The sequence below is a fragment of the Verruconatronum alginivorum genome (assembly GCF_056590205.1).
The window spans coordinates 5593846-5709188 of sequence record NZ_JBWPVQ010000001.1; the positions used below are offsets into that span (position 1 = coordinate 5593846).

The 115343-nt window shown below is 60.1% G+C and carries 97 protein-coding genes, 1 tRNA gene and 1 other RNA gene (1 of these 99 running past the window's edge); 43 read left to right on the top strand and 56 right to left on the bottom strand.

What is annotated here, in order from left to right; genetic code table 11:
- The first annotated feature begins 515 nt into the window (after positions 1-515).
- Positions 516-1409: an NAD-dependent epimerase/dehydratase family protein gene (locus tag ACWUI2_RS20610; RefSeq protein ID WP_486984731.1), complete on the top strand. Its 894-nt coding sequence runs from the start codon at positions 516-518 to the stop codon at positions 1407-1409.
- 68 nt (positions 1410-1477) lie between these two features.
- On the opposite strand, the gene ACWUI2_RS20615 is transcribed toward ACWUI2_RS20610, so the two are convergent.
- The 8 genes from ACWUI2_RS20615 to ilvB all read right to left on the bottom strand — a co-directional run bounded on the left by ACWUI2_RS20615 (position 1478) and on the right by ilvB (position 9579).
- A complete protein-coding gene (locus ACWUI2_RS20615; protein ID WP_486984732.1) occupies positions 1478-2113 on the bottom strand; it encodes a hypothetical protein in 636 nt (211 codons plus the stop codon).
- A 7-nt stretch (positions 2114-2120) separates the two neighbouring features.
- Entirely contained in the window at positions 2121-2825 is a 705-nt protein-coding gene (locus tag ACWUI2_RS20620; RefSeq protein ID WP_486984733.1) for a DUF502 domain-containing protein, read from the bottom strand.
- A gap of 66 nt (positions 2826-2891) precedes the next feature.
- The gene (ybeY, locus tag ACWUI2_RS20625) at positions 2892-3407 is read right to left on the bottom strand and encodes an rRNA maturation RNase YbeY (RefSeq protein ID WP_486984734.1); all 516 of its coding nucleotides are present in this window, start codon (positions 3405-3407) and stop codon (positions 2892-2894) included.
- Positions 3343-5799, bottom strand: coding sequence for an HD family phosphohydrolase (locus ACWUI2_RS20630; RefSeq protein WP_486984735.1), 2457 nt, complete (start codon positions 5797-5799; stop codon positions 3343-3345). The genes ybeY and ACWUI2_RS20630 overlap by 65 nt, the downstream gene beginning before the upstream one ends.
- A gap of 29 nt (positions 5800-5828) precedes the next feature.
- A complete protein-coding gene (locus ACWUI2_RS20635; RefSeq protein WP_486984736.1) occupies positions 5829-6800 on the bottom strand; it encodes a PhoH family protein in 972 nt (323 codons plus the stop codon).
- 36 nt (positions 6801-6836) lie between these two features.
- The gene (locus ACWUI2_RS20640) at positions 6837-7334 is read right to left on the bottom strand and encodes an HIT family protein (RefSeq protein ID WP_486984737.1); all 498 of its coding nucleotides are present in this window, start codon (positions 7332-7334) and stop codon (positions 6837-6839) included.
- A gap of 118 nt (positions 7335-7452) precedes the next feature.
- Positions 7453-7713, bottom strand: a complete 261-nt coding sequence (locus ACWUI2_RS20645) for a hypothetical protein (protein WP_486984738.1) — start codon at positions 7711-7713, stop codon at positions 7453-7455.
- Between the two features lie 99 nt (positions 7714-7812).
- A complete protein-coding gene (gene ilvB / locus ACWUI2_RS20650) occupies positions 7813-9579 on the bottom strand; it encodes a biosynthetic-type acetolactate synthase large subunit (protein WP_486984739.1) in 1767 nt (588 codons plus the stop codon).
- 208 nt (positions 9580-9787) lie between these two features.
- Here ilvB and ACWUI2_RS20655 point away from each other — a divergent pair, with 208 nt between their 5' ends.
- A complete protein-coding gene (locus tag ACWUI2_RS20655) occupies positions 9788-10585 on the top strand; it encodes a TIGR00282 family metallophosphoesterase (protein WP_486984740.1) in 798 nt (265 codons plus the stop codon).
- A 9-nt stretch (positions 10586-10594) separates the two neighbouring features.
- Here ACWUI2_RS20655 and ACWUI2_RS20660 read toward each other — a convergent pair whose 3' ends face one another.
- Complete coding sequence (locus ACWUI2_RS20660) at positions 10595-11656, bottom strand: acetyl-CoA carboxylase carboxyltransferase subunit alpha (RefSeq protein ID WP_486984741.1); 1062 nt, start codon at positions 11654-11656, stop codon at positions 10595-10597.
- Between the two features lie 75 nt (positions 11657-11731).
- Positions 11732-12067: a tetratricopeptide repeat protein gene (locus ACWUI2_RS20665; RefSeq protein ID WP_486984742.1), complete on the bottom strand. Its 336-nt coding sequence runs from the start codon at positions 12065-12067 to the stop codon at positions 11732-11734.
- A gap of 13 nt (positions 12068-12080) precedes the next feature.
- On the opposite strand from ACWUI2_RS20665, the gene ACWUI2_RS20670 reads away from it, so the two are divergent.
- Both ACWUI2_RS20670 and ACWUI2_RS20675 read left to right on the top strand, forming a co-directional pair.
- Positions 12081-13106: a 1-phosphofructokinase family hexose kinase gene (locus tag ACWUI2_RS20670; protein ID WP_486984743.1), complete on the top strand. Its 1026-nt coding sequence runs from the start codon at positions 12081-12083 to the stop codon at positions 13104-13106.
- A gap of 148 nt (positions 13107-13254) precedes the next feature.
- On the top strand, positions 13255-14973 hold the full coding sequence (locus ACWUI2_RS20675; RefSeq protein ID WP_486984744.1) for an IS4 family transposase: 1719 nt from the start codon (positions 13255-13257) through the stop codon (positions 14971-14973).
- Here ACWUI2_RS20675 and ACWUI2_RS20680 read toward each other — a convergent pair.
- Positions 14902-16068: an IS4 family transposase gene (locus tag ACWUI2_RS20680; RefSeq protein ID WP_486981265.1), complete on the bottom strand. Its 1167-nt coding sequence runs from the start codon at positions 16066-16068 to the stop codon at positions 14902-14904. The genes ACWUI2_RS20675 and ACWUI2_RS20680 overlap by 72 nt on opposite strands.
- Before the next feature lie 138 nt (positions 16069-16206).
- On the opposite strand from ACWUI2_RS20680, the gene ACWUI2_RS20685 reads away from it, so the two are divergent.
- Positions 16207-16860, top strand: coding sequence for an IS4 family transposase (locus ACWUI2_RS20685; RefSeq protein WP_486984745.1), 654 nt, complete (start codon positions 16207-16209; stop codon positions 16858-16860).
- Positions 16861-16959: 99 nt separating this feature from the next.
- Here ACWUI2_RS20685 and ACWUI2_RS20690 read toward each other — a convergent pair whose 3' ends face one another.
- Both ACWUI2_RS20690 and aroA read right to left on the bottom strand, forming a co-directional pair.
- Positions 16960-17595, bottom strand: coding sequence for a lysophospholipid acyltransferase family protein (locus ACWUI2_RS20690; protein WP_486984746.1), 636 nt, complete (start codon positions 17593-17595; stop codon positions 16960-16962).
- Positions 17592-19622, bottom strand: coding sequence for a 3-phosphoshikimate 1-carboxyvinyltransferase (gene aroA / locus ACWUI2_RS20695; protein WP_486984747.1), 2031 nt, complete (start codon positions 19620-19622; stop codon positions 17592-17594). Before aroA ends, ACWUI2_RS20690 begins: the two co-directional genes overlap by 4 nt.
- A gap of 105 nt (positions 19623-19727) precedes the next feature.
- Between aroA and ACWUI2_RS20700 the strand changes: the two genes are divergently transcribed.
- The 6 genes from ACWUI2_RS20700 (at position 19728) to ACWUI2_RS20725 (ending at position 28633) form a co-directional block, all read left to right on the top strand.
- On the top strand, positions 19728-21134 hold the full coding sequence (locus ACWUI2_RS20700) for a PDZ domain-containing protein (protein WP_486984748.1): 1407 nt from the start codon (positions 19728-19730) through the stop codon (positions 21132-21134).
- A gap of 15 nt (positions 21135-21149) precedes the next feature.
- The gene (locus ACWUI2_RS20705; protein WP_486984749.1) at positions 21150-22481 is read left to right on the top strand and encodes a DNA methyltransferase; all 1332 of its coding nucleotides are present in this window, start codon (positions 21150-21152) and stop codon (positions 22479-22481) included.
- A gap of 159 nt (positions 22482-22640) precedes the next feature.
- Positions 22641-24419, top strand: a complete 1779-nt coding sequence (locus ACWUI2_RS20710) for a hypothetical protein (protein ID WP_486984750.1) — start codon at positions 22641-22643, stop codon at positions 24417-24419.
- Complete coding sequence (locus tag ACWUI2_RS20715; protein ID WP_486984751.1) at positions 24416-26644, top strand: hypothetical protein; 2229 nt, start codon at positions 24416-24418, stop codon at positions 26642-26644. Before ACWUI2_RS20710 ends, ACWUI2_RS20715 begins: the two co-directional genes overlap by 4 nt.
- A gap of 44 nt (positions 26645-26688) precedes the next feature.
- Positions 26689-27567: a rhomboid family intramembrane serine protease gene (locus ACWUI2_RS20720; protein ID WP_486984752.1), complete on the top strand. Its 879-nt coding sequence runs from the start codon at positions 26689-26691 to the stop codon at positions 27565-27567.
- 223 nt (positions 27568-27790) lie between these two features.
- Entirely contained in the window at positions 27791-28633 is an 843-nt protein-coding gene (locus tag ACWUI2_RS20725; protein ID WP_486984753.1) for an NAD(P)-dependent oxidoreductase, read from the top strand.
- Between the two features lie 4 nt (positions 28634-28637).
- Here the strand turns inward: ACWUI2_RS20725 and ACWUI2_RS20730 are convergent, their stop codons facing one another.
- Entirely contained in the window at positions 28638-29087 is a 450-nt protein-coding gene (locus ACWUI2_RS20730; RefSeq protein ID WP_486984754.1) for a hypothetical protein, read from the bottom strand.
- A 179-nt stretch (positions 29088-29266) separates the two neighbouring features.
- Between ACWUI2_RS20730 and ACWUI2_RS20735 the strand changes: the two genes are divergently transcribed.
- The 6 genes from ACWUI2_RS20735 to ACWUI2_RS20760 all read left to right on the top strand — a co-directional run bounded on the left by ACWUI2_RS20735 (position 29267) and on the right by ACWUI2_RS20760 (position 35269).
- On the top strand, positions 29267-30268 hold the full coding sequence (locus ACWUI2_RS20735; RefSeq protein ID WP_486984755.1) for a LacI family DNA-binding transcriptional regulator: 1002 nt from the start codon (positions 29267-29269) through the stop codon (positions 30266-30268).
- A gap of 33 nt (positions 30269-30301) precedes the next feature.
- Positions 30302-31054: a glucosamine-6-phosphate deaminase gene (locus tag ACWUI2_RS20740; RefSeq protein ID WP_486984756.1), complete on the top strand. Its 753-nt coding sequence runs from the start codon at positions 30302-30304 to the stop codon at positions 31052-31054.
- Between the two features lie 16 nt (positions 31055-31070).
- Entirely contained in the window at positions 31071-32132 is a 1062-nt protein-coding gene (locus tag ACWUI2_RS20745) for a Gfo/Idh/MocA family protein (RefSeq protein ID WP_486984757.1), read from the top strand.
- An 8-nt stretch (positions 32133-32140) separates the two neighbouring features.
- Positions 32141-33145 (top strand): Gfo/Idh/MocA family protein, encoded by a 1005-nt coding sequence (locus tag ACWUI2_RS20750; RefSeq protein WP_486984758.1) that lies wholly within the window; start codon positions 32141-32143, stop codon positions 33143-33145.
- Positions 33146-33407: 262 nt separating this feature from the next.
- Complete coding sequence (locus tag ACWUI2_RS20755) at positions 33408-34484, top strand: sensor histidine kinase (protein WP_486984759.1); 1077 nt, start codon at positions 33408-33410, stop codon at positions 34482-34484.
- Complete coding sequence (locus ACWUI2_RS20760; RefSeq protein WP_486984760.1) at positions 34481-35269, top strand: LytR/AlgR family response regulator transcription factor; 789 nt, start codon at positions 34481-34483, stop codon at positions 35267-35269. The genes ACWUI2_RS20755 and ACWUI2_RS20760 overlap by 4 nt, the downstream gene beginning before the upstream one ends.
- Positions 35270-35310: 41 nt before the next feature.
- On the opposite strand, the gene ACWUI2_RS20765 is transcribed toward ACWUI2_RS20760, so the two are convergent.
- From ACWUI2_RS20765 to ACWUI2_RS20785, 5 genes are all read right to left on the bottom strand, one after another.
- Positions 35311-37263: a sulfatase family protein gene (locus ACWUI2_RS20765; RefSeq protein ID WP_486984761.1), complete on the bottom strand. Its 1953-nt coding sequence runs from the start codon at positions 37261-37263 to the stop codon at positions 35311-35313.
- Between the two features lie 240 nt (positions 37264-37503).
- The gene (locus ACWUI2_RS20770; RefSeq protein WP_486984762.1) at positions 37504-38628 is read right to left on the bottom strand and encodes a helix-turn-helix transcriptional regulator; all 1125 of its coding nucleotides are present in this window, start codon (positions 38626-38628) and stop codon (positions 37504-37506) included.
- Between the two features lie 121 nt (positions 38629-38749).
- Entirely contained in the window at positions 38750-39361 is a 612-nt protein-coding gene (locus ACWUI2_RS20775) for an acyltransferase (protein ID WP_486984763.1), read from the bottom strand.
- An 18-nt stretch (positions 39362-39379) separates the two neighbouring features.
- On the bottom strand, positions 39380-40366 hold the full coding sequence (locus tag ACWUI2_RS20780; protein WP_486984764.1) for an NAD(P)-dependent oxidoreductase: 987 nt from the start codon (positions 40364-40366) through the stop codon (positions 39380-39382).
- 4 nt (positions 40367-40370) lie between these two features.
- Complete coding sequence (locus ACWUI2_RS20785) at positions 40371-41288, bottom strand: hypothetical protein (RefSeq protein WP_486984765.1); 918 nt, start codon at positions 41286-41288, stop codon at positions 40371-40373.
- A 45-nt stretch (positions 41289-41333) separates the two neighbouring features.
- On the opposite strand from ACWUI2_RS20785, the gene ACWUI2_RS20790 reads away from it, so the two are divergent.
- Entirely contained in the window at positions 41334-41540 is a 207-nt protein-coding gene (locus ACWUI2_RS20790) for a hypothetical protein (RefSeq protein ID WP_486984766.1), read from the top strand.
- Positions 41541-41695: 155 nt separating this feature from the next.
- Here the strand turns inward: ACWUI2_RS20790 and ACWUI2_RS20795 are convergent, their stop codons facing one another.
- The 10 genes from ACWUI2_RS20795 to ACWUI2_RS20840 all read right to left on the bottom strand — a co-directional run bounded on the left by ACWUI2_RS20795 (position 41696) and on the right by ACWUI2_RS20840 (position 52026).
- Positions 41696-44470, bottom strand: coding sequence for a glycosyl hydrolase family 28 protein (locus tag ACWUI2_RS20795; RefSeq protein ID WP_486984767.1), 2775 nt, complete (start codon positions 44468-44470; stop codon positions 41696-41698).
- A complete protein-coding gene (locus ACWUI2_RS20800) occupies positions 44467-45480 on the bottom strand; it encodes an SGNH/GDSL hydrolase family protein (RefSeq protein ID WP_486984768.1) in 1014 nt (337 codons plus the stop codon). The genes ACWUI2_RS20795 and ACWUI2_RS20800 overlap by 4 nt, the downstream gene beginning before the upstream one ends.
- Before the next feature lie 10 nt (positions 45481-45490).
- Positions 45491-46720 carry a hypothetical protein gene (locus ACWUI2_RS20805; RefSeq protein WP_486984769.1) on the bottom strand — a complete coding sequence of 410 codons (1230 nt, stop codon included), beginning with the start codon at positions 46718-46720 and terminating at the stop codon, positions 45491-45493.
- Between the two features lie 25 nt (positions 46721-46745).
- Positions 46746-47516 carry an SDR family oxidoreductase gene (locus ACWUI2_RS20810; protein WP_486984770.1) on the bottom strand — a complete coding sequence of 257 codons (771 nt, stop codon included), beginning with the start codon at positions 47514-47516 and terminating at the stop codon, positions 46746-46748.
- A gap of 16 nt (positions 47517-47532) precedes the next feature.
- Entirely contained in the window at positions 47533-48582 is a 1050-nt protein-coding gene (locus ACWUI2_RS20815) for a glycoside hydrolase family 88/105 protein (RefSeq protein ID WP_486984771.1), read from the bottom strand.
- Positions 48583-48777: 195 nt separating this feature from the next.
- A complete protein-coding gene (locus ACWUI2_RS20820) occupies positions 48778-49683 on the bottom strand; it encodes an IPT/TIG domain-containing protein (RefSeq protein WP_486984772.1) in 906 nt (301 codons plus the stop codon).
- 191 nt (positions 49684-49874) lie between these two features.
- Positions 49875-50444 (bottom strand): hypothetical protein, encoded by a 570-nt coding sequence (locus ACWUI2_RS20825; protein WP_486984773.1) that lies wholly within the window; start codon positions 50442-50444, stop codon positions 49875-49877.
- A 6-nt stretch (positions 50445-50450) separates the two neighbouring features.
- Positions 50451-51029 (bottom strand): hypothetical protein, encoded by a 579-nt coding sequence (locus tag ACWUI2_RS20830; protein WP_486984774.1) that lies wholly within the window; start codon positions 51027-51029, stop codon positions 50451-50453.
- A gap of 88 nt (positions 51030-51117) precedes the next feature.
- Positions 51118-51795 (bottom strand): response regulator, encoded by a 678-nt coding sequence (locus ACWUI2_RS20835; RefSeq protein ID WP_486984775.1) that lies wholly within the window; start codon positions 51793-51795, stop codon positions 51118-51120.
- Between the two features lie 156 nt (positions 51796-51951).
- Positions 51952-52026 (bottom strand) — tRNA-Lys (locus ACWUI2_RS20840).
- Between the two features lie 253 nt (positions 52027-52279).
- On the opposite strand from ACWUI2_RS20840, the gene ACWUI2_RS20845 reads away from it, so the two are divergent.
- Positions 52280-52882, top strand: coding sequence for an RNA polymerase sigma factor (locus ACWUI2_RS20845; protein ID WP_486984776.1), 603 nt, complete (start codon positions 52280-52282; stop codon positions 52880-52882).
- Complete coding sequence (locus ACWUI2_RS20850; RefSeq protein WP_486984777.1) at positions 52879-53532, top strand: hypothetical protein; 654 nt, start codon at positions 52879-52881, stop codon at positions 53530-53532. The genes ACWUI2_RS20845 and ACWUI2_RS20850 overlap by 4 nt, the downstream gene beginning before the upstream one ends.
- A gap of 19 nt (positions 53533-53551) precedes the next feature.
- Here the strand turns inward: ACWUI2_RS20850 and ruvA are convergent, their stop codons facing one another.
- The 3 genes from ruvA to dapA are packed head-to-tail and all read right to left on the bottom strand — an operon-like array spanning position 53552 to position 55823.
- A complete protein-coding gene (ruvA, locus tag ACWUI2_RS20855) occupies positions 53552-54172 on the bottom strand; it encodes a Holliday junction branch migration protein RuvA (RefSeq protein ID WP_486984778.1) in 621 nt (206 codons plus the stop codon).
- A gap of 10 nt (positions 54173-54182) precedes the next feature.
- Positions 54183-54917, bottom strand: a complete 735-nt coding sequence (gene dapB / locus ACWUI2_RS20860; protein WP_486984779.1) for a 4-hydroxy-tetrahydrodipicolinate reductase — start codon at positions 54915-54917, stop codon at positions 54183-54185.
- Between the two features lie 3 nt (positions 54918-54920).
- The gene (gene dapA / locus ACWUI2_RS20865; RefSeq protein WP_486984780.1) at positions 54921-55823 is read right to left on the bottom strand and encodes a 4-hydroxy-tetrahydrodipicolinate synthase; all 903 of its coding nucleotides are present in this window, start codon (positions 55821-55823) and stop codon (positions 54921-54923) included.
- A 129-nt stretch (positions 55824-55952) separates the two neighbouring features.
- On the opposite strand from dapA, the gene ACWUI2_RS20870 reads away from it, so the two are divergent.
- From ACWUI2_RS20870 to lepB, 4 genes are all read left to right on the top strand, one after another.
- Positions 55953-57050 carry a type IV pilus twitching motility protein PilT gene (locus ACWUI2_RS20870; protein WP_486984781.1) on the top strand — a complete coding sequence of 366 codons (1098 nt, stop codon included), beginning with the start codon at positions 55953-55955 and terminating at the stop codon, positions 57048-57050.
- A 6-nt stretch (positions 57051-57056) separates the two neighbouring features.
- Complete coding sequence (gene fabD, locus ACWUI2_RS20875) at positions 57057-57983, top strand: ACP S-malonyltransferase (RefSeq protein ID WP_486984782.1); 927 nt, start codon at positions 57057-57059, stop codon at positions 57981-57983.
- A gap of 138 nt (positions 57984-58121) precedes the next feature.
- The gene (lepA, locus tag ACWUI2_RS20880) at positions 58122-59918 is read left to right on the top strand and encodes a translation elongation factor 4 (protein WP_486984783.1); all 1797 of its coding nucleotides are present in this window, start codon (positions 58122-58124) and stop codon (positions 59916-59918) included.
- 10 nt (positions 59919-59928) lie between these two features.
- Positions 59929-61212 carry a signal peptidase I gene (lepB, locus tag ACWUI2_RS20885; protein ID WP_486984784.1) on the top strand — a complete coding sequence of 428 codons (1284 nt, stop codon included), beginning with the start codon at positions 59929-59931 and terminating at the stop codon, positions 61210-61212.
- Positions 61213-61223: 11 nt separating this feature from the next.
- On the opposite strand, the gene otsB is transcribed toward lepB, so the two are convergent.
- The gene (otsB, locus tag ACWUI2_RS20890; RefSeq protein WP_486984785.1) at positions 61224-65213 is read right to left on the bottom strand and encodes a trehalose-phosphatase; all 3990 of its coding nucleotides are present in this window, start codon (positions 65211-65213) and stop codon (positions 61224-61226) included.
- Between the two features lie 191 nt (positions 65214-65404).
- On the opposite strand from otsB, the gene ACWUI2_RS20895 reads away from it, so the two are divergent.
- Together ACWUI2_RS20895 and ACWUI2_RS20900 are read left to right on the top strand one after the other, a co-directional pair.
- Complete coding sequence (locus ACWUI2_RS20895; protein ID WP_486984786.1) at positions 65405-66541, top strand: HD domain-containing phosphohydrolase; 1137 nt, start codon at positions 65405-65407, stop codon at positions 66539-66541.
- A complete protein-coding gene (locus ACWUI2_RS20900; protein ID WP_486984787.1) occupies positions 66538-67485 on the top strand; it encodes a GGDEF domain-containing response regulator in 948 nt (315 codons plus the stop codon). Before ACWUI2_RS20895 ends, ACWUI2_RS20900 begins: the two co-directional genes overlap by 4 nt.
- On the opposite strand, the gene ACWUI2_RS20905 is transcribed toward ACWUI2_RS20900, so the two are convergent.
- From ACWUI2_RS20905 to ACWUI2_RS20965, 13 genes are all read right to left on the bottom strand, one after another.
- The gene (locus ACWUI2_RS20905) at positions 67466-68674 is read right to left on the bottom strand and encodes a type II secretion system F family protein (protein WP_486984788.1); all 1209 of its coding nucleotides are present in this window, start codon (positions 68672-68674) and stop codon (positions 67466-67468) included. The two genes, ACWUI2_RS20900 and ACWUI2_RS20905, sit on opposite strands and share 20 nt — an antisense overlap.
- A 12-nt stretch (positions 68675-68686) precedes the next feature.
- Positions 68687-70405 carry a GspE/PulE family protein gene (locus ACWUI2_RS20910; protein WP_486984789.1) on the bottom strand — a complete coding sequence of 573 codons (1719 nt, stop codon included), beginning with the start codon at positions 70403-70405 and terminating at the stop codon, positions 68687-68689.
- Complete coding sequence (locus tag ACWUI2_RS20915; protein ID WP_486984790.1) at positions 70402-71985, bottom strand: secretin N-terminal domain-containing protein; 1584 nt, start codon at positions 71983-71985, stop codon at positions 70402-70404. Before ACWUI2_RS20915 ends, ACWUI2_RS20910 begins: the two co-directional genes overlap by 4 nt.
- 3 nt (positions 71986-71988) lie before the next feature.
- Complete coding sequence (locus ACWUI2_RS20920; protein WP_486984791.1) at positions 71989-72486, bottom strand: hypothetical protein; 498 nt, start codon at positions 72484-72486, stop codon at positions 71989-71991.
- Entirely contained in the window at positions 72483-73025 is a 543-nt protein-coding gene (locus ACWUI2_RS20925; RefSeq protein ID WP_486984792.1) for a hypothetical protein, read from the bottom strand. Before ACWUI2_RS20925 ends, ACWUI2_RS20920 begins: the two co-directional genes overlap by 4 nt.
- Complete coding sequence (locus ACWUI2_RS20930) at positions 73022-73510, bottom strand: PilN domain-containing protein (protein ID WP_486985085.1); 489 nt, start codon at positions 73508-73510, stop codon at positions 73022-73024. Before ACWUI2_RS20930 ends, ACWUI2_RS20925 begins: the two co-directional genes overlap by 4 nt.
- 1253 nt (positions 73511-74763) lie before the next feature.
- Positions 74764-76341, bottom strand: a complete 1578-nt coding sequence (locus tag ACWUI2_RS20935; protein WP_486984793.1) for a bactofilin family protein — start codon at positions 76339-76341, stop codon at positions 74764-74766.
- Positions 76331-76783 (bottom strand): prepilin-type N-terminal cleavage/methylation domain-containing protein, encoded by a 453-nt coding sequence (locus ACWUI2_RS20940; protein ID WP_486984794.1) that lies wholly within the window; start codon positions 76781-76783, stop codon positions 76331-76333. Before ACWUI2_RS20940 ends, ACWUI2_RS20935 begins: the two co-directional genes overlap by 11 nt.
- Positions 76780-77214, bottom strand: coding sequence for a type II secretion system protein (locus ACWUI2_RS20945; protein ID WP_486984795.1), 435 nt, complete (start codon positions 77212-77214; stop codon positions 76780-76782). Before ACWUI2_RS20945 ends, ACWUI2_RS20940 begins: the two co-directional genes overlap by 4 nt.
- On the bottom strand, positions 77211-77681 hold the full coding sequence (locus ACWUI2_RS20950; RefSeq protein ID WP_486984796.1) for a pilus assembly FimT family protein: 471 nt from the start codon (positions 77679-77681) through the stop codon (positions 77211-77213). The genes ACWUI2_RS20945 and ACWUI2_RS20950 overlap by 4 nt, the downstream gene beginning before the upstream one ends.
- Before the next feature lie 116 nt (positions 77682-77797).
- Positions 77798-78184, bottom strand: coding sequence for a prepilin-type N-terminal cleavage/methylation domain-containing protein (locus ACWUI2_RS20955; protein ID WP_486984797.1), 387 nt, complete (start codon positions 78182-78184; stop codon positions 77798-77800).
- Positions 78185-78556: 372 nt separating this feature from the next.
- Positions 78557-79657 (bottom strand): type IV pilus twitching motility protein PilT, encoded by a 1101-nt coding sequence (locus ACWUI2_RS20960; RefSeq protein ID WP_486984798.1) that lies wholly within the window; start codon positions 79655-79657, stop codon positions 78557-78559.
- 291 nt (positions 79658-79948) lie between these two features.
- Positions 79949-80191 carry a helix-turn-helix domain-containing protein gene (locus ACWUI2_RS20965; protein WP_486984799.1) on the bottom strand — a complete coding sequence of 81 codons (243 nt, stop codon included), beginning with the start codon at positions 80189-80191 and terminating at the stop codon, positions 79949-79951.
- Between the two features lie 46 nt (positions 80192-80237).
- On the opposite strand from ACWUI2_RS20965, the gene ACWUI2_RS20970 reads away from it, so the two are divergent.
- On the top strand, positions 80238-85409 hold the full coding sequence (locus ACWUI2_RS20970) for an RHS repeat-associated core domain-containing protein (protein ID WP_486984800.1): 5172 nt from the start codon (positions 80238-80240) through the stop codon (positions 85407-85409).
- 676 nt (positions 85410-86085) lie between these two features.
- Here ACWUI2_RS20970 and ACWUI2_RS20975 read toward each other — a convergent pair.
- Genes ACWUI2_RS20975 through gvpJ form a run of 8 tightly spaced genes read right to left on the bottom strand, consistent with a single transcriptional unit; the run spans position 86086 to position 89853 of the window.
- Positions 86086-86409, bottom strand: coding sequence for a gas vesicle protein K (locus ACWUI2_RS20975; protein ID WP_486984801.1), 324 nt, complete (start codon positions 86407-86409; stop codon positions 86086-86088).
- Positions 86406-86633 carry a gas vesicle protein gene (locus ACWUI2_RS20980; RefSeq protein ID WP_486984802.1) on the bottom strand — a complete coding sequence of 76 codons (228 nt, stop codon included), beginning with the start codon at positions 86631-86633 and terminating at the stop codon, positions 86406-86408. Before ACWUI2_RS20980 ends, ACWUI2_RS20975 begins: the two co-directional genes overlap by 4 nt.
- Positions 86633-87391 carry a GvpL/GvpF family gas vesicle protein gene (locus ACWUI2_RS20985; protein WP_486984803.1) on the bottom strand — a complete coding sequence of 253 codons (759 nt, stop codon included), beginning with the start codon at positions 87389-87391 and terminating at the stop codon, positions 86633-86635. The genes ACWUI2_RS20980 and ACWUI2_RS20985 overlap by 1 nt, the downstream gene beginning before the upstream one ends.
- A gap of 5 nt (positions 87392-87396) precedes the next feature.
- A complete protein-coding gene (locus ACWUI2_RS20990; RefSeq protein ID WP_486984804.1) occupies positions 87397-87978 on the bottom strand; it encodes a gas vesicle protein in 582 nt (193 codons plus the stop codon).
- On the bottom strand, positions 87965-88354 hold the full coding sequence (gene gvpO / locus ACWUI2_RS20995) for a gas vesicle protein GvpO (protein ID WP_486984805.1): 390 nt from the start codon (positions 88352-88354) through the stop codon (positions 87965-87967). The genes ACWUI2_RS20990 and gvpO overlap by 14 nt, the downstream gene beginning before the upstream one ends.
- Positions 88355-88371: 17 nt before the next feature.
- Positions 88372-88623, bottom strand: a complete 252-nt coding sequence (locus tag ACWUI2_RS21000) for a gas vesicle protein GvpG (protein WP_486984806.1) — start codon at positions 88621-88623, stop codon at positions 88372-88374.
- Positions 88610-89416: a GvpL/GvpF family gas vesicle protein gene (locus tag ACWUI2_RS21005; protein WP_486984807.1), complete on the bottom strand. Its 807-nt coding sequence runs from the start codon at positions 89414-89416 to the stop codon at positions 88610-88612. Before ACWUI2_RS21005 ends, ACWUI2_RS21000 begins: the two co-directional genes overlap by 14 nt.
- A complete protein-coding gene (gene gvpJ / locus ACWUI2_RS21010) occupies positions 89413-89853 on the bottom strand; it encodes a gas vesicle protein GvpJ (RefSeq protein ID WP_486984808.1) in 441 nt (146 codons plus the stop codon). The genes ACWUI2_RS21005 and gvpJ overlap by 4 nt, the downstream gene beginning before the upstream one ends.
- Before the next feature lie 207 nt (positions 89854-90060).
- Here gvpJ and ACWUI2_RS21015 point away from each other — a divergent pair, with 207 nt between their 5' ends.
- The 6 genes from ACWUI2_RS21015 to ACWUI2_RS21040 all read left to right on the top strand — a co-directional run bounded on the left by ACWUI2_RS21015 (position 90061) and on the right by ACWUI2_RS21040 (position 97101).
- Positions 90061-91695 carry an ABC-F family ATP-binding cassette domain-containing protein gene (locus tag ACWUI2_RS21015; RefSeq protein ID WP_486984809.1) on the top strand — a complete coding sequence of 545 codons (1635 nt, stop codon included), beginning with the start codon at positions 90061-90063 and terminating at the stop codon, positions 91693-91695.
- 166 nt (positions 91696-91861) lie between these two features.
- Positions 91862-92641 carry a hypothetical protein gene (locus tag ACWUI2_RS21020; protein WP_486984810.1) on the top strand — a complete coding sequence of 260 codons (780 nt, stop codon included), beginning with the start codon at positions 91862-91864 and terminating at the stop codon, positions 92639-92641.
- Between the two features lie 33 nt (positions 92642-92674).
- The gene (locus ACWUI2_RS21025; RefSeq protein ID WP_486984811.1) at positions 92675-94870 is read left to right on the top strand and encodes a sodium-translocating pyrophosphatase; all 2196 of its coding nucleotides are present in this window, start codon (positions 92675-92677) and stop codon (positions 94868-94870) included.
- Positions 94871-95355: 485 nt separating this feature from the next.
- Positions 95356-95454: signal recognition particle sRNA small type (gene ffs / locus ACWUI2_RS21030), an RNA gene on the top strand.
- Positions 95455-95539: 85 nt separating this feature from the next.
- Positions 95540-96691, top strand: coding sequence for a DNA polymerase III subunit gamma/tau (dnaX, locus tag ACWUI2_RS21035; protein WP_486984812.1), 1152 nt, complete (start codon positions 95540-95542; stop codon positions 96689-96691).
- 56 nt (positions 96692-96747) lie between these two features.
- Positions 96748-97101 (top strand): hypothetical protein, encoded by a 354-nt coding sequence (locus ACWUI2_RS21040; RefSeq protein ID WP_486984813.1) that lies wholly within the window; start codon positions 96748-96750, stop codon positions 97099-97101.
- 458 nt (positions 97102-97559) lie between these two features.
- On the opposite strand, the gene galE is transcribed toward ACWUI2_RS21040, so the two are convergent.
- The gene (gene galE / locus ACWUI2_RS21045) at positions 97560-98543 is read right to left on the bottom strand and encodes a UDP-glucose 4-epimerase GalE (RefSeq protein WP_486984814.1); all 984 of its coding nucleotides are present in this window, start codon (positions 98541-98543) and stop codon (positions 97560-97562) included.
- Between the two features lie 144 nt (positions 98544-98687).
- On the opposite strand from galE, the gene ACWUI2_RS21050 reads away from it, so the two are divergent.
- From ACWUI2_RS21050 to ACWUI2_RS21095, 10 genes are all read left to right on the top strand, one after another.
- A complete protein-coding gene (locus tag ACWUI2_RS21050; protein ID WP_486984815.1) occupies positions 98688-99923 on the top strand; it encodes a beta-ketoacyl-[acyl-carrier-protein] synthase family protein in 1236 nt (411 codons plus the stop codon).
- A 31-nt stretch (positions 99924-99954) separates the two neighbouring features.
- A complete protein-coding gene (locus tag ACWUI2_RS21055; protein WP_486984816.1) occupies positions 99955-100215 on the top strand; it encodes an acyl carrier protein in 261 nt (86 codons plus the stop codon).
- A 106-nt stretch (positions 100216-100321) separates the two neighbouring features.
- The gene (locus ACWUI2_RS21060; RefSeq protein ID WP_486984817.1) at positions 100322-101740 is read left to right on the top strand and encodes a phytoene desaturase family protein; all 1419 of its coding nucleotides are present in this window, start codon (positions 100322-100324) and stop codon (positions 101738-101740) included.
- An 858-nt stretch (positions 101741-102598) separates the two neighbouring features.
- Positions 102599-105289, top strand: a complete 2691-nt coding sequence (locus tag ACWUI2_RS21065) for a tetratricopeptide repeat protein (RefSeq protein ID WP_486984818.1) — start codon at positions 102599-102601, stop codon at positions 105287-105289.
- Entirely contained in the window at positions 105286-105936 is a 651-nt protein-coding gene (locus ACWUI2_RS21070) for a MotA/TolQ/ExbB proton channel family protein (RefSeq protein WP_486984819.1), read from the top strand. The genes ACWUI2_RS21065 and ACWUI2_RS21070 overlap by 4 nt, the downstream gene beginning before the upstream one ends.
- A complete protein-coding gene (locus ACWUI2_RS21075; protein ID WP_486984820.1) occupies positions 105933-106385 on the top strand; it encodes an ExbD/TolR family protein in 453 nt (150 codons plus the stop codon). The genes ACWUI2_RS21070 and ACWUI2_RS21075 overlap by 4 nt, the downstream gene beginning before the upstream one ends.
- Before the next feature lie 41 nt (positions 106386-106426).
- Positions 106427-107143 carry a hypothetical protein gene (locus tag ACWUI2_RS21080; RefSeq protein WP_486984821.1) on the top strand — a complete coding sequence of 239 codons (717 nt, stop codon included), beginning with the start codon at positions 106427-106429 and terminating at the stop codon, positions 107141-107143.
- A gap of 1904 nt (positions 107144-109047) precedes the next feature.
- Positions 109048-112029, top strand: a complete 2982-nt coding sequence (gene secA / locus ACWUI2_RS21085) for a preprotein translocase subunit SecA (RefSeq protein WP_486984822.1) — start codon at positions 109048-109050, stop codon at positions 112027-112029.
- Between the two features lie 30 nt (positions 112030-112059).
- Entirely contained in the window at positions 112060-112869 is an 810-nt protein-coding gene (locus tag ACWUI2_RS21090; protein WP_486984823.1) for an alpha/beta hydrolase, read from the top strand.
- A 417-nt stretch (positions 112870-113286) separates the two neighbouring features.
- Positions 113287-115215 (top strand): S1 family peptidase, encoded by a 1929-nt coding sequence (locus ACWUI2_RS21095; protein WP_486984824.1) that lies wholly within the window; start codon positions 113287-113289, stop codon positions 115213-115215.
- Positions 115216-115240: 25 nt separating this feature from the next.
- Here ACWUI2_RS21095 and ACWUI2_RS21100 read toward each other — a convergent pair whose 3' ends face one another.
- Positions 115241-115343 carry the end of a hypothetical protein gene (locus tag ACWUI2_RS21100; protein ID WP_486984825.1) on the bottom strand. It continues 206 nt past the right edge of the window, so the window shows 103 of its 309 coding nt (coding positions 207-309); its start codon lies beyond the right edge, outside the window — the gene reads right to left on this strand; the stop codon is at positions 115241-115243.

The window sequence follows — 115343 nt, forward strand, 5'->3', positions numbered from 1 at the left end:
AATTCAGGGCCTTCCCTGTAATCGAGCGCGGCAGGAAGAGCTCGGTTTGTTTCTTTCCCCGCCGGGACCCGCTGGGGACGCGGGTCATGGAGCCGTTTTTGCCATCTTTCGGACAATCCGTGACCCGATCGGGTCAGGGATTGTCCGGGACGTCGGAGTCGGAGGCCTGGCTTCCACTCGACGTATCGCTAAGGCATGATGTTGGCGGCGGACGGAGGGATGCCATTCCTTCCGGGGGCGCCGACGTAATTTCTCACATTTCTCGCCGGAAGGAAGTCTGACGTGGGAGAGATTCCGCATTAAACCTACATTCTGTAATTGAGGTAGCTTCGAAAACACAGATGAGGCTCAAATCAGGGAAATAAGATTTATGCAGCCATGATTCACTCGCTTTTTTTGAGTGCCTTGTGCCTTTTTGCGGCTATTAACTTGGTTTTCTTTAGGACAAGCGCAAGAAAAACCGCCTTGCGGAGGAGGTGCCTTGTGCGACGATTCGAAGAGGATTTTTCGGGGCGATGAATTGGAACGGCAAACGATTATTGATCTTGGGCTGCGGCTATCTGGGCGGACGTTTGGCGGGGCAGGGAGTGGAGCGCGGGATGCGGGTGACGGCGCTGACCCGAAACGCGGCGCAGGCGGCGGAGCTGCGGGCCGCGGGGATCGATCGAGTGGTGGTGGCGGAGTTGGACCAAGGGGATTGGCACGGCCAAGTGGACTCAAATCAGGACTTCGTCGTGAACTGCGTCGGAGCCGGGGGCGGCGGCGTGGCCGGTTATCGGAAGTCGTATTTGGATGGGATGCGGTCGGCGGTGCAATGGGCGTCCGGGGGAAAAGTCGGGACCTTCGTATTCACCGGGAGCACCAGTGTTTATGGGCAGAATGAGGAAGAATGGGTGACGGAGGAAGATCCGGTGAAAGGGCCGTCGGAAGGGGCGAGGGTTTTGTTGGAGGCGGAGCGGGTGTTGCTGGAAGATCCGCGATTGACAAACACCCGCCGGTTCGTGTTGCGGTTAGGAGGAATTTACGGACCGGGACGGGATCGGTTGCTGGAGCGGGCGAAGCGAGGAGGGGCAACGGAACCAGGGGACGAGGTGATTTTGAACTCCATTCACGTCGACGATGCGGCGGGGGCGGTCTGGGCGGCGTTCGCGAGCGGGCCGGAAGTTGCGGGAGGGATTTTCAACATCGTGGAGGATCGTCCCGCCCGGAAGCGGGAAGTGATCGAAAGTCTACGGCTTACCCTCGCCGAGCGAGGATGGGATTTCGACGAAGCGGGAACATTGCCCGTGATCGATGAAGGAAAGCGTCGCCGGGCAGGTCCCCGGCCGAGCCGAAAGATATCGAATAAGAAGGCGCGCACTGTTCTGGCGTGGGGGGCGCGCTTCGCTCGCATGGACGATAGACGATAGCAGGCGAAGACGCATAGCCGATAAACGATAGACCGATGGAAAGGCAGCTGATAGGGATCGTCTTTCGGCTATCGTTGGGTTTCGTGTTCCGGCGCGAAACGAACGTCGTGATGGGATTCTAGGTGGTGTTCGAGGTCGGCGATGAGTTGGTGGACGGCTGAAAGCGGGGTGGTTTGGTGGGCGAGGGGTTGGCGGAGGATGGCGCGGACATGGGTGACCTTTGGCGTGGGGAGGGCGGCGATCCATTCTTCTTTGATCGGAATGCCCTGGGAACGGGCGAAGAGGTAAAGCGCCTTGAAGTAGGTGGATTCTGGCCGGGGAGCGGTTTCCCAGGCGTCGAGGGCGCGGGTGAACTGGTCGGTCCAATGGGGCGCCTCCTCGGGGCCGAACAAGTGGTGGGCGAGGATGAGGGCGTAGCGGCAGGCGTAGGAGAGAGTGTCGTAATTCGACCCGAGACCGGTGCGGCGTCGCCGGACCCGGTATTCAGACACGAACCAGAGGTCCCCGCCGGTCCTGCTTTTTTCCAAGACGAGGGCGACTTCGTCGAAAAGATCGGGTGCCGGTTGACGGGCTTTCGTCGAATTGCGTTTGAAGGCGCGCAGGAGGCCGTGGTCAGGGGAAATAAAAACGAGCAGCCATCCATGTTCGCCCGATTCGGTCCGGGTCAGCAGGATCGCGTCGGCGGCGAGAGTCTCCGCGGCCATGGCCGACTCATTTCACCGTCTCCACCCGCTTGCCGCGCGGAGTGGTGACGGCGACGATTTGACCGGAACTGCCGTTGTATTCCGGGACGACGGCACCGCCGGAAATGATCAGTTTCATTCCCTCGCCGACGCTCATGTCGAGTTCGGTGATTTCGTCTTCCGGAACCATCAAGAGAAATCCGCTGGTCGGATTCGGCGTGGTCGGAATGAAAATATTGTGCATGGTCCGGTTGGTCTTTTGCTGGACCTCGCCGCGCGACTTGCTGGTGCGGAAGCCGATCACGTAAACCCCTTTGCGGGGGTATTCGAGAAGGACCACTTCCTGGAAAATCGCCTTTTGCTGAGTGCTGAAGGTTTGGACGATTTGTTTGACGGAGTTGTATACGGTGTTGATGAAGGGAAGGCGTTCGATAATCCGCTCGGTGGTGTTGACGATGAAGCGTCCGAGAACCCAGCGAGAGATGTAGCCGAGGGCGGTGATGAACGCCAGAATCATCAAGGTGGCCAGCAGATTCCAGAACATCTGGAGCTGCGACCGGGTGAGGAGGTCGTCGGGAACGAAAAAGAAAAAAGTATCGCGGAAGCCGCCGCCGACAGCGGTGACGAGAATGTTGAACACGTACAAAGTGACGGCGATCGGGGCCATCAGGACCAGACCGGCCAAAAACGCGCTCCGGAGCGAAGCGAGCACAGGTTTGTTGTCGAACGCCATTTGGTTATTTTCCCGGACGGATCCCCTCTCGTGGAGAGTTACTGCATGTTGCTTTTCCCAAGCTCCTCATTCGCGACTGTTCGTGTTAACCGTTTCTGTTCCCCGTCCATCCATAAGAACAAACTCCGGGATTTTGCCGGATTTTTCGAGTATCCCCATCGCTTTTTTCTCGGCCGCCCGCATCCGGCGTTTCAGTTCGGGACGGAGGTCGTCGAAACCGGCGAGATGAAGGTAGCCATGGACGAGATACAAGGTCAACTCCCGGCTGAAGTTTACATCTTTTTGTTGCGAAAAGGCTTCGGCGTGTTCGACCGAGACGCAGACCTCACCGGCGAACCCCATGGCCGGGTCGCCGGGGAAGGTGATCACGTCGGTCGGAGTCGGGTCATCCATGAAATCGCCATGGAGGCGACCGATTTGGGGGTCGTCCAGGAAAACGATCGAAAGTTCGCCGGGGGGCGGTTTGAAGGCTTCGCTGGAATCGAGGGCGTGGAAGAGGGCGCGGACCTCGGCCGGTTTATAACGGAGCTTGCGGTTGCGGCTCCGGGTCCGCAGGTGAATCTTTCTTGGCCTGTTGGTCATTGCTCGTGTCGACGGACTTCCCGGCAGGTTTCTCTTTTTCCTTCTCTTTGTCCTTCTCCTTCTCGTCGGGGTAATCGATCCGGCTGTGGAGCATGTTCAGGAGGGTGAAGGCGAAGCTCTTCTTGATCTTGGCGATCTCCTGCATGGTGAGGGGGCACTCGTCGAGTTGGCCGTCTTCGATGCGGGCGGTAAAGAGATTGTCGATCAATTCATCGACGTTCTGGGGGGAGCGCTTTTTCAAGGTCCGGCTGGCGGCTTCGACGGCGTCGGCGAAGAAAATGATGGCGCTTTCGCGGAACTGCGGCTTGGGGCCGTCGTAGCGGTAGGTGCTTTCGCTGACTTTGTCGAGATCGGGGCGGGTCGATTGGGCTTCGCTTTCCTTGATCTCCTTTTGTTTGGCTTGATGGTAAAAATATTGGATCAGGGAGGTGCCGTGGTGTTGGCGGATCACGTCGATGATGACCCGGGGCAATTTGTAATTGACGGCCAGATCGACGCCATCCTTGACGTGGCTCTTGATGACCAGGGCCGAGAAGGAGGGGCTGCGTTCGTGGTGGGGATTGATTCCTTCCCGCTGATTTTCGATGAAATACTCCGGTTTGATGATCTTGCCGATGTCGTGGAAAATCGAGCAGACCCGGCAAAGCAAGGCGTTGGCCCCGATGGCGTTGGCGGCGTTTTCGGAGAGATTGGCCACCACCAGGCTGTGGTGGTAGGTTCCCGGAGCGGCGAGCTGCATTCGCTTGAGGACCGGATGGTTGGTGTCGGTGAGTTCCAGCAGAGTGACATCGGTCGTCCGCCGGAAGAGGACTTCGAGGATCGGAATGATCCCTGCCACGGCGATTCCGACGGCAAGTCCGGAAAGCTGGGCGGCGAGCATCTGCCGCCCGACCAGCAACAGGTCGTGGCTGCTGGCCAAACCGAAGAGCAGGGCGCTCACGGCGACGACGAAACCGGCGGCGCCGCCCGCCTTGACGACAGTCTTGCGGACTCGGACCGCCTGGCAAAACCAGATCGCGCAAAGCGAGGAGAGGAACGAGACGGCGAAGGTTTCGACTCGATTCCCGAACATGATGCCGGCGAAGAAGCTGATCAACAATGCCATGAAGATCGCGGGCCGTTGGCCGATCAGGATGGCGACGATCAATGGGGCGAGACTGTAGGGGGCGAGGTAAGGGAGAATAGAGACCCAGTTGGGATTATCGAGGAGCAGCGGATGGTTCCCGAGGAAAACGATTAGCCAAATGAGGCCGAGATTCAGCAAAGCGACCAAAGCCAGCAGCGCGAGGCGGACGTTGCTCATCAACGTTTCGCGGTCTTCGATCCGAATGTAAATCACCGCGCAGAAAAGAACCGCCAGCACCAGGAGGAAGCGGTTGTAGATCAGTTCGTTGAAGTGGAAGGAAAGAGAGAACTCGTCGAGCGAGGCGAGGTAACGGCGGTATTCATTGAGCATCTCGTGCTGCTCCTGGGTGACGACCACCCCGGGCTCTACCAGACTTTGCCCTTCGGTGACATGGACGATCACCGACTCCACCTGGGCCAGCGCGCGCTCGCGGATCTCGTCGGTCTTGACCGGGTCATAGGCGATATTGGGAGTGATGCCCGGGCGGAAGATACGGAACATCGCGATCGAAACCTCCTGGGGGACGTTGAGGGCGATCAGGTTGATCCGGAGAAACTGGAGGGCCTTTTCTTCGCTTTGGATCGTCTTTTCGACGATGTTTCCGTCGGGCCGGACGAGATTGAGGACCGAGAAACCGTTGGTGTCCTGACCGAGGAACATCGTTCCCTGGGCGTAGATCCCTTCGCGATAGATCTCGCGTAACGTGACGAGGCCGTTCTCGAAAATGATCCGGCGGGTGTTGGCGTCGGTGTGGCGGAGAAGGATAGTGACATCCTCGACATTGACCCGATGCGGATGCCGCTGGTTGTAAAGGGTGGTGAATTCCTGGATCGCTTCGGTCCGGGCATTCCCGCTGAGGCGTTCGACGTTTTGGGCGAGGGAATCGAGTTCCCGGAGGAATTGCCGGATCCGGGAGGAAAACTCCTGGTAAGGTTCCATGTCGATCCGAAAGGCCGGGGGAACCCGTTGGAGGACCTGGTTGCGGGCCCGTTCGGTCTGGACCCGGCTTTCGTAGGAAAAGTCATGGGCGGAGGTGATCCGCATCGGGGCGATCTGATTGGGGAGGAGTTGGGGGCCCGCGCTGGAGACACCGATGAAACTGAGATAACCGATCACCCCGGCGGTGATCAGGAACAACAGGAAGGCGATGAAGCGGCTGGTCTCGAGAAAATGGGTGAACTCGGATTGCTGCCCGGTCTTGCGGCGGCGCCGATTCGCTTCGGGCCGTTGCTCTTTTCGCCGTTCGGATTTTTTAAAAATGGACATCGGTTGCGATCGATAAGGGACGCGCTGGCTCAGACCGGGCGGTCGCCGCTTTCGTTCCGGTGGCGCTCGTAAGCTTCGATGATTTTCAGCACGAGAGGATGGCGGACCACGTCCGACGAATCAAAGTAAAAGAACGCGATGCCCGGCACGCGGTCGAGGATGCGGCTGACTTGCTTCAAACCCGATTTTTTCGATTGGGGAAGGTCGATCTGGGTGACGTCCCCGGTGATGATCATTTTGCTGTTTTCGCCGAGACGGGTCAGAAACATCATCATCTGTTCGGGGGTGGTGTTCTGGGCCTCGTCGAGGATGATGTAGGCGTTGGAAAGAGTCCGGCCGCGCATGTAGGCGAGGGGCGCGATTTCGATCACCCCTTTTTCAATCAACCGGTCGGCGTATTCGCGGTCGAGCATGTCGTAGAGGGCGTCGTAAACCGGGCGGAGATACGGTAGAATCTTCTCGCGCAGATCGCCCGGCAGGAACCCAAGGGCCTCGCCCGCCTCGACGGCGGGACGGGATAATACGATCCGGCTGACTTCGTCTTTGAGCAACGAAGCGATGGCGGCGGCCATGGCGAGGTAGGTTTTTCCGGTGCCGGCGGGGCCGATGCCGAAAACGATGTCGCACTTCTGGATCGCCTCCAGGTATCGCTTTTGACCTAACGTCTTTGGAACGACCGATTTCCGATTGACCTGCAACACGACCGGGTCGGTGAACAGGCTGGCGAGTTTGTCCTCGTTTCCTTCGGCCACCTGGCGGAGCATGTTTTCGAAGTCGCGATTCCGCAGAACCATTCCCTGGGTCCGGCCCTGGTTGAGGAAATTGAACAGGAGTTCCGCCTTTTGGACGTTGCTTTCCTCCCCTTTGATTTGGATCCATTCCTCGCGGGTCACGAGGCTGACGTCGAGCGTTCGCTCGGCCAGTTGAAGATTCTCCGGATTGTCGCAGTAGAGCTGGCTGAGGGCGCGAGGGTTTTGGAAAGTGAGAGTTCGTTCGGGCATAAGGCCGGTGAGAGTCGGGAGAAAAGGTGGGTCGGATCAGCTTCCGGTGATTTCGGCGCGGACCTTGGTGAGGCGGTCCCACATGTCGTCGAGCGAAGCGGGCAGGACCCGGGTGTCGGAAAGAACGGGCATGAAATTGTTGTCGGCCTTCCAGCGGGGGACGATGTGGGCGTGGACGTGATCCGGGAAACTGGCGCCGCCGGCGTTGCCGATGTTGAAACCGATGTTGAAACCGTCCGGTTTGATCGCGCGTGTGAGGAGGTCCTGGGCGAGAACGAGGGTCTCCATCAGCTCGCCCCGTTCCTCGGCACTCAACTCGGTCAAACCGGGAGCTTGTCGGAAGGGGACGGCGAGGAGGTGTCCGGCGTTGTACGGGTAGAGGTTGAGCATCAGGTAGGTATGGGTGCCTCGGTAAACGATGTGGGTTTTCCGGTCGTCATGCTCGCGCGGCAAAGCCAGGAACGGGTTTTCCCCGTCCGGATACCGCGGCGCTTCGACGTATTGCATGCGCCAATATGAGTGTAGTCGCTCCATGCCAGAATGAAAGGTGATACGTTGCGAACGCCGGGGGTGAAAGTCAAACTTCCCGGCGTGTGGGGCGGGCGCCGATGTAAAGTCGCGAGCCCGGCGGGGCAAAAGCTGGAGAAGGGGTTCATTGCCGGTGGGTTTTGCCGAGCATCGATTGGCGGAAAAACTCCTCCGCATCCTTGACGAGGGCGAGACAGCGATGGTAGTCGCCGGTCCACGAATTGTTGATGCGGATGCTTTTGATGAATCCGCGTCCGGCTTTGCCGAGCGGGTCGTAGGTCGGATCCACTTCGATGCAAAAACGGGGATCGCGGGAATGGTTGATGTAGACCCGGGAAGCCGCGCCGTGGTCGCGTTCAACCATGACAAAGTCGGAGAAAAGCATGGCGCATTTCTAAACGGTTTTTCCAACGGCGTCAACCGATGGCGGAGGCTTCACCAAGTCCGGCGAATCCCCCGCGCATCGGGGCGGGGGCAGGGCCCCTTATTTTAGAATCATGTCGGCGACCGTCTTCCCGGCCGGGATCATCGGCATGACGTGTTCCGTGTAGGGAACGATGACATCGAGCAAGTAAGGGCCGTCGCAGTCGAGCATCTCCTGGATCGCTTCGCGCAACTCCTCTTTCTTGTGGACGCGTCGGCCCGGCACTCCGAAACCTGCGGCGATTTTGACGAAATCCGGGTAAAGGCCGCCGAGGTTCTCCGGGCCGCCGATATTTTCGGTGTCGCCGAGAATGGTGTGGCCGCGGACGCTCTGGTAAAAGCGGTCTTCCCATTGGACGACCATCCCGAGGTGCTGGTTGTTGAGAATCATCGCCTTGGCTCCGATCTTCTCGATCTTGGCGGTGGCGAGTTCCTGCACGTTCATCAGGAAGGAGCCGTCGCCATCGATGTCGATGACCTGGCGATCAGGGCAGGCGACCTTCGCCCCGAGGGCGGCAGGATAGCCGAAGCCCATGGCGCCGAGGCCGAGGGAGCTGATGAAGCTGCGCGGGTGGGTGTAATCGTAGAACTGGGCGGCCCACATCTGGTGCTGGCCGACTCCGGTCGTGATGATCGCTTCGCCCTTGGTGAGCTCGAACAAGGTCCGGATCGCTTCCTGGGAAAGGATATGCGGACTCTCCTCGTAGGCGAACGGATGTTCCTTCATCCAGCCGCGGACCTTGGTCAGCCAGGCGGAGGTGTCGGGCGGAGTGAAGCGGGACTTGCGCATCAACTCGTTCATCCGGCCCAAGGCATGCTTGATTTCGGAGACGATCGGCAAGGAAACCACCTTGTTTTTGTTGTGCTCGGAAGCGTCAACGTCGATGTGGACGATGGTCGCGTTTGGAGCGAATTTGGCAACCTCGCCGGTGATCCGGTCATCGAAACGGACGCCAAAGGCGAGCAGCAGGTCGGATTCATGGACCGCCCAGTTGCCGGCGACGGAACCGTGCATGCCGAACCATTTGAGCGAAAGCGGGTGGTTTTCCGGAAAACAACCGACTCCCATCAAGGTGGAAGTGACCGGAATCTGGGTCCGTTCCGCGAAATCGAAAAGCTCTTGATGAGCGTTGGCCGAGATGATGCCGCCGCCGACGTAAAGAACCGGCTTCGACGCTTTGCCGATCAAGTCGATGACCTTATGCAACGGAGCGTCCTCGGCTTTCGGATACGGCGTGTAGCAACGGAGTTCCGCTTTCGCGGGGAATTCCGGTTTGATCCGCGCCTGCTGGACATCCTTGGGAATGTCGACGATGACCGGCCCCGGACGACCGCTGGTGGCCAAATGGAACGCCTCTTTGAAAATGCGCGGCAGATCCTCGGCTTTGAGGACCAGGTAGCTGTGTTTGACGATCGGGAGGGTCATCCCGAAGAAATCGGTCTCCTGGAACGCGCTCTTCCCGATGAACTTCTGGTAAACCTGGCCGGTCACCGCGACCAACGGTGTGCTGTCCATGTAGGCGTCGGCAATGGCGGTGACCAAATTGGTCGCTCCGGGACCGCTGGTCGCCATGCAAACTCCCGCTTTACCGGTCGCTCGGGCGTAACCTTCGGCGGCAAACGAGCCCCCCTGTTCGTGGCGGGGAAGAATTGTCCGGAGTTTGTCGCATCGGGCCAGAGCCTGGTGGAGTTCCTGGGACGCGCCGCCCGGGTAAGCGAATACCACGTCGACTCCCTCGCGCACCAGGCACTCGATGGCGACTTCGGCGCCCTTCATTTCGGGACCGATGTCGGGTTCAGGGAAGGAGACTAGGTTTTCTGTTTTCATTACGCTCTGAGACTATGGTTCAAATTGGACAACCTGCCCCCGTTCGAAAGGGGATGCAAGCCTGTTTTAGGGTGTCCGCGGCGGATCTTTCGTGCGCGCGGAACAAGGCGCTTCGCACGAAAACCGGATCGGCCTCCAGACCGCGTCGGGCGGATTAAAATTGAATAATCCCGGAAACCCCGGAATCTCAGCTCTCGTGCGAAGAATCATGTTTATCGGGGATGTGGTGGGACGTCCGGGCCGGAAGTTCCTGATTGAGCAAATCAGCCGGTTAAAGGAACTCTATCGGGTCGATTTGGCCATTGCCAATGGCGAGAATAGCGCGGCCGGCGCCGGAATTACCTCGAATATCGCCCGGGAATTACTGGAGGCCGGAGTCGATGGCATTACTTTGGGAGACCATGTCTGGGACCAGAAGGCTCTCCCGGGGGAGATCGATCAAATCGAGCGCTTATGCCGTCCGGCGAACCTCCCCGCGGTCTGTCCCGGCCGGAAATTCATTCTGTTGGAAAAAAACGACTTTCGCCTGGCGGTTTTTACGGTCCTGGGCCGGACCTTCATGCCGCCGCGGGACTGTCCTTTCACGGAAGCCGACCGGTTGCTGGAGGAGTTGCGGGGGCGGGCCGACGCCGTGTTGGTGGAAATCCACGCGGAAGCGACTTCGGAGAAACTTGGATTCGGTCGTCATCTCGACGGACGGGCGGCGGCGGTTGTCGGGACCCATACTCACGTGCCGACCGCCGACGCGGCGGTTCTGCCGAAAGGAACCGCTTATATTACGGACGTCGGGATGACTGGACCCTATGAGTCGATTCTTGGAAGGCAGATCGAGCCGGTGGTGGCGAAATTCCTCGATGGAATGCCCCGCCGTTTCGAAGTGGCCGACCGTGACGTCCGGATCTCGGCGGTCTTGATCGACCTTGATGAGACCACCGGTCTCGCCGAGGGGATCCGGCTGATTACCGTCAAAGCGGACGAGAGCGATCCGGCGGGCGCCCCGTCCTGATCGGGAAGATCACCGCGAGTTGCTCGGAGCGTTTTCCGTTTCGTTTTCCTCTTCGGTCTCTTCTGCTTCCTCCCTGGCGGGGGCGGACGGCGTCGCCGTTTGGCGGGCCCGTTCTTCGAAGACGCCCATCGCCCGGTATTTACGGTAGCGGTCTTCGGCCAATTCGTCGGGGCTCAATTCCTGCAACTCGGCGAGATGGCGTGAAAGGGCCTGCCTTAGAGTTTGGGCACTGGCCTTCGGGTCGGTGTGGGCGCCGCCGTGAGGTTCGGGGAGGACTTCGTCGACCACTTCGAGGCGCTTCAGATCCGCCGCGCCGAGTTTGAGCGCTTCGGCTGCCCGGGAGGCGTGGGAGCGGTCTTTCCAGAGGATGGCCGCGCAACCTTCGGGGGAAATCACCGAATAATAGGCGTTTTCGAAAATCAAGACCCGGTTGGAGACTCCGATTCCAAGTGCGCCGCCGGAACCTCCTTCGCCGATGATGACGGAAATGTTCGGCACGGTCAGCATGCTCATCTCGCGGATGTTTAAGGCGATCGCTTCGGAGACGTGACGTTCTTCGGCCCCGATTCCCGGGAAGGCGCCCGGGGTGTCGATCAAGGTGATCAGCGGAAGTTTGAATTTCTCGGCGAGACGAATCATCCGGAGGGCTTTCCGGTAGCCTTCGGGGTGGGGGCAACCGAAGTTGCGCATCAAATTTTCCTTGGTGTCACGGCCCTTCTGTTGACCAATGATCACCACCGCCTGGCCTTGAAAAAAGCCGGTGCCGCCGACGATGGCGCGGTCGTCGCCGAAGGAACGGTCCCCGTGCAGTTCCTGGAAATCGGTAAAAATGGCGCGGATGTAGTCCAAGGTATAGGGACGTTTCGGATGCCGGGCGATCTGGACCTTTTGCCAGGCGTCGAGACCTGAATAGATCGAGTTTTTTGTCGCTTCGATTTTCCGTTCGATCGCCTCGATTTCGTCCGAGACGTCGACGTTGTTTTTCACCGAAAGGGTTTTGAGCTGGGCCAATTGCTTATCAAGGTCGCGCAAAGGGCGCTCGAACTCAAGAATGTAGTCGGTCTTTTCCATGATTAAAATGAAGAAGGAGGGACGCTAGGAGAGAATCGCCCGCAAAACAAGGGTCAAAATCGGAGGGGGATGGGATCACTTTTCTCCGGCGTCGCCGCGGAGTTCTTCTTTCCAGCCGAGCATCCGGGCCTGAGCGCCGTGTTTTTCCGCGGTCGCTTTGTCGCCGCGTTCCATGTGAATGCGGGAGAGGCTGGTGTGGATGTGGATATCCTCCGGCTTGAGGGCGAGCGCCTTTTCGGCCGCTTCGAGGGCGGCGTCGAGTTCGCGCATCGAAAAGTGGATTTCGGTGAGCGCGTGCCACGCCTCGAAACTGTCCGGGCAAAGGCGGAGAGCCTCCCGAAGTTTTTCGATTGCGGCATCATTTTCGCCCAAAGCGAAGTCGAGGGTGGCGTCTTCCACCAGAGTTTTCACATCCTGCGAACCCATGCCGGCCAATATCGAACGATTCCGCGGGAAAGGAAAGCGGAAAGAATCGACGGTCGGCGAGCGCTGGAAAGCGGGCCGTTCGCTGGAAAAGATTTACTTGGGGGGCCGGGAGTTTCAAACTGGCGGGGTGAAACATCTTTATACTCTCACGGGGAATTTATTGGCGGAGACGACGGCGGTTTATTCAGGGTTGACCGTCGGGGAAACCCATCGGGCGGCGCGGGAGAGTTTTCAAGTGGGAGGAAAGGGGATCAATGTCGCGAAGATGGCTCAGCGGCTCGGGACGTTTTCGACGGCGGTCTGCTTTCCCGGCGGACATTCGGGCCAACGGTGTCTCGGTTGGCTGAAAAGCCAGGGATTCGAAACCCGTGGATTCGGTCAGACCGCGGAGACTCGCGCCGGGTGGGTGGTCCGCACCGGGGAGGGCGAAACGACGTTTCTCGGGGCCGACCGTCCGATCGAGGAGGAACCGTGGCGGGAGGGTATCCGTTTTTTGGATCGAACGGCCCGGGAAGGAGATATGTTGGCGGTGTGCGGCAGTCTGCCGGGCTGGCGCCCGGTTTTAGCCGAACCTTTGGTCGGGCTGATGCGTAGGATGGCGGGAAAAGTTTTCGTGGCGGTCGACACTTATGGCCCGCCGTTGGCGGAGTTGGTCGCCGCGCCGGTTGATCTGGTGAAAATCAACCGGGAGGAGTTGCAGACCTTGGCTCCGTCGGCAACGGACGAATCGGCGGTGGCGGAGGCGCTGGCGGAATGCGCGAAACGGCATCCGGCGGTCCGGCGTTGGGTGGTCAGCGGAGGGAAGGAGGCGCTGCTGGCGCTTGACGAGGATGGCCGGTCGATCCGGATGGAAACGCCACCGGTGAAAGTGGTCTCGCCGGTCGGCAGCGGCGACGTCCTGCTGGGGGCGTTGATCCATGAGTTGGCGGCCAATGGCGTTTCGCTGACCGCCGCCTTGGAGAAGGCGTTGCCGTTGGCCGCGGCCAACGCGGGCAGTCCGGGGGTCGCGGATTTTGATTTTTGATTGGGGAGACGCGGGGAGGGTGTGCGTCTCGGGAAGGGAAACACACCCCACCATGCTCGCGCATTGTCCCCCCCCTCTCAAGAGCTGGTCATGTGTCACAAATTTTGTGCGGGACACAATCGGTTTTTTCGTTCATGGTCGGCGAGGCATGGGAAATCGTCCACCAGTGTTTTCGCGGGAAGTTTTGGATCGGATCAACGGAAGAGTTGCGGCGGAGCCGAAGTTGACGCGCCGTCGGCTTTCGCTGGAAGTGTGCGAGTGGTTGGATTGGCGCTGTCCGCGCGGGCGTCCGCGTGAAATGAGTTGCCGGGTGCGGCTGTTGGATTTGCACCGTAAGGGGCGGATCGAGTTGCCGGCGCCGACGCGTTCGTTCCGGCCTGCGAAGAAAGCTAATCGGGCGTCGGCACCCGCGCCCGCGCTGGCGGAGCCGGTCCGCGGCGGGTTGGATAAGCTTGGGAGGATTGAGCTGGTGCTGGTGCCGTCGGGGGACCGGGAGTTGTTGTCGATCCACAATGGATTGATCGAGACTTATCATTATCTGGGGACGAGCGGGTTGTGCGGAGCGCAGTTGCGTTATCTGGTGCGGTGCGAGGCCGGGTGGATCGCCGCTTTTTCCTTCAGCGCGGCCGCTTTGCAGTGCGCGCCGCGGGACAAGTTTATTGGCTGGAGCATGCCTGCGCGGCGGCTCAATCGAGACAAAATAATATGCAACAGCCGCTTTCTGATCCGACCGGAGATCCAGGTGGAGCATCTGGCCTCGCACTTGCTGGGGCGGGTGACCCGGCGTGTGCGCAAGGATTGGCGAAAGGCGTATGGGATCGATCCGGTTTTGGTGGAAACTTTTGTTGATCCCGCGAGGTTCCAGGGGACGTGTTACAAGGCGGCCAATTGGAAAGAAGTGGGGCAGACAACGGGACGGGGCAGAGGGAACCGGGACCGCGCCGGCGAGCGTTTCCCCAAAAAGATTTTTGCCTTCGCGCTGGACCGTGGTTTTCGTCGCATTTTGGGCGAGGAACCTCCTGCTTTGCCGCCCCCGCCGCTGGTTGCCTTGCCTGTGGAGGATGCCTTGGAGGAGGGTTGGAGCGAACGGGAGTTTGGCGGAGCTGATCTGCCCGACGGACGCCTGAACCGCCGCCTCACCTTGATGGCCGAGCGTTTTGCGGCTTGTCCCCGGGGAGCCATTTCCACAGCTTGTCATGGTGCGGCCGAAACCCGAGCCGCCTACCGTTTTATCGACCACGAAGGCATAACTTTATCGCGGATATTGGCTCCTCATCACGAGGCGACCCGGCGACGTTGCGCCGCCGAGAAGGTGGTGCTGGCGACGCAGGATTCCTCGTTCTTAAATTATACGCCGCACCCGGCCACCGAGGGTCTCGGGCCCATTGGCCACGTCAAACAAAACCTCCAGGGGCTCGTCGTCCATGACACCCTCGCTTTCGACGCCGAAGGCATCCCTTTGGGCCTGCTTGACCTGCAATGCTGGGCACGAGACCCGAAGCAGGCCGGGAAGAAGCACTTGCGCAAAAAATTGCCCATTGAAAAGAAGGAGAGCTATAAGTGGTTGAAAAGTTACGAGGCGGCCTGCCAGTTGCAGGCGCGGGCGCCGGATACGATGGTGGTAAGTGTCGGCGACCGGGAGGCGGACATATTTGACCTCTTCAAAATGGCGCGCGATCACCCGACCCCGGCTCATCTTTTGGTGCGTGCGCGCTACGACCGCCTGGTGGACGAAGGAAACGCCAAGCTCTGGGAGAAGGTCACCAAAGAGAAACCCGAATTCACTAGCGTCCAGTTAAAAGTCCTTGAATACCAGTTGGTTCGAAATATCATTCGCGGGTTTTCCGTTATTATAGTTTGCAAATAGCTGATTCATAGGGGTCTTCTGAAATACGTTGACGCTCAAGATTTGTAGAATTCGGCTGAGACTTTCATCGAGTCCATGGACCTTATTGAGACAGGCCACCATGAGGTAGACGCACGTGGCGATCCATATCTGGGTGCGCACCGCGTTGTCACTGGTTCCGTAGAATGCTTTTATTCGAAGATTCTGCTTGATCCATTTGAAGAAGAGTTCGATCCGCCAGCGGCTCTTGTAAATCGCGGCGATGGTTAACGCAGGCAACGTTAAATTGTTTGTAAGGAATGTCAGGCGCTTGTTTGTTTCGGTATCGAAATAAGAAATACGGCGAAGGCGGTCAGGGTAATCCCGTTTTCCCTTTTTCGTCCGCAAGACGATCACTTGATCGCATCTGAGACCAGTGGATTTATCAACCTGCCGAGATTCACACACGGTGAATCGGGTATTGGATTTACTGCGAATAACGAAGAATGCACCAGCCAGATGGATACGGAAAAGGCGGGCGAAATCCAGGTAGGCACGATCAAAAACATAGATGCTTCCCTCCTCAAATGCCATGCGATCGAGAAAGTTGACGTCATGAATTGATCCATCGGTAATGCTGATGAACACAGGGATCGAGCCGGCAAGATCGATCTGGGTATGCAGCTTGATCGCCGCCTTCGTTCTTCTGAACTTCGCCCACGGGAAAATAGAAAGGCACAGGTCGATAGTCGAGGCGTCAACCGCGTAAACCATCTCATCCATCTCCAAGCCGTTCGGCTCGTTGACGTAAAGGCGGCGCGCCTTACGAATGAGAATTTGGCCGAGCGCTTCATAAATTCGCCAATCCCGAAACTCGTTCGCGTAAGCAATGTTGGTTCGGGTGATGTTGCCCCGAATTCCCATGGCGTAGAGATGTTGACTGTTACGTAAACAAGCTTCGATATCACGCAATCCTTCGCGAAATGTGATCTGCGCAAATGCCATTGCCAGGAATTGGTCACGTGCGCTCATTCCCCGACTCTGGCGAGGCATCGGGTAGAGAGCAACGCAACGCTCAAACTGCTCGCGGTGCAGCGTATCCATTACTTGGGTGAAAATGAGACGGCCTTCGTTCATGAGGCCAGTCTCAATAAGCCCGCCCCGAACACCAGACCAAGCTTCAAATGCGTCACAACAAACTCACCTCTTTAGATCATGAAAATCCGTTACTTACAAATCCGAGGTGGCCCCTTAGCTGGACGCTAGTGACCCGAATTGTATAAAACCACCCTTCGCCGTTCGGGAAGCCGCCAGACGGACCAGGCCGTCACACTGGAAGTGCGGTGGAAGGAGGTCGAACTAAAAGCTCCGCGCAAAAAAGACGGTTCGGTGAAGCTGTGGGCGGTCCATGCCTTGGAGATCAATCCCGCCTCCGGGGAAAAGCCCATTGAGTGGATGCTGCTGACCACGGTTGCGGTCACGACCTTCGACGAGGCTTGCGAGCGACTCGGCTGGTATGCCTCCCGCTGGGGAATCGAGGTTTTTCACCGCACGCTCAAAAGCGGTTGCCGCATCGAGGACCGCCAGGCCGCCACCGCGGAGCGTTTGGAGGTTTGCCTCGCCATCGACGCGGTTGTCGCCTGGCGAGTGATGCTCCTGACCATGCTTGCCCGCAAAAAACCTGACGCCCCCTGCACCAGCTTCTTCACCGAAGAGGAATACCAAGCCTTGTTCGCCTTTTCCAGAAAGGAGATCACGGGAGTGCCCACGCTCTTTGCAGCCATGCTCTTGGTCGCCGCAATCGGCGGATTCCTCGGCCGCAAATGCGACCGCTTCCCGGGATGCACACCCATCTGGAGAGGACTCGAAAAACTCGACACCATTATCGAAGCCTGGCGCGCTTTCGGTCCGCGAGCCAAACCTCCGTAACGTCCATAGTGCCCCGTGTGGAGCATGACCAGCTCTCAAGAGGGGAACTTTGGGTACGCTGATCCCCTCTAGAGCGGTGGGGTGTGTTTTGTCTTCGCCTCACACCCGCTCGCTCGGGGGCGGGGGGATGCGGGCGATGGCGTCCATGATTCGTTCGGAAGCGACTTGATAGCGCTCCTTGCCTTTGCCCCCGGCGTCGTAGTCGGCGGGATGGAGGGGGTGTCCGAAGGCGACGTCGATCGGGGTGTTCCAGGTTGGAAAACGTTGATGGCGTCCCAATGCTTCGAAACTTCCGAATACCCGGGCGGGCACCACCGGAGTCCCGCTTTTGCAGGCGATCATGCCGACGCCGGATTGGGGGGATTGCAACGCGCCGTCGGCCGAGCGGGTGCCTTCGGGAAAGAGGAGGACCGCACCTCCTTCTTTCAGCACCCGGAATACCGTTTTCAGCGCGGAAATGTCTCCCTCGTTTTCCAAATCGACGGGTATGGTGTTCACGTCGTAAAGGATTTTGCTCGGAAGGCCCGGTTTGAACAGGGTCTTGCGGGCGAAGTAATGCAGTTCGCGGGGGACCCGGCAACCGATCGCCGGAGGATCGAGGAAACTGGCGTGGTTCGCCGCCAGGATGAACGGTCCTTCCTTCGGGATGTTTTCCTGGCCAGCGACTTCGCCGCGGAACAGGAGATCGAAGAAGCTGCTGGAGAGAAAGTATCCGAATCCGTAGAGGGCCTTCATTTGGCGGTGGCGCGGGCGAGTTTGGTTTCGATGGTCCGGCTCATTTCGTCGACGACCTCCTCGAGGGTGAGGCGGGTGCTGTTGATGGTGGTCGCTCCGGGGGGGCAAACCAGCGGGGCGGTTTTGCGGGAGGAGTCCATTTGGTCGCGTTTGCGGATTTCGTCCTGTTCTCCTTGGGCCGCCCGGCGGCGGAGGCGTTCCTCTTCGTCGGCTTGAAGAAAGAAGCGGAAGTCGGCGTCGGGGAAAATAACCGATCCGATGTCGCGCCCTTCCATCAGCAGGCCGGGGAATCCGGCGGCACGGGCGACTTCCGCCTGGTTGCGTTGGTATGAATAGAGGAAAGTGCGGACGGCGGGTTGGGCGGCGAAGGCGGAGACGTTTTCGTTGACCTCCGGACTGCGGATCCGGTCGCCGGGTAGTTGTCCGTCGACTTCCATCAACGCCTGGCGGCCGGTGACGCGGGTGGTGATCCGCAGACTGGGCAACGCTTGCTCGATCGCCTGGGGATCGTCGCTTTTCACTCCGGCTTCGAGGAGGGAGAGGGTGATGGTCCGGTAAAACGCGCCGGTGTCGACGTGGAGCAGATTGAAGCGTTCGCTCAGGGCCCGGCCGGTGGAGGATTTTCCGGTGGCGGCTCCGCCGTCGATGGTGACGATCACCGGAGTGTCGGGCGATTCGTCATGGGAACGTTGATACACGCTTTCAAGCACCCGGAAGAAGTGGGGGAAGGTCTTGGCGCAGCAACCCGGATCGCGGATTTCCAGCCACGGGGAACCGTCCCGGCGGAGGTCGGCGAGTCCGAGGATGGCGAAACTCATGGCGAATCGGTGGTCGTGGTAGGTGTCGATCAACCGGGGGCCGGAGGCGGCGGTCAACGAATCGCGGGAGGGCCGGATGTCGAGGCTGTCTTCTTCTTCAACAACCTCTTGACCGAGTTTCTGGAGTTCCGCGGCCATGGCGGCGACCCGGTCGGTTTCCTGTTTCCGGGTGTGGGCGATGCCGCGGATCCGGACCGGAGCGGGCAGGAGCGGGGAAATCGCCGCGAGGGTGAGGAAGGTGTCGGAGAAACCGGAAAAGTCGACGTCGAGGGGGGCGGCCGATGGAGCGGCGTCCGGCGCTTCGAACCGGGTGCCGCCGGATTCGTCGGCGGTGATCCGGAGGCCGAGGGTTTCGAGAAGTTTCAGGTATTCCGCGTCGCCTTGGAGACTCGGTTGCGCATGCGACAGGTTTTCGATGGTCACTTGGCCGCCGGTGACCAGCGGGAGGGTGGCGAAATAACTGGCGGCGGTCACGTCGGCTTCGATGGCGTAGGGCTCCGTCCGGCGGTAGTTGCGTCCGGCGGGAATGGCGAGCTCGCGGGAGTCGCCGTCGAGGGTGGCGGCGATTCCCTCCTGGCCGAACTGCTCCATCATGCGGACGGTCATGCGGACGAACGGCAGGCGGACGCGGTCGATTTCGAAGAGGCAATCCTCTCGAGCCATTGGAGCGACCATCAGGAGGGCGGAAAGGATCTGGCTGCTGGCGGCGGCGTCGACCGCGACCCGGCCGCCGGAGAGACCCCGGGCGCGGATTCGGACGGGGAAATGGCCGTCGTTCGATTCGATCCCGGCGCCGAGGGAGGCGAGGGCGTCGAGGAGGCCGCGCATCGGGCGGGTCCGCATCTGCGGCACGCCGTCGATCTCGAAATCGCCGTCGTCGGACAACGCGCAAAAGGCGGTGAGGAAACGGGCGGCGGTGCCGGCGTTGCCGACGAACAAGGAGGCGGAACGGTTCGGGATGCGGCCGCCCTCGCCTTGGATGCGGATCGATTCCTTGACCTTATCGGCGTCGACCCCGAAGCCGAGCCGTCGCAGGGAATCGATCATGATCTCGGTGTCCTCGCTGAAGAGGGCGCCGTGAAGGACGGTTTCGCCCTCGGAGAGGGCGGCGAGGAGGAGGGCCCGGTTGGTGATGCTTTTCGAGCCGGGCAAACGGATCCGGGCGGAGGCCGGTTTGGTAAATGGAAGAATCGGAAGTGGATCGAGCATGGACGGCCCCACAAGACAACGCCGGAAAGCCGGTGACAACAAAAAAGGCTTGCTGGAAGATGGTTCCCGCAGTGTTACTGGCGGTGCTTTTTGGATTTTATCGTGATGCGAAAGATGGGAAGAAACCGGTGGATCGGCGCGACTTGGTTGTTGTTGGCGGTCGTCATGCTCGGCCGTCCGATGGCGGTGGCGGAGGCGGATTTGGAGGAGTTGTTCGAGGAACGGATCCGTTCGGTGGTGGCGGTGGAGTATTTCGTGCAAACCGAAATCGACCGGCGTCCGGCGTCGGAAATTGGCGTGGTGGTCGATGAAACCGGTTTGATCGTTCTCCTCGACTACGCGGTTCCGGACTGGGTGCCGGTCAATCAATTGCGCGAGTTCAAGGTGTTGCCGTTGCGCAGTCACCGGAAGTTCGACGCGGAATACCTCGGTCAGGATACCTTGAACGGTTGGCATTTTCTCCGGGTGAGCGATCCGGAGTTTTTGGAACGGGCGGTGCCGGTGAAGCAATATCCGGTGGCGACTCCGCGCATGGGGCAGGAACTCTGGGGCATCGCGGTGATGGACGACGATTTCGATTACGATCCGTATTTCGTGTGGAGCCGGTTTTCGGTCTTGCGGGATCTGCCCCAACGTCTCGGCCTGACCGTGGCCGAAGTGGCGAGCCCCGGTTCGTTGGTTTTCACCATGGATGGCGAATTGCTCGGATGGGCCGGGGCGAGTTACGCCCGGGAAATGTTGCTCCATATGGGGGACCACCGCCGGATGCCGGTGGCGTTGCAGGGGATGCGGGAGTCGGGGATGTTTTTGCCGGTGGAGGAGTTTCTGCCGTATCTCGACCGGGTGCCGGAGAGTCCGGAGGCGGTCGTGTCGCCGTGGCTTGGGATCACCAGCATTCAGGCGGTGGAGCGGGAGCTGGCGGAATTCCTCGACATCGTCGACCGGAGCGGAGTCATCTTGAGCGAAATCGTGGACGGTTCGGCCGCGGACGAAGGGGGATTGGCCAATGGCGACATTGTGGTGTCGATCGACGGGGAGCCGATCCCGTATTACCGTCCCCGCCGGGCGGCCGAGCAGCATCTGCAACGGGAGATCCGGAAGCGGGAACCGGGCGACACGATCCGATTCACCCTCATCCGGGGAACGGAGGAATTGGAGCGGGAAGTGACGGTCGGGGTGCAACCTCCGACCTTGCGGGAAGCCCGGAGGGAATATTTTCCGCGGATCGGCCTGACGGTCCGGGAGTTTCTGGTGTTCGACGCGATCGCCCGTCGTTTGGAGCCGAAGCCGGAACAAGGGTTGATCGTCCAGTTCTTGCGACCCAGCGCCCCGGCGGATTCCGGCGGGCTCGCGGTGGGCGATTGGATCAAGGAGATCGACGGGACGCCGGTGACGACCTATGAAGAGGCGGTCCGGTTGGTCGCCGAGGCGGAAGAGAGCGATCGTCGGGAAGCGGTTTTTTTAATCAGCAGGCAAAACGAGACTTCGGTAATCCGGGTGCGCCTGCGCTAAAGAGTTTTTTTGACGATGGAGCAAGCGACATTGCCAGGATTTGAAGGGACGACGGAGGAGGCGACTTCGGTGAAAAAGGTGGCCACGAAAGCCTCCGCTGCCTTGAAAGTGCCGGCGGCGCGGTCGCCGGTGGCCGATCAGTCGTTGGAGGAATGCCTTGAGCGGTTCGAGGAGTTCGGCAAGAAAACGGTTCGCTTGGAGCATGTCACCGACGGAGGCGAACGGGTGCCGGTTTTCGTGAACGAATTTTGGACCGCGAAGCAACGGGCGGCCCGTCGTCTCCATGAGATCTCCTACCGGGCCTGTTTCAAACCGCAGCTTCCCCGTTTCTTCATCGAGCGTCTGACGGAGCCGGGGGAGGTGGTGCACGACCCGTTCATGGGCCGCGGCACGACCTGCGTGGAGGCGGCGCTGCTCGAACGGACGCCCGCCGGGTCGGACATCAATCCGTTGAGCGTCATTCTGGTGGAACCCCGCCTCGATCCCCCGCAACTCGAGGAGGTCGCCCAGCGTTTGAAGGAAATCGAATACGACACCGACGAGGAGATGCCGGAGGATTTGCTCGTGTTCTACCACCCGAATACCTTGCGGGCCATCGGGGGATTGCGGGCGTATTTGAAACGGCGGGAGGAAAGCGGTGAACTCGACCGGGTCGACCGCTGGATCCGGATGGTGGCGATCAACCGACTCACCGGTCATTCCGGCGGGTTTTTCTCGGTTTACACCTTGCCGCCGAACCAAGCGGTTTCGGTGAAATCGCAGCGTCGGATCAACGAAAAACGCAACCAGACGCCGCCCGAGCGAAGCGTGCCGAATTTGATTTTGAAGAAATCGCGATCCCTCCTGTCGGACCTCGACAAGAAGACCCGCGCGACCTTGGCGAAGACGGTGGACAAAGCGCGCTTGATGACCGCCCCCGCCGCGGCCACGGCCGAGCTCCCGGACAATTCGGTCTCGTTGGTGGTGACATCGCCGCCGTTCTTGGATGTCGTCGACTACGCCGGGGACAATTGGCTGCGCCTCTGGTTTTGCGGAATCGACGCGACCAACTTGCCGATCACCATTTTGAAGAAACTCGAACGCTGGGAGGAGGCGATGGGCGAAGCCCTGAAGGAGATGGCCCGCGTCCTGCGGCCCGGCGGTCACGTCGCCTTCGAAGTCGGCGAAGTGTGGTACGGAACGATCAAGTTGGAGGAAGCGGTGGTGCGCTGCGCCGAAGGCAGCGGGCTCCGTCCCCGTCTGATCCTGATCAACGACCAGAAGTTTACCAAAACCGCCAATTGCTGGGGGGTCGGCAACGGTGCGAAAGGGACGAACACCAATCGAGTGGTGTTGTTGCAAAAGTGAGATCGGCGGTGCCGCGGGCTTCATCCGGAAGCCGTGGCCGACGGTCTTCGGCTGAAGCACGAAGCTCCTGCTGGGACTGACCGGGCGATCCGGTCGCTTTGTGACAAACTTATTGAACAAAATCGGCTCACGTTGTTCTCTAAGGGGCTGAACCCTGTTATGAAGAGACGATTTGCTTTAGTCGTGGCGACCCTGTTTTTGGCTGGCGGTGTATTGGCCGAAGAGGGTTTGCCTCCTTTGATGCCTTTGGAGGAGGTCCGGCCCGGGATGGAAGGTTATTGGCGGACGGTGGTTTCTGGAACGGAGTTGCAGGAATTTCCCCTGGAAGTGATCGGCATCGCCGAGAATTTCATCGGTCCCGGGCGATCTGTGATCATCTGTCAGGCCGTCGATCCGGAGAATATTCTGTCCGGACCGGTTTCCGGGATGAGCGGCAGTCCGGTTTTCATCGATGGAAAATTGGTCGGGGCCTACGCCTATGGTTTTACCTGGGCTAAGGAACAGGCGATCATTGGGGTGACTCCGATCGATGACATGTTGGAAATTTTCGAACGTTTCCCGGAAGACGCGGCACCCCGGTCGCGGGGAGGGCGGTTCGAAGAACCGGTGGCCGGGGCCGTCGATGGCGCGGCGTTGATTTCCGGAGACGAGCGGATGCCGCCACGTTCGGCGTTGCAGGCGAATCTTCGGCCTTTGCCAATGGCTTTGACCGTTTCCGGGATTTCGCCGCAGGTTTTCAGTCAGTTTGAGGACCGGTTCCGGGAATTGGGGCTGGAGCCGATGTTGGCGCCGATGGGATCCACCGCGCGGGAAATCGACACGGAATTGCGGCCTGGTTCCGCCGTGGCCGGGGTGCTGATGGATGGGGATTTTTCCATCGCCGGGACCGGAACGGTTACCTATCGGGATGGTGACCGGGTGTTGGCCTTCGGGCATCCGTTCCTGGGAATGGGAAACACCGATCTGCCGATGGCGGCGGCCGAAATCATGACGGTGGTGCGGGCGGTGCCGGGTTCGTTCAAATTGAGCAACACCGGCCCGGTCATTGGCGCCATTTATCAAGACCGGCTCAGCGCGATCGCCGGCCGGATCGGTCGGGAAGCCCCGGTGACCCGGGTGACGCTGAATATCCGCGACGACAACGGCTTTCACCGCACCTACGCCGGGAATTTGTTCAAGCACCCGCAACTTTCGCCTTTGATTTCGACCATGGCTTTAGCGCAATCGCTCACCCAGACCATGGAGACCAGCTTGGAACAGACCTTTTTTCTTCGGTCGACCTGGGAAATCGAAGGCTACGAACCGATCGTCCTTGAGGATGTTTCCAGCGGTCCAAGTTCGCCGATGCGGTTGGCCACGCAACATCTGGGACTTTACAACAATTTGATCAACAATCCGTTCGCCGCTCCCGAGGTGAAATCGATCACCTATGATATCGCGTTCCACGACGAATGGTTGATTTCGCAGTTGGAGTCGGCCTTCATCGACCGAAGGCGGGTCAAAGCCGGCGGAACGGTGACGGTCGATCTGGTTCTGCGGGGGTATCGTGGGGACCGGGAACTGCGCCAGATCGAGGTGCCGATTCCCCCGGATCTCTCGGCGGAACGTTTGACCCTTTATATCGGCGACGCCGGAGGCGCCCGGCGTTACGATCCCCGACGCGCGACGCGTGCGATGTCGCTCAGCCATGTGCTCGACCAAGCCCGCGGCCAAAAAGGACGGAACGCGATTTACGTCAAACTGGTCCGCCACGCTCCCGGCGCCAGTGTGGAAGGCCGGAGCATGCCCAATCTGTTGCCCTCGGTGGCCGCCTCCCTGAAGTCTCCGCAAAGTGAAACGCCGGTGAGCGACATCGAATTCTCCACTCTCTGGGAATCCAAACTTCCGGTGGAAGCCGAATTCCGCGGACAGAAAACTTTTCAAATCGAAATCGAATGAGATCCGAAACAATCTTCAAATCTCCGCTGCGCGCGAAACTCGCCCGTGGCGGCCTTTGGTTCGCCCTGGCCTGCTTGCCCGCCGCGCTTCCGCTCGGGGCCGGGCTGTCGGTCAGCCATCATGGGTTCAACCATTTCGCCCCCGGCGAATTCGAAAACGTCTCGCTTCATCGCGACGGACGGTTGACCCTCGCCCCCGGGGTGACGGAGATCGGGCGGTTGGCCGAGTCGGTGATTTGGAGCGCCGTGGCCGCTCCCGACGGCTCGGTCTATCTCGGGGCCGGGACCGAAGGAAACGTTTACCGGCTCGATCCGGAAGGGGAGCTGGAAGCTCTTTTCACCACGGAGGAAGTGTTGACCCGGGCGATGGCGGTTGATTCCGCGGGACGACTTTACGTCGGCAGTTCTCCTGATGGAAAAGTCTACCGGTATCTGGGCGACGGAGAACTCGAAGAATATTTCGACCCGGGTGAAACCTACATTTGGGCGATGCTTTTCGACGAAAACGACGATCTTTTCGTGGCGACCGGTGACAAAGGACGCATTTACCGCGTGGCGGCCGACCGCGACCCGGAGGCGGAAAAGGAGATCTTTTTCGAGGGCGAGGAATCTCACATCTCGACCCTCGCCTGGGATCGTGACGGCACTCTGTTGGCCGGGACCAGTCCCAATGGCTACGTTTACCGAATCCAGGGGCCGGACGATGTCTTCGTGTTTTTCAATTCCCCGGACGAGGAAATCCGGCAAATCGTCGCGACCGACACCGGGGATCTTTATGTCGCGACCTTTTCGTCCGCGGCGGAACAAAGCGGCGGCCGTGGTGCGGCGATCGCCCAAGCGGTGGCGGCGCTCTCTTCTAACGGTGATGCCAGCGGAGGCGAGAGCTCTTCGTCCAACCGGGGGTCGAGTTCCGGCAACAACGCCCGTCCCAGCACGCTTTACCGAGTCGATGCCGACGGATTTTTCGAGACCTTTTGGGGCTTGCCCGGCGTCGCGATCCATTCGCTTCTGTTGGCGGAAGACGGAGCGTTGCTGATCGGAACCGGCGACGACGGCCGGATTTTCTCCCTGACCGGCTTCCAGTCCTGGCGTCTGCGTCAGACCCTTCCGGCGGGAAGCCGTGTGTCCGAACTCCTGCGACGCCCCGGTTCGACCGATGTGTTGGCTTTCAGCAGCAACCCCGCCCGGGTTTACAGCCTCGACTTCGGATTGTCCGAATCCGGTCAATACACCTCGGAGGTATTTGACGCGACCCAGGTCGCCCGGTGGGGGCGGATTTATACGGAAACTTCGAAGGCCGGCGGGAACGGGGTGAAAACCTTTGTCCGGAGCGGCAACACCGAAAAGGCCAACCGCACCTGGAGCGCCTGGCGGGAGGTCGATTTCGATGGAGACGGAGAAGGGATCACGCCCGCGAGCCGATATTTTCAATACCGGCTGACTTTCGGGGAACCCCGCAGCGAGGTGCGGGGAGTGCGGTTCTTCTATCGTCACGCCAATGCGGCGCCGGTGATCCAGTCGTTGCGGGTGGTGACGGCCGATCTCGGACTGGAACGATTCGAAATGCCGCCCCAGGCGCCTACGATCGATTTGGAGCAGTTGGCCCGGGAAAGCGGCCGCCGGGGAATTCCGGTTGCGGAACCGCGCCAGCAGATACGCGGCATCGAGCAACCCGGGATGATCACTCTCGTCTGGCGGGCGCGGGATCCGAACAACGACGAGCTTCGTTACACGGTGCGGCTTCGGCCGGCCGGCGCGGTGGCTTGGGATACGATCGCCACCGGTTTGCGGCATTCCTTTTATTCCTTCAATGGAAACGGTCTCCCCGATGGGGAATATCAAGTGAAGGTGATCGCCAGCGACCATTTATCGAATCGGCCGGGCGAAGCCCGGGAAGCCCGCCGGGTGAGCGAGAATTTCGTGGTCGACAACACCGCCCCGGAAATCCGGGTCGAGGAGGTTTCGGTGAACGGATCCTCCGCCACCATCCGTTTCTTAGCCGCGGACCAAACCAGCATTCTCGAATCAGCCTCGTTCGCCCTCAACGGGGAGGAACCGGTGTTGTTGTATCCGGAAGATGGATTGTTCGATGCGCGGGAGGAACGGTTCAAAGTGAATTTGAACCGACTGCCGGCCGGACGTCACGCCGTTTTGTTGCGGGTGACCGATGAAGCAGGAAAAGTGCGGGTCCATCAGATCGCGGTCGAAGTTGAGCAAGGAAGGTAAGAAGTGATGTGATCGCACCCGGGCAAGACCCATCGGACGAGACTATGCGGGAGCGGCTGGCGGAAGTCGGCCGTTATTCCCGGGTGGGCAAAGCGCATGAACACGGACTGGTCGTGTTGGCGATGGGGATTCCCTATTGGCTGATGCCGCTGGAGGAAGGGGGCTACGGCCTGTTCGTGGAAAAGCAATACGAGGGGGCGGTTCGGGAGCAGTTCGGCAAATTCGAACGGGAGCATCGGTATTGGCCGCCCCCGCAGGATTTCCTTCCGGCCGGAAGCGGCGCCGGCGGGTCGATCGCCCTCTACGCGGTGTTGATTTGGGGGATCTTCATTTTCCAGGACCGACGCCTGCTGGAAGCCGGCAGCGCCTTGGAGGAAGCAATTTGGAACGGCGAATGGTGGCGGACGATCACCGCTCTCACGTTGCATGGGGATTGGGCTCACCTGACCGGCAACACCTTGGGCGGGATTCTCTTTTTCGGATTGGTGTTCCGGTATCTCGGCCACGGGCTCGGCTGGTTCCTCATTCTGTTGGCCGGAATGGCGGGCAATCTCCTCAACGCGTGGGGCTACGCCGGATCGGGGCATAACTCGATCGGCGCCTCGACGGCGGTATTCGCGGCGCTCGGCCTCGTCGTTGGATTTCGCCTGCTTCGGCAATTCCGCCTGACCGGTTGGGAATGGCCCCGCAACCTCTGGGCTCCGCTCATCGCCGGACTGGTCTTACTCGGTTTCCTCGGAGCCGGGGGGGAGCGAACCGACGTGTTGGCCCACTGGTGGGGATTCCTGGCAGGCGTCGCCTTGGGGGGAGCTACCGGCCTGTTTCGGCTGGAAGAACGCTGGAAATCCACCTCCACCCAACGCCGATTGGTCTGGGTGACGCTCGCCCTCATCATCTTCGCCTGGTGGCTCGCCCTCCGATAACCCTTAAACCAGCACTTTTTAGCCGCGAGAAGGCACAAAAGACACAAGCGGAAAGTCCGATTCACCCAATGGCCCTTCATGAGCTATCCCATGCTTTTTGCGTATCTTGCGCTTTTTTGCGGCTATTCCGACTGCTGAGTTCAGAATAAGGGAGGAACCGCGCCTCTTCAGGTGAAGGAAAACTTTGAAAACCGGGCCGTGATGGGTCAGGCTGGGCGGCGACATGGAAAGCAACGACACACGAATCGCGGTATTTGGATTGGGGATCATCGGCGGCACCTGGGCCCGCCATCACGAGGCGGACGGCCGACTGGTGGCGGCGTGGAACCGGACTCCGAAGCGGGATTTCCCTCGTTGGACGGCGGATCCGGCGGAAGCGGTCCGGCGGGCCAATGTTCTCTCGATTGTTTTGTCGGATCCTCCGGCGGTGGAGGCGTTCCTCGAGCGAATCGAAGGCGAATTACGTGCGGGGCAACTGGTGATCCAGTCGACGACCATCGATCCGGAGAGCAGCGAGCGCTTCCAAAAGCGGGTGGAGAAGACCGGGGCGACGTATGTGGAGGCCCCGTTCACCGGCAGTAAACCGGCGGCCGAAGCTCGGAAGGTGGTCTACTACCTCGGGGGCGAAGAGGAAGCGATCGCGGCGGCCGAAGCCGCTTTGGCTCCGATCTCCGACGCCCGGTTTACGATCGGAACCGGGGCTCAGGCCGCTGGCTTGAAGCTGGCGATGAATCTGCAGATTGCCCTCCAGGCGGGAGCGCTTTGCGAGAGCCTCAGCGTGGCGCGGGCGGCGGGCATTTCCGACGACGTTTATTTTAACGCGTTGCGGAAGAATGTGGCTTGGTCCGGGTTGACCGCCCTGAAGGAGCCGAAGTTGCGGGACTCGGATTTTTCCCCACAATTCTCGGTGAAGCACATGTTGAAGGACATGCGGTTACTGCTCGGAATGGAAAGCGGGAAATCCTGTCCGTTGGGCGGGGGAATCGAAAGAGCGCTGGCCAAGGCGGCGGAAAAAGGGCATGCCGACGACGATTTCATCGCGGTGATGAAAGGCTTGGCCGGCTGATGCCTTACGAGAAGTCGCCCAGCAGAAAGAAATTCTTCAGGCCGTTGGCTTGAATTTCGGCCTCGATCCGTTTTTCGATCCCGGTCCGGATTTTTTTATATTTCTCATCGCTCCAACCAGTCATCTCGGCTCCGAAACGGTCATCCATGACCTTTTCGGCGAAGCGGCTGGCGAGCTCGCGCCAAAAAACGCCGTCGACGTGGCGCTCGAAAAACTCGGCGTCCATCTCGTCGGCGAAGGCGTCGGTCTCGGTAAAGTCGTCGGTGCCGGGATCATGCCGCACCACATCCGCGTGACCCGCTTCTTTGGCGGCGGCGAAGATCTTGCGCCGCAGCCGGGAAATCTCGCGGCACTCGTGGCCGGTCCATTCGGCCTGGCCGTTGGCCACGCAATCGGCCAGATAAACGGCTTTCAGCAACGTGAAATACTCGTTGGTGGTGAATTCAAGGTTCATCGATAAGGTGTTTGCGAAGATTGAAACGAATCTTGCCCCCTTCCGGGGCAACCACAAGGGCGGAAAAAAGAAAATCGACGTCGGCCAGGATAGGACGACATGGCATGTCCTGATCGGATACCATGATCTAATAGGTATGAGGTTGACATCTGGGGAGGTGGGGACCAAGACTACCGATCGTGAAGGATGAACCAACCCCAACGCAGAAGCGGATCGCCGAGATTCTCGGTATTTCGCAGACGTTGGTCTCCCGGGCGCTTTCGGGGCGGGCCGGGGAGATCGGGGCTTCGCCTGAAACGGTGGAGCGGATCCTTCGTACCGCCCGCGAACTCAATTACGTGCCGAGCGCCAATGCCTTGGCGTTGCGGGGAGCTCCGACCCGAACTCTCGGGGTGGTCGTGAAGGATTTCGACGACCCGTATTTCGGGAGAATTATTGGCGCTTTGCAGACGTTGGCGCGCGAAAGCGATTATTCGTTGCTCCTTACCGGAGGGGAGGAACGGGACATTTCCGCTCTCCAAAAACACCGGGTGGATGGAGTTATTCTCGCCGGGAGCGATTTCAATCCCCCGGGGCTCGTCCGATCGGTTTTCGGCGATATTCGCGGGGTTCAGATCGGTTGCGGCAAGCGTCCGGCCGGATTTTTTCAAGTCAGTCTCGACGAGAGGAACGGAATCCGTGGGTTGGTCAAACATTTGGTCGATTTCGGGCACCGCCGGGTCGGATTCGTCGGCCAGAAACACCTTTCCGCCCGCCGCCGGGGGGTGGCTTTCAAGGAGGCGTTGACGGAGCTTTTGCCGGATGAGGCCGACCGGGCTTCGCCGGGTTCGGTTCAAGTGACGAGTCGGGACGAAATCGGTCCGGTCGCGGAGCGGTTGCTTCGATCGAAACGCCGGCCGACCGCGTTGGTATTCGCGGACGACGCGCTGGCCCTCGCTTTTCTTCGGGAGTTTCACGCGCGGGGAGTCTCGATACCGTCGGGATTATCGGTCGCGGGGATCGACGACATTCCGGCTTCGGAGGATTCGGTGCCGCCCCTGACTACGCTGCAACAACCGTTCCGCGAGTTGGCCGATCAAGCTTTCCGGATTTTGACCGGGGAGCAGCCCGGGGAAGGGGAAATCCAAATTCCGGGCCGGATCGTCCCGCGCCTCTCGACGGCCGCGCCACCGGTGGCATAAATCGCGTTTCAATTTTTTATCCATACTATGAGCATGAAAACCAAAGTAAAAATCGACATCGCGGATACGCGCCAAGTTTCCGGGGAAGCGGCTGTGAAGCAAGGGGCCGAGGCGATTCGGCAAGCGATCCGGACGAATGGCCGGGCCAACATTATCGTCGCGACCGGGGCCTCCCAGTTCGACGTGCTGAAGGCCTTGGTGGCCGCGGAAGGAATCGATTGGACGAAAGTGACCGGGTTCCATCTCGACGAATACGTCGGGTTGCCGATCACCCATCCCGCGTCGTTCCGGCGTTACCTCTGGGAGCGCTTTGTATCCAAACTTCCATTTCCGTTGGCGGCGTTCCATTTCCTGAATGCCGAAGAAGATCCGCAAGCCGAGTGCGAGCGGGTCGGGGCGATTCTCAAGGAACATCCGATCGACGTTTGTTTCTGCGGGATCGGGGAAAACGGGCACTTGGCGTTTAACGATCCTCCGGCTGATTTCGAAACCGAATCGCCTTACCTGGTGGTTGATCTGGATGAAGCCTGCCGCAAGCAGCAACTCGGCGAGGGGTGGTTCAAAACCTTCGACGATGTGCCGAAGCAAGCCGTTTCGATGTCGATCCGTCAGATTCTGAAAACCAAGACGATCATCTGCACGGTGCCCGACGAGCGGAAGGCGCAAGCGGTCAAGGATTGTTTGACGGGCGAGGTGACGCCGCAGCATCCGGCTTCGATCTTGCAGAAGCATGCGGCCACGACCGTTTTCCTGGACAAAGCGGCGGCTTCCCTTCTGGACGGATGAGTTGTATTTTCGCGGCATGAACAACCCCCTTAGGATTGTAATCGTCGGGACGGGAGTGATCTCGGAGACCCATCTGCGCGCGATTCAGGAAAGTGAAGAGGCGACCTTGGCCGGTTGGGTCGGGTCCTCCGCCGAGAAGGCTCGAGCCCAGGCGGAAAAGTTTGGCGGGACAGCGTTCGCCTCGATTTCGGAGGCGGTCGCTTCCCCTGAAGTCGATGCGGCGATCGTCGGAACGCCGAGCGGATGCCACGGCGAAGTCTCTTTGCCTTTCCTGAAAGCGGGCAAGCCCGTGTTGTGCGAGAAGCCGATCGAAATCACTACCGCCCGGGTCAATGAAATGATCTCCGCGGCGGCCGCGTCCGGAACGGTTCTGGCCGGACTCTTCCCGATGCGGGAAGGGTTCGGGGCCCGGAAGATCAAGGAGGCCCTCGAGGCCGGACGTTTCGGTCGGCTCACCATGCTCGCCGCAAGGGTGAAATGGTGGCGGGATCAGTCGTATTACGATGACTCCAATTGGAAAGGGACCTGGAAACTCGACGGTGGGGGGGCATTGATCAATCAAGGTATCCATGCCGTGGATCTTCTTTATTATTTCGGCGGGCGGCCGTCGGTGGTCCAGGCCTTGGCCGGAGAGACCTGTCATCCGGGGGTCGAGGTCGAGGACAGTATCGTCGCGAGCCTCCGTTATCCGAATGGAGCGGTCGGCACCATTGAGGCATCGACCGCTTGTTATCCGGGGCTGAACCTGCGGTTGGAGGTTTCGGGCGATGCGGGGACGGCGGTCATTGAGAACGACCAGATTCTGGTTTGGGACTTCCGGGATAAGCAGCCGTCGGATGGGGATGTCCTCAACCGGGAGAGTAAGATCCGCGGCGGTTCGAACAATCCCAAGGTCGCTTCAGCCGAAGGCCACCGGATTCAATTGGACGCCTTTTGCCGGGCGGTCCGCACGAAGGCGAAGCCAATGCTCAGCGGGGAGGAGGCCGCCGGAGCGGTCGAGATCGTCGAACGAGTTTATCAATCGGCGCGTGCCGCCAAAACATTGCCGGAACCGCGGGACGCCGGTTCCACTGGATAAAACACATCATGAAAAAACATTCATTTGGATTCGCGGGATTTCGTCACAGCCATGTGATTCAACTCTATCGCTCGGCGGTGGCCCATGCCCGGATCGACGTAACCGGCGCCTGCGAGGAAAACTCCGCCGCACGAGAGCAGTGGGCGAAAGACGCCGGGATCAACTTCACCGCGGGGACGCTGGATGAGATCATCGAGTCCGACGCGAACGACGTCGTAGCGATCGGCGACGTTTACGCCGCCCGGGGCGATTTGGCGATTCGCGCGTTGCGGGCCGGAAAACATGTGGTTGCCGACAAGCCTTTGTGCACGTCGATGGACGAACTGGCGGAAATCGAAGCGCTGGCGAAGGAGAAGAAACTGGCGGTTGGTTGTATGTTCGATTTGCGGACCCTGCCGGCGATCCAGACGTTGCGTCAGATCGTGGCGGATGGGGAGATCGGCGAAGTGGTTACCCTGACGATCCTCGCCCAGCATCCATTGCTTCGGCAAACCCGTCCCGGATGGTATTTCGAGCCGGGCCAGCATGGAGGAACGTTGAATGACATCGCGATTCACGCCACGGATTTCCTTCCGTGGTTGACCGGACAACGGCCCAGTGCGGTCACCTTCGGGCGGAGTTGGAATAAGAAGGCGGCGGATTCGCCTCATTTCAAGGATTGCGCGCAAGGATCGATTCGGTTGGAGAACGGCGGAGGGGTGTTGCTCGACGTCTCATACCTGGCGCCGGACCGGACCGGATATGGCATTCCGATGTATTGGCGGATCACCTGTCATGGCACCAACGGGATCGCCGAAACCCACGCGCTCGGAAAAACCGTGACGGTCGCCGCCGATTCCGACGCGGAAGTGCGGACGATCGAGGCCAGGCAGATCTCGGAACGGACCTATTTGGACGATTTCCTTGATGACGTCGAGGGGTCGCCGAATCTCGATGGCGTTCATACCGCCGACGTGATCGAAGCCCAGCGCTGGGCATTGCGATTGCAAGAGGCGGCCGACCGGGGGGATTGAGGGGATAGCCGCGAAAAGGCACAAGAGGCGCAAAATGAGGGAAATATGATTAAGCAGCCGTGGGACGACCGATCACCGATCCGGTAAACCATGCTTCTCTAATTAACGCTCTTTTTTGTGTATCTTGCGCCTTTTTGCGGCTACTAAATGATTTTTGGGATAATCCGGTCCGGTGTCTGGACGGATTTTTCCGTCCGGGTTCTGTCATCAATCCGCAAATATTGCTTTGCGACGGGTTGCGAATGTTCTAAGTAGAAGGAACATGGCCGACTCCACTCAGCTCCAATTTATCGCCAGGAACCGCGGTGCGATCTTTTGGCAGCTTCAGTTCGTCTGCTGGGGAGCCACGATTCCAGTCGCGGTTGTGATGGCGGCCAATTACCGCCTCAGTCCCGAAATCAGCGTCGCGGTCGGGGTCGGGCGAGGAATCATCGGATTACTGGTCACTAGTTTTCTCTTTCGTCCGCTCCTGAGAAACGTCCGGGTTCGAAACGCTCCGATTCTTTCGGTTTGCGCGATGTTGTTGATCGGCAGTGGGATTCTCGCGTTGACTGAAGGGTGGGTGACCAAGGCATTCGTCGGGATTGCGGTCGCCGACCTCGACACGGCGCCGGTTTACCTGGCCGCGAGTACGGCCACCCGCACGATTCTTTACATTTTCTGGTGCCTCTTGTATTTGGGAATCAATTACTGGCTCGACACCCGCGACACGCAATTGCGAGTGGCTCGGTTGGAGGCGGAGAACCGGGCGGCCGAGTTGATGCAACTCCGGGCGCAGATGAATCCTCACTTTCTCTTCAACGCATTGAACTCGATCCAGGCTGAAGCGGCGGCGCCGAACCGTGTCCTGGCATTGACCCAAAACCTCGCCGAGTACCTGCGGTTTTCCCTCTATCACTCGGATGGACCTCAGCAATTGGGGAAGGAGCTCGACGCGATCGATCATTATTTGTCCGTCGAAGGTATTCGTTTTGAGGAGCGTTTCAGTTACACCATCGCGGCCGATGAACGCGCGCGGCGGTGCCGGGTGCCGGGCGCCATGATCCAGCCGTTGGTGGAAAACGCGCTCAAATACGGATACCGCACCAGCCCGTCTCCCTTGCGTCTTTCTCTCCGCGCCGAAGTCAACTCCGACAGCTTGGTGGTGGAGGTGGCCAACAGTGGGAAGTGGGTCGAGCCTGACCCGGCCCGCGAAGGAGGTCTCGGTTTGTCCAACCTCCGTCGGCGTTTGGATCTGCTTTGCGATGAATCCGCCAGCTTGGAGGTGGCGGTGGACGATGGATACGTGAAGGTATCCTTGCATTTGCCGGCGGAGTTGCCGGAAACGGTTTTGGCATGACGACGACCCGCAACGACACGATCCGGGCCGTATTGGTCGACGACGAACGACTGGCGCGGAAACGGATGAAGGAGCTGCTGACGAAGCATCCTGATATTGAAATTGCCGGTGAAGCAGCCGACTTGGATTCGGCCCGTTCGGTTATCCGGGAAGTAGCTCCCGATGTTGTTTTTCTGGATATCGACATGCCACCGGGGGATGGATTCGATTTGCTGCCGGCCATTCCGGCGGCGACGGAGGTCGTATTTGTGACCGCGCATGATAGCTACGCGGTGCGAGCCTTCGAGGCCAATGCTCTCGATTATCTCCTGAAACCGGTGCATCCGGATCGTTTGGCGACTTGCGTGGAGCGTTTGGTCGGGCGGTTTCGCCTTAAACCGGCATCTCTCGGCGACGAGACCGGCCGGTCGGAACAATCGGGCTCCTTGATGCCGACGGATCCTTTGGTGGTCCGCGATGGCCAAGTCTGGCGCCGGTTGGAGCCGACGGCGGTGGTGGCCATTCAAGGGGAAGGTTCCTACACCCGGGTGTATTCGTCGGATGGTGACAGCTTTCTTGTCTTGAAGACGTTGAACCAATGGATGGATACGTTGCCGGCCTGTCATTTCGCCCGACTGAATCGATCCCTGGTCGTGAATATGACGCGGGTCAAGCGGCTCGACACGTTGAATCGCGATCTCGCCCGGCTGTATTTGGAGGGATTGTCCGAACCCTTGCTGCTCGGGCGGGTCGCTTCCAGGCAGCTTCGCCAGGAGTTGAAAAGCGATTCGGCTGCAAACCGGTGAAAGAGCCATCGCCGCTGGATTGCGGCGATGTCACGGATTCCTCAGGTCGATACCGCGACGACGCGGTAGAAGGCCCGGTCCTCGGCGAGCGGTTCGGCGAGGAGAATGGGACCGTTGTTGCCGGGAATGGGTTCACCAACGTCGGTCCAATTTTGCAGACCGACCGATCGCTGGAGTTGGTAGTCGGTGCCCCAGCGGGAGTGGAATTTCAGTTCGATCGTATCGCGGAGCTCGTTGGCGACTTCGTCGAAGGCGGTCACCGTGCGGATCGTGACGTCCTCGGCTTTCACCGGGGAGACCAGCGGGCGGGTTTGCAGACGGGCGTCGGTCACTTCCTGGAGCCGCAGGGCCATTTGGGCGCGTTTCGCCTGTTGAGCGGAGGTGGCGAGAGTTGGTTGTCCGAGGAGAGTGCGGCGTGCTTCCGCCCAAACGGACAGATTGCGCATCTCGACGGGGAGACCGGTGGCGGAGTCGGTATCGGTTCCGCCGAGGGAGGCCGGGCGCATGTCGTAGAATTCCTGTTGGTCGGCGGCGATGCCTTCGCCGTCGAAATATCGGACATATTTGTAATCGGCCTCGCGGATCATCTGGAGGCGGTTGGGCGGATCGACGATGCCGTTGCCATCCGTTCCCTCCGCTGATTGGCCGGCGAAGACGTCGTCGAAAGTGAAGAGGACGTAATCCTGCACCGCGGGGGCCGTTGGGTCGAGGACCAGGCTGCTGTAATCGACTCCGGCGAACGAGTAGGTCGAAGGATCCGGGACGCCGAGCAGCGCGCAGACGGTCGGAAGGAAATCGACATGCGAGACCAGGTGAGGACATACGCGTCCTTCGGGGAAGAGCTCCGGGTTCGACCAGACCAGCGGAATGCGGATGGTCTCTTCGTAGCAGTTGAACGTTTTCTGCCGCATGCCGCCGTGGGCCATTCCCATTTCGCCGTGGTCCGAGGTTCGCACGATCAGGGTGTTGGCCCGCATCGCTTCGCCGGCCGGGTTGGCATTGAATACGGCGAGAATGCGTTGAAGTTGGCCGTCGACCAGCTTCATGAGATTGCCGTAAAAGTTCAGGTAAGCCCGTTTGTGGGCGTCGGTCGGGAGGATGCCGAGGCCGTTGAGTTTGAGCAGGAGTTCCCGTTGGCAGGTCGGTTTGTGATTGGCGAGCAGATCCTCGTCGACGGTCGGGGGGAGTTCGAGTTCTCCCAGGAGATCGGCCGGGGTGTAGCCGTCCTCGCCGACATTGCCCGGGTAACCGAGAACATCGTGCGGATTGACGAGGGAAACGACGAGGCAGAACGGTTTGCCGCCCGGGTTGTCGCGTTTGTGCTCCAGGTAGGTGATGGCATCGTTGGCGAAGCGGGTGTCGTGATCTCCGAGACCGCCGCCGTAATTCTCGATTTTGACATCCTGCCCGGCGTCGGGGGCGTTCCATTGATCGAAGCCGTAGCGCGAAATATCGTCGTCTTGAAACACTCCGTCCGCGCCCGCGACACCGGTGCTCAGGTGCCATTTTCCTTTGTAAACGACCTCGTAGCCGGCGGCCTTGAGGACCGTGGCCAAGTTGGGCAGGGAAGGGTCGAGTTGGTGTTGGGAACTCGAATTCGGGAAGCCTTCGCTGAGGGTGTCGACGGATCGGTGCTGCGCCGGGAAGACGCCGGTGAAAAGGCAATTGCGCGCGGGGGTGCACATGCAGCTGTTGGTGTAGGCTCGGGCGAAGGAGACCCCGTTCGCCCGCAAGGAGGTCATGGCGGGGAGGTTTGCCGCGGCCCATCCGGGCGGGAACCATTGCAACTCGCGCTCCTGGTCGGTGATGAACAGGATGAGATTCATGCCGGATGTCGCCGGGGGCACCGAGAGGGGGCGGTTCGCGGCGCGGGCTCCCGGAACAAAAACATTAAAGAGCGGTTGGCCGATCACCGCGGCGGCACCGGCTTTGGTGACAGTCTTTAGGAAGGTTCGGCGCGAGGTCGCTTGAGGGAATGGAGGAGATTGTTTCATCGTTTGATCGTATTTTGGTTAGGTGGGTCGACTCGTCCGGATCACGCGGATCCCGGGAGGCGCGGTCGTTATGGTATCGTTCGATTGAGCAAAACGACGATCGCGAAACGAGTCCGAATCGATGAAACGGGCCGGTTTTTGGGCGAAACGGGCGATCCGGCCAACTGCCGGGCGGTCGAACGGGAAGGGGCAAACGGTGCGGGGATATTCCAGATGACATTGACCTCGGTGCCGAATCGGTCAGCGGGGTAAAATCGATAAGAGGTGGGTGCGACTGGAGGCCCCCGTCTTGAGGTAGATGGATGAGAGTTGTCGCTTGACCGTTTCCTGGCTTTTGCCGAGGCGCGCCGCCATCTGTCCGTTGCTCAGTCCTTGACGAAGGAGTTGGATCAATTCGCGTTCGGCCGGCGAGAGACGGGGGGCGGGAGGAGCGACGCCGACGATCGACTCGGGTTCCGGGAAGTCGATGAAAAAGATCGGTGGAGTGGAACCGGGCCGCTGGGGGTGGATAAACCGGATCCGCGCGGGCGGAGCTTCGTTTCCGGGCGAATCGAGAATGAAATTAACGCCGTCGGCCCGAAAAGGTTCGCCTTGGAACTGTTCGGAGAGTCGCTTCCGGAGGCCATGCAGTTGGTCCACCAGCGCGGGAGGGGGGTGAAAGCTGCGTGCCACGGTCTTCTTCCGGATATGGGCCGGACCATTCCATAAGGCTGCCTGACGGCGTGCCTCGGGATGGATGAAAAGAGGACGGAGGTTCCAATCCAAAAAAAGTCCGGGTGGAAGAAGATCATGGAAGATCCTGGGCAGGTAGGTTTCGAGATCGGTCGTTTGGGTTTTCCGCATGAAACGCCCGAAGGCTGATTGTAGCGAACCCCGCACGTTTTCCGCACGCCGGAGGTCGGGCTTGGTGAAGGGACCGAAATCTCCCCGAAAACCGACCAGTAAGCCTCTTGGACATCCTTTTTCGGCGAGGGGTATGGCGATGAGATGATTCCACCCGTGCGGCTGCATGACAATCTGATGGAGGGGGGCAAGGGTCGCCGGAACGTTTCCGGAAAAGTTGTGGGCCCAAGCGCGGAATCCGGGTCGGACGTCCGACAAGGTCACGAAATGATTCGCCAAAGCTTCTCCCGTTTTAGGAAGAATGTCTTCCGAAAAAATTGTTGGAAGGCCTCCGGACGGAGGATGAGCAAGCATCATCCCGGAAGCTTCCGTGGCCACAAAGACCGAAAAGAGATGTTTGGCGGCTCTCCAGAAGCTGGCGGGATTGTTCGCTGAATTCAGCAAACGAATCGACGCGGCCGCGGCATCCATCAGGAGGTCGAGGGTCTCTTCAAGGTGAAAAGTGCTGTTCGGGCCAAACATCGGTCGGCGCCGAAGCGGGATCCAGGCAAACACACTCAAGCGCCTGAGATGGACTTCTCGTCGAAAGAATTGAATCTGTCAAGATCGCAACCTTCGCCGAACCGGTCGGCGGCGCCCGACATTATGGCCCCGGGCGATCTCCCCGGTTCTTGACCACCCGGGCGGGGACGCCGACGGCCACGCTGTAGGGCGGAATGTCACGGGTGACGACCGACCCGCCGCCGATCACGCTGCCTCGTCCGATGGTGACTCCGGCGGTGATGTTGACCCGTCCGGCGATCCAGACATCGTCCTCAATGACGATCGGAGCAAGTTTGAGACCTTGCTCGCGAATCGGTTTGTCCGGGTTTTCGAATACATGGTCCCCAGCGATCATCATCACCATCGGGGCGATCCGGACCCCGTTGCCGATACGAATTTGACCTGAGAGATCGTTTTGATTGCCATAACCGACGAGGATCGATCCGGTTTGGATACTGCAATCGTCGCCGAGGACGACGTTGCCTTGCACCACGGCGTCCGGGGCGACCTGACAGTTTTTCCCCATACGAATCGTTCCGTTGCGCGGATGGATTCGGGCCTCCGGGTGAATCCGGCAACTCGGATCAATGTGGACATTCGCATGGCGCAAGGCGAGTTTCCGGCCCGCCCACAACACGAGACGATGCCGCCAGTGGGTCGGTTTCACCGCCACCGAATCCCCGCCGTCGAGATAGTTCCAGATCAGGCTCATCGGATGGGTTCCTGGGTGTTAGGATTCGCTCATGGCCTTGGCCCGCTCGGGCACCAAGGCGGTCTGGGGACGTTCGCCGCGAGCGAACCGTTCGAGCTCGTCGGCGACGAATTGCCACCGTTGCTCGAATTCGCGCGGGGCGTTGGCCCGGTGGGGGGCGAGTAAAACCCGGTCGTTCGATCGGAGCGGGCTGTCGGCTTCCAACGGCTCTTCTTCGAACACGTCGAGGGCGAGGTGGATGTTCCGCTCGGCGACGGCGGCGATCATATCGGCCTGCCGCACCATTTTTCCCCGGGCGATATTGATGAACAACGCCTCGTCCCGCATCGCGTCGAAGTGTTCCCGCCGGATCATGTGGTGCGTCTCGGGATTGTAACCGCCCGCCAGGATGATCACTTCGCATTCCCGGAAGAGCGAAAGGAGCGAGTCGGCTTTTTCGAAGCCTTGGCTTTGCAAGGAATCGGCCGACGAATGGGCGGAATGAATCTGGATTCGGTCGGTGAACTGTTTGAACAGGTCGGCGATTCCGCGTCCGATGAGGCCGAATCCGATGATGCCGACGGATCGGTTATGGAGGATTCGGGTGCGACCGAATTTCAGGCGCGGCCACGCTTCGCCGCTCCGCATGTAATGGTGGTAATTGGCCAACTGGGTGAGGGCGGTGAGCGCCATGGCCAGGGTGTATTCCGCCATTGGACGCACCCGGGTCGGTCCGGTATGGATCACACAAAGATCTTTTTCGAGGGCGTATAGGTCGTCGATGTTCTGGCGAACGCCGCCATAGGTCGTTCCAATCAATCGGAGGCTGGGGAGCGCGTCGATCACCTCGCGGGTGATCAACCGGTGGCCGGTATAGGGAAGAATGATCGCCTCGGCGTCTTGGGCGGCGGCAATCAGCTTTTCCGGCGTGTCGGCTTCGGGCGCCTCGACGAGTTCTCCAAGGGCGGCGATCCGACCCCGGGCGTCGGAGTCTTCGATTTTACAGGCGAATACGATTTTTTTCATAAAGTCAGGAGGTGATAAGATATTCGTTCACGTTTCCTCGATGAAACGGAGTGTAAGCCCGAAGACCGTCGACCACGGCAACGACGGCGGCCGAAGCGCGCCGCTCCTTCATCCGGCGAGAGCCGGATGCTACCCCGTAGCATCGAGTTTTCACTCGATGAAACAGAGCACAAGCCGGAGCTTCGTGCTTCAGCCGAAGACGGTCGGCCACGGCACTGAAGGCGGCTGATGCGCGCCGCTTCTTCATCTGGCGAAAGCCGGATGCTACCCGGTAGCATCGAGTTTTCACTCGATGAAACAGAGCATACGCCGGAGCTTCGTGCTTCAGCCGAAGACCGTCGGCCACGACACTGACGGCGGCTGAAGCGCGCCGGTCCTTCATCCGGCGAAAGCCGGATGCTACCCCGTAGCATCGAGTTTTCACTCGATGAAACAGAGCATACGCCGGAGCTTCGTGCTTCAGCCGAAGACTGTCGGCCACGGCACTGACGACGGCTGAAGCGCGCCGCTCCTTCATCCGGCGAAAGCCGGATGCTACCCCGTAGCATCGATTTTTCACTCGATGAAACAGAGCATACGCCGGAGCTTCGTGCTTCAGCCGAAGACCGTCGGCCACAGCAACGACGGCAGCTGAAGCGCGCCGCTCCTTCATCCGGCGAAAGCCGGATGCTACCCCGTAGCATCGAGTTTTCACTCGATGAAACAGAGCATACGCCGGAGCTTCGTGCTTCAGCTGAAGACCGTCGACCACGGCAACGACGGCGGCTGAAGCGCGCCGCTCCTTCATCCGGCGAAAGCCGGATGCTACCCCGTAGCATCGAGTTTTCACTCGATGAAACAGAGCATACGCCGGAGCTTCGTGCTTCAGCCGAAGACCGTCGACCACGGCATTGACGGCGACTAAAGCGCGGCGCTCCCTCATCCGGCGAAAGCCGGATGCTACCCCGTAGCATCGAGTTTTCACTCGATGAAACAGAGCACAAGCAGGAGCTTCGTGCTTCAGCCGAAGACGGTCGGCCACGGCACTGACGGCAGCCAAAGCGCGCCGCTCCTTCATCCGGCGAAAGCCGGATGCTACCTCGTAGCATCGAGTTTTCACTCGATGAAACAGAGCATACGCCGGAGCTTCGTGCTTCAGCCGAAGACCGTCGACCACGGCATTGACGGCGACTAAAGCGCGGCGCTCCCTCATCCGCCGAAAGCCGGATGCTACCCCGTAGCCGAAGGTTTCCCGGTTGCCGTGAAGCGTGACGATGCAGCCGCCGATTTCCCGGCTCCAAACCGGTAGAATCGAAAACTCGCCGACGGCTTGATTGACCCGGGGTCGATTCACGCGGTCGGTGTGGGGCTCGATTCCACGGCGGCGAGGAGTTGGGCGAAAAGACCCATGCCCCATGGAGCGATGACCCGCCATTTCGTTCGTTGAAGATCGATCTCGGCCGCCTCGCGTTTATTGCTTTGCGAAACCCCCGTCAACCATCCGTCGGGAGTCAATTTTTTCAAGAGACCGTCGCGGGCGCGGAGGGCGGTCAAACGATGATGCGGATCCGCCAGACCGATGTTGGCGGCGATGGCGATCGCCGCCGCGATTCCGGACGATCCGGAAGTATCGGGAGCGGTTTCCGGTTCTTTCAGGAAACACGGCCAAAGGCCATCGTCGCGTTGATAACGTCCGACCCAATCGGCGACCCGTTCGATTTCCTCAACGAGCGAGGCGGGGCGTTCGTGGGCGGGAAGGAGAGCCAAGGTGCGGACCAAGCCGAGCAAATACCAGGCGATGCCGCGCGACCAGTTTGGAAAAGTGCGAAGCCCGTCTCCGGGAGAGTGCCGCAACCATAGAGCGTCGGGTTCGGTCAAATAACGGCGATTGACTTCGAGTTGGTGCAGCGCGCGATCCCGGAGTTCCGCGCGTCCGGCTCGGAGCGCCATCGCCATCATCGGGTAGGCGATGTTGTAGGAGGTTTCGGCCACGACCCGGTGTCCGACCGACTGGGTGATCTCGCAAAAATGTTTCTCGAAACCGTCGTCGGCGAGACGGAGGGCGGGATGTGCTGGATCGACCAAGGCCAAAATCGCGAATGGTCCGGTCGATTCGGGGCCGCCGGGTTCGCCGTCGCACGGTTCGCCGCGAATGTTTTCCCGTTTGCCATGAACCGGATCGAGAAAAGTCCTGAGATGGTGACGCAACATCGTCCGAGCATCGGTCCGTCCCCGGGCGGTCCAGTCCCAAAGGCCGTCGAGGACGCAGATCTCCATCCAGTCGCATGGCTGGAGTGAGGTGGGCGAGCAGAAAAGGGACAAGAACCGGTCCGTGGTCGCGGGAGTGGTTTTCCCCAACAAATGGGGAAGAATCGGATCGGGGGCGTTCGGTCCCGCCGTGACGATCCAAAACGTGGATACCTCTTCGGTCAAGCTCAGAGCCAATCCGTCGGTGAACGCAGCGTCGGCTTGCTCTTTCGTCAAAGGAAGCTCGAAAACCTGGCCGGGACAGGCGAAGAAAACTTCGATCACCCCGAACCGTTCACCAGTCGAGGCATTGGCGACCGCGACCCGGTGAATCGTCCGTTCGTCCACGGCCGCGGTGATGCGGAGCGTCATCGGCGACATGTCTCCCGGAATCTGTTTCCACCGGAGGACCAACGGCGGGGCGGCATCCGGATGGGAAATGGGAGCGGTATTTCGTCCGGCCATCGGACGTTTCTCCGGCGGAAACTCGATCCGGGGCGATTCAATCGAGTCGGTCAGGTGTCGTGCGGTGGCGATCTCAGGATCGACCGCCATATCGGTAAGGGTGCGGCGGTCGGGTAAGGGACGGATCTCGACGTTCGTTTCTTGAAGTCCGGCGACCTCGCGAGTGACGCGAGCGGCTTCGACGGCGGAGATCCGGACATTGTCGAGGACGACATTGCGGATTGGATACGACGGGAGACCGGTCATGATGATCGAACGTCCGGCGGATTCGCAATCTACGTCTCGGAGGGTGATGTCGCGGAAGTCGGGAACGTCGGCGAGATTGTCGAGATCGAGCGTCTCCTCCTTGTTGCCATCGTAATGAAGATTGATGTCGATCGCTTCAAGTTGGATACGTTTCATTTGTATCCGTTCGATCAGGATCTCTTTCACGAACCCGCCCCGGGAAGGTTTGCTTTTGATCCGCACTCCCCGGTCGGTTCCATCGAAGAGGCAATCGTGGACATGAACGTTGCGGACGCCGGCCGACATCTCGCTGCCGATGACAATGCCGCCGTGACCGGAACGGACCCGGCAATGCCGGATCAGCACGTTCTCGCAAGGGCGTCCATCCTTCCAGGCATCGGGGCCCCGGCCGGCCTTCAGGCAGATGGCGTCATCGCCGGTGTTGATGTCGCAATGCTCGATCAGAACGTTCCGGCAGGCGTCGGGATCGATCCCGTCGGTATTGTGGGAGACATGAGCCGGAGGATTGGTCACCGTGATATGACGGAGGGTCAATTCCCGGCACCAAACCGGTTGCAAGGTCCACGAGGGACTGTCGCGGAAAGTGACCCCATCGACCAGGAGCCGTTCGCATTCGATCGGTTGGAAAAAGACGGGACGGACTCCAGCCTCCCGGGTCCCGAAGCGGCGTTGGTCGAGCGGAATGTTCTTTTCCGGAATATGGACCAGGATATCCATCATCCCGGGTTGACTGTATTTCCAATGCCACCAAGCCGTGCCTTGTCCGTGTAAAACGCCCTTTCCGGTGAGGGCGATATCCTCGCATCCATAGGCGTAAATAAACGGCGAGTAATTATAAATCATGGTCCCTCCGCGCTGGGAGAGCACGGCGGGGAGATAATCCTCAGGATTGTCGCTGAACCGAAGTTCGGCGCCCGATTCGAGGTGAAGTTCGATTCGACTCCGGAAGTGGATCGGACCGGTCAGCCAGATCCCGGAAGGAATGACCACCTGTCCTCCGCCTGCCCGATATGCCGCTTCGATGGTGGTTTGGATTGAGCGCGTGTTGAGTGCTTTGCCACCGGGAATCGCGCCGAAGTCGCGGATGTCGAACATTTCTCCCGGAATGCGGGGAAGGACGGGAAGGTCGAACGGAGTGAAAACAGAGGTGTCGATGTTCAGGGTCATTGGACAAGAATCGGACGCAGAAGCGCGGCGAGGTTGGCCCCCATCCGGGCGGAACCGTGTGGAGGCGGATGGAGAAGGTCGGTTCCAAGGTAGGTGGCATCTTTCACGATTTGATTTCCCTCGATTAGATGGAGGTTCGGGTCATTGGATTCCCGATGAATCCGCCGCAGTGTTTCGTCGAAGAATGTTTGCCGTCGGACGATCTCCGGATCGCTTTCGCCGAAACCTTTGTCGCGATTGGGGAAGATGGTGATCAAAGCGATCGGTTGGACGGGATGCTTCCGGCGGAGTGCTTCGAGCAAATAGCGGACCCGCTTTTCGAAAAAGGATTCGGCTTCGGGGATCGATCGAAGATTCACGCCGAGTTCAAGCGTGGCGAAATCCCAGTCGATCGATCCGAAGAAATCGGCCGCCACCGGCTCGACGTGACAGGATCCGCCCAATCCTTTGTTGAAGACATCCACGCCGAGTTCGCGGGCGGCGAAACCGGTGTAGCTGAAAAAAGTGGAGTGGGTGATCGACGAACCGTAGGCGAGCCAGCGCAGGGCCGGAGTTTCCGTGGACTCGGGGGCGCGCAACGGATGACCGAGGGTATCGACGCCGTGAATACCGATCTGGGCGCGGTCGAAGACGATGCGCCATACGTCGGGGGACCACCCGCCCAGGTGAAGGCTCTCCTTTGCCGCCCGCTCGACGAAGGCCGGGGAGTCCAAGGTCAACAGGGTGGGGCCGCCGACGGGAATCCGGTGTTCGGAGTGTTCGAACACCCCGCGGAAAACCCGGACCGTTTCCGTGCCGTCGAGGTTGGAGAGCAAAACCCGGACCGTTGGGGCCGGGGTGACGAACCGGATCTCCGCCATGGTGCAGTCTGCCCCTTTCAGGCGGGCGCCGGGGTTCATTTGATTGCGGACCTCGGTCGGGTAGCGGGAGAGAAGGTGGCCGGGATACAACGGGTGTGGTTCGGCGACGGCGTTGTGAATGGAAAACGATCCTTCCTGCAGGGTGGTCATGGTGCTGGTTTTAAGATGGAACCTGATAATTGGGCGGTTCGATCTCGACAACAGCGGCGTTTGCCTCGGGCATGAAATTGCAGAGAATTCGGTCGCCGGAGAGATTGAACACCGGGTGGTGACAGACCCGCAAGGCATTTCTGCCCGGAGGTTCACGCTCGCCGATGAATTTCGGCAGGTTGACCCGGGAGATCTCCTGGCCGGATTTCCGGGAAAAGAAAACCACCGAGCCGCCGGTGTCGGTGACCTCGTCGGTGACGATGAGATCCGGGTTGGCCGGACTCACCGACGGGTGTCGTCCGGCGCGTCCGGTGGAATGTTCCGCCAGCATTTTGTAGTTGGAACCATCATACCGGACTTCGGTCAGGACGGTTCCCGGTTTTCCGTCGGGCCGCGGGCCGTAGCCGATCAAAGCATCGCCATCGGGTTGCCATCCCCAGTGGACCCCGCGCCGGTCGAAGCTGAGATCGAGGGCGAGGTGAATCTCTGTCATCTCCCGGTCGGCGGTGAAGACGTAAGCCAATCGTGGTTCGCCGCGTTCCTTCACGACGCAATGGTTGCCGAAATAAAAGAGGAACCGGGTTCCTTGACGATTCCATCGGACGCAATAGGTCATGAGGGTCAGCCCCTCGTCCGGGCCGAGCCGGGACTGGAGTTCCTTTTCGGCTTGGAGGAGTCGTTCCCGCTGCGGATGCCGCTCAAGGATCTCAGCGGTGGAAAGCGCGAGAGTTTCGCCTGGCGGATCGAAGCGGATGTGTGAAATACCGTGGCTATGGCGGTCGAGAAACGGGACCGGCGACTCCTCCGGTTTCCATTTACCGTCGCCGTAACCGGCGGCGTAGAGCATGCCGTGGCTGCAGGCGAGGCCCGGCTCGCCCGCAGGAGGCAACCCTTCCAGATCGCCGGCGACCCGAATTTCGCGGCCGGTGGCGAGCTCCCGCCGAACCGTAAACGGTTCCTTCATGGTTCCGCTCTGGTAGTAAATGTATCGGGAATCCGGTGACCAACTTTGCCAGAAACCGGTGTGCCAGAAGGAGGGCATCACCGGTTGCCAACCGAAGCGATCGAGGATCTCGCCGTCCGAGGACAAGATCAAAACCTCGCCATGGTCGGATCGCGGATCCGCTCCGGCGATCACCAGCCGTCCCGAACCATCCGGGGCGTATGGGCAAAGCGTGTAGTAGCTGTGGACGCACCAGCGGTCGGGAACGGGAAAGGCGCGGATCACGGCGGTCGACATGGCGGGTGGGACGGGTTGGCGCGGGCTATCGCCCCATCCAGCCGCCGTCGACGGTGAGGATTTCGCCATGGACGTAAGCGGCGGCTTCGGAGGCGAGGAAAACGACCGGCCCCTTGAAGTCGTCCGGGTTTCCCCACCGTCCGGCCGGGATCCGATCGAGGATGGCCTTGCTGCGGACCGGGTCGTTGCGAAGCGCTTCGGTGTTGTCGGTGGCGATGTAGCCGGGGGCGATGGCGTTGACGTTGACCCCTTTCCCCGCCCATTCGTTGGCGAGGGCCTTGGTCAGTTGTCCGATCCCGCCCTTGCTGGCGGCGTAGCCGGGCACGGTGATTCCTCCCTGGAAGGTGAGGAGGGAGGCGGTGAAAATGATTTTGCCGTTGCCGCGGGCGACCATCTCCTTGCCGATCTCGCGGCTGAGGACGAATTGGGAGTTGAGGTTGATCTCGATGATCTGGTCCCAGTATTCGTCGGGATGCTCGGCGGCCGGTTTGCGGAGGATGGAGCCCGCGTTGTTGACCAGAATGTCGATGACCGGGAAGTCCGATTTGACCTCGGCGATGAACGAGCGCAACGAATCGCGGCTGGAGAAATCGCAGGCGTAGCCCTTGAAGGAACGGCCGAGAGCGGTGATTTCCCGTTCCACGGCGCTGCCGGAGAGTTCGAGGGAGGCGCTGACCCCGATGATGTCGGCGCCGGCCTCCGCGAGAGCGACCGCCATCGCTTTGCCGATGCCTCGTTTGCAACCGGTCACTAATGCGGTTTTGCCGGAAAGATCGAATAATGTATCAAGTTTCATAGGACAAAAGAATGGGTCAATCCAAGCGGGTCACTTCATCGATCCCGAGGGCGGCGGCCTCGGCGAAGGCGAGAACGATGGGACCGAAGGCATGGTCGTCGTTGAGGAGCGGGGCTTTCGCCATGTAATCGAGTTTCGTGCCGTCTCCGGGACAAAGGCAGCCGCGGCAGGTATGGTGGACGTCGATTTCCTCGGTGATGTAAGGCAGGAGTCCGGCGAGGCCGCGTTCGAAGCGGGGTTTCTCCGCGGCGTCGATCAAGCCGGTCCTGAGGCCCGCGCCCAGTTCGTAAAGCATCAGGCCGGAGCCGGACGTTTCCACGTAGGAATCCGGTTCGGTCATTTCCTGGTGCCAGAGGCCGGCGTCGTTTTGGAAACGAGCGCAGGCGGCGACGTGTTTTTTGAACAACTCGACGGAGTGGGCGCGGCGAGGATGGTCTTCGGGGAGGTATTGGGCGAGTTCGGTCAAGGCGTAGGCGCCCCAACCGTTGCCCCGGCTCCAATGATCCTGGGAGCGGTGCCCAGGCCCCCGGTAGTTGAAGGACTGGTGGTAGAGACCGTTTTCGGGATTGTGGAAAACCGCCAGCATCTTGGCCGTCTGCTGGTAAGCTTCTTCCACGTAAGCCTCCTCGTCCAAAGCCAAACCCGCAAACAGAAGGAACGGAGTGACGGCGAAGGCGACGTCGATCCAGATCTTGTGGGCCGACGGATCGTCGGCGCGGCAAAGGATGCCCTGCGGATCGCGTGGCGCGTCGTTCATGATTTCATCGGCGTAGAAGCGGACGGCGTCGGCGGCTTCGGGAAGATGTCCTTGCCAGAAAAGAAAAGCGGAGGCGTTGCCGCCGCAACGGTAGTTGGGGAAGTTGCATCGGAATTGACGTTCGCCGGCGAGGAACGGGGAGAGTGCTTCCCGGGCCTTTTCTATCAGGCGCCGGTCGCCGGTGAGAACCGCGAGACGGGTCAGGCCGTGTAAGGTGACGGTGGCCTTGTAGTATTCCAGTTTCGGATGGAGTTGGCGATGTTTGTCGAAGGCGGCTTCGGCAAGAGAGAGGGAATTGGCTTTTCTCATAGACGATCTAGCGGAGGAGTTTAGCGCAAAGCGCCGGGAAAGTCTTTAGCCGTTCTTGATCCTGTTTTCACTATTTTGACTCGAATGCGCTTGGGAAACGAAGGTGGGAAAGGGAAGACTTCCGAAAGCAAAAGAGGGTGTTCCAGAGATCCGGAACACCCTCGATCAGGTAGAAATGATTTTTCGAAAGGTCGGTCAGCGAATGGAGACCGGGACTTTGACCGGGTTGTAGCCGTTCATTTCGATGAAGAGGTTGCCCCGACCCTCGCGGACTCCTTCGACCGGCACGTTCACGGAGCGGGCTCCGGCAGGGATGATCACTTCGGGCATGACGACCTTTTCGGGGATGTCGGTGGTGACATCGATGAAGAGGCCGCCTTCCGGAGCGGTGCCGTTGACGGAGAAGACTACCATTGACCGTTCGCCCTCGCGGAGGCTGATCGTGGATGGGGAGACGCTAACCGTGCCGGAGTCGACCCGGAGGGTTCCGACGTTGAGAGTCGAGTCGCCATCGGCCAATTGAACCATGTAGCTTTGACCCGGCGCTAGGGAAGGAACATGGAAGAAGATGGCGTTCGCCGAGCTGAAGGTCGTGGGAGCTTCCTTGCCGCCGATCTTGATGAGGTCGCCCCGCTTGAAACCGCGTCCGACCACGCCGACTTTCGCCCCGACCGGTGCCCGGGTCACTTCAAGCGTGTAGGCGAAACGGTTGGTCAACTTGAAGGATTGGATCGAACTGAAGGCTTCGCGCTGTTTGATGAAGTTGTTCACGTCGACCTTGTAATCGACGAGGAAGTAATAGCTCGCATCCTGACGACCGGCCGGAAGGTGATACTCGAACTCGTAGAGATCGGGGCTCAGACCGCTCCGGTGCATCGGAAAGGTTTCGCCGTCGATCACGATGTTCACTTCCAGGCTATCGTGAATCACGTTGGCGGTCCGCGGCTTCACCGAGGCGGTCAACGTGTAGACGTTGGAGTGATTCTCCGCCAAGGTGGCGGGAGTCAGATTCTTGATTGCGATGTCGCCGAAATCGCATCCGCTCACGAGGATGGCGGCGGCGAAGGCGGCGAGGGAGAAAAGGATTTTTCGGTGGTTCATACTGATTTTGTGCGGCATCCAATTTTATTTTCGCTGTGACAGCAAGTAAAAGCAGTATGAGTGGCTTAAAACTTCCGGAGGTTCCACTCAAAATTCGGATTTGGAGCTGGCAGGCGGGGATTTTAACAAAATTTTGTGCGCCCAGGAGGCGGCTGCTTTTTCCGGGGAGAGGCTCCTGACGGGCAGTCGGTTCAGGGATTCGGTTGTTTTTCGTTTGCGGCGTTGGCGGCGAGGAAACGGTCGATCGGAGTGGTGGGGTCGTTCCAGTCCGGTTTTTGCCGGACATCGCTGGCGCCGGCCAACTGGCCGACGGGGAACGGTTTTTTCGCCTGGTTGCGGGCGGTGGTTTCGCGGAATTCCCACCAGCATTGGCCGCGGTGATTGTGCTCGTGATCGATCGTGAATCCGGCCTCCTTCATCAGTGGACCGATCCAGCCGATGCAGTGGTCGCAATAATCGGGATATTGTTCGAGCCCGTTTCGGAGCAGGAATCCTTTCGACGGGCAATCGTGCATGTCGATCCGGAAGGAGTCGTCGGTCGCCGCCGTGGTATAGTCGGCGGCTTCTTCCGCGAGGGTGTGTCCCCAATACTCTTTCATCCCGTCGATCCCTTTGCCGAGGATCAGCGCGCGGGCATGCCGTTGCGAGTCGAGGTGGATGGCCTCGTCCCAATACTCGTGGACCATGCCGTCCCCGCCCTGGCGGCGAAGCCATTCAAAAGTCCATTCGTAGTGTCCGCAGAAATCGTAGGTGCCGAGCATATCGGGTCAGGTGGCGGAGTTCAGCGGTTGATTGATCCGGATGGCGGACAGGTCTTGCGGGGGTGGGGCGGATTGGCGGGGGTGGAAGCGCTGGGTGCAGGAGCCGGCCCCGCCGGCGATCCGGACGGTGAGTCCCGCTTGTTCGGCGGCGGCTTCGGAGACAAAATAGCAATGGTGGCAAAACTCCGGAACGATCTCGCGTTCTCCCTTTTTCAGATGGGAAATGGCGGGGCAGACCCGAACCTCGAGCACGACGGAATCGTTCTGTTGATCGATTCGCACGTCGCCCCCTGGTTCGGCGGTGAAAAAAGCCGTCCAATAATCGGCGACCGCCGGGAGGCCGCCGGTTTTCCAGCGGCGATGGACTGGTTCCAGATAAGATCGGCCGAGGTCACTCCAGTAATGTTGCAAACCTTCGAGCCCGAAGCGCTGCTTCACGAAGCGGAAGGTGGCGTTGATCGCAAAGTAGAAGTCGGCGGCTCCCTGGGATTTTCGATCCAGGTAGGGAAGTGGCGACGACGGATTTATCGCCGGGTCGTTGGCATTCGCGCGAGAATTGAATGGATGCGGGACAGATTCGGCCATGTCGGGGCATCATGGTGCCCGGCGGCGATTGGAATCAATGCGTTTAAACGGGCAACATTCGGTTACCAGTTGGGTGCTTCGGTCCCTATTATTGGAAAGTCGGATCGCGGGTGTCTTCGACGAGGCCGATCTGGATCGCGTAGCGGGTCAGGCTCGCCACGTCGTGCAAGTCGAGTTTCCGCATCAGATTGGTGCGGTGGTTGTCCGCCGTCTTGATGCTGACCGCCAATTTGGCCGCGACCTGTTTGGTGCTGTAGCTTTCGGCGATCAATTGGAGCACCTCCCGTTCGCGGGCGGTCAAAATCTCGGCTCCGCTGGCCGGTTCATTCGGGTGGAGGACCGCGTCGCGCAAAAGTCCCGCGACCATCGGGCCGAAGTAGCTGCCTCCGTCCGCCACGACTTGGATCCCTTTCTTGAGTTCGGACAGGCTGGCGGTCTTTTCGACGAATCCGTGGGCGCCGGCGCGGATGGTCTCTTTCACCAGCGCGACATTTTGATAACCGGAAAAAACCACCGCCCGGGTGGCGGGAAATTGTTTTTGGAGGCGGCGGAGGATTTCGACCCCGTTCAAGCCAGGGAGCATGATGTCGAGGATGATGAGGTCGGGTTGCTGTTCCTGGCAGATCTCCCAAGCGCCGTGGCCATCTCCGGTCGAGCCGATCAAGGTGAACCCCGGGAGGGTCTTGAGGACCATTTCCAGCATGTCCCTGATCGCAGTCTGGTCCTCGATGATGACGACCCGTTTGGTGGAAGATTCGTTACTCACTTAGGGGAAAATATTAGGAGCCGGTAAGGGACCATTAAAAGTTTTTAAAGGAGAGTTACACCTGTTTGACAGGTTTTTTACGGCAAAGGAAGCCGCAAAAAAAGAACGGCCGTGGCGGACGTTCTTTTTCACCGTGAAATCCGTCGATCGAATGGGTGGTGGGTCGGCCGGGACTCGAACCCGGAACCAATTGCTTAAAAGGCAACTGCTCTACCATTGAGCTACCGACCCATCTCGTTTCGGACGAAACCGTGAAAGGATCATCATCGGGCATACGGGGAGGAACGGTCAAGCTTTCGATGGCGGTTTTTTTGAAAAAAAAGAAAAACCTGGTGATTCCCCCCGGGGTTTGTATCAGGGAAAATACTGTGGGGAACTTTCTTTTTTCCTGATCGTGGTGTAAGAGTGAAAAAACAATAACCACAAAATTCGCGCATCTATGGGAACACTCGTCAAAACCGCCAGTCCAACAAACGCTGATTACATGAGCACGAAAGCGCAGGAAGTAGCCATCGACCGGATGCTGGTGGACCGTTTCAAGAACGGCGACCAAGCGGCATTCGATGAAATGGTGCTTCGTTATTGGGACCGCATTTTCGTCATGGTGAAGCAACTGCTGGGGAATTCCCAGGATGCGGAGGAGGTGACGCAGGACGCGTTTGTCCGCGCCCACCGCGGTTTGGCGAATTTCCGCGGCGACTCGGCTTTTTCGACCTGGCTTTACCAGATCGCGACCAATCTGGCCCGGAACAAGTACTGGTATTGGTGGCGCCGGAAACGGGACAAGTCGATTTCGTTCGACCAACCGTTGACGGAAGACGCCAGCATGACGTTGTCGGATGTGTTTCCTTCGGAAGTGGAAAGCCCGAAGGACGAAGCGGTTACCCAGGAGTTCGTCGACCGGGTGGCGGAGTGCATGCAACACCTGAATGGTAAGCACCGCGAAATCCTGGTCTTGCGCAACGTGCAAAATCTTTCCTATGAAGAAATCGCGGCCGTGCTGAACATCAGCGTGGGGACGGTGAAAAGCCGGATCGCCCGGGCGCGCGAAGGCTTACGGGAAAAAATGGGTAGAGAGTTTCAATGAACGAAAAGCGTTTCCTCGAACTTCTGAATTTATACATCGACGACGAGATCTCTCCGGAAGAGCGGGAGATCTTGGATCGGGAAGTTGCGGGAAACGCTCAGCGCAGAGCTACCTACCTCAGTTACTGCCGTCTTTGCCAAGCTTCCCAGCGGCTTTCCCGGAAACATGGCCAAGAGTTGGTCCAAACCGTCGATCTGAGGAAATACCAGATCCTGGCCCGCGATTCCAGCCGGTCCTGTTTTCGGCGCGGTTTGCTTTATTCGACCGGTGCTCTGGCGGCCGCCTGCCTGACCGTCGCCGCCGCGGTGGCGGTTTTTCAGGACGATGTTGAAGAGGCCGGTTTCGTCCAGATCGAAGGGGAGGCGCTGCGGGTGGTAGAGGTGCTCGATCCGCGCGGGATCAATGTCCGCCGGACCGAACGGCCGCGCCCGGTGTTCCGCGAACCCGAACCGTTTATTTTCGGGGGCCGCTCGGAATTCGCCCGGTCCCCTCGCGGCAGCCGATATTTTGATCCCGCCCACGTGTCATTCGCGACCGAAAGCGCCGCTCTCGGATGGGATCAGCCCTCCCATTTCGGTTCACCGCCACCGCGGAATTCCCGGAATGAGGAACCGAATGCCGGGCTGACTTCGTTTCAGTTCCAGCGGTAAAAGTTTTCGACGTTTAGGATTATCGAAGCGCTGCCTTGATCAGGGCCTCCGCGCTGATGTCCTCTCCGCTCTTGGCCAAGGCTTTTCGGACGGCTTTGTCGGCGTCGGCCGGCTTGTATCCGAGCGTCACCAAAGCCAGGACGGCGTCCTCCACCTTGGTATCGGCGGCGGTTCCGACATCGCTTTCGCCGCGGACACTGCCCAAAACCGGGCTCGCGGGGGCCGCGGCGGTGCCGAGGCCAACTTTGTCCTTCAATTCGATGACCAACCGTTCAGCGGTTTTTTTTCCGATGCCGGGGCATTTCGAAAGGAGGGCGACGTCTCCCGAGGCGATGGCGCTGCGCAGCATCGGGAGGGAAAGCTTGCTCATGATCGAGAGGGCGACCCGTGGGCCGACGCCGGAGACTTTTTCCACCAGGAGCCGGAAAAAATCGCGGTCTTCCCGGGTAGCGAAGCCGTAGAGGGCTTGCGAGTCCTCCCGGTAGACCACTAGGGTGAACAACTTCACCGTCGCGCCGATCGCCGGTAAACGCTCGGCGGTGGTGACCGGGATATTCACGTCGTAGCCGAGTCCCTGAACGTCGACCACCGCCTGGAGAGGGGTGGCGGAGGCAAGTTTTCCCTGGATATAGGTCAGCATGGGCGCTCCCTCAATCCCGGAGGCCCAGGACGTCCTGCATGTCGTAAATGCCGGGGCGTTGGTCGACCACCCAGGAGGCGGCCCGCAACGCGCCTTCCGCGAAAACGGTTCGGCTGCTCGCTTTGTGCGTCAATTCCAGTCGCTCGCCGATTCCGGCGAACATGACCGTATGATCGCCGACGACGTCGCCGCCGCGAAGCGCGTGCATACCGATTTCCGCCTCCGGACGTTCCCCGACCATGCCGTGCCGGCCGTGGGCGATTTGATCGGGTTTCAATTGGCGGGCCTTCAGCAGGATTTCCAGCAATCGCTCCGCCGTGCCGCTCGGGGAATCCTTTTTCATCCGATGATGCATCTCAATCACTTCCGGATTGTAGTCCGCGGTCAATACCGCGGCGGCTTTCTCGGTCAGATAAAAGAGGAGATTCACCCCCACCGAAAAATTGCCCGCCCAAACCGTCGGAACCTGGGCGGCGCTCTCGGAGATGGCCGCCTTTTCCTCGTCACTGTGCCCGGTGGTGCCGATCACCAACGCCCGGCCCCATTTCGCGGCCGCCCGGGCGGTTGGCAAGGTGGCGGAGGCCGCGCTGAAGTCGATCACCACGTCACATTTTTGGATCGCCGCTTCGAGATCGTCTCCGACGTCGACTTCGGCCGTGATGGTGTAATTCCCGCGTCCGGCCGCCTCGATCACCGCCCGGCCCATTCGGCCGCGGGCGCCGTTGATTAGAACGTTCAAAGACATGGCTCAGCGGGTGGAGTTGAGTAAGCCGAGGGGCTGCAAGGTCTCCTCGATCAACGTTTTGTTGGCGCTTTCCAGTTCGCACAAAGGGGAGCGAACCTCTTCGGAGCCGATGATCCCGGCCAGGCGCATCGCGTATTTCACGGGGCCCGGATTCGCTTCCACAAACAGGTTTTTGAACAACGGATACAAGCGGGCGTGCAAATCCCGGGCCTTCGCCAGATCGTTGTTCAGGGCGGCGTCGGTCAGCGCCTTCACTTCGGCCGGGGCCACGTTCGAAGCGACGCTGATCACTCCCTTCGCCCCGAGGGCGATGAAGGGAAGGGTGAGACTGTCGTCGCCGCTCAAAATCGTCATTTTGTCTCCGAACGTCTGACGGATCCGGTCGACCCGGTCGCAGGAACCGCCCGCTTCCTTGATGTGGTTGACGTGTGGATACCGCTCCAGGAGTCGCTCCATCAGGGGAATTCCGATTTCGATCACGCAGCGGCCGGGGATCGAATAGAGGACGATCGGTCGGTCGGTGGCTTCGGCCAATCGGGAAAAATACCCGAACATGCCCTCCTGGGTCGGCTTGTTGTAATAGGGAGTCACCACCAGCATGCCGTCTACTCCCGCCTCATGGGCTCCGGCGGTCAGTTTGACGCCTTCGCTCGTGGAATTGGCCCCGCTTCCGGCCAGGACCGGCACTCGTCCGCGGGCGGCTTTCACGACGCTACGGACCACGTCGATGTGTTCCTCGAAGTCGACCGTCGGACTTTCGCCGGTGGTTCCGACCGCGACCAAGCCGTCGATCCCTTGTTCAATTTGGATGTCGACGAGGCGCGACAGTTCGTCGAACGAGACCCGCCCGTCCCGGAAGGGCGTCACCAGAGCCGTCCAGGCTCCCGTAAATTGAGTTGAATTCATAATCTAAACGTCCTAAACCTTTCCTTTTCCTAAAAAACAGGATTGGGTTGCTGTAGTGCCCAAACAGAACGTAATCTTGTTCAATGACAACTGTTTTAACATTTTGGCAGCAAATTTAGCACGCACGGAATGAGTCAGCAATTATTCAACGAACTCCTTAAGTTGGCCGTGGAGAACGGTGCCAGCGACATCCACATCAAGTCCGGCAAACCGGCGCTCCTTCGCATCAGCGGCTCGCTGAAGGCGGTTGAGATGGACCCGATCTCCAACGACGACGCCAAGGCCTTCGTGGAATCGGCGATCCCGCAGCGCTTCCGTTCGGTCTGGGAAGAGGAGGGGCAAATCGACTTCGCCTATTCGCCGGGCGGCCTGGGGCGATTCCGGGTTAACGGCTTCCGTCAGCGCAACACCACCAGTATCGCTTTCCGCCACGTCCAGAGCAAAATCCCCGATTTCGCGGATCTCAATCTCGACGGCGCGCAGCTCGGGAAGCTCTGCAACAACCGCGACGGCATCGTCCTCATGTGCGGGGCGACCGGGGTCGGAAAAAGTTCTACCCTCGCGGCGATGCTTAATTGGATCAATCAAAACCGGGAGTGTCACGTCGTCACCCTGGAGGATCCGATCGAATACAATTTCCACGACGAAAAAGCGGTCTTCAACCAACGTGAAATCGGCATCGACACCGCCAACTACGCCCTCGGACTGCGGGCGGCGCTTCGGCAGGATCCCGACGTCATTTTCATCGGAGAAATGCGCGACCGGGTAACGTTCGAGACGGCCCTTTCCGCCGCCGAGACCGGGCACCTGGTGATGTCGACGCTGCACGCGGTCAACGTCCACCAGGCGGTGATGCGGCTTTTCGAGTTTTTCCCGCCCGAGCAGCAGGAGCAAATGCGCCGCCAAGTCTCCGAGTCGATCCGAGCGGTGGTCGCCCAACGTCTCGTCAAGGCGATGGAGGGCGGGGGCCGATTGCCGGTGTTGGAGATTCTGGTGATGGATTCGGTCGCCCGCAGCGTAATTCAGGAAGGGCAGTTCGCCAAAATTCCGTCGATCCTCGAAGGGGGCGGGGAGACTGGTAGCCAGTCGTTCAACCGCGATTTGTTCCGGCTCATCAAGGCCGGCAAGATCAGCAAAGCCGACGCGTTGGCGGCTTCGTCGAACCCGAAGGCTCTCGAAATGAACCTGAAGGGGATCTTCCTCAGCGAAGGCGGAATCATCGGATAAATTGTGATGGGAAAGACCGGATTGCTTTTTTCTGGGCAGGGCGCCCAACAGGTCGGGATGGGAAAGAGTCTCTGCGAGACCTATCCCTCGGTGGCCGAGTTGTATGATCATGCCAATGACGTTCTCGAATGGGATCTCAAGCAGTTGTCGTTCGCCGGCGACGAATGGGAACTCACCGAAACCAAAGTCTGCCAACCGGCGCTTTTCGTCCATGGTATGGCCGTGGTCACCGTCCTGCGGGAAAAAGGCCTCCTCGACGAGGTCGAAGTGGCGCTCGGTCTCAGCCTCGGCGAAGTGACCGCCCTCACCGCCGCGGGCGTTTTCGATTTCGCGACCGGGCTCCGGGTGGTGGCCGAGCGGGGGCGTCTGATGCAGGCGGCCTGCGAATCGACCACCGGTGGCATGGCCAGCGTGATCGGGGCCGGCCGGGAGGAAGTCGAGGCGCTTTGCCGGGATTTCGATATCGACATGGCGAATCTCAATTGCCCCGGTCAGATTGTCATTTCCGGCGAAAAGTCGAAAGTCGACCAAGCGGTCGAAGGGGCCAAAGAACGTGGCTTCAAGCGGGTCATTCCGCTCAAGGTCGCCGGGGCTTACCATAGCCGCCTGATGGAACCGGCCCGGGAGGCCTTTGCCGGTTATCTTAAGCAGGTGGCTTTCCACCCGCCGCATCTGACCGTTTTCACCAACACCACCGGCCAGCCGGTTTCCAGCGCGGCCGAGATCCGGGAAGCGCTGGTCCGCCAGGTCGTCTCCCCGGTCCTGTGGGAGGATTGTTTGCGCAACGCCGCCGCCCGCGGGATCGAACGCTTCTTCGAATGCGGACCGGGAGCCATTCTCAGCGGTCTCGCCCGCCGGACCGATCCAGCAATCAAGGTGGTCGGCGTCGCCGAAGCCGGGGATATCGAAAAAGTTGCGCTTTCCGGGAATTGAGTATCGTCTGAGTTTTGATCGGGCCCGGACCGGACGGGCCGCGGAACGGTCCGCTACCGGCGGATGGTTCCGCCGGTTCCGTTTTCCCGAAATTGGGGTTTGCGGAAAACCGCCAGCCTATTTTTCTCTCCAACCTTCATGGATTTAAATCATATCAGGAATTTCTGCATCATCGCTCACGTGGATCACGGCAAGACCACGTTGTCCGACCGTTTGCTCGAACATACGTCGACCGTGACGGAACGACTGATGAAGGAACAGCACCTGGATTCCATGGATCTGGAGCGGGAGCGGGGCATCACCATCAAATCCCATCCAGTCACCATGGCCTATCAGGCCAAAGACGGGGTCCAATACCTTTTCAACCTCATCGACACCCCCGGCCACGTCGACTTTTCCTACGAGGTTTCCCGCAGCTTGGCCGCCTGCGAAGGGGCTTTGCTCCTGATCGACGCCTCCCAGGGGATCGAGGCCCAGACCGTGGCCAACGCCCACCTCGCGTTCTCCCAAGGGCTGAAGGTGATTCCGGTCATCAACAAAATCGATCTTCCGAGCGCTAACCTGGAAATGGTTTCCCGTCAGATGGAAGACATCCTGGCGATTCCCGTCGAGGAAGCGATTCTCGCCAGCGGAAAATCAGGCATCGGAATCGAGGACATTCTCGAAGCGGTTGCCCATCGCCTCCCGGCGCCCCGTTGGGCCACGTATCCGGCCACCCGGGCGTTGATTTTCGACAGTTCCTACGACGCTTATAAAGGAGTGATTTGCTACGTCCGGGTCTTTTCCGGGTCGCTGAAACCGAGCAAACAAATGCTCCTGATGAGCGACCAGCTCAAGATCGAGATCAAAGAGGTCGGCATCTTCACTCCGACCATGGTCCAGACGGATGAAATCACCGCCGGAAACGTCGGTTACATCGTGACCAACATCAAGACCGTGGCCGACGTCAAGACCGGTGACACCATCACCGCCGGCGATCGGCCGGCCTCCGAGATGCTGCCCGGCTACAAGGAAGTCCGCCCGATGGTCTTCAGTGGTATTTATCCGATGGATACATCGGATTTCGAGAAGCTCAAGGCCAGCCTTGGCAAACTCCGGCTTAATGACGCCGCGTTGATTTACACCGCCGAGAGTTCCGCCGCGCTCGGTTTTGGCTTCCGTTGCGGCTTTCTCGGACTCCTTCACATGGAGATCGTCCAGGAACGGATCCGTCGCGAATATGGAGTCGACATCATTCTGACGTATCCAAGTGTCGTATACAAAGCCCGTTTGGCGGACGGCACCGTGGTCGATATCGATAACCCGGTCCATATGCCCGATCCCTCCCACATCGAGGAGCTGGAGGAACCGACCATCCGGGCCACCATCCACGTGCCGACCGAGTTCGTCGGTGATGTCCTGGCGCTGGTAATGGATAAACGGGGGACCTGCGACCATACCGAGACCCTCGATGATACACGGCTGATGTTGACCTGCACCCTGCCGTTAAACGAAATCCTGGTCGATTTCTACGATCGGTTGAAGAGCATCACCCGCGGGTATGGGTCGATGGATTACGAAGTATCTTCCTACCAGGAATCCGATTTGGTGAAGCTGGACATCCTGGTCAACGCGGAACCGGTCGACGCCTTCTCCTGCATCGTCCACCGCTCGAAAGCGGAACACAAGGGCCGGGCGTTATGCGCCAAGTTGGCGGAACTTATTCCGTCTCAGCTCTTCAAGATTCCGGTCCAGGCTGCGGTGGGCGGAAAGATCGTCGCCCGCGAAACCATCAGCGCCTTGCGGAAGGACGTCACTTCCAAATGTTATGGCGGGGACATCACCCGGAAGCGAAAATTGTTGGAAAAACAGAAGGAAGGTAAGAAGCGGATGAAACAGGTCGGTCGGGTTTCGATCCCGCAGGACGCCTTCATCAAGGTGCTCAAAAACCAGTGAGATTCGGAGCATGATCGGCTTTTTCAGTTCGGAGGAAAAAAAGATGCGGCGCAACGCGGAGGGCTGGTTGCGGCTTTCCGAAAAAGTTTACCATTACCGCCGGGATCTTCTGAATGAGAAGGAGGTACAGGAACTGGTCGGGGCTTCGCGCCATTTGCAGGAAACGCTCCGGCGCAAAGAAGACGCTTCGAAATTGCGGCTCGCGGCCGAGCGGATGGAAGATGTTCTGCGGCGTTGCGGCGGACCGTATTACCGGCGTTCGAGCTGGGCGGAAAACGTCGAGGTGCTCCTGGTTGCCGCGATTCTGGCAATCGGGATCCGCACCTATTTCGTCCAACCGTTTAAGATTCCGACCAATTCGATGTGGCCGACCTATTTCGGCATGACCCACGAAGTGTTTGTCGAAGCCGAGGATCGTCCTGGCGGAGCGGCGACCGTTGCCCGGCGGATCGCTTTCGGGGCCAAACGCCACACCGTCGAGGCTCCGGTGAGCGGGGAAGTCCGTTTGGTGGTGCAATTGAATCCTCGGGGAGATGCCTTTCGCGCCCGCATCCCACCGGTCGGCGCGGTCCCGAGCAGGACCTGGCTCATTCTACCGGGACAGGCCTACCGCTACCAATTGTTCGTCGGCGAAACGCCGGTGTATGTCGACGTGCCGCCGGACTTCCAGATCGATGGAGTATTCCACGAGGCGTTTTTCGCCGACGCGATGGAATTCGACCAGGCCGTGCAACGGCAGAGCCGCCAGCAAAACGCGACGCCCGGGGAAACTATTTTGGTCGGAACCGGGAGGCGGGTCGAGGCGGGACAACCGGTCTTGGAATTTGATATCCTCACCGGGGATCAACTTTTCGTCGATCGGATGTCGTATCATTTCGTTCGTCCGAAAGTCGGAGACGGATTCGTTTTCCGCACCGGCGAGATTCCTGGCCTGAGTGCGCCGGACGGCACCCCGGAAGATAAATATTATATTAAACGTTTGGTCGGACTTCCGGGCGATCAGTTGGAAATTCAGGCCCCGGTGCTCTATCGCAACGGCGAACCGATCGACGGCCGTCCGGTTTTTGAAAAGATCCACAGTCAGGAGGGGAATCATCCCGGTTATGTCAACGACGGAAATCTCGCGATCGGACGGACACTGACCGTGCCGGAGAATCATTTCTACGCCCTCGGAGACAACTCCCCGAACAGTCTCGACGGCCGGATGTTCGGCTTTGTTCCTGAGGGCGAAGTGGTCGGGCGCTCTTTGTTCATCTATTACCCGTTCACCAAACGGTGGGGCCGCGCCCAGTAGGAGGCGGGCACTCAGTTGCCGTTCAACGGGAACTTCAGAACGGTTCCTTCCACCAGAGAGAGTTCTTCTCCGCCCCGGGCGATCCGGATCGGTTTTTCGGCGGAGCGTAGGCTGCGGATTCGCAGAACTCCCTCGGCGACCTCAAGCACGAGGGAATGACCTCGGAATCGAATATGCAGGCTCAATTCCTCGATTTGCGCCGGCAGGGCCGGATTGAGGTGGAGGACGTCGCCGCGAGGATGGATGCCGGTGAAACAGCGTTGGACTAAGTCCACCGTTCCCGCCATCGCCCCGAGGTGGATGCCTTCCGGGGTCGTCCCCCCTTGGACGTCGGCGACGTCACTTTCCAAGGCTTGCCGGAACAAGTCCCAGGCGCGAGCGGTGTCCGATCGGGCGACCACCCAGGAATGGACCACATGGCTCAACGTCGAGCCGTGGGAAGTGCGTTGTTCATAATACGCGATGTTTCGCGCAATGAGATCGGGCGAGAATGGATAGCCGAGATGTTCGAAAATTTCTTTCAGTTCGTTCTTGGAGAAGAGATAAAACAACATCAGAACATCGGCTTGCTTTGACGCCTTGTAACGATTGGGGGTGTCGCCTTCCGCTTCAAGGATCCGGTCGAGGCGTAAGACCGGTCCATGTTTTTCGCGGTAACGGGACCAGTCGAGTTCTTCGAGTGATTCGTAACCTTCGAATTGGCTGATGATGCCATCGCCATGGAAGGGAATCGTGAGTTTTCGACTGATCTCGCGCCACAAGTCGATTTCCTCTTCGCCGAGCGAGAGCGTCTCGCAGAGTTCGCGCCTCCGGTCTTCCGGGATTGAGTCGAGCGTTTCAATGGCTCGGCAAAGTACCCAGCTTGTCATGACATTGGTGTAGGCATTGTTGGGGAGTCCGCCTTCCTCCGAGCCGGGCAGGGCGTCGTGGTATTCGTCGGGACCCATCACCCCGATGATGTCGTAACGACCGGTTGCGGGATTCGGCGTGGCCAGACCAGCGAGGAACCGGGCGATTTCGAGTAGCATTTCGGCGCCGCTGAAATAGAAGAACTCCGCGTCGGCGGTGGCCTCGTAATATTGCCAGACATTGTAGGCGATCGCCGCGTTGACGTGCCGTTGCAGATGACTGTTGTCGGGGAGCCATCGGCCCGATTTCGGATTGAGGTGGACGACTTGGGTTTCCTCTCGCCCATCGCTGCCGCTTTGCCACGGGAACATCGCCCCCCGGTACCCTTCCTCGCGGGCGGCGTGCCGGGCCTCGTCGAGGCGGCGGTAACGGTAAAGAAGGAGTTTACGGGTGATTTCGGGAAGCCGGAGATTGAGGAAGGGAAAGATAAAGAGTTCGTCCCAGAAGATGTGCCCCCGGTAGGCCTCGCCGTGCCAACCTCGGGAGGGAACACCGACATCGAGATCCATGGTGTGGAGCGAAGTGGTTTGGAGCAGATGAAAACAATGCAGGCGAAGGATCAGGCTGGTCCGGGCACCGACCACGGGGTCGGCCAGGGTGAGCTCTATGTTGAAACGACGCCAGAGTTGTTTCCAGGCAAGGGCGTGGCTCTCCAGGAGCGAGTCGAAGTTGCCGGACCGCTCGGCGACCTTTGCCGCGTGAAGACCGGCTTCGGAGATGGCGTGATCCCGGCTCGTCGCCAAACCGACGACTTTTTCGATCCGGACTTCCGCTCCTTCGTCCAGATCGACGGCGAAGGTTTGCTCGATCAGCCCTTCCTCGCGACGGGTCTTTCGGGTTAGTTCGATCGGAGCCGACCGATCCGCCGTGAAGACGCGGGTTCGCGCGGCCAGGGCAATCCGGATTTCGGATTGGACCGTTTCCACTTTGAGGAAAATGGTCTCCGGGTCGATTTCGGCCTCGCGGATCGGTCGCAGATGGCGGCTGTTCAAATCCCGGTAGCGAGGGACCCCGGCATTGGTCACCTGCCCATCAAGGGCGGACCGAAACTCGATCCGGCCCGACCAATTCAAAGCCCGAACGCTGGTTTCGAGCGCGGCGAGGTGGGGATTTTTCATGTGAACGATTCGCCGTTGACGCAGATGGGTTTCACGGCCCTTCGCGTCGCGGAAACGGACTTCGCGACGAAGCATCCCGATTTTGAGGTCGAGGGTCTGGTGACACTCGAGAATCTCGAAGCGGGCCAGGTCGAACCAGTCGCCTCCGTCGATCCGAAAGGAAAGCGGCAGCCAATTGGGGAGGTTGACCAAATCCTCGTTTTCGACCATGCGCCCGGCCACCTCGGTCTCAAGGCGATTGTATCCGAATGATAAGTACGTTCCAGGGTAATGGATATCGTCAGCCTGGTTTTCCGGGGCGGCTCCCCGGGTGGCGAAGTAACCATTGCCGAGGGTGCAGAGCGCTTCCCGCAAGCCTTCCTCCGCCGGTTGGAAGCCGTCGTAGGTGAGGGCCCAGGCGTCGGTCGAGGAGCCCATGCTGAGTTCGGCGGCGAGACGATTGAGGAACCGTCGAACCGCCTCGGTGTTTTCCAGCGAATAATCGGCGGCTGAGGGATGGGTTCCGCCTTTGACCACCAAGCCGATTCCTTGGGGTGGAAGGACCCGAAACGCGTCTTCGTCGGTAACGTCGTCGCCAATGTAAATCGGCAAGGTCGCCTGGGGATCGAGCTCCAGCGCGTCCATTAGCCAGAGGATGGCTTTTCCTTTGTTCCAATCGATTCTCGGTTGGAGTTCAAAGACCATCTTGCCGGTTGTTTTCCGCAGTTCCGGATGGGCTTCGGCGGCGTCGTCGACCGCGCGTTCGACTTCGTGTCTCTTTTCTTCCGGGACCCGGCGGCTGTGGATGGCGATGGAAAATTTCTTGCGTTCGATGTGGGCGCCGTCCACCGACCGGAGATTTTTCTCCACCCGCTTCTCGGCGGCTTGGAGAATCGGGAGAAAATCTTTCGCCTCTTCGCTGAGGCTGTGAAGTCCTTTGGGGCCGGCGATGTCGAAACCATGGCTGCCGGAATAAATCAGTTGGTCGAGCCCGACCCGTTCTTTGACGTCTTCGAGGTCGCGCCCGCTGATCACCACCACGATGCAATGTTCCGCCAACTTGGCCACCGCCTGACGCATTTCGTCCGAGAGATTGGCGGCGGCGGGATCGTCGACGATCGGGCTGATCGTGCCATCGTAGTCGAGAAAGACGGCGATCCGGGTTTCCGGCGTCCGGCTGACTTGTTCCAGGCATTGGGAGCCATCGGGGAGCTCGTCGATCGGTCGTGTCCGCGGGGCTTCTTTTTCCACCTTCAACGCCGCCAGATCGCGGACCACGACGCTGGCGCCGTTTTCCTTGAGGGCATCGCCGATATGTTCGCGGTCGACGCCGATCACGCATCCGAAACCGCCTGCCTTTCCGGCCTGGACTCCGGAAATGGCGTCTTCGACCACCACGCATCGTTCCGGACGAACTTCCAGCCGTCGGGCGGCTTCGAGAAAGATGTCGGGTTCGGGTTTCCCCGGAATGCCGATTTTCTCCGATTCGATTCCGTCCACCCGTACTTCAAACAAATGGTCGACTCCGGCGGCCTCGAGAATCGGCTGGCAATTTTTGCTGGAGGAAATGACGGCGACTCGGAAACCGCAATCGAGCAGTTGCCTGACCAGGGCGATGGTGGAGTCGAACACTTCGACGCCCCCTTCGGCAAGGCGGGCGTTGAAATAGCGGTTCTTTCGATTGCCGAGTCCGCAAATGGTTTCCTCCGTGGGAGCGTCGTCCGGAGTTCCGCGGGGAAGGGTGATTCCGCGCGATTCGAGAAAACTCGCGACGCCGTCGTAGCGCGGTTTGCCATCGACGAATTCCAAATAATCCTCCTTTTCGTCGAATGGGACAAAGGGATCGCCCGAAGCCGCGGCGCGCTGACGAAGGAACTCGTCGAAAAGCTCTTTCCAAGCGGCGGCGTGGACCGTGGCGGTGCGGGTGATCACGCCATCGAGATCGAAGATCACCGCATCGAAATTGCGGCGGGAAATATGTAAGCAAGATTTCATAACTCGGTCTGGTCACAATCGAATGGTGTCACCGATCCAGTTCGATCGCATTAGCGTAAGCGTAGCGGACTCGTTGGAAATGGGCAAGTCCTACGGGTCCGGCCGAGAACGACGGGGAATAGGCTTGACCGCAACAGTCGCGGATTGCTGCATGGATGCGTGTTGAATGACCCGACTAAGGAGATCCTGCGATGAGCCAGTCACCGACTGCGGCGGTTCCGGACGATGACGAGCTTCCCGCCTTGAAAGGGAACATTTTGGTCGTCGACGACGAGGATTCGATCATCGGTTTGTTGGAGACGTTGCTGGGTCGGTTCGGCCACCAGGTTTCCGGACATACTTCGGCCGAATCGGCCCGCCGTTTTTGGGAAAAGAACCCGGGGTGGACCGATTTGGTGCTGACGGATTTGAACATGCCGAAAGAAAACGGGATCAACCTTCTCCGTGACCTTCTGGGGCGGGACGGTTCGATCGTCGGGATGGTGATCACCGGCTATCCGTCGATGGAGACCGTGGTCGAGGCGATGCGGGCCGGGGTGTTCGATTTTATCATCAAACCATTCGATCCCTCCGCCTTGTCGATGTCGTTGCAGCGAGGTCTCGCTCATCGCCGGGTGGTAAAAGAGAACCAGGCTTATCAAGCGCGCATGGAGAAGGTCGTGGAGGAAAGGACGGAGGCCTTGCGCGACGCGTTGCGCCAACTGGAAACCACCTCGCAATTTACTTTGGAAGCATTGGTGTCGATGTTGGAAGTTCGGGAAAAATCGACCGGGGCACATAGCAAGCGGGTAGCGGCGATCGCGGTGATCCTGGCCAAGGCCCTGGCGGTCGAAGGCGACGAATTGGAGACGATCCGGCGCGGGGCGTTTCTGCACGACATCGGAAAAGTGGCCATTCCCGACGCGATCCTGCAAAAACCAGCCCGCCTGGACGCGGAGGAATGGAGCGTGATGCAAACCCACGTCGAGACCGGTTATTCGATCCTGGCCAACAATCCGGACATTCGCGAGGTGGCGGAAATCGTGCGTTCTCATCACGAGCATTTTGACGGATCCGGTTACCCCAGAGGGTTGAAAGGAGACGAGATCTGTCTCGGCGCCCGGATTTTCGCGGTGGCCGACGCATATGATGCGATCCGGTTTCCCCGTCCATATTCCCCCGGGCGGTCCGCCGAGGCGACCTTGGCGGAGATCGTCCGGTGCCGGGGAACCCAGTTTGATCCGGCGGTTGTCGACGTCCTGGCCGGGTGTCAGCCCGAGATCGAGTCAGGCTGGGGAAGCGCCGACGCCACCGACCAAAAGCCGCGATCGCCGGAAGCGGGGAAATGAAGGCTTTAATCGCGGAAGATGATTCGGTGACCCGGGTCAGCCTGGAGCGATTGCTCGGGCGCTGGGGATTCGAGACTATTGCCGTCAAGGATGGTGAGGCCGCGCTGGCCGAGATGGAAAAACCGGAACCGCCCCGGTTGGTGCTTCTCGACTGGGTAATGCCCCGGGTCGACGGGTTGGAAGTCTGCCGGAGATTGCGCGCGAAGGATACTTCGGATCCGCCTTATATCATCTTTCTGACCGCGAAGGAGGCGGCGGGGGACATCGCTTGCGCCCTTGATTCGGGGGCTTCGGACTGCATCCGGAAACCATTCGATCGCGAGGAGTTGCTGGCGAGAATCCGGGCCGGCGAGAGGACTCTGCGGTTACAAGCGGAATTGAACGCCGCCCGGCGGGAAATGTCCCACTTGGCGATGTACGACCCGCTGACGGAAATCTACAACCGGAGAGCTGTAACGGAACGTCTGATACAAGAAATGGCCCGGGCCGCGAGATCGCGTGAACAACTCTGCGTCGGGATCGCCGACTTGGACGGTTTCAAACAGATCAACGACAACCGCGGCCATCGGGCGGGAGATCACGTTCTGAAAACCTTCGTGAAGACCGTTCAGGAGACCATTCGGACGTCGGATGTGGTCGGTCGCTGGGGTGGGGAGGAGTTTCTGATCTTGGCACCGAATGATCCAGAGGTTGGCACGAATACATTGTTTGAACGGATACGACGGCGGACCCGGGAGCTTTCCATCACCGATGGGGCGGACGAAATCCGCTTCACGGTAAGCATCGGGGTGGCCGTGGCAAGACGCGGGGAGTCGTCCGACTCGGTGATTCATCGGGCCGATGTCGCGCTTTATGAGGCGAAGCGTAACGGAAAGGACCAGGTCCGCTTCGCGTCTTTGGTGGAAGGGGAGGGCCCCGGCGAGATCACATCGCCATCTGCGTGAGATTCCACATCGGCAGGTAGATCGCCAGCGCGAAAAAACCGATCACGGCGATCAATAACACGATGAGAATCGGGCCGATTGAATCGGTCAGCTTTTTCATCGTGTGCTGGAGTTCCGTGTCGTAGTGCTCGGAAATATTGCGAAGCATTTCGTCCAACCGTCCCGTTTCCTCCCCGATCGCGACCATGCTGACGAGCAACGGAGGAAAATACCGCGCTTCCTTCAGGGGAATGGATATCCCTTTGCCCTCTTCCAGCGAACCCCGCAGGCGGGTAAACTGAGCGGAGATGGCGGCGTTTCCCATGCTTTGCGCCAAAATCTGGATTGACTCCAGAATCATGATACCGCTGGCGTGGAGGATGGCGAAAACACTGGCGAACCGGGTCATCGATGACTTGATCAGGACCGGGCCGATAATGGGCAGTTTGAGTAACAGGGCGTCCCGCCAGAGACGGACCGACGGCAACCGCAATAAGAGACGGGCACCTCCGAAAAGGGCGGCCGCAATTATCAGGATCATGATTCCGTAAGCACTCAGGATTTCGCTCAATTCCAGGCAGATCCGAGTAGGGAGCGGCAATACCAGTCCCGCTTTGCTGAAGTATCCGGAAAACGCTGGAATCACGAAACCAAGCATAACAACAAATGCGATGGCCAAAGCGCCGAGCACCATCAGCGGGTAACGCATCGCGCTCTTTACCTCGGCCTTCACTTCCGCCTCGTGTTCGATCAAAAAAACCAGCCGATCCATGGCGATCGGCAATGCCCCGCTTTTTTCTCCGGCGGCAACGACGGTTCGATAGAGCGGGGAAAATATTCGCGGATGTCGTTCCAGGGCGTCGGACAGACTGAGACCGTCTTGCACGTCGTTGCGGATGGCGCGCGAGAGAAGTCGGAGGCGAGGGTGGTCGGTTTGGGTTTGCAGGATCTCCAAGGCCTGGGTGATCGGGATGCCGACGCGGATCATTGTCACCAACTGTTTCGTGTAAAGAATCAAGTCCTGGGTTCCGATTCGCTTCCGGCTTGGCGTGGGCGAGGGTTTCGCGGACCGACCGAGGAGGCGAATCGCGACGGGGGAAAGGGTTTGGGCGAACAATTGCCGGTTGGCGTCATTTTCATCAACGGCGGCGATGTTGCCGTTCTGCAAACGCCCCTGGGGATCGACCGCCTGGTATTGATAAGTATTCATCGTTTTATGACATTAGCCGACGATGATCGAAGCAGCCTCCTCGGGCGTGGTCATCCCTGAGCGGATTTTCCGGGCCGCGTCTTCCTTGAGGAAACGGAAACCGGTGGCTCGTCGGGCCAGGGCGGCGATTTCGCTTTCCGGAAGATCGTTGAGGATCCCCTGCTGAACCGCTTCGCCGACGACGAGGATTTCGAAGATGCCGAGCCGGCCCCGGTATCCCGTATCACGACATTGAGGACAACCGCGGGCTCGGACGAATCGATCCTCCTCGGCGTTGGGGCGATCGATTTCCCAGAACGCGAGGACTTCGGGGGGCGGTTCCAATGGTTCGGCGCAATGCGGACAAACTCGTCGGACCAGTCGTTGCGCGATCACCGCCCGCAGGACTGATGTGACCAGAAATGGCTGGATGCCCATATCGCGGAGACGGGTGATGGTTCCGGCCGCGTCGTTGGTGTGCATGGTGCTGAGGACGAGGTGGCCGGTCAGGGCGGCCTGCATGGCGATGGCGCCGGTTTCCAGATCCCGGATTTCGCCAACCATGATGACGTCCGGATCCTGCCGCAAGATGGCCCGCAGGCTGCCGGCGAACGTCATTCCCGCCCGGGTGTTGAGTTCGACCTGGCGGATACGCTCCATCCGGAACTCCACCGGATCCTCGACGGTGATGATGTTGACGTCGGGTTGATTGAGGAGGGAAAGGATGGAGTAGAGGGTGGAGGTTTTGCCGCTGCCGGTGGGGCCGGTAGCGAGCATCAACCCATGGGGACGTTGGATGAATTCTTCCACCCGCTGCCGGTCGTCGGGCATGACACCGAGGTGGTCGAGCTTGTAGACCAGCGCGTTCATGTCGAGGAGGCGCAAGACGAGGTTCTCGCCGAAGATGGTCGGCAAGCTGGAAATCCGGACGTGGATTTCCCGTCCGCTGACCCGGGCGGTGAAACGGCCGTCCTGGGGAATCCGCGACACGGCGATATCCATGTGGCCCAGGATTTTTAAGCGGGAGACCACGGAATTCTGCATCGACTTCGGCCAAGCCGGAAGATCTTTCAGGACACCATCGACCCGGATCCGAACCCGAATATGTTTTTTCTCGGGGGAAATGTGAATGTCACTGGCCCCCTCCCAAACCGCTTGCACCAGAATCCAATTGACGTTGCGGACGGCGGTCTGGCCTTCTTCGGCATCCATCAACGTGCGGACCTGGGCTTCTTCGATGGTTTCCGGTTCATGAGCGTCGGCATCGAAGCCGTAATCGACTTCCTCGATTTCTTCGGAAACCCCGCCGCCGGACTTCGAGGCAAGTCCGTAGAGCATGCCGAGCAATTCATTGAACTGGGATTCGGTGCAGATGACCGGTTCGATTTCGGTCTGGATCTGTTCCTGGACGGCGTCCATCGCCAGGATATCCGTCGGATCGGGCATGGCCACGCGGAGGCGTCCGGCTTCCCGGCAGAGTGGAGCGACTTCCTGCCGGCGGGCGAGTTGGAGCGGGATCACTTTCGCCAATTCGTGGTCGACCGGGAAGCGCTCGGGCCGGTAAACCTCCACTCGCAGCTGTTCGCTCAACGCCTTGACGACATCGCTTTCGCGGACAATTCCCTCGCGAATCAGGAATTGGCCCAATTTCATTCCGGTCGGCCGTGGGCGGGCGATAGCCGCCTGCAGTCGGGCCTCGCTCAATAGGTTGGCCTGGACCAGCATTTCGCCGATTTTGCGCCTCCGGTTCATGGGCGGGTATCCTCCGAACGGGCATCGTTGGCCGGAGGTTGGGTGATCCGTTCCGGCAGAATGCGCGGCGTGATGAAGATGACGGTGTCGGTCAGCACATTGCGTTGGTTGGTGTTGCGGAAGAGCGGACCGAGCAGCGGGAGGTTTTTCAGAAACGGAATCCCCTCGACTTGATTGGAGGCGGTGTCGGTGGCGAGACCACCGATCACGGTGGTTTGTCCGTCGGCGAGATAAAGAGTGGTAGTGGCCATCCGGGTACTGATCGGCACCTGCAAGGTGCCATCGATCAGGACGGCCCGGGAATCGTCGAAATCGTCCTTGGTGGTGCGGATCAACAGTTTGATCCAGTTGCCGTCGATCACTTGCGGAGTGACCTCCAGGGTAAGCAAAGCCTTTTTGAACTCAACGGTCGGAGTGGCGGTGACGCCGGTGCCGGCGGCGGATTGGAAGGGACGTTCCTCACCGCTCTCGATCACCGCGGTCTGTTTGTCGAGCGTGGTGATCGACGGACTGGATACGATGCTCAGGCGACCTTCGCGCTGGAGGGCGCTGAGTTGTGCCTGGAGAAGCTGATGGCGGGAAAGACGTTCGATCCCGAAGGTGAAGCCGCCATCGGCGCCGTCGAACCGCGCCGGAAAATTGGAGTTGAACCCGGCGGGATTCGCGGAGGTGCCGATAGTGACGCGACCTCCGTCCGCGGCGTTGTGCAAGGCGCCCCATTGCATCCCGAGTTCGCGGGCGGTTTCGCTGTTGGCTTGGACGATGGTGGCTTCGATCAGGATCTGGAAGGCGGGTTGATCGAGTTGACGGGTCAAGGCGAGCGCCTCTCTCATCTGATTCGACGGAGCCCGGAGGATCAGCAGGCCGCTATCGCGGTCGGGGATCACCGAGAAAGTCGAAGCTTGTTCGCCGGTGCCGTTGGTGAGGCCGGACCGAATCGAGTTCGCGAGAGATTCCACATCGGCGTAACGGACGCGGTAGAGTTCCAATTGGAGAGGTTCCGCACGTTGGCGGTCCTCACGGGCGAGTTCGCGTTCGCGTAGCGCGCGTTCCAGGGCGCTTTGACGTTCGATGTCGTCTTGGCTCAAGACCCGCAGCAGGCCGTCGCGATACTCGTAATGCAAGCCGTGGGTGTCGACGATCATGGTGAACAACCGGCTCCAGGAAGTTTCGGCGGGAAGGTTGAGCAGGACCGGACCGGAAACGCCCCGACCGAGAATCAGGTTGATGTCAGCTCCGCGGGCCAACGCCCGGAGGACGACCGCCACGTCGGTTTCGCGGCCGAGATCGAGATTGCGGACCGGAATGTCGGGCAGTCGGTCGGATTCGGTGATGAGGGCGGAGGCTTCCGCGGACGGTTGCGGTGGCTTCGGAGTCCGGGGGCTATCGGCCGGAGCCGGGATCGATCCGGCCTGTTCGGCGGTTTCGCGGAGGGCTCGGATATGTTCGTCCCGGGCGTCGATCCGGGCTTGGTCGTTGACAGCGCAGCCGTTGCCCAACAAGAGGCCGGTCAGGAGGAGGAGAATGCCCGGCTTGGACGCAATCGTCGCTCGGATTATAGATTTGGATACAAAGGACATCGGCTAGGGAAGATGTTCGAGGGGAAGGAGCAAGGTTTCGCCGTTTTCACCGGAGCGGAGTTCCGCTGCTTCGGCCGTGATGCGGGTGATCTTGAAAGAACCGTCGCCGAACCAATCCCCCACGGCATAGTCGAGGCCATCGATGATGGCGAAGGAACGGCCGTTCACGTTCAGGTAACCGCTGAAGATCGGGCGACCATTGTTCTCCGTCGTTGGATCGGCGGCGGGTTCCGGTGGTGGCGGTGGGCGGACGATTTCGAATAAATCGGACCGCCATTCCTGGGAAAGGCGGTCGAGGATCCGTTCCTGGGCGGGATCGAGTTGGAGTGAAGCAAGGGTGGCCTGGCTTCGGGCGATGACCGCGGAAGCGTCGGTCAGGGACGCGGCTCCATCGCGACCAGGCGCGGGCGTACCGGCGTCGGCGGTCATGGTATAATCGATCGCGGCGCCAGCGATGGCGGCCGCGACCAATCCGACGATGATTTTTTCGCGTTTCGTCATGACACGGGCAATTGGATGATTATTTGCAATTCTTTGGTGCCGTCGGCCGAACGGAGGGTGAAGCCTTCGATGACCGTCTGATATTCCCAACCGAGGAGTTCTTCGAGAAACGAGCGGAACGCGGCGAATTCACCGACGACCCGGAGTTCCATACGGAGCGAAGAGTTGGCGGAGTGCCCGGGTTCGATCAGATGCCGGGCGGAAAGAAGGCGCACGGAGGCGGACTCGCTCATCGCTTCGAAGAGCGATGGAAGCCGGGGCAGATCGGACAACGGCAAATTCTGCGGTGACGTGGTTCGGATGGCTCGCGACCTCATTTCGGTTTGCCGGGCGGCGACGACGGCGGCGAGAGGTTTCAAGCTCTGCTGTTGTTGGTGGGCGAGTTCGAGATCGCGGATGGAGTCACGCAGATCGGCGACTTCCCGGGCATTGACGAGGATTCCTCCGAAGATCAGGACGGAGAGCCCGAGGATGGCGATAAAAAGCATGCCTCCAAATCCTCCGGCGAGATCCTGGTATTGACGGATGAGTTTCTTCATGACGATTCGGGTGCCCGCGACGGGACGAGGGAAAGTTCCAGGACGAAGCCTAGCGGAACTCCGAGGGCCGATCCCTGGCTCCTGGTTTCCCGTAAGGTGACGTCATGGAAAAGCGGTGACGCTTCCAAGCGACGTAGAAATAACGAAAGGTCGGCTTCGGGCGACGACGTGGTCGCGGAGACGGAACCGGACAGGCGGAGCCAGCGTTTCGCGCCACTCTGTCCGAGAGAAGCGGATACCTCGTGAAGGTGAATCGAAGCGGGGGTTATTTTGCTTAATTCGGCCAGGATCGCGACGGCCTGGAATTGATCAAGGGTGCGGGCGAGGCCGGTCAGGTCGGAGCGAAGTCCGGTGAGCCGGGCGTCGATCTCCGTCGGATCGATCCGTGGGCCGGCGGATTGAAGGCGGACTTCGGCTTGAGCGCGTTGCGATTGCAGGCGGGCGATTTCCCGGTGTTGCTGGGCGTAGAAGCCGCCGAGAATCAAGGCGACGGCGCAGAAACCGGCGAAGATGCGGGAGGCGATGCGGTGGTGCCGCCGTTCGCGTTGCCGGTCATTGAAGGTGCGGAGAAAGTCGGGCGTGCGGCCTTCGGCGGAGAGGGCGAGACCGAAGGCGGTGGCATAGGAGATCGGTTCGGCTGGGGTGGAGAACTCCGGCGGGGTGGCGTGGGTGGCGAACGGATCGAGTAGTTCGAGCGGGACGGAAATTTCGTCGCGGAGGTAATCGCAGCACCGGGGAGAGTCGGCGATCGCGCCGGCGAGGATGACTGATTGGACCGGATCGCGGTCGGGAAATTTGGTCCGGTGATACTCGACGGTTCGGTCGATTTGACGGGCGATCCGGACCAGGGCCGGTTGGGCGGCGGAGAAAACGTCGGCAGGATCGTAGGATGGGTCGGCCCATTCAGCGCGTCCGAGGCCGAGGACCATCCGAAGGGCATCGGCGTGGGTCGGCGCGGGATGGAGAGCGGAGGCGACCTCCGCGGCGACTTGGGTCAGGCCGATCGGAATGGCCCGGGTCAGGATTGACCGGTCGCCGGTCCAGATCCCGATCCGTGAACTTTGGGCGCCGACGTGGGAGAAGATGCGGGTTCCGCCCGCCGAAGGGCGCCACCCGGAACGATCGAAATTGCGCAACGCCCAAAGGGGCAAGGTAAGGCCGCTCAGGGAAAATCCGGCTTCCCTGAAAAGACGCTTCACGGTGTCGCGATCTTCGGCGGGCAGAAGGAAGGCGCTGACCGCCAGTTCCACTTTGCCGTTTTCGCCGAAACCGCGTTCGGTTTCGAAGTCGAAAACAGTGTCGAGATTCGAAAACGATTCTTCACGTTGCAGCGCCCAATAAACTCCTTGGGAGAGATGGGTCTCCTTGATCGGAGGCAAAGAGAGATGGTGAACCCGCACCCGATCGAGGGGAATTCCCGCCCAGATCTCCAGGTTCTTGGCATTGCCGGCCAAACGGGTCAGCCCGTTACGCAACGCTCCGGTCAACTCCGCTGAATCGAGGGAAGCGAATGGGGGGTAGGGTTCGGTGAGGACATTTTTGAAAACGCAATGGCCCCGCCCGGTCTGTTCCAGCAACACCATGCGAATCAAGTGGGGTTGGATTTCCACGCCGACGATCCGACGCGTCCGGCGGGAAGGCGGACGTTCGCGGGCGGCGAACCCGGCGGTCGGGTTCAGCTCGGCGGTGGGCTTGGCCGGACTGGAAACATTGGTTTTCAATAATAAAGTAGGATGGTTCATGGCAACCAATGTTCCTGGGCAAAATCGGCGATCACGAACCGGATGAGCGGATTCGACCCGATCGAGATCGGGCCGGCGACGGTGGCGAAACCGCCTACCGCAAAAAAGTGGGTGCCGACGCTGATTCCATTTCGGCTGAGCACGGTTCCCATCCACGTGGAATGATTGCCGACGGTCAAGGTGCTGTGGGTTTCGAAATAGACCCGGCGGGCCAAGGTTTTGGCGGTTTCCGCGGGGAGGGCATCGATGGCGGTGTAGTTGATTCCGTCGGTCGAAACCTGGACTTGGCCGGTGAAATTGATTTGTCCGGCGACAAACACCCCGATGGAGGGGCCGGTCGAGAGATCGAGTCGCAAGATGTTTCCGGGCTGGAAGGTATTGAAAACGTAGCAACCGGAGCCGTTGACGACGGCGCAATTGCCCGCCCGCAGGGTCACGATGGTGTTCCCCGACACGGAAAGGTTTCCGTAGACGCCGGGAGGGATCGGGTTGAGGCTCGGCGGCGGAACGGTTCCGGCGCTGAAGGTTTGCATTTGGGGCGGGGGAGGCGGAGGCGGGCAACCAGCGGGGGATTCGGGCAATCGGCGCGGGGGGGCGGAGCGGAAAACCGAACCGGGATTGTGGTCATTGCGGCTGCCTCCGGCGAAGGAATTGCCTCCGATGGTGGAGCCTCCTCCGAGAATGATGTTGTTTCCGGCATCGACCCGACCGCCGATCTGCGAGCCACTCAAGGTGACGTTCCAGCCGGACCGGATGTTTCCCTGAACCCGGCCGCTCACCACGGAGACACTTCCTCCGGCGTGGACGTCCCCGCCGACATGGACGTCGGAATTTTGCAGCTCGACGTTTCCGGTGGCGAAGATCGAACCCATTACGGTAGTTCCGCCGGAGAGAGTGACGTTACCGAAAGCATATATGTTTCCGCCGATGATCGCGTTCGGTTGGGTGTGGACATAGCCGTTGGCGGCGCAGACGTAACCTCCGACGACCGTCCGCGGGTGCAGGGAGACCGAGGTGGTGGAAATGACATTTTCGGTGATCTCGGACCCGGGAGAGGTGTTGACCGAATAACCGAAAATGCTGCCTTCGACGGTCGCGCCGGAGGGAAGGAGAAATCCGGAACCGCCGGTGCCTCCGGTATAGACCACGTAATCGTCCGGAGTTTCTCCCGGAATCGGCGGCGGGGCTTCCTCGCAATCGGGCAATGTTCCGAAAACCTTGGCGCGGGCTTCGAGCGGGGTGCCGGGAAAGATAATTGCGGTGACGGCGAACCCGGCATTGGCGGGAAGCGGTTCGATGAGGAGGATTTCGCCGGAGAGAAGGGTGATGGTCTGGGGCTCGGACCAGGAACCTTCGGCGCAAAAACGGGCTTGGGCGAAGCGGAGACCGGATTCCGCGAGAAACTGGGCGCGGTTGCTGGAATTGGCCGTGAGGAGGGTGTGGCTGGAAGAGACTTGCAGACCGATCATTCCCGCGCCCAGAGCCCCGACCGCCACCATGGCGACGACCAAATAGAGCAAAACCGATCCATCGTCCCGGTGAATACTTCGGACTGGAAGGCGGTCAGATGTCATCGCGAAGATGGAGCCGAGTCCGGTAAGGCGTTGGGTTGGGCGGGTTTCGCCATGTGATTTCGAGGCGGTTGTCCCCGGGTTGGAAACTAAGGGAAAAATGGTCGACCCGGTCGATCAGTGGATTTCCGTTGAGGACGAGCTCGTGAGAAGCGGAGTTCCAGGTAAGGGTCTGGGGTCCCTCGCCGACGCGGGCAGGGTGACGGGAGGTCCAACTGATTCCCTGGCCGTCGGAAGCGATGCTGACGGAAGCGGGTTGAGCCCAAGTGAAATCTTTGACGATCCGGGCCAGGGCGATCTCGGCCTTTTGGTTGGCGGCGGCGGCTTCGCGTTCGACGGTGAAACGTTGGATGACCGGAGCGAGCATCATCCCGGCGAGGGCTCCGGTGACACCGAGCAGGACCAGGACGGCGATGGTCTCGATTAAGGTGAATCCCTTCTTCATGACGGTTGGCGGGTGAAGAGGAAGGTTAGTTCATGGCCAACCGAATGACGGAGGGTGACCCGGAGGTGGTCCGCCGGTGTCTCGGTGGCGGGAGATTCGACGATTGATTGCGCCGGACCTGGATCGAAACGGATCCAAAAACTCTCGATCACGTCGATACTCGATTCAGCTTGATAATAGTCGGCGATCAACGCGGGCAGATTGTCGAACTGTTCCCGGTAAACTGTGGCGGCCAAGTGTATCCAGTTTTCCATTTCGGACCGGAGTTCATGGGCAGCGTTCAATTGTCGGGCGGCGGCGACATTTTCCCGGATTCCCGCTCCCCAGACGGGAAGGAGGAGGGCGGCCAGGATAGCGACCATCGCAAGGCCGGCCACCATTTCAAGAAGGGTGAAGGCACGGGGGGAAGCGATGGAGCCGAAACGTGTCATCGGACGAATCCAGTGTTGGCGAAAAGGGTGATCGAGCGACTCTGGGTGCCGTCGGTGAGAGTGAGCGTGAGATCTGTTTGGAGCGGCGCTCCGTTCCCGGCGATTGGCCGTCCCCAGGGATCGAATCGGATTTCGGTCGGGGGCGACACCAAGGTAACCGGATGGCGGAGGCTGCGAAGGCCCTCGGATTCGCCGGGGAGAAGGACGGGGGTTCCATCGATTCGACGGACCTGGTAGGAGGCGGGGGTGACGAATTCCAAGCGCCATGGTTCGATGTCGGCAAGGGCTCGGCTTTGAGCGTAGCGAAGGTGGGAGGCCAACATGTCGGTCTCGGCCGCGAGTCGGGCGGACGGCCGGGAAAGCGAGTTCACCGCGACCGCCGCCAGCACTCCCAGCAAGACCAGCGTCCCCACGATTTCGATTAGGGTGAAGGCCCGGGTGGTGAAGTAGCTTCTGGGGATGACCATGGTTGGGAGGTAGCGGCTTGAATCGCTCGGATACGAAAAGGATCCCAAGCGGACAGCCACTTGGGATCCTTCAAACTTATCGAGTCAGTGGCTTTGAATCGACTCTCAGGACACGGTTAACGGGTCCATCGACCCGGGCGTTCATTTGTTGGCACTACCCGCGTCACGGTTTGCGCAGTACCCGATTGAAAGCTGATCGTCCACACCCCGTCGGTTTCGGTCACAGCGTAATCCGGTCCCAGCGATCCCGTGCCAGCCGCGTTCACAGACGCGACAATCGCGGCGAGGGCGGCGGCGTCCAGGGAGGCTCCTGTCTTGATCATTTGCTCGGCCCAAGCGAGGGACTCGCGCCCATTTAGTTCGGCCACCGCCGCGTCGACCGCGCGTTCGCTGGCGGCCTCCGTCAAGTCCATGTATTTCGGCACCGCCACGGCGGCCAGGATTCCCAGTAAGACCAGGACGGCGATAATTTCGATCAGCGTGAAACCGCTTTTGGAGTTCATTGAATGTTTCATTACGTTTGTTCTATAACTTCTGCGTTAAGGAGCACTGGCGTTCCCTGAGACGAGAACTTCGAGTTCTTTTCATCAGGTTGAGTTCCAGAAATAACGGGTAAAAAAACGGGTCAATGTAAAAAGAATATTATAAACCCTAATGGTTCTGGGGTGTTTTCCTTAGCCGGATTCGGGAGATTGGGCTGTGTGGGCTAAGTGGGAAGCAAGTCGTTTGGTTCCTTTGCAACCGGCTTTTTAAGCCAATCCGACGGTGGAAGAGACGGCGAACGATTGTCGGGCATCCGTTTCGATCCGGAGAGTCTTCCAGTCGGACTTAGGAGTTTATGAGTCGCGGATTCCCCCCGGCTTCGAAAGAAAAACTTATAAGGGATTCGAAGTTTCGGGCCGACTTTCGAGGAAAGATTTGAGTACGGAGGGACGGTTCGCCGCTCTGAAAGCGGCTTCCTCGGTGAGAACGTCAGCGCGGACCTTGTCGGCGAGTGAACGTTCCAAGGTGCGCATTCCGTGGGCGGCGCCGGAGCTCATCGCACTGTAGATCTGGTTGGTGTGCTGTTCGCGGATGAGGTTGCGGACCGCTGGGGTCGCGAGAAGGATTTCGCGAGCCGCCACCCGCCCGGGGCCGTCGCAACGCGGCAGGAGGACTTGGGAGACAATCGCTTGGAGAACGCCCGAGAGCTGGCTCCGGACCATGAATTGTTGGGCGGGAGGAAAGACGTCGATGATCCGGTCGACGGTCTGGGAGGCGTCGGTGGTGTGCAAGGTCGAGAAAACCAAATGTCCGGTTTCACTGGCGGTGAGGGCGAGTTGGATCGTTTCGAGATCGCGCATTTCGCCGATAAGAATCACATCGGGATCGGCCCGGAGAGCGGATTTCAGCGCGGGGGCGAAAGCGTGGGTGTGGCTGTGGAGTTCGCGCTGGGTGATGTCGCATTGACTCGGCTGATACACGTATTCGATCGGATCCTCGATGGTGAGGATATGCCGAGGGTAACGGCGATTGATCGATTCGACGAGGCAGGCGAGGGTGGTCGATTTCCCGGATCCGGTCGGCCCGGTGATGAGGACCAGTCCGCGAGGAAGGTCGGCGAGTCGGCGGATCGAAGGCTCCAGATCGAGTTCGTCGGCCGACGGAATGTTTTCGGAGATTAGACGGAAAACGCCCCCCCAGCCGCCGAGTTGGTCCTGGATATTGGCTCGCAATCGAATGATCGGCTCTCCTTCGAGGGAATCGATCCGAAGGGCGCAATCGAGTTCGCGGTCGCGTTCGAGCTTTTTGATTTGGTTGGCGTCGAGGGCGGAAAACAGGAGACGTTGGGTTTCGTTTTCAGTCAGAACTGGAAAGTCGGAATGCTGGGGGACGATGTCGCCGTCGATCCGGAATGAGGGCGGCCGGCCGGGATGGATGTGGACGTCGGAGGCCCTGCGGGAGAGGGCGAGGCGGATGATGGTGCGCAGCTCCATGATGGAGACAAGCTGATGCCGCCTCGAGGCGGAAGTGTCAAGGCTGGGCGTTTTTCCTCGCGTCGCGAAGTCCAGCCCTCCACCGTCTCGCCGCCGGGATTGCGCACATCATCGATCAAGGCGCTTTCGATCTCGTCGAGTGTCGTCAACTCGTCCCCACACTTCTGGTCACCCCCGTCTGCTGCGATTCCGCAGCATCGATTTTTCGCTCGTTGACCTCGCTGTGATTTTCCCGGATGGGGGAGAATTGAACCGCAGATTTCGCGGATAGGCGCAGATGGGGGAGGCGGTTTAATGGCCGCCTCGTTCGGTTTCCTGTAGGAGCTTTGCCAGATCCACTTCTAATGCGTCACAGATCTTCAGAAGAGAGTAAAGGGTCGGGCTGGTCTTCAAGCTTTCGATGTGACGAAGTCCGGTTCGGCTTATCCCCGCCAATTCGCTTAATCTTTGTTGCGAGATACCCTGAGCGTCCCGCAAGTCTCGTAGACGCTGACAAATTGCCTTCACTTGGAGTTGTGCCGGATCGACCTTCACCTGGCCGATCTAAACAAGATTTATTAGCAACGACACATGGCCATAAATGGCCGAAATCTTTCTTGACGGTTTCTGGTGGATCGCCAGATTCGTTTGGGAACTGGGGGCGGGAACGGAAAAGCCGGACGCGGGGCATATCGGTCTGCGCGCTTCCGTTCCCCGGGAGAATCTTTCGACTCCGGCGGCGCTGAATTGGAATGTGTCGAACGATGTCCAAGTCGTCGACCAAACCGGTTGGGGAGGAGGCCTTTCGTTCACCGCTCCCGACGGGGAGGTGGTGATCGAGCGGGACGCGGTCGAACCGGACCGGCGTTACACCGTCCGTTTCCGTCATCCGAACCATTCGGGCCATTTTCGGGAATATGTGGTCGAGAAAGTCTCTCCCGGCGCCGGTCTGGACGATTACGTCCTGCGGGTGACCGAGAAGGACGGCAACGGCGTGGAAACGCGGGTGTGGCAATTCGAATACGAAAAATCCGGCAGCGAAGGCGGTTGGAAGATGGCGAATGGCTTTTCCGGGGGCACCGCCTTGTCCTGGAGTTCGAAAACGGAGCGGTGGAACGCCTTGCGGACCCGCCGGACGGAGACGCAGGTGATCTCGGAAGATGACGGGACCGTGCGCTACCATGAGGAAACGGTGTTCGACCGTTTCGACTGGGGGATGGGCAAGACAAAGCGAACCGTGGCCCCCGGGGGGACTGACGCGGGGCCGGAACTCGTCACCGAATGGACTTACCACGACGATGGCCGCGTGAAATCCCGCCGCGAGACCGGGGGATCGTGGGAGGTTTACGGATACGACGGAGCGGGACGCCTGACGGAACGGAAGTCGGTCTTCAAGGATTCGTATTTGGACGAGAACGACGAACCGGTCGGTCCCTACCGGTTGTGGGAGCGTTTCCATGACACCGCTGATTTGAACGGCGACAACTATGCTGACTCCCTGGTTCGAACGGTCGAGTCCGTGGTGGACGACGGATCGACGATTGAAATTTCCCGGAGGTATCGAATCGAATGGGGAAAACCGGAAACGATCGGAAGCGAGACCTTCATTCGGATCTCCGAAATCAGGGTCGCCGCTCCCGGCGGAATTTGGGACGATGCCGGGAACCTGGAGACGGTTCATTACTACCATGGCATGGGCGGCAATCACGCCGGGAGGCTTTACCGAACGGATCACCCGGACGGAACCATCACCCTTCACCAACATACCTCCGCGAACGGGCTCCACACGGATATTGTCCGTTCGGGCGTCCCGAACGCGGCCCGCACCGACATCGTGCGGGGGACGAGGAGCGAGCGCCTCGCCAGCTCCGCCGGTCACCTGCATTGGCGGAGAACCTTCCATGTCGCGCCCGGGCAGCCGGACGTGCTGGTCCTTGACGAGGAAGCGACTGTTTGGGACGACTTCGGCCGTCCGACCGAGATCCTCCATCTCGACGGTGCGATTGAGGAAAGGGAGTTCACCTGTTGCGGTCATCTGCGCTGGCACAAAGGGCGCGATGGAGTTGTCACGGAAAACGGATACGACCTCATCGGAAGGCTCAACTGGACCCAACGCGCGGGCGTGACTCTCAACTACGAACTCGATGCGGCCGGGCGGAGGATCGGGACGATCCGTCAGAAAGGGACGCCGGAGGCGATTGAAATCGAGCGACGCCATTACGACCGGGCCGGGCGCCTGGTCTGGTCAGAGAATGCGCTCGGATTTGTCCTTGGCGGAAGCAGGGAAGAGTGGGTTGCGACTTACCGTAACATGCTCGGCCAGCAAGTTCGAACCGAACACCCCGACGGAGCCATCGAGTCCCGGACCTTCAACGACAAGGGACAATTGGTCCGGGTTTACCGCGGACCTTCTCCCGAAACCACCGGCCCGGAGGTCGAAATTACGTTGTTCGCCTACAACGAACTCGGCGAACAGGAATACACTGTGGTCGACATCGCCCAAACCATCGATCCTGCTAACTGGGACGTGGAGAGCGAAAAGGGCGGGGTCGCCCGCATCACCCGAACCACCAATGAAGTGGTCGCCAGTCTCGGTCGCCACCGCTCCACCACGACCGTCTGGACGAAGGACGGCAACGTTAACGCCACCGAAACCGTCCGGATCTCCGAGCGCTCCGTCTCCGGTTTAAATTCATGGCAAACCGACTTCGGCGTGACCACTCACACCGAGATCACTCTCGACGGGCAGGGAGGGCGGACGGTCCGGACCAACCGGGCCGACGACAGTTACCGGCTCGAAATTTTCCAGGACGACCGGCTGCAATCCGTCGTGGAATACGACGCCAACGACCAGCAACTGGAGGAAACCACCTTCCAATACGACCCTCACGGACGCCTCTGGCGGACCATCGACGCCCGCAACGGCTCCACCGAATACACCTATTTAAACGATGACCAAGTCAAGACCGTCGCCACGCCCGATCCTGATCCCTCCCGCTCGGAAGTCGGCTGGGTCCCACAGGTCACCGAATTCGAATATGACGAACGCGGCCGCCGGAACAAAACGATTCATCCGGACAACACCGAGACATTGACCACCTACTGGCCGACCGGCCAGGTCAGGCGGGTCTCCGGCAGCCGCACGTTTCCGGTGGAGTACACCTATGACGCCCAAGGCCGGATGCGCACCATGAAAACCTGGCGGGATTACGACGTTCCCGGCGATCAGGAAGGAACGATCGAGGCGAACACCACATGGGTTTATGATGCCGAACGAGAATGGCTCACCGAGAAGATCGACGAGGATGGCAAGAAAACGGTCTACACCTATGACGCGCTCGGGCGCTTGCGGACCCGCACCTGGGACCGCGGCCCGGTCACCACCTACGGTTACACCGCAGCCGGAGAACTCTGGTCGATCACTTATGATGACCAGACCATTGATCTGGAACTCCGCGCCGCCGACGTGGAAATCGAATATGACCGCCGGGGCCTCCGGGAATCGGTCACCGAAACCCGGGGCAACGCGGTCGTCTCGGCCCGGACCTTCACCTACGCCGACCATTGGCAGTTGGAGGAGGAAGAATGGACCGACGGCATCCTGGCGGGGTTCACACTGCGCCGGGATTATTCAGACAGTCTCAACCGATTGACCGGCGTTTCCCTCAAAGAAGGGTCGAACACCATCGTCGCCCAGGAGATTGACTACGCGCCTGGGCGGCCTCATATTGTCTCCGTTTCGGATTTGACCGTTCCGGCCCTTCCGGTCCGGGCGGATTTCACCATCGAACCGAATTCGCGGATGATTGCCAACACCAAGTTCTATCACGACCAGACCTTGCGGCATGAGGTGACCCGCCAGCGCGACGCCATTAATCGCCTCGTTTCGATCGGCTCATCGGCCGCCTCCTTCGTTTACGATTACAACGCGGCCAACCAGCGCCAGCAGGTCACGACTGAGGACGATAATTATTGGCGTTGGAAATACGACCCCCTCGGACAGCTCGAATCGGCCAGGCGCCACCGTCCGAACGGCCAAAAGGTCCTCGGCCACGATTTCGCCTTCGTCCATGACACCATCGGCAACCGGACGTTGGCGGTCCGCAACACAACCCCGTCCTCCTATACGCCGAACCTCTTGAACCAATACGAGAAGCGCGACGTCCCGGGAATCATCCATATCCTCGGCACGGCCGATCCCGAAGCCACTGTGACGGTCGATCGACGACCGACTCTTCGGCAGGACGCTCTCTTTTACGCCGAATATCCGGTCAATAACGGTTCTGGCCCGGTTCACGAAACCATCCAAATTCGAGGCGTGAAAATCGAAGATGGAGTCGAACCGAAGAACCACGTTTCCGACGCCGAACGAAAAGTCTTCGTAGTCGGAACCCCGGAGTCGTTCGATTACGACACCGACGGCAACCTGGTCCAGGACGGCCGCTGGAATTACATTTGGAACGCCGAAAACCGATTGGTTCGGATGGAAACCCGCCCCGGCCTCCCGCCGTCGCTGGTGCGCCAACGCCTCGACTTCTCTTACGATTCCGACGGACGGCGCATTCGCAAATCGGTCTCGCAGTGGGACGACGTCACCAACGATTTCGTGCCGGTGTCGGCTATCCGTTACCTTTACAACGGCTGGAACCTCCTGGCCGAGATCGACGAAGCGGACAGCCTAATCCGCAGCTACCTCTGGGGACCCTCCGATCACGGCCAGTATGAATTGACCGCCACCCCCGGCGCCCTTCTCGGCCTGCGCGACCACACCAATAACGACGCCTTCTTCTTCGCCCAATCCGACGGCAACGGTAACATCACGAACTTGATCGCCGCCCTCGACGGCACCGAAGCCGCCCGCTACGAATATGGCCCCTTCGGTGAACCCCTCCGCGCCACCGGCCCGATGGCCCAGGCGAACCCGTTGCGTTTCAGCTCCAAATTCGTCGACGCGGAGACCGGCCTTTATTACTACGGCTACAGATACTACAGCCCGTCAATGGGGCGGTTTTTGAACAGGGATCCAATTGAGGAAGCAGGTGGATTGAATCTGTATGCGTTTGTGGGGAATGATCCGGTAAATCGATGGGATTGGCTCGGCTTGGGTGATTATAAGCTCGGTGATGATGATCCTACAATAACTCCTGACGCCGGAGCTGGAGTTCATGGCTCGGAATCACCAACTATTCGGGCGCGGGCTCTGCGGCGAGGCATTCAAGCTTCTAGTATTTTCTTCGGGTGGCCGAATGCACGCGCACACCTTAATCATTACTTTGGTGGTTCGGGAGCTGACTACACGATCCGTCTCAACGATATGATCCGCGACGTTCCTTCCGCTCAGGCATTGATGGAGTACGAGATTGCGCTTGCACAGGCGTTTGCAGAGGGTCTTAACGACGGAAATTACAGTATAACATCAGGAAGTGCATCCGGTGGGTATAATACAAAGGCTGAAAGTGAGGATTGGTATTATGCCGTAGGAGGATACAGCGCCTGGGGGAAAGGAAATGCGAGAGTTTGCGGGGACCGATACGTTCTTCAGTTTGAGTATAAGTTCTATGATCGATATAATTGGGATACTGGAAAATCAGTGACGATCACAGTTCCGGGTACATCTCGAAGCATCACCGTGACGGATGCGTTTATGGGACAGTTTCATCGGATGGGGTTAGCCCAGGAGTTCGATATGAACGGATCAGTTAAGAAGACGATTGAATGGCGAAGAGGTGAAGCTCCTGAAATACGAGATGGTTGGAATGGGGGTGGTAGGTGAATAACTGGACTATTGCTTTTCTCTTATTCTGTGGATCGATTATATTTAATGGATGTATGCATAACGATTCTCTAGATGAGCCCGAGAGAACGGAACGATTGCAGGCTGTATCGGGTTTAGGTATAGGAAGTTCGCCTTTATCGGAAGTAGTTTATTATGAGCGAGACAATGAGCGATTGGCCGGACTTGAGGAATGGATTGTCCGTTTTCCCTCCGGAATTCCTAGCACCGATTCCATCGGTTTGCCTAATAATTATACAGAAGTCCGGATAATAGAGGGAACGCAGCGCGTTTTCGAGCATAGATTGGGGCGGGCGCTAAGTAGACCCGATAACGTTAAACGATTCCAGTGGGTGCATAATGGGAGAAATATTGAAGCCGTTTCATGGGCTTCTAATTCCGAAACACTCCTATTGATTCGCGCAGAACCGTGACGTCGGCTCAATAATCTTAGGAGGCCGGAAGACGTCAAAGGCCGGAAGACGTCAAAGGCCGGAAGACATCAGGTCTTGACTCTTGACAAAACGACGCTTGCAGCGGGAAGTCTTCTCCCGTGCGGCCCTTTTCGAGTAATTTGTCAAAGGTCGAGATCTGCCGAGTTTCCGTCAGCTCATTTCTCGCAATGACAGACGGTTGTCTGTTTTTCCCACCCTTTCAATCGCGCTGGGCGTTTTCGTCAGCCGGAGGAGCCGGTCAGTTTCCCGAGGGGGCCGAGATCGATGTCGAGGTCGGCGTCGGTAAAACCGTATTGTTGTTTGAGGGTTTCGACGACCGATTCCATTTGCTGGAAGGCTTGGCCGAGGCGCTCGATTTCCTCGTCGTCGAGGTTTCCCCCCTCCATCCGACGGATCGCCTGGCGTTCCAGCAGTTGGCGGATCAGGTCGACCAAGGCCAAAACCAGCTTCAACAAGTCGCGGCCCGCCTGTTCGGAGTCGGTCGAGAACCGGACCGGCAGGGAGAGGGCGGGCGCGTCGTCGTGGTCGGGAGAGCGGGCGATCATCGCGGAGCGGAAGGGAAAGGTTCGAGAATCGTGGGATCGGTTGCCGGAAGTGGACGGCGGTCCGGGGACGAAATGATGAGACTGAGGTCGATGTCGAGCAAATCGACCTCCGCCACGGAAATGGTGAGCTTTCCATGGATGACGACCCCCTTTTGCAGAACCCGGTCAAGGACGTCGATCAACGGGGTCGGCTGGAGTCCGGATTCTTCCAAACGTGTATCCATTATTTGGTGGTAAAACTGTAGGGAGGCCAAGGCCCGGTGAGATTCAGGGAAAGTCCGGCGTCGGCCGCCTCCCGGCGCATCCCATCGACCAACTTCCGAAAGTCACCTTCCTCTTCGCGGGCGACGAGGAAGGAGGTGTTCAAAACGATCGTCCGGTCCTGTCTCTGCCGGAGGGGAATGGTCGTGGCCTCGCGGGCGGTGGTTCGCATGGAGCGGGCCAAACGAACGGCGGCCTCGGTCGCGCGCTGGGCTTGGAGGGTTTGCTCGTCCAAAGATCGCTTCTTCCGCATCAGGAATTCGGTGCCGGAACGCGGGGTGTCGTCGGACTTCGGACCGGAAGATTTCTTGGACAAACGGAGAAACTTGACGCCCCACTCCCGGGCTCCGGCGACTCGTTGGAGAGAGGCGGAGAATTCCTCGCGCTTTTCCCGCGCCAACGTGGAAAGGGCGTCGGTTTCGGCGAGGATGGTGCAGAAACGGAAGGGAAGGGCGGTGGTCTGAACCGAGACCGCGTGCTCGATCCGGTCATGGGTGCGGACTTTGTCCTCGACCCAGCGAAGGTCTTGCAGGTTTTCCTCGAGCTTCTCCTGGGTGAATTCCTCCACCGCCACCTCTTCGAAGACGAAGAGGAAATCCCCGTGGGCCGAGACGGTAATTTCCCCGCCTCCGACTCCGGTGAGACCGGCGAGGTCGAAGACCGCGTCCCGGGGGGCGAGCGCGTAAAGATAACAGGCGGATTTGGCGGCGACGGATGGCATGGTGTTCAAGTCGTGGAGGCGGCGGTGTGACGGGTTCGCGCGGACCGGCGACCCGCGGTTGTTTTCTTTTTCGCGGGCGCTTTGGAAGATCGTTTGGCCACGGCCTTTTTCTTGGCCGGTGGCTTCCTGCTCTTTTTGGGAGCGTCGGGATCGGACATCTCGCGGTACTCGGCGCGAGACTTCGATTTTGCCCTGGAGGAAGGCGGGGTGGCGGGATCGCCCGGACTCCGCTTTTCGGAGCTGACCTCGACCGTCTCCTCGCGATACTCCATTGGCCGGGCCTCCATGGTTTCTTCGGTCCTTCCCTTGATCCCCTTCGGAGTCGCTTCGAAATTGGTTTCGGCCTTGGTGGTGAGGCGGGTGTCGTGTTGCCACCAGTTGATCCCCATCTCCTGGGCTTTGTCGACCGACGCGATCAGCAACCGCACCCGAATGGTCAAAAGTTCGATATCGAGGACGGCAATGGAAATGTCGCCGGCGATCACAATTCCTTTGTCGAGCACGCGATCCAACACGTCGGCCAAGCCTTGGGGCTGCGGCCGGGCGACCTGCGGGGAAAGATCGGCGAATGGATCAGTCGTTGCCATTTGAATACATCCCGTCGGCGGAGATCGACTGGGAACGCCAGTAGCGGGCCACCCGATGGCAACGGATCATTTCAAGGTCGTCGTTGAGCTCCACGTCGAAGGTCGCGAGGATGTCGGTGGTCGGCGGGATGCGCTCGACCTCCACCACCACACCGCGGATCTTCCAGCCCTCCTCGGTCCGTTCGAAGCCGACGACGCTTTCGCACGGAGATCCGGTCAGGCTTTCCAAATGTTCGCGGGCCCGGGCGACCGGACTCGACGCGGTCTTCCCGTTATCCTCTCCCGCTTCCGGGTCGCCCGAGTTTTCCTTGAGGAGGTTGATTTCCTTGTCCTCCTCTTTGCCTTTTTTGCCTTTGCGCTTGTTCGACCCCAACATAGGTTTTCCTTTCCTGTTTAAGTGTTTCTGGACGAGTGGTAACGTTGCGCCTCGATCAAACGCTCCAGCCAGTGCCCGGCGAGTTCATCCCCTTGTTGCGGATCGATCTCGCCCTTTTGGATGCGGGCCTCGATCTCGGCGAGGCGGACGCGGATTTTGTCGATGTCATGATATTCCCGTTCCGCTTCCTGCTGAATGATCCTGGCAATGGAAAGAAGGCCGGATACGGGTCCGGTCACCGGAGCGGCAAGGATGTTAAGCAAACCCATGACAACCCTCCTTGCGCTCCAGCAACGGCGCGACGAACGAATACGGGGGAAGCGGACCGATGCAGGCGAGTTCGATTTCACCAGGACATTCGGCATCGAAATCCCGGAGACGCCGGTCGACCTCCGCGATGTTCGGGCGTTTGATCAGAAGGGAAAGGCTGAGGATACCCCGATCGCCGACTTTCCCCTTCGCGATCTCTTCCGCGAATGGTTTGAGCCGTTTGAGTAATTGACGGGCTTGTTCTCCGGCGGCCTTTCGACCGGCGGCGGCCATCGCTTTGCCGAATTGGATCCGGCGGTCGGTGGTCCGGCAGTGTCGCAAGGTTTTCAGCAGGTCCGGATGGTAATGGATGGCGGCGGTTACCATTCCGTCTTCGGTGAAAGATCCGGTGATTTTCAATTCGACCCGGCCACGAAGGCGTTCGAGTTCGTCCCGCAAATCATCGTATTTTTGTTCGAGCCAGTTTTCGAGGTCCTCGGCGGCGAGCTCGATCCCGAAACCGGCTGGAAGAATGGTGTGATGGGAAGCGAGCCGTTCGAGAACCCCGGTATGGGCGCGCAGATTTCGGACCAGTTCGGCTCCGCGACCGTGAGTGAAACGGCCGGGTTCCACCGGCGAGACCACCGCCCCGATCTCCCGGTGGGGCATAAAACGAATCTCCCGGTTTCCGATTCCGCGGGTCGGCAGGACATCGATTCCGTCGGGTTCGGGCAACATCACCCCGTAAAGGTAGCGGTTCGTTTCGATCCCCGACCCGGTGGGCGGTGCGTCGACTGGCAGCGGTCCGATCATCTCTTCTTCCGTTTCCTCCCGCTCCCGGCGGAGGCGGTGGCTTCTTCTTCGACTTCCTCGTCATTCTCCTCGTCCCCCCCGCCTCCGGTCAGTCGTGAGACAAAGCTTTTGCTTTTACTTTTGGCGGCTTCCTTTGATTGGGAGGCCGCCTTTCCGGCCATGGCCGATTTCCCGCCTCCGACCAGATCCGCCAACGCTTTCGGGTCGCTGTTGAGCACCAGCCGGTCGGCGGCTTCCGCCCACCGAAGGTAGGTGTCGACACTGGCGATGACGACGCGGGCGTCGATGGTCAGGATCTCGATTCCGACGAGGGAAACGCGGACATACGCGTCGACGACGATTCCCTTGTCGAGGATCAGATCCAGGATTTCGTAAAGGCCGCTTGAGCTCGGGGCGCTGCGCAAGGCCGGATTGGCTCCTGTGACTCCACTATACATGATTCCTCCTCTTGTTGGACGTTCCTCCTATGGTATCGAAGGCCCTCCCAAGCCCCGATCCTGACTAACATATTAAGAACGGGCGGCTCGAAATGCAAATGACCCGGAAAATCCGACTACTTCATCTGCCCTCCGCTGCCCCCGGAAGTTTTCCGCACGTTCGCTTGCAACGCGCGGGGAAATTCCGCACTGTTTCCGGTTTGCCATATGATTACGCTGAAAGACGTCTCACTCGCATTTGGAAAGAAAGTCCTGTTCAACGAAATATCCGTGACCATCGGGGCCCGGGACCGGATCGGTTTGGTCGGATCGAACGGAGCGGGGAAATCGACGCTGCTGAAGTTGCTGATGGACGAGCAGGAAACCGACGCGGGCGAAGTGCAAAAACCGGAGCACGTCACCTTCGGCTACCTGCCGCAAGATGGCATTTCGGCCTCGGGGAAAACGCTTTACGGCGAAGTCGAAACCGCGTTTGAGGATGTCCTGTCGCTGCAAAAGAAACTCGACGATGCGGGCGACCGTATGGCGACGATGGATACGACCACGGACGAGTTTTACGATCTGATCGACATGATGGGGGCCTGGGAACAGCAATTGTCCGACCATGAGCCGCAAAAGATGCGTTCCCGGATCGAACGTGTGCTCCAAGGGCTCGGTTTCTCCCGTTCGGATTTCGACCGCGACACGGGGGAGTTCTCCGGCGGTTGGCAGATGCGGATCGCGTTGGCGAAGCTGCTGCTGCGGGGGCCGTCGTTGTTGCTGCTGGACGAACCGACCAACCACCTCGACATCATTTCGCAGCATTGGGTCGAGCAATATCTCAAGCATTACCAGGGCGCGCTGATCGTCATCTCGCACGACCAGGCTTTCCTCGACACGGTCACCAACCGGACCTTGGAGCTGAAGCTCGGACGGTTGAACGTTTATAAAGGGAACTACTCGTTCTTCGTGACGGAAAGCGCCGCCCGGGTCGAGCAAAAGCGGAAAGCCCGAGACAACCAGCAGAAGGAGATCAAACGGCAGAAGGATTTCATCAACCGTTTCCGCTCCAACGTGAAAAAGGCGGGAGTGGTCCAGAGCCGGATGAAGGCGCTCGACAAAGTCGAATTGGTCGAGTTGGAGCCGGAGGAGAAGAAGATCTATTTCCGTTTCCCGCCGCCGCCGCCGGCCAGCGCGAAGGTGATCGAGTTGGAGAACATCCACAAAGCCTACGGCGATATCAAGGTCTTCCGCGGACTCGATCTCCGGATTGATAAAGGGGACCGGATCGCGGTCGTCGGAGTGAACGGAGCCGGTAAATCGACCTTGGCCCGAATCCTCGCCGGAGTCGAAAAGGTCGATCAAGGGACCCGGGATGTCGGGATCAACACCGTGATCGGATACTTCGCGCAGCAGCAGGCGGAGGAGTTGGATCCGGAAAACACCGTCCTCCAGGAAGTAGAGAAAGTGACGGAAGGCCAACCGGAAGCCAATCCGCGGGCGGTCTTGGGGGCGTTGCTTTTCAGCGGCGACGATGTGTTCAAGCAGACGACCGTCCTCTCCGGAGGGGAGCGCAACCGGGTGGCGTTGGCGAAAATGCTGATGCGGCCGGCGAATTGCGTCATTTTGGACGAACCGACCAACCACCTGGACATCCGCAGCAAGCAAGTTTTGCAGGAGGCGATCAATCTGTTCGAAGGAACGATGATCCTCGTGAGCCACGACCGGGCCTTCCTCGACGGAGTGGTCAACAAGGTCCTGGAAGTCCGGCCGGACGGAACCCGGATGTTGACCTGCAACGTGAGCGAATACATCGAGCGGATCGAAGCCGAGATGGCTGAGACGGTCGGGGGCGGGATTTGAGTGATGAATTCTGACGAGTGAATTGTGAGTGATGTTTCGGGTTCGTGCCAAAAGGCGCGAATGAATCGACAATAGTCACCTAGGCTTGTTGGAAGACTTCCGGATAGACTGCGATCGACCGGGAAGTTTCACAGGGGAGTTCCCGGAGCCGAGATTCGACATTGTCATGAAGATATACACTTATCTCTCACTCATTCCGGAGGCGCTGATCCTTTCGCAGTTGCCGCCGAAGGAATTCGGAAATTATCTGGCCGTCGGGTCTCACAACCGGGCTCGCGGACAGGCGTTCTTTTTCGAAGTCGATCCGGATTTCCGCAGCGACGTCTTCCGCATCGATGAAGCGAGGGCCCGGTGCGTTCCCCATCCGGATGGCGCGCCGAAACGTTCCGCCTACATCTCGATCTACAAGGTGTTGGAGAACGTGCCGCTCGAGGCGCTTCGGTCGATGTATTTGGCGACCAGCGACGGGCGGGTGCTCGAGGTGTCGTCGGTTCCCTATCCGGAAAAAGTGGAGGAGTTGCCACTGCGGCTTTACCAGGAGATTTGTCCGGTGCACTCGATGGTGGCCAGCCGGTTGGCGCCCCGCGAGTTCGGCAAGTTGTTGACCACGCCGGAACAGCCGCTGCGGATACCGACCGTGGCGTTCTGCGAATTGAACCTCGGCGAACTCGCCCGCGACCCGGCCAACGGGAGCGCGGAGAATCTGCCCTACCGGCAGATCGATCACGTGCGGGACTGTTTGGCGGTCTTGCGGGAAAGCGAAGGAAAGAAAACGAAGACCGTGGTGCGGGACCTCCCGCACGGCATTCTTTACCGGACGGTGACGAGCGGCTTTTACGTCGCGAACGGGAAGGGGATTTTGTACTACCCGATGCCGTCCCGGCAGGAGCTCGAGACCGAGCATTATTACTGGTGGCATTCCGCACGGATGGAATTCACCTCCTGATCTTTCCCTCAACCTCTCAGCCAAGGTAATCAAATGAGTTCAGTAATTCTCTGGATCGCGCCCGCAGCTTCCCTGGTGGCACTCTTCGCCGCCGGTTGGTTCTTCCGCCAAATGATGCGGGAGAGCGAGGGCACAAATGAAATGGCCGCCATCGCGCGCAGCGTGCGGGAAGGGGCGATGGCGTATCTAAAACAACAATACGTCGTCATGACCATGGTTTTCGGCGCCCTCTTCGTGCTCTTCGCGGTGATGGCGTTCGGCTTCCAACTGCAATCGACCTGGTTGCCGTTCGGTTTCATCCTCGCCGGTTTCTCGTCGGCATTGGCGGGATACATCGGGATGAAAACGGCGACGGCCGCCTCGGCGCGGACCGCCAACGCCGCCCGGCAATCGCTGGGTGCGGGGTTGAGGATCTCCTTCCGCAGCGGTGCGGTGATGGGCCTGGTGGTGGTCGGCCTCGGTCTGTTGAACGTGTCGCTCTGGTTTATCGTTCTCGATTGGGTGTATCCGCGCGAAGGGGACGACGGCCACCGGGTGATTTACCTGACGACGACGATTCTGACCTTCAGCATGGGGGCTTCGCTCCAAGCGCTTTTTGCCCGGGTGGGCGGCGGGATCTTCACCAAGGCGGCCGACGTCGGCGCCGATCTGGTCGGCAAGGTAGAGGCGGGCATCCCGGAAGACGATCCGCGGAATCCCGCGACGATCGCGGATAACGTCGGCGACAACGTCGGCGACGTCGCCGGCATGGGGGCCGATCTTTACGAATCCTACACCGGTTCGGTGATCGCCGCCGCGGCCCTCGGGGCGGCGGCCTATCTTGGCGACACCTCGGCCCAGATGAAGGCGGTGGTCCTGCCGATGGGAATCGCGGCGATCGGGATCATCTTTTCAATCATCGGGGTCTTTTTCATCCGCACCAAAGAGGGGGCGACCCAGCACAGCTTGTTGAAATCGCTCTCGCTCGGCATCAACCTGAGTTCGCTCATGGTGATCGTCGGAGCGCTCGGTCTGATTCATCTCCTCGGTGTATCCAGTCCGTGGGGACTCTGGGGAGCGGTGGTGGCCGGCTTGGTCACCGGATTGGTGATCGGTCGTTCGACTGAATATTTCACCGCCTCCTCGTTCAAGCCGACCCAGCACATCGCCAAGGAAGCGATCACCGGGCCGGCCACGGTGATCATCGCCGGGACGGCGGTCGGGATGGTTTCGACGGCGGTGCCGGTCCTGGCGGTCATGGCGGGAACCGGATTGGCCTTCCTCTTCGCCGCCGGATTCGATCCGGGCAATTTGAACGCCGGCCTCTACGGCATCGGGATCGCGGCGGTCGGGATGTTGTCGACCCTCGGGATTACCTTGGCCAGCGACGCCTACGGTCCGATCGCCGACAACGCCGGGGGGAACGCCGAGATGGCGCACCTCGGGCCGGAAGTCCGCAAACGGACCGACGCCCTCGATTCGCTCGGCAACACCACCGCCGCCACCGGCAAGGGGTTCGCCATCGGGTCGGCCGCGCTCACCGCGCTGGCGCTCCTCGCTTCGTATGTGGAAGTGCTGCGGATCCAAATGATCCGCAACGGCGACACGGAGTTGGCCATCGGACACAACGGTTTGGTGGCGACGGCGGAAGCGACTTTGGTCGATTTCATGACCTTCTTCAACGTCACGCTGCTGAATCCGCTGGTGTTGCTCGGAATTTTCCTCGGAGCGATGAGCGCCTTCCTCTTCTGCGGGTTGACGATCAATGCGGTCGGCAAGGCGGCCTCGGAAATGGTGGTGGAAGTCCGTCGCCAATTCCGGGAGATTCCGGGAATCCTCGAAGGAACCGGACGTCCCGACTACGCCCGCTGCGTCGCGATCTCCGCGAAACGGGCGCAGAAGGAGATGGTCGTTCCCTCGCTTCTCGCGGTGATGGTTCCGGTGGTGACCGGCGTCCTGCTCGGGGTCGGCGGGGTGATGGGCTTGTTGGTCGGAGCCCTTTCGGGCGGATTCGTCCTGGCGATCTTCCTGGCGAACTCCGGCGGGGCTTGGGACAACGCCAAGAAATACATCGAAGAGGGCCATCACGGCGGCAAGGGGTCCGAAGCGCACAAGGCCTCAGTGATCGGCGACACCGTCGGCGATCCCTTCAAAGACACCTCCGGCCCGAGCCTGAACATCCTGATCAAACTGATGAGCATCGTTGCCATCGTGATGGTCGGAGTGACCTTGCGGTTCGGCTGGTTCTAAAAAAGGGTTCAGGTGTCAGGGTTCAGGTGTCAGGGTTCAGGTGTCAGGGTTCAGGTGTCAGGGTTCAGGTGTCAGGGTTCAGGTGTCAGGGTTCAGGTGTCAGGGTTCAGGTGTCAGGGTTCAGGTGTCAGGGTTCAGGTGTCAGGGTTCAGGTGTCAGGGTTCAGGTGTCAGGGTTCAGGTGTCAGGGTTCAGGTGTCAGGGTTCAGGTGTCAGGGGGGTGGGCTCAGGTGTCGGGTGGTTGGGCTCTCTAGTATTACGGGGGCGGTTTCGGTTTTGGATCCGTCCCTGTCTTCCACTTCCCACTGCGCTCCTTAAACTTAATCCCTGACCTCTGAAACCTGAACCCCTGACACCCGACACCTGACACCCGACACCTGACGCCCGACACCTGACGCCCGGCACCTGACGCCCGACACCTCTTCAACGGTAAAATAGTTTCGATTTGGGGTTGAATCGGGGGCGGGGGAGGGTAGGTTCGAAGGTGGCCAGGTCCTATGCAATGACGGACAGGTGAACTCCGCCAGGACCGGAAGGTAGCAACGGTGACCATGATCCGCATGTGCCGTAGGGTGCCTGGCCACTTTTTTTACAACCGGACGTTTTGAAGGTTGTCACCCACCAGCGGCTCGCAAACAATCGGGCCGTTTTTCTTTTTCCGGATTCGACTATGGCAGCAGGGTATCAGGTAATCGCACGCAAATGGAGGCCTCAGCAGTTCACTGAGGTTGTGGGGCAGGACCATATCGTGCGGACCCTGAAAAACGCCATCGAAAGCGGCCGGATCGCCCACGCCTATCTCTTCGTCGGCCCCCGGGGAACGGGGAAAACCACCACCGCCCGGATCTTCGCCAAGGCGCTCAATTGCAGCAACGGACCGACCGCCAACCCGTGCGGCGAATGCGAGAACTGCAAGGCGATCAACAGCGGTTCGTCGATGGATGTGATGGAAATCGACGGCGCGTCGAACAATTCCGTCGACCAGATCCGCGACCTCCGCGACGACGTCCGTTACGCCCCGACCCAAGGGAAGTTCAAGATCTATATCATCGACGAAGTCCACATGTTGTCGAACCAGGCCTTCAACGCGCTGTTGAAAACGCTGGAAGAGCCGCCCGCCCATGTGAAATTCGTTTTCGCCACCACCGAAGCGCAGAAAGTGTTGCCGACGATCGTGTCGCGTTGCCAGCGCTTCGAGTTGAAGCCGATCCCCGACAATCTGATCGTCCAGCGTTTGGAACTGATCTGCCGCGAGGAAAAGATCGAGGCCAGTCCGGAGGCGTTGCAGACGATCGCCCGGTTGGCCCAGGGCGGTATGCGGGACTCGCAATCGATCCTCGACCAGATGATCGCTTTTTGCGGGGAGACCATTTCGGAAAACGACGTGCTCGACGTTTACGGCTTGGTGAGCCGGAGGCAGATCGAGGCGTTGGCCTCGGCGGTGGGCGCCGGGGACGCGTTGAAAATTTTGGAGTTCGTCGACGCCATGGCCTCCGACGGACGAGACCTTTTCCGGATTCTCGGCGATTTGCAGGCGGTGGTCCGTGAAGCGTTGTTGGACTCGATCCATCGCAAAGGGGAAACCTCCAAACTCGGCGAACCGATGTCGACGGAGGCATTGGTGCGCTTGCTGGACGTCCTACGCGAAGGCGAGGAAAGCGTGAAGACGGGCCTCTCGGAAAAGGTGAACCTCGAAGTGGTTTTGCTGAAGGGAGTCGAAGCGAGCCGAGCCCGGGCGATCGACAGTCTGATCCGCGAGATCAGCGCCATGGCGGACGCGCTTCCCGACGACGGGGCGGACGCCGAAAAAAAAAAGGCCTGAGGACCGCGCCGCCGCCGTCACCTAACGCGGATACGACGGAACAACCGCAGACCTCGTTGGCGAACGCCGCCGGCGGGAACGGCGCCGAAGCCGGAAGCCTCGAACCGGAGCGCGACGAACCCGCCCAATCCAAGGAAGAACCCGCGCCGGAGGAGCGGTCGGACGGCGATGCGAACTACGACGAAGACCAGTGGGAACGGACCTTGGCCGACGGCGAATCGTTTGAGTCGGGCGGAGACTTCGCCCCCTTGTCGGCTGGAGCAGGGGAGTCGACGGAATCGAACGGACCGGTGCCGCCGATGGACGAGATGCTGGAAAAAATCCCTTCCGGCACCCGGCAACTGATCGACGCCCTATTCCGGGGCCGTTTCGTCGACGTCCAATACGTCGATCGGAAAAAGTTGTATTGAAGGAACTCTCTCCTGTAGTCGGGTTGGCTTCGCCGCCCGACCGCAGCGGCCGGGACGCTGAGCAAAGAGCGTTTGACATTGGGCGTCGCGGGCGGAGGCGGTGGCTCCCCGGGGTTTCGGACATCACAATGTGGGGCGGCGGAGCCAACCCCACTACGGCGGGCGATACTCTCCCCAAAGCCTGGCCCCGGAGCGTCGCCGTAGTCGGGTTGGCTCCGCCGCCCGACCGCAGCGGCCGGGACGCTGAGCAAAGAGCGTTTGACATTGGGCGTCGCGGGCGGAGGCGGTGGCTCCCGGGGTTTCGGACATCACAATGTGGGGCGGCGGAGCCAACCCCACTACGTCGGGCGATACTGCCCAAAGCCCGCATCCTGTATCATCGTTTCACTGGTCGATTCCGGAGCTTCGCCATCCGCAAAAACAGGCAAGAATGCCTGTGTCACGCAGGGGGGCGACGCTCAGAAGCCGTCGGGGTGGCGACTGTGCCATTTCCAGGCGCTTTCGATGATCGGCAAAATGGTCGGGTATTCGATTTTCCAGCCGAGTTCGCGCTGGGCTTTGCTCGAATCGGCGTAGAGCGATGGGGGGTCGCCGGGACGGCGGGCCTCCTCGATCGCCGGTATTTTTTTGCCGGTCACTTTTTCCGCGGCCTCGATCACTTCGCGGACCGAGGTGGGCGTGCCGGTGCCCAGGTTGTAGAAAAGGCACTGGCCCGGAGAGACGAGTTTGTCGAAGGCGGCGATGTGAGCGCGGCTCAGGTCGTCGACATGGACATAGTCGCGCAGGCAAGTGCCGTCGGGAGTCGGGTAGTCGGTGCCGAAAATTTTGATGTTTTCCCGCTTGCCGAGGGCGACGTCGAGGACCAAGGGGATCAGGTGGGTCTCCGGATCGTGGTCCTCGCCGATCCGGGCATCCCGGGAGGCGCCGGCGGCGTTGAAATACCGGAACGAGGCGGAGCTGAAACCATGGGCGACGGCGAGCGCCTTCAACGCGTTTTCGACGTCGAGTTTGGTTTGGCCGTAGGGATTGATCGGGGCTTGGGGGAGGTCCTCGGTGATCGGGAGACGTTCGGGGACCCCGTAGGTCGCGCAGGTGGAGGAGAAGACGAATTTTTTGACGTCGTGCTTCAGCATGGTGCGGAGCAGGGCGAGGGTGGCGACGACGTTGTTGAAATAATACTTCAGCGGATCGGTGACCGATTCGCCGACGTAGGCGAAGGCGGCGAAGTGCATCACCAGTTCGATTTTCTCTTTTTTCAGAATGTCGCCGACGGCGGATTCGTCGCCGAGGTCGGCCCGGTAGAAGGAAACTTCCGGGGCGACCGCCTCGCGGTGGCCGAAAACGAGGCTGTCGAGCACGACCGGACGGTGGCCCGCTTCCTGAAGTTGTCGCACGCAATGACTTCCGATGTAACCCGCTCCGCCGACGACTAATACGTTCATGCGGTCAAAGTTGCTCGAATCAGGATTGTCTTGCCACCTTTTTTTCGGCAGAGTGGTCGTTTGCTCACGGAACAATTGTGAATAATTCGTCTCTCCTCATTGACAGGCATTCCGGATTCGTGTCTTTAATGCCTTTTTTCGCTCATGGTTAACAGCCGCATAGTCATTACCGGAATCGGCCTGACGGCCCCGAACGGAAACGATTTCGCCGAATACCGGCGGAATCTCCTCGAGGGCGTCTCCGGGATTGAGACGATCGATATGCGTTACATGGGTCCGGTGCACGCCGGGGTCTGCCGTTACGACACCTCCCGCTACCAGACCCGAAAACAGCTTCGAGTCGGCACCCGCGCCGGGAGCATCGGGATCTACTGCGCCAACGAGGCGCTGCGCGACGCCGGGATCGATTGGGAACGCCAGGACAAGGAGCGGGTCGGCGTTTACGTCGGGGTGACCGAACACGGCAACGTCGAGACGGAGAACGAGATCTACAACATCTCCCAATTCAATTACGACACCCGTTACTGGACCCACCATCACAACCCGCGGACGGTGGCCAACAATCCGGCCGGGGAGATCACCTTGAATTTGAAGATCACCGGTCCCCACTACACCATCGGGGCGGCCTGCGCGGCCGGCAACGCCGGGATCATCCAGGCGGTGCAGATGTTGCGTCTCGGGGAAGTCGACGTCGCCTTCGGCGGGGGAGTCAGCGAAAGCATCCACACCTTCGGCATTTTCGCCGCCTTCAAGAGCCAGGGGGCGCTGGCCCATCACGAGGATCCGGCCAAAGCCTCCCGCCCGTTCGACCGCGACCGCAACGGCATTGTGGTGAGCGAAGGGGGCTGCCTTTACGTGTTGGAGCGGTTGGAAGACGCCCGGGCCCGGGGAGCGAAGATTTACGGCGAGATCCTCGGTTATTGCGTCAACTCCGACGCTACCGATTACGTGCTGCCGAACAACATCCGTCAGGCGGAGTGCATGCGCCGGACGATCGAGCGGAGTCATTTGAAGCCGTCGGACGTGCACATCGTGAGCACCCACGCCACCGCGACCTCGCTCGGCGACGTGCAGGAGTGCACCGCCTTGCGGGCGGTTTTCGAGGATTGTCCGAACACTTACGTCAACAACACCAAAGGTTTCATCGGCCACACCATGGGGGCGGCCGGGGCGCTGGAGTTGGCCGGGAACCTCGGGGCGTTCGACGATCTGATGGTCCATACGTCGTTGAACGTCGACAATCTTGATCCCGAATGTTATCTTCCGAACCACGTGCTTGACCAACCGGTGAAGTCGAAACAGGTTGACGCAATTTTGAACAATTCCTTTGGTATGTTGGGTATCAACTCCTCCCTGATCGTGAGCCGCTTCGCGGATTGAGGGAGGGGGACAAGCAGAAGCAGAAGTTTTTATGACAAACGAAGAATGTAAGAAGATCGTTCTGGATATTATCGCGGACATCGCTCCCGACGAGGATTTGGGGGATGTGAAGCCCGACGTGCGGCTGCGCGACCAGTTGGATCTGGATTCGATGGACTTCCTGGACATCGTCATGGAGTTGCGCAAGCAACACGGCATCGAGGTCCCTGAGGCGGATTATCCGAAGCTCGCTTCGCTCGACAGCTGCGCGGAGTATCTGACGCCGAAGTTCAACGCCAAAGCGGTTTCCTGATCCCGGCGGATTTCCGGACCGTCTGATCGGTCCCCCTGCGCGCGTCCTTCGGGGACGCGCGCTTGTTTTTGACCGCGGCAAACAATCGACGAGGCGCATCGCACCCATGGAAGGCGAACACTACGACGTGGCGATCATCGGGGCCGGCATGGCTGGTCTCGCCGCCGCCATTCGGCTGGCCCACTTCGGCAAGAAAGTCTGTGTCTTCGAGCGCCACAACGTAGTCGGCGGGTTGAACAGCTTTTACAGCTTCGACGGACGGAAATACGACGTCGGGTTGCACGCGATGACGAATTACGTCGCCCCCGGGGTGAAAGGAACCCCGCTCGGCAAACTCCTCCGGCAACTCCGGATCGATCGCGACTCCCTCGGACTCTGCGAGCAAATCCGATCCCGCGTGGCGTTTCCCGGAGTCGATTTGGTCTTCACCAACGATTTCGCGGTGCTCGAAGCGGAGATCGCTGACAAATTTCCCCAGCAGATCGACGGATTCCGGGCGTTGACCGCGGCGATCCGGGAATACGACGAAGTCGCCCTCGACGCTCCGTCCGAGTCGGCCCGGGAAGTGGTCGGCCGCCATCTGACCGATCCCTTGTTGGTCGACATGATCTTCTGTCCGCTGATGTTTTACGGCAGCGCCCGGGAGAACGACATGGATTTCTACCAGTTCGCGATCATGTTCAAATCGATCTTCCTGGAAGGCTTCGCCCGCCCTCCGGAAGGAGTCCGGCGGGTGATCCGGGTTCTCCTCGACAAATGCCGAAAAACCGGGGCCGCCCGGAAGATGAAATGCGGGGTGGAGAAGCTCCTGGTGGAAGGGAACCGGGTCACCGGCCTCGTGTTGGACAACGGCGCCACCATCACCGCCGACCGGGTATTGTCGACCATCGGCGACCTCGAAACCCGGCGGTTGTGGCAACCGGAAACGATCGACGACAACCACGCCGACGCGGGACGGCTCTCATTCGTGGAGACGATCACCGTCCTCGACGCCGAGCCGGCGGAGATGGGTTGGAACGACACGATCGTCTTCTTCAACGATTCGGAGCGTTTTCATTATGAAGTGCCGCGCGACCGGCCGGTTGACGTCCGGAGCGGGGTGATCTGTTTTCCCAACAATTTCCGTTACGACGGGGACCGGTTGCCCGAAGGGATGTTGCGCGTCACCTGCCTGGCCGATTACGATTATTGGCGCGGGTTGCCCGAAGAAAAATACCGGGAGGAAAAGGATGCCTGGTTCGCCTGGATCAACGAAAGCGCCCGCCGGTTTTTGCCGCCGGTCGATGGGGCGTTGGTGCAAGAGCGGACAGTGGCCCGGGACATGTTCACTCCCCGGACGATCAAGAAGTTCACCGGTCACTTGAACGGCGCCGTTTACGGAGCTCCGACGAAGATCAAAGACGGCCGGACCGATCTGGAGAACCTTTATCTATGCGGCACCGACCAAGGTTTTCTAGGAATCGTCGGCGCGATGTTGAGCGGCATCTCGATGGCCAACCTGCACGTCCTGCAAGGCGGCCGGTGACGGGAGCGGGAGTGGAGTCTTGCATTTCAGCGAAGACCATTGGGCGAATGGGGCGGTTAAGATGGCGACCCTTCAGGCCGCGGTTACATTTGACCTGCTAACCCAGCCCTTCGGACTGGGCTATTGGATTACGCACCTTCGGCGCTGGGAACTGTTCCGGTGTGTTTCGGCAATTGGATGCTGATGCGGAGCTGGAGTGGAAATTCGTGCTTCAGCCGAAGACCATTGGGAAACTGCGACGACCCCGCGTTTGTCGCCGTTCGGACGCGTGTTGGACCTTTGGCGCCGTAGGTGCCTGATTCTACAGCCCAGTCCGCAGGGCTGGGTAAACGGGATACCGGTTTCCGCGGCCTGAAGGGTCGCCATACGTGGGGCGGCGCGGGTCGCGGTTCGAATAGCAGCCCTTCAGGCCGCGGTTGCACCTGGATCTGTCAACCCAGCCCTGGATTACGCACCTTCGGCGCTGGGGACTGCGCTGAGGCCCTTCGGACTGGGCTATTGGATTACGGCGCACTTTCGGCGCTGGGAACTGTGCTGAGGCCCTTCGGACTGGGCTATTGGATTCTGCATCTTCCGTCCTGGAGAACCGTAGTGCGCGGTTTCCTTGGCGTTGGGATGCGCCTCGGTTCTTTGGCGCCGTAGGTGCCTGATTCTACAGCCCAGTCCGAAGGGCTGGGTAAACGAGATACCGGTTTCCGCGGCCTGAAGGGTCGCCATTCGTGGGGTTGGGGAAGGGCGTTCCGTCCTCCGCCCGGAAACTTCCGGGAAAAACAGGGGTCTTGGGGGATTACGAATTGAACCGCGCCGATTGAACCGTTAGCTTCCCGTTTTTTGAACCAATTGATTGCATTTCCCTCAGTGAAAAGCTTCGTCCGGAACGGGCTCGATTCGGGGCGCGTTTGGATCGTGGCCGTCGTGGTCGCGGCGTTGTTCGCCCCGAGTATCCGGGCGGAGGAACCGGCGAATCCGCTCGATCCGACCGAGGAACGGACGGCGGCCCAGACGCAGAAGATCTTGCGGGTCTGGGAGATTCGGAGCGCCGACCAAGCGTTGCGGATGGGGTTTGCCTCGTTGGCGGCCCGCGGCTACCGGGAGTTGTTGGAAACCCTCCCGGAGGATCATCCGGAACGTCACCGGGTGCAACTCGCCTTGGTCACGGCGCTGATCAGCGAAGGGGAGACCCGCCAGGCCCGCGAGGCGTTGTCGGCCTATACCGGGGAGGAGAACTCCAATTTCCACCTCCGCCGGGCGTTACTGGAGTGGCAGGCCCGCGATTGGCGGCGGCTGGAACGGACCTTGGGACGGATCCAACTGGACGAGATCCCGACGGACCAGCACCCGTGGTTTCACTTTCTGACCGGACTGGCGACGGATCAGGCCGGAAAAAGCGACGAGGCCCGTGCCGCCCATGAGAAGGCATTGGACGAGGCGACCTCTTCGAATCAGCGGGCGTTTTTCCTCCTCGGTCAATATCAGGCCCGACTCTTCGCCGGAGAGGCCAACGAGGAATTGGCGGAAGGGTTGAAACGTCAGATGGAGGCGTTCGAAGGGCGGACCGCCGGTTACCGGTTCGCCCAGCAATACGCGGTGGTGCTCGATCTACTCGGCAAACGCCAGGAGGCGACCCGGGTGATCCGCCAGCAAATCCAAAACGTTCCGGCGGCGGAGCGCGAACTGAGGGACCAATTTCTCCTCCTCGACGGTTTGATCGGAGGCAGCGAAGGAGGGCAAGGGCGCCAATCGTTGCGGGAATTGCTCGAAACCGGCGGCGAACGGACGCTCCAGCGGATCGCGTTGCAAAAACTCGCCGGAACCGTTTCCCCGGAGAACGGCGAGTCGTTCGGGGCGCTGTTGACCCGCTTGATCGACGACAAACATCCGCTGGCGGAGGAACTTCGATTGGTCCGGGCCCAGTTGCGATTGCGGCAAGCCGGACGGCGTTCGCCGGGCGACGCGCGGGCCTCGCTCTTCCAATCCGCTTCCGAAGACGCCCAGACGATCCTGACCGAGTTTCCCGGGTCGCGGTTCAAGCGGGAGGCGTTCGAAATCCTCGCAACCAGCGCCTGGGAGCAACGCCGTTACCGGACGGCGGCCAACCATTTGATGGAGTTGCGGGCCGAACTTCCGCCCGGGCAACGCCGCGCCGAGGTCGGGTTGCTGGTGGCCGATTGTTATTTCCGGGCCGGGGAGGTGAACCGGGCCGCCGCCGATTACCGGAACGCGGCGGACGCCTACGGAGCGGTTTTCCGGGAACATCCGGCGTCGGTTTCCCCGGGCTTGATCCTCTACCAGCGGGTCCTGGCGGAAATCCGGGGAGGGCGGTTGGACGAAGCCACCCGCCACCTCCAGGAGATTCCGGAGGAACTGGTGATCGATCCGGTTTACCGCTGGCAGGCCGAGTGGAATCTGGTCAAGGCGATGCAGCGCCGGGGAATGATGGGGGAGGCCTACGCCCGGGTGACCTCGTTGCTCGACGGGGACGAATCGGCCGGCATCACCGACGGCGATCTGCGGTTGCGCCTCGAATGGCTGCGGGCGCAACTTTCCTTCGACGCCGGGAAACCGGAGGAAACGTTGCCGTTGGTCCGTGGGGTTCTCGCCCGGATGGACGAGGAACCGCGGCAGGTCGCGGAAGCGTTGGCCACCCGGATGTCGGCCTACAGTCTGCTGTTGCAAGCTCAAGCCCAGCTGGAGCTCGGTCAGGCCCAGGATGCGTTGGTCAGTCTGGAAACCATCCGCGAGCGGTTCCCGGGGACCGATCCGGCGCTCTATTCTTATTTGGTCGAGGCGCGACATTATACCCAAGTCAACCGGACGGTCGACGCGCAACAGTTGTTGATCTCGTTGGCCGACAGTCACAAGGAAAGCCGTTACGCCCCGATCGCCTTGTATGAGGCGGCCCTCAACGCCCAGCGGCGCGGTCAGGATTCCGACTACCAGGACCAAGCGATCCGCTTGCTGGAGCGGTTGGTGGAGGAGTATCCGGGACACGATCTGGCCTTTTACGCCCGGATGCGCCAAGGGGATTTGTTGCGGCAACTGAACCGCTTCGAGGCGGCGGAAGGAGTTTACCGGTTTTTGGAAAACAATTTCGCCAACCATCCCGACATCGCGCTCGCCCAACTCTCGCTGGCCGACAGTTATTTGGCGCAATCGAACCGGGAGGACGGTCAGACCTTCCGTTCGGCGGTGGCGATTTTGGAGCGGTTGTTCGATCTGCCGGGACTCTCCGCCGACGCCCGGGCGGAGGCCGGGTTCAAACTCGCTTTCGCCAACGGCGCGCGGGGACGGACGGCCCGGGCGCAGGAAATCTATTGGGCGGCGGTTTCAAATCTTTACCTCGACGAGGCGATGGCTTCCAATCTCGGGAGCCGGGGTCGTTATTGGATCGCCCGGTGCCTCTTTGAATACGCCCAGCTTTTCGAGCGGGAAGGACGACCGGACAACGCCCGGGAAGCCTACTCGATGATCGCCCAGAACGGTCTGCCGGGCGAGGCGCTGGCGCGGGCGAACCTCGAGCGATTGTTGGCCAACACACGAACAGAATGAACGTTTTCAATTTTACCCTTTTCGAACAAGGCGGCCCGGTGATGTGGCTGCTGCTGGTGCTGAGTATCATCGCCCTGGTGGTCTTCATGGAACGGGCTCTTTTCCTCCACCGGGGACAGATTCGCTCGACCGAGTTCGTCTCGGGGATCAAGAACATCGTCCGCAAACGCCGTTTGGTCGAGGCGTTGACCGTCTGCGAGGAAACCCCCGGACCGGTGGCCAACGTGGTCAAAGCGGGGTTGCTCCACTACGAAGACGAGGAACAGAAGATGCGGTTCGCCATCCAGGAAGCGGCGCTGGTGGAGATTCCGGTGTTGGAGCGGCGGATCGGGTCGATTGCGGCGATCGCCCATGCGGCGCCGTTGCTCGGATTGCTGGGGACCGTCCTCGGCATGATCACCACCTTCGGCATGATCCACGCCGAAGGGCCTTATGTGAACGCCGCGATGCTTTCGGGCGGGATTTGGCAGGCGTTGTTGACCACGGCAGCCGGCTTGGCGATCGCCGTTCCGTGCCATCTCGCCCACCATTTTCTCGCCGGACGGGTCCGGGCCCTGGTGAACGACATGGAGTGGGTCGGCAATGAAATCATGCAGTTCTTGTTGAAGGACCTGCCCGAAGAGATCTCCGGCGAACGCAAACCATGATCACCCGTCCCCTGAACCTGCAATCGCACCTCCAGCCGTTGCCGCGCCGGTTCAACGTGGTGCCGTTGCTCGACATTATTCTGATCGCCCTCTTTTTCAGCCTCCTCGGGTCCAAATTCGTTCTCGCCCCCGGACTCACTATCGAACTCCCGCGAAGCAGCGAGCGGACCATGGCCGGACTGCCGACCTCAGCGGTTCTCACCGTGATCTCGGACGAAATGCTGTTCTTTCAGGACCGGGTCCTCAGCGTGCGGACCTTGGGGCCGGAATTGACCCGGCACGTCGAGCAGCGGGGGGAGATCGATTTGCTGATCCATTTCGATCGGGAGGTTTCGGTGCAAACGCTCTTTTCGGTGGCGGAAATCGCCCGCGGGGCCGGAATCGGCCGGGTGCAGCTCGCTTTCGAGCCGCGGAACGACGAACCGGTGCCGTCGCAGATGTTCCGCTGATGGACGAAAACGGGAAAACCGCGTGCGCAAAAGGAAGACCGGTGCGGCTGATTTGGCTGACCGGATTGGCCATCGCTTTGGCGGTGCACGTGGCCGGACTCTTTTTGTTCACCTTGGAGGAAGATCCGCCGCCGCGTCCGCCGGTCGGACACTCCTTCGCCAGCCTGCCGTCGATCCATTGGCAGGAGGCGGAAGGGGATCTTCTGCGGGAACAGGCGTATTTGTTCGACAGCGCGCCTCTCTTCCTGCCGACCCGGTGGAACAGTGCCGCGGCCCCATCGGTCCGGGCATTGGAGCAACGCCCCGGGGAGTTGTTCGATTTTTTTCCCGCACGGTTGTCGTATGGCGAAGCCGATTTCGGGTTGGGACGCCTGGTGGTGCGGCCGGAGCCGGAAGATCCGTTGCAAAGCCTGCGGGCCTTCCGCGACCGGAGTCACATCGTGGTCGGACGGGGACCGGTCGAAATTCCGGCATTAGCCACCCGTTTCGCCCTGATAGAAGCGATCGATCCGTCGAACGGAACGATGGTGCTGCAAACCCCGGTGTCGGGCGAAGGAGCTCCGGAAGTGCGCAACCGTCTTTGGCAACCGGCGGAATTCCTTTTACAAGTCGGGAACGTCGGCTTGATCGGCGAGCCGGTGATGGTTTCCGGAACCGGGGTGGAAGAAGTCGATCGTTTCCTGCGAACCTCGCTGCGCCGGTTTTCCGGGGAACGGATGTTGCCGCCCGGGTATTACCGGATTTTGGTCGGACCGTAGGCGTTTTCGCCTTGGGGGCGAAGACGCATAGACGATAGCTGATAGACGATAGATGATAGATGATAGACGGCGCGATAGCCGATGGCGGGCGCGATGCGCCCGATGGCATGGGTGGGGGATGGCGCCGTAGGTGCCTGATTCTACTGCCCAGTCCGCAGGGCTGGGTAAACGGGGAATAACGGTTTTCGCGCGGCCTGAAGGGTCGCCATGCCGGGGCGGGGGCGGGTCGCCGGGTTCGCATTGCAGCCCTTCAGGCCGCGGTTGCATCTGCATTGCCAACCCAGTCCTTCGGACTGGGCTGTTGGATGGCGCACCTTCGGCGCTGGAGAACGGAACGGACGGACGGTCTATGGTCCTCGGACGCCGCCTGGGTGTGGATGGCGCACCTTCGGAGCTGCTTCCTGGTCTGGGTTCCCTGGCGCCGAAGGTGCCTGATTCTACAGCCCAGTCCGCAGGGCTGGGTAAACGGGGAATAACGGTTTTTGCGGCCTGAAGGGTCGCCATGCCGGGGCGGGGGCGGGTCGCCGGGTTCGCATTGCAGCCCTTCAGGCCGCGGTTGCATCTGCATTGCCAACCCAGCCCTTCGGACTGGGCTGTTGAATGGCGCACCTTCGGCGCTGGAGAACGGAACGGACGGACGGTCTATGGTCCTCGGACGCCGCCTGGGTGTGGATGGCGCACCTTCGGAGCTGCTTCCTGGTCTGGGTTCCCTGGCGCCGAAGGTGCCTGATTCTACAGCCCAGTCCGCAGGGCTGGGTAAACGGGGAATAACGGTTTTTGCGGCCTGAAGGGTCGCCATGCCGGGGCGGGGGCGGGTCGCCGGGTTCGCATTGCAGCCCTTCAGGCCGCGGTTGCATCTGCATTGCCAACCCAGCCCTTCGGACTGGGCTGTTGAATGGCGCACCTTCGGCGCTGGAGAACGGAACGGACGGACGGTCTATGGTCCTCGGACGCCGCCTGGCTGTTGGATGGCGCACCTTCGGTGCTGGGGAACGGAACGGACGGACGGTCTATGGTCGTCGGACGCCGCGTGAGGGTGGATTAGGTACCTTCGGCGCTGGTTCCCGGTCTGGGTTCTTTGGCGCCGAAGGTGCCTGATTCTATAGCCCAGTCCGCAGGGCTGGGTAAACAGGATAACGGTTTTCGCGGCCTGAAGGGTCGCCATGCCGGGGCGGGGGCGGATCGCTGGGTTCGCATTGCAGCCCTTCAGGCCGCGGTTGCATCTGCATTGCCAACCCAGCCCTTCGGACTGGGCTGTTGAATGGCGCACCTTCGGTGCTGGGGAACGGAACGGACGGACGGTCTATGGTCTTCGGACGCCGCGTGAGGGTGGATTAGGTACCTTCGGCGCTGGTTCCCGGTCTGGGTGCCTTGGCGCCGTAGGTGCGTGATTCTATAGCCAAGTCCGCAGGGCTGGGTAAACAGGATAACGGTTTTCGCGGCCTGAAGGGTCGCCATGCCGGGGCGGGGGCGGGTCGCCGGGTTCGCATTGCAGCCCTTCAGGCCGCGGTTGCATCTGCATAGCCAACCCAGCCCTTCGGACTGGGCTGTTGGATGACGCACCTTCGGTGCTGGGGAACGGACGGACGGACGGTCTATGGGCGTCAGATGCCGCGTGGGCGTGAATGACGGCCGTTCGGGTCTGGGGATCTGTTGGATGACGCATTGCTGGGGAACGGAGCAGACAGCCTCTGGCCCTGTTGACGCCGCGTGGATGTGGATGACGCACGTTCGGCGCTGGGTGGTGGAAGAGTGACCGGGCGGCGCGGGTTGCAATTTGGGCGAAAATCCGGAGGGTGGGGAAATCGCCTATTGTTTTTCGGGGTGAAACACTGACAATGGACCCGCCTCATTTGCCGATTGCCATTTCCAGTGCTAGTTCCATAGGTTTGACCTTTCCATTCATGATTGCCAAGATTTTCAAGTCCTTTTCCGGCCGCCACTACCGCAGCTACATCAAGAAATGCCAGCCGATTGTTGAGAAGATCAATCAGCTGGAGCAGTCCTACCGGACGCTTTCCGAGGAGGAACTGCGGGCCAAGACGGACGAGTTCAAACGCCGGGTCGCCGACGGCGAGTCGTTGGATGATATCCTTCCCGAGGCTTACGCCGCGGTCAAAAACGCCGCCCGCCGCCTCGTCGGCAAGACCATCACCGTTTGCGGCCATGAACTGAAGTGGGACATGGTCCATTTCGACGTCCAGCTGATCGGCGGGATCGCCCTCAACCAGCATTTCATCGCCGAAATGAGCACCGGTGAAGGTAAGACCCTCGTCGCGACCCTTCCGCTCTACCTCAACGCCCTGACCGGCAAGAATTGCCAACTGGTCACTACCAACGACTTCCTGGCGCGCCGCGATTCGGAGTGGATGGGTTACATCTACAACATGCTCGGCCTGACCGTCGGTTGCGTGCAAAACCAGATGAGCTCGACCGACCGGAAGGAGATTTACCGTCGCGACATCACCTACGGGACCGCCTCCGAATTCGGTTTCGACTATCTGCGCGACAACGGCATGGCCACTCGCGCCGACGACCAGGTGCAACGCGACCATTATTTCGTCATCATCGACGAGGCCGACCAAATCCTGGTCGACGAAGCCCGCACGCCCTTGATCATTTCCGGTCCGGCCCCGATCCAGCGCGAGCAGCAGTTCACCCGCCACAAGCCGGTCATCGCCCGCCTGGTCCAGGAACAAACCAGGTTTTGCAACCAGCTCATCCAGGAAGCCAAGGAGGAGTTGGAAAAAGAGGACGGCGACCGTCATTTGGCCGGTTTGAAGATGCTCCAAGTGAAGATCGGAGCCCCGAAGAACAAGCAGTTGCTCCGTTTGATGGAGAACGGGGAGTACCGCAAGCTCCTCGACAAGACCGACCTCGAAATGCACGGCGACATCAACAAGGGGGCCATGCATGAGTTGAAGGAGGAATTATTTTTCACCCTCGACGAGAAGCAGCACCAGGCCGATTTGACGGAGCGCGGCCGGAATTTCCTCCAGCCGGACGATCCCGACGCCTTCATGATGCCGGATCTGCCGAGCCAATACATCGACATCGAAAAGCGGAACGAACTTTCGCCGGAGCAAAAAGAGGCCGAAAAGGGGAAAGCCCAGGAGGCGTTCGAAAAAATTAGCGAAGACATCCACGCCATCAGCCAGTTGCTCCGGGCGTATTCGCTTTACGAAAAGGATGTCCGCTATGTCGTCCAGGATGGCAAAGTGGTGATCGTCGACGAGAACACCGGCCGCATCATGCCCGGACGTCGCTGGAGCGACGGCTTGCACCAGGCGGTGGAAGCCAAGGAAGGGGTGACGATCGAGCGCGAGACCCGGACGTTCGCCACCATCACCATCCAGAATTACTTCCGGATGTATGAAAAGCTCTCCGGGATGACCGGCACGGCTGAGACCGAAGCCAACGAGTTCTTCGACATTTACAAGATGAAGGTGATGGTCATTCCGACCCATCGTCCGTGCATCCGGATCGACGTGAACGACGTCATCTTCAAAACCCGCCGCGAAAAATACAACGCGGTCCTGGCCGAGATCCAGGAAGCCAACAAGCGGGGGCAACCGGTCCTGGTCGGCACGGTTTCGGTCGAAGCTTCCGAATTGCTCAGCCGGATGTTGAAGCGGGTGAACATCGTCCACACCGTCCTCAACGCCAAGTTCCACGAAGCGGAAGCCGACATCATTTCTCGCGCCGGGATCCGTGGGGCCGTGACCATCGCCACCAACATGGCCGGTCGCGGCACCGACATTAAACTGGGTGAGGGCGTCGACGAACTCGGCGGACTTTACGTGGTCGGCACCGAGCGCCACGAATCCCGCCGGATCGACCGCCAGTTGCGCGGCCGTTGCGCCCGTCAGGGAGACCCGGGCCGCAGCAAATTCTTCATCTCGCTGGAAGACGACCTGATGCGCCTCTTTGCTTCCGCCGGTCCGATCGGAAAGATCATGGAGCGGGCCATGGCGGAAGGGGAAGAGCTGCAACACCCGTTGTTGAACCGCTCGATCGAGTCGGCCCAGAAGAAGGTCGAGCAACAGAATTACTCGATCCGCAAGCGCCTTCTCCAATACGATGACGTGCTGAGCCAGCAGCGCGAAGTGATCTACGGGTTGCGCAACGACGCGATCCGTGGTGACGCTCCGAAGGAGATCATTTTTGAAATGATCGAGGAGGAACTCGACGTCCGCCTCGACGATGCCGGGGTCGGCGGCAAGGAAGCCGGTTCCAGCCAGGATCTCGAAAACCTGGTCGGCTGGCTCAACTCCCATTTCCCGATCGCCCTCAAGTTGGAGGAAGTCGAAGGGAAATCGCGGGAAGAGATCCGCGGTCTGGTTTTGGAGAAAATCCAAAAGGCTTACGGGGTCAAGGAATCGGTCGAGAATCCCGACGCGATCAAGATGTTGGAACGCTACGTCGTGATCAGCTCGATCGACCGCCATTGGCAGGAGCATTTGACCGAGATGGAAGATCTCCGCCGCAGCGTCGGATTGCGCGGCTACGGCCAGAAAGATCCGTTGATGGAATACAAAGGGGAGGCTTACACCTTCTTCGAGGAATTGATGAGAAACGTCCGGCGCGATATCTGCACCGGTTTGTTCCGCTCGGCCTCGAACATCAAAGCCTTTGAAAACATGCTGGCGGTGCTCTCGCAGAACGCCCGGGCTCAAGGTCCGGCCGATGCTCCCGCGACCCAGCCTTCCAACATCGGCAATCCGCGGGCCGCGGCCCACGCCGGCGCGGTCGCCGGAGGCGCTCCCCGCAAGGAGATTGAGTTGCCGAAGGTTTCCGTGCGTCGCGAAGTTCCCAAAGCCGGACGCAACGATCCATGTCCGTGCGGCAGCGGCAAGAAGTTCAAGAAGTGCTGCGGCGCCTCGTGAGGCGTTGAGCGGAAACCTGCCTTTGACGCTATGACGATCCCGTTATGGTCGAAGGGGGCGCCCGGGGCTCGGGGGCACGCGGAGGCCGACATCCCGGCGGTCACCCCGTGGCTGCCGGATCCGGAAGTCGCGACCGGGGCCGCCATGGTGGTTTGTCCCGGTGGCGGTTATGTCGGACTCGCCGCGCATGAAGGGGAGGGTTACGCCCGATTTTTGAACACCCACGGCATCGCCGCGTTTGTCTTGCGTTATCGGCTCGGCTCAGGCGGTTACCGTCATCCGGCGATGTGGCAGGATGCCTCCCGGGCCGTTCGGTTGGTCCGATCTCGGGCGAATTCCTGGAAAGTCGATCCCGCCCGGGTCGGAATCATGGGTTCTTCGGCCGGCGGACATCTCGCCGCGACGTTATTGACCCAATTCGATCTTGGACAACCCGAGGCGGCCGATCCGGTGGAACGGGAAAGCAGTCGTCCCGATCTGGGGGTGCTCTGTTATCCGGTCATCACCATGGGCCTTGGAGGCCACACCGGTTCCCGGTCGAATTTGCTCGGCGACGATCCCGACCCGGAACTGGTCGAGAGGTTGTCGGCGGAAAAGCAGGTCACTGTGGAAACGCCCCCGGTCTTCGTTTGGCACACCTTTGAAGACGCCTCCGTGCCGGTAACCCATAGCCTCGCCTTCGCCTCCGCCCTCGCGGCGAAGCGAGTGCCGTTTGATCTCCATGTTTACCAGGACGGAGCCCATGGCCTCGGACTGGGCAGTCGCGAATATGACCCCGCGAAGCACCATCCCTGGACCCGGGACCTGGTGTATTGGTTGAGGCGGCAAGGCTTCGTGTAAACGCGGGCCGGCCCAAGGCAGGGCTATTCCATCTGGCCCCCTTGTCGTGAAACAGGCATTCCTGCCTGTTTTTTCACAGACAGGAATGTCCGTGCCACGGTGGTTGTGTGCCCGCGTTCCCGCGGTCCCACCTCGATCTGAAACCGGAACTCCAACAGGGCAGACGCTCCACCGCAGGGAGTCTTTTGGCTTGCGGCGATATCGGCCCCGGTCGAGGATTCAACGAACACGTTGGGATAAACTTATAACAAGCAGTTGATAGCCGCAAAAAGGCGCAAGACACGCAAAATAAGGAGAGTTCATTGGAGGAACTTGCTTAGCCGGTTGGGGGGTTCGGTTTTCTCATAGCTGGCGTGACCTTTTCCTGATTTTGAGCCGTTGCGCCTTTTCGTGGCTCACTCAATTGCGGAATATAAAATGAAAGCTTTTCTGTTGTTGCCTCTTTTCTTTTGTTTGGTGGTCTCCGCCCACCTTCTTGCCGGGCCGCGCCCGATCGAGCGATTGGAATGGACGGATATTCGCCGGGGCATCATCGAAACTTATTCCGGAGCGGAGACCTATCGTGACCGCGGAGTCGTACGCGGCGTTTACTTGCAGGCGCGGGAGGCGTTTGTCGAAGGGAGCGATTTGTCTTACGAGGTTGTCCAGGATCGGATCCTTTATTTCGAAACGGCTTATCGCTCCGGAACCTCTTTTCGTATGGAAACGCTCGTTCCGGCGGGACGGAACCGTGAAATGCGGATGGTTTTTACGCGAACGAAAGACGCGGCGGAAATTCAAAACGATGGCGAACGGAGATCTGTCGCCCCGGAGGGATTGATCCCGAGTGCGGGTGGTCACTTGTCATTCCATGATGTGCGGGGAAGCGAAATTCCCGCTCTCCTGTACGGCATGCGCAGTCAGGAAGTGATCTGGAATTCTGGATCGCACATTGAGGAGGTCGGCTACAATAACCGTCCGGCTTATCGGCTGACCGGGCGCGATCGCCTTGATACCTTCACGTTATGGGTGGATCAGGAAACGATGCTGATTTTGGCCATGGAGCGGGTCCGGCAAACGGGGGCGCGATCGATGGTGGTGGTGACCACACTGTATCAACCCGAGCGAAACGTCTCGTTGGACCAGACGGTTTTCGGTCCCGAACCGACCGATTTTTCCGGTCACGCGGGATTGTGGCACTTTCCGCCCATCGATGTGGCGGGTGCTTTGGCGAGGATGGAATGGGCGCGGACCGGAACGCTAAATCCGTCGTCGTCCCTTCCGCCTCCGTTTCAGGATGCTCCGGGAAGCAGTGGCGCGTCGTACGTTTCGAGTCGACCGCCGGCGCCGTCGGTCGATGTTTTGCCGGTGGTGTCTCCGGCGCCGACGCCGGCGCGGATCACCGCCGATCAGTTGGCGGCGGTGGTGTTGATCGAAGGGGAGAGCGGTCAGGGGACCGGGTTTCTGACTCGGATCAACGACATCTCTTTTGTTATCACCAATCTCCATGTTTTAGCCGACGCGAAGACTCTCCGAATCCGGAATTCCCGGGGCCAGCAACTGGCGGTTCGCGGGATTCATGCCGCCCGCGGTCACGATGTGGCATTGATTCGGGTGGACGAGACGCCCGGTGGTTTGGTTATGGCGGCCGATGCGGCGGCCTCGCTGATCGGCGACGAAGTGGTTGTTCTCGGGAATCGTCTCGGCGGCGGGGTGGTGACTCAGGAACGGGGAGGCATTTTGGGGATCGGACCGGACCGTATCGAGGTTGACGCGAAATTCCAGCGAGGAAACAGCGGCAGTCCGATTCTGAACATTGGAACCGGTGAAGTGATTGGGATTGCCAGCTACCTGCAGGAAGTGTCGATCCTCGGCATCCAGCCAACAACCGGTTCGGAGGGAAAACCGTCCCGGGAGACGACGACCCGATGGTTTGGATACCGGTTCGATTCAATTTCCCAATGGGAGCGGCTCGATTGGAACGAATGGCAACGCCAGGGAGCGGAGTTACGGGCTTTCCGTGAGCGATCGGAGGTGCTCCTGGCCTTGCTCCAAGGGGAGCGGGAAGTCTACATGCGCGATCCGGCGTTCCGTCGCATCGTGGAGCGGTTCGAACGCGACGTGACGACCCATCGTATCAGTAACGATGAATACGCCCGGCGGGTCCGGGAGTTCATCAACGAGTTGCTGAACTACGGTCGGGCGGATCTCCGGAGGCTTGACGGACAATTCTACGATTATTTCAGCAGCAGCCTTTATTTCGATACCAGCATTCCCCTGCAGCGCGATTTCCGTCGCCAGCTTATCCAATACCTGGAGGACCGCGAACGCGACGTCCGCGCCTTCCGTCAGATGCTGGGACGGTGATGCGCCGCGTGACAACGGTCTTCGGCTAAAGCGTGCAGTCCGGCTTTTGCTCTGTTTCATCGAGTGAAAACTCGATGCTACGTAGCATCCGGCTTTCGCCGGATGAAGGAGCGCGGTTCAGCCACGAT

Bases quoted from the DNA above. Each gene is read 5' to 3' on its own strand.
- ACWUI2_RS20780 (WP_486984764.1), bottom strand. From the start codon at position 40,366: ATGAAAAAAATCGTATTCGCCTGTAAAATCGAAGACTCCGACGCCCGG.
- gvpJ (WP_486984808.1), bottom strand. From the start codon at position 89,853: ATGTATAGTGGAGTCACAGGAGCCAATCCGGCCTTGCGCAGCGCCCCG.
- ACWUI2_RS21025 (WP_486984811.1), top strand. From the start codon at position 92,675: ATGAGTTCAGTAATTCTCTGGATCGCGCCCGCAGCTTCCCTGGTGGCA.
- ACWUI2_RS20945 (WP_486984795.1), bottom strand. From the start codon at position 77,214: ATGACACGTTTCGGCTCCATCGCTTCCCCCCGTGCCTTCACCCTTCTT.
- ACWUI2_RS20985 (WP_486984803.1), bottom strand. From the start codon at position 87,391: ATGCCATCCGTCGCCGCCAAATCCGCCTGTTATCTTTACGCGCTCGCC.
- ACWUI2_RS20955 (WP_486984797.1), bottom strand. From the start codon at position 78,184: ATGAACTCCAAAAGCGGTTTCACGCTGATCGAAATTATCGCCGTCCTG.
- ACWUI2_RS20680 (WP_486981265.1), bottom strand. From the start codon at position 16,068: ATGAACGAAGGCCGTCTCATTTTCACCCAAGTAATGGATACGCTGCAC.
- ACWUI2_RS20870 (WP_486984781.1), top strand. From the start codon at position 55,953: ATGAGTCAGCAATTATTCAACGAACTCCTTAAGTTGGCCGTGGAGAAC.
- dapB (WP_486984779.1), bottom strand. From the start codon at position 54,917: ATGTCTTTGAACGTTCTAATCAACGGCGCCCGCGGCCGAATGGGCCGG.
- ACWUI2_RS20820 (WP_486984772.1), bottom strand. From the start codon at position 49,683: ATGAACCACCGAAAAATCCTTTTCTCCCTCGCCGCCTTCGCCGCCGCC.
- ruvA (WP_486984778.1), bottom strand. From the start codon at position 54,172: ATGCTGACCTATATCCAGGGAAAACTTGCCTCCGCCACCCCTCTCCAG.
- ACWUI2_RS20610 (WP_486984731.1), top strand. From the start codon at position 516: ATGAATTGGAACGGCAAACGATTATTGATCTTGGGCTGCGGCTATCTG.
- ACWUI2_RS20670 (WP_486984743.1), top strand. From the start codon at position 12,081: ATGCCGGCCAATATCGAACGATTCCGCGGGAAAGGAAAGCGGAAAGAA.
- dnaX (WP_486984812.1), top strand. From the start codon at position 95,540: ATGGCAGCAGGGTATCAGGTAATCGCACGCAAATGGAGGCCTCAGCAG.
- ACWUI2_RS20970 (WP_486984800.1), top strand. From the start codon at position 80,238: ATGGCCGAAATCTTTCTTGACGGTTTCTGGTGGATCGCCAGATTCGTT.
- ACWUI2_RS20775 (WP_486984763.1), bottom strand. From the start codon at position 39,361: ATGAGCCTGATCTGGAACTATCTCGACGGCGGGGATTCGGTGGCGGTG.
- ybeY (WP_486984734.1), bottom strand. From the start codon at position 3,407: ATGACCAACAGGCCAAGAAAGATTCACCTGCGGACCCGGAGCCGCAAC.
- ACWUI2_RS20655 (WP_486984740.1), top strand. From the start codon at position 9,788: ATGTTTATCGGGGATGTGGTGGGACGTCCGGGCCGGAAGTTCCTGATT.
- ACWUI2_RS20615 (WP_486984732.1), bottom strand. From the start codon at position 2,113: ATGGCCGCGGAGACTCTCGCCGCCGACGCGATCCTGCTGACCCGGACC.
- ACWUI2_RS20900 (WP_486984787.1), top strand. From the start codon at position 66,538: ATGAAGGCTTTAATCGCGGAAGATGATTCGGTGACCCGGGTCAGCCTG.
- ACWUI2_RS20740 (WP_486984756.1), top strand. From the start codon at position 30,302: ATGAAAACCAAAGTAAAAATCGACATCGCGGATACGCGCCAAGTTTCC.
- ACWUI2_RS20715 (WP_486984751.1), top strand. From the start codon at position 24,416: ATGAGATCCGAAACAATCTTCAAATCTCCGCTGCGCGCGAAACTCGCC.
- ACWUI2_RS20910 (WP_486984789.1), bottom strand. From the start codon at position 70,405: ATGAACCGGAGGCGCAAAATCGGCGAAATGCTGGTCCAGGCCAACCTA.
- ACWUI2_RS21095 (WP_486984824.1), top strand. From the start codon at position 113,287: ATGAAAGCTTTTCTGTTGTTGCCTCTTTTCTTTTGTTTGGTGGTCTCC.
- ACWUI2_RS20950 (WP_486984796.1), bottom strand. From the start codon at position 77,681: ATGGTCATCCCCAGAAGCTACTTCACCACCCGGGCCTTCACCCTAATC.
- ACWUI2_RS21060 (WP_486984817.1), top strand. From the start codon at position 100,322: ATGGAAGGCGAACACTACGACGTGGCGATCATCGGGGCCGGCATGGCT.
- ACWUI2_RS20915 (WP_486984790.1), bottom strand. From the start codon at position 71,985: ATGTCCTTTGTATCCAAATCTATAATCCGAGCGACGATTGCGTCCAAG.
- ACWUI2_RS20750 (WP_486984758.1), top strand. From the start codon at position 32,141: ATGAAAAAACATTCATTTGGATTCGCGGGATTTCGTCACAGCCATGTG.
- ACWUI2_RS20705 (WP_486984749.1), top strand. From the start codon at position 21,150: ATGGAGCAAGCGACATTGCCAGGATTTGAAGGGACGACGGAGGAGGCG.
- ACWUI2_RS20990 (WP_486984804.1), bottom strand. From the start codon at position 87,978: ATGGCAACGACTGATCCATTCGCCGATCTTTCCCCGCAGGTCGCCCGG.
- ACWUI2_RS20660 (WP_486984741.1), bottom strand. From the start codon at position 11,656: ATGGAAAAGACCGACTACATTCTTGAGTTCGAGCGCCCTTTGCGCGAC.
- ACWUI2_RS20765 (WP_486984761.1), bottom strand. From the start codon at position 37,263: ATGAAACAATCTCCTCCATTCCCTCAAGCGACCTCGCGCCGAACCTTC.
- ACWUI2_RS20850 (WP_486984777.1), top strand. From the start codon at position 52,879: ATGAACGAAAAGCGTTTCCTCGAACTTCTGAATTTATACATCGACGAC.
- ACWUI2_RS20630 (WP_486984735.1), bottom strand. From the start codon at position 5,799: ATGTCCATTTTTAAAAAATCCGAACGGCGAAAAGAGCAACGGCCCGAA.
- otsB (WP_486984785.1), bottom strand. From the start codon at position 65,213: ATGAAATCTTGCTTACATATTTCCCGCCGCAATTTCGATGCGGTGATC.
- ACWUI2_RS20825 (WP_486984773.1), bottom strand. From the start codon at position 50,444: ATGCTCGGCACCTACGATTTCTGCGGACACTACGAATGGACTTTTGAA.
- ACWUI2_RS21075 (WP_486984820.1), top strand. From the start codon at position 105,933: ATGATCACCCGTCCCCTGAACCTGCAATCGCACCTCCAGCCGTTGCCG.
- fabD (WP_486984782.1), top strand. From the start codon at position 57,057: ATGGGAAAGACCGGATTGCTTTTTTCTGGGCAGGGCGCCCAACAGGTC.
- ACWUI2_RS20640 (WP_486984737.1), bottom strand. From the start codon at position 7,334: ATGGAGCGACTACACTCATATTGGCGCATGCAATACGTCGAAGCGCCG.
- ACWUI2_RS20925 (WP_486984792.1), bottom strand. From the start codon at position 73,025: ATGAAGAAACTCATCCGTCAATACCAGGATCTCGCCGGAGGATTTGGA.
- ACWUI2_RS21020 (WP_486984810.1), top strand. From the start codon at position 91,862: ATGAAGATATACACTTATCTCTCACTCATTCCGGAGGCGCTGATCCTT.
- ACWUI2_RS20810 (WP_486984770.1), bottom strand. From the start codon at position 47,516: ATGAAACTTGATACATTATTCGATCTTTCCGGCAAAACCGCATTAGTG.
- ACWUI2_RS20785 (WP_486984765.1), bottom strand. From the start codon at position 41,288: ATGAGGGAGCGCCGCGCTTTAGTCGCCGTCAATGCCGTGGTCGACGGT.
- ACWUI2_RS20770 (WP_486984762.1), bottom strand. From the start codon at position 38,628: ATGTTTGGCCCGAACAGCACTTTTCACCTTGAAGAGACCCTCGACCTC.
- secA (WP_486984822.1), top strand. From the start codon at position 109,048: ATGATTGCCAAGATTTTCAAGTCCTTTTCCGGCCGCCACTACCGCAGC.
- dapA (WP_486984780.1), bottom strand. From the start codon at position 55,823: ATGAATTCAACTCAATTTACGGGAGCCTGGACGGCTCTGGTGACGCCC.
- ACWUI2_RS20975 (WP_486984801.1), bottom strand. From the start codon at position 86,409: ATGATCGCCCGCTCTCCCGACCACGACGACGCGCCCGCCCTCTCCCTG.
- ACWUI2_RS20805 (WP_486984769.1), bottom strand. From the start codon at position 46,720: ATGTCGACCGCCGTGATCCGCGCCTTTCCCGTTCCCGACCGCTGGTGC.
- ACWUI2_RS21070 (WP_486984819.1), top strand. From the start codon at position 105,286: ATGAACGTTTTCAATTTTACCCTTTTCGAACAAGGCGGCCCGGTGATG.
- ACWUI2_RS20935 (WP_486984793.1), bottom strand. From the start codon at position 76,341: ATGACATCTGACCGCCTTCCAGTCCGAAGTATTCACCGGGACGATGGA.
- ACWUI2_RS20745 (WP_486984757.1), top strand. From the start codon at position 31,071: ATGAACAACCCCCTTAGGATTGTAATCGTCGGGACGGGAGTGATCTCG.
- ACWUI2_RS20980 (WP_486984802.1), bottom strand. From the start codon at position 86,633: ATGGATACACGTTTGGAAGAATCCGGACTCCAGCCGACCCCGTTGATC.
- ACWUI2_RS20905 (WP_486984788.1), bottom strand. From the start codon at position 68,674: ATGAATACTTATCAATACCAGGCGGTCGATCCCCAGGGGCGTTTGCAG.
- ACWUI2_RS20675 (WP_486984744.1), top strand. From the start codon at position 13,255: ATGGGAAATCGTCCACCAGTGTTTTCGCGGGAAGTTTTGGATCGGATC.
- ACWUI2_RS20895 (WP_486984786.1), top strand. From the start codon at position 65,405: ATGAGCCAGTCACCGACTGCGGCGGTTCCGGACGATGACGAGCTTCCC.
- gvpO (WP_486984805.1), bottom strand. From the start codon at position 88,354: ATGTTGGGGTCGAACAAGCGCAAAGGCAAAAAAGGCAAAGAGGAGGAC.
- ACWUI2_RS20800 (WP_486984768.1), bottom strand. From the start codon at position 45,480: ATGACCACCCTGCAGGAAGGATCGTTTTCCATTCACAACGCCGTCGCC.
- ACWUI2_RS20920 (WP_486984791.1), bottom strand. From the start codon at position 72,486: ATGACGAAACGCGAAAAAATCATCGTCGGATTGGTCGCGGCCGCCATC.
- aroA (WP_486984747.1), bottom strand. From the start codon at position 19,622: ATGCTCGATCCACTTCCGATTCTTCCATTTACCAAACCGGCCTCCGCC.
- ACWUI2_RS20960 (WP_486984798.1), bottom strand. From the start codon at position 79,657: ATGGAGCTGCGCACCATCATCCGCCTCGCCCTCTCCCGCAGGGCCTCC.
- ACWUI2_RS20755 (WP_486984759.1), top strand. From the start codon at position 33,408: ATGGCCGACTCCACTCAGCTCCAATTTATCGCCAGGAACCGCGGTGCG.
- ACWUI2_RS20725 (WP_486984753.1), top strand. From the start codon at position 27,791: ATGGAAAGCAACGACACACGAATCGCGGTATTTGGATTGGGGATCATC.
- ACWUI2_RS20790 (WP_486984766.1), top strand. From the start codon at position 41,334: ATGAAACAGAGCACAAGCAGGAGCTTCGTGCTTCAGCCGAAGACGGTC.
- ACWUI2_RS20815 (WP_486984771.1), bottom strand. From the start codon at position 48,582: ATGAGAAAAGCCAATTCCCTCTCTCTTGCCGAAGCCGCCTTCGACAAA.
- ACWUI2_RS20795 (WP_486984767.1), bottom strand. From the start codon at position 44,470: ATGACCCTGAACATCGACACCTCTGTTTTCACTCCGTTCGACCTTCCC.
- ACWUI2_RS20645 (WP_486984738.1), bottom strand. From the start codon at position 7,713: ATGCTTTTCTCCGACTTTGTCATGGTTGAACGCGACCACGGCGCGGCT.
- ACWUI2_RS20620 (WP_486984733.1), bottom strand. From the start codon at position 2,825: ATGGCGTTCGACAACAAACCTGTGCTCGCTTCGCTCCGGAGCGCGTTT.
- ACWUI2_RS20845 (WP_486984776.1), top strand. From the start codon at position 52,280: ATGAGCACGAAAGCGCAGGAAGTAGCCATCGACCGGATGCTGGTGGAC.
- ACWUI2_RS20940 (WP_486984794.1), bottom strand. From the start codon at position 76,783: ATGAAGAAGGGATTCACCTTAATCGAGACCATCGCCGTCCTGGTCCTG.
- ACWUI2_RS21000 (WP_486984806.1), bottom strand. From the start codon at position 88,623: ATGGGTTTGCTTAACATCCTTGCCGCTCCGGTGACCGGACCCGTATCC.
- ACWUI2_RS21050 (WP_486984815.1), top strand. From the start codon at position 98,688: ATGGTTAACAGCCGCATAGTCATTACCGGAATCGGCCTGACGGCCCCG.
- lepB (WP_486984784.1), top strand. From the start codon at position 59,929: ATGATCGGCTTTTTCAGTTCGGAGGAAAAAAAGATGCGGCGCAACGCG.
- ACWUI2_RS20760 (WP_486984760.1), top strand. From the start codon at position 34,481: ATGACGACGACCCGCAACGACACGATCCGGGCCGTATTGGTCGACGAC.
- ACWUI2_RS21055 (WP_486984816.1), top strand. From the start codon at position 99,955: ATGACAAACGAAGAATGTAAGAAGATCGTTCTGGATATTATCGCGGAC.
- galE (WP_486984814.1), bottom strand. From the start codon at position 98,543: ATGAACGTATTAGTCGTCGGCGGAGCGGGTTACATCGGAAGTCATTGC.
- ACWUI2_RS20710 (WP_486984750.1), top strand. From the start codon at position 22,641: ATGAAGAGACGATTTGCTTTAGTCGTGGCGACCCTGTTTTTGGCTGGC.
- ACWUI2_RS21015 (WP_486984809.1), top strand. From the start codon at position 90,061: ATGATTACGCTGAAAGACGTCTCACTCGCATTTGGAAAGAAAGTCCTG.
- ACWUI2_RS20730 (WP_486984754.1), bottom strand. From the start codon at position 29,087: ATGAACCTTGAATTCACCACCAACGAGTATTTCACGTTGCTGAAAGCC.
- ilvB (WP_486984739.1), bottom strand. From the start codon at position 9,579: ATGAAAACAGAAAACCTAGTCTCCTTCCCTGAACCCGACATCGGTCCC.
- ACWUI2_RS20700 (WP_486984748.1), top strand. From the start codon at position 19,728: ATGCGAAAGATGGGAAGAAACCGGTGGATCGGCGCGACTTGGTTGTTG.
- ACWUI2_RS20690 (WP_486984746.1), bottom strand. From the start codon at position 17,595: ATGAAGGCCCTCTACGGATTCGGATACTTTCTCTCCAGCAGCTTCTTC.
- lepA (WP_486984783.1), top strand. From the start codon at position 58,122: ATGGATTTAAATCATATCAGGAATTTCTGCATCATCGCTCACGTGGAT.
- ACWUI2_RS21090 (WP_486984823.1), top strand. From the start codon at position 112,060: ATGACGATCCCGTTATGGTCGAAGGGGGCGCCCGGGGCTCGGGGGCAC.
- ACWUI2_RS20635 (WP_486984736.1), bottom strand. From the start codon at position 6,800: ATGCCCGAACGAACTCTCACTTTCCAAAACCCTCGCGCCCTCAGCCAG.
- ACWUI2_RS20830 (WP_486984774.1), bottom strand. From the start codon at position 51,029: ATGGCCGAATCTGTCCCGCATCCATTCAATTCTCGCGCGAATGCCAAC.
- ACWUI2_RS21005 (WP_486984807.1), bottom strand. From the start codon at position 89,416: ATGATCGGACCGCTGCCAGTCGACGCACCGCCCACCGGGTCGGGGATC.
- ACWUI2_RS20720 (WP_486984752.1), top strand. From the start codon at position 26,689: ATGCGGGAGCGGCTGGCGGAAGTCGGCCGTTATTCCCGGGTGGGCAAA.